At 70.9% G+C, this 115,343-nt stretch carries 97 protein-coding genes, 3 pseudogenes and 1 riboswitch (2 of these 101 cut by a window edge); of the genes and pseudogenes, 29 read left to right on the forward strand and 71 right to left on the reverse strand.

Features of this window, described 5'->3' with window-relative positions; all coding sequences use genetic code 11:
- On the forward strand, positions 1 to 2,872 hold the 3' portion of the coding sequence (locus ACIQRL_RS29145) for a glycoside hydrolase family 3 C-terminal domain-containing protein (RefSeq protein ID WP_401337124.1). 41 nt of this gene lie to the left of the window's left edge; 2,872 of the gene's 2,913 nt are visible here — the last part of the coding sequence; the start codon falls outside the window, past its left edge; its stop codon occupies positions 2,870 to 2,872.
- A 492-nt stretch (positions 2,873 to 3,364) separates the two neighbouring features.
- A complete protein-coding gene (locus ACIQRL_RS29150; RefSeq protein WP_401337126.1) occupies positions 3,365 to 5,611 on the forward strand; it encodes an N-acetylmuramoyl-L-alanine amidase in 2,247 nt (748 codons plus the stop codon).
- Positions 5,612 to 6,004: 393 nt separating this feature from the next.
- Here ACIQRL_RS29150 and ACIQRL_RS29155 read toward each other — a convergent pair whose 3' ends face one another.
- The 3 genes from ACIQRL_RS29155 to ACIQRL_RS29165 all read right to left on the reverse strand — a co-directional run bounded on the left by ACIQRL_RS29155 (position 6,005) and on the right by ACIQRL_RS29165 (position 12,154).
- Positions 6,005 to 7,450: an aldehyde dehydrogenase family protein gene (locus tag ACIQRL_RS29155; RefSeq protein ID WP_401337504.1), complete on the reverse strand. Its 1,446-nt coding sequence runs from the start codon at positions 7,448 to 7,450 to the stop codon at positions 6,005 to 6,007.
- Between the two features lie 472 nt (positions 7,451 to 7,922).
- Complete coding sequence (locus ACIQRL_RS29160; RefSeq protein ID WP_401337127.1) at positions 7,923 to 9,599, reverse strand: PucR family transcriptional regulator; 1,677 nt, start codon at positions 9,597 to 9,599, stop codon at positions 7,923 to 7,925.
- A 134-nt stretch (positions 9,600 to 9,733) separates the two neighbouring features.
- Positions 9,734 to 12,154 (reverse strand): ATP/GTP-binding protein, encoded by a 2,421-nt coding sequence (locus ACIQRL_RS29165; RefSeq protein WP_401337129.1) that lies wholly within the window; start codon positions 12,152 to 12,154, stop codon positions 9,734 to 9,736.
- A 301-nt stretch (positions 12,155 to 12,455) separates the two neighbouring features.
- Between ACIQRL_RS29165 and gabT the strand changes: the two genes are divergently transcribed.
- A complete protein-coding gene (gene gabT / locus ACIQRL_RS29170) occupies positions 12,456 to 13,790 on the forward strand; it encodes a 4-aminobutyrate--2-oxoglutarate transaminase (protein WP_392180336.1) in 1,335 nt (444 codons plus the stop codon).
- A gap of 201 nt (positions 13,791 to 13,991) precedes the next feature.
- A pseudogene (locus ACIQRL_RS29175) lies at positions 13,992 to 14,928 on the forward strand (phosphatase PAP2 family protein).
- Here ACIQRL_RS29175 and ACIQRL_RS29180 read toward each other — a convergent pair.
- The 8 genes from ACIQRL_RS29180 to ACIQRL_RS29215 form a co-directional block, all read right to left on the reverse strand.
- Entirely contained in the window at positions 14,867 to 16,645 is a 1,779-nt protein-coding gene (locus ACIQRL_RS29180) for a chitinase (protein WP_401337131.1), read from the reverse strand. The pseudogene ACIQRL_RS29175 and the gene ACIQRL_RS29180 sit on opposite strands and share 62 nt — an antisense overlap.
- 396 nt (positions 16,646 to 17,041) lie before the next feature.
- Complete coding sequence (locus tag ACIQRL_RS29185; protein WP_401337133.1) at positions 17,042 to 17,500, reverse strand: hypothetical protein; 459 nt, start codon at positions 17,498 to 17,500, stop codon at positions 17,042 to 17,044.
- Between the two features lie 177 nt (positions 17,501 to 17,677).
- On the reverse strand, positions 17,678 to 19,105 hold the full coding sequence (locus tag ACIQRL_RS29190; RefSeq protein WP_401337135.1) for an NAD(P)/FAD-dependent oxidoreductase: 1,428 nt from the start codon (positions 19,103 to 19,105) through the stop codon (positions 17,678 to 17,680).
- A gap of 30 nt (positions 19,106 to 19,135) precedes the next feature.
- Complete coding sequence (locus ACIQRL_RS29195) at positions 19,136 to 19,936, reverse strand: ABC transporter permease (RefSeq protein WP_401337137.1); 801 nt, start codon at positions 19,934 to 19,936, stop codon at positions 19,136 to 19,138.
- Positions 19,937 to 20,866 (reverse strand): ABC transporter permease, encoded by a 930-nt coding sequence (locus ACIQRL_RS29200; RefSeq protein ID WP_401337139.1) that lies wholly within the window; start codon positions 20,864 to 20,866, stop codon positions 19,937 to 19,939.
- On the reverse strand, positions 20,866 to 22,017 hold the full coding sequence (locus ACIQRL_RS29205; RefSeq protein ID WP_401337506.1) for an ABC transporter ATP-binding protein: 1,152 nt from the start codon (positions 22,015 to 22,017) through the stop codon (positions 20,866 to 20,868). The genes ACIQRL_RS29200 and ACIQRL_RS29205 overlap by 1 nt, the downstream gene beginning before the upstream one ends.
- Before the next feature lie 5 nt (positions 22,018 to 22,022).
- Complete coding sequence (locus tag ACIQRL_RS29210) at positions 22,023 to 23,270, reverse strand: spermidine/putrescine ABC transporter substrate-binding protein (RefSeq protein ID WP_389081882.1); 1,248 nt, start codon at positions 23,268 to 23,270, stop codon at positions 22,023 to 22,025.
- Between the two features lie 76 nt (positions 23,271 to 23,346).
- Complete coding sequence (locus tag ACIQRL_RS29215; RefSeq protein ID WP_401337141.1) at positions 23,347 to 24,873, reverse strand: gamma-aminobutyraldehyde dehydrogenase; 1,527 nt, start codon at positions 24,871 to 24,873, stop codon at positions 23,347 to 23,349.
- A gap of 208 nt (positions 24,874 to 25,081) precedes the next feature.
- On the opposite strand from ACIQRL_RS29215, the gene ACIQRL_RS29220 reads away from it, so the two are divergent.
- Together ACIQRL_RS29220 and ACIQRL_RS29225 are read left to right on the forward strand one after the other, a co-directional pair.
- Positions 25,082 to 25,705: an NADAR family protein gene (locus ACIQRL_RS29220; RefSeq protein WP_401337143.1), complete on the forward strand. Its 624-nt coding sequence runs from the start codon at positions 25,082 to 25,084 to the stop codon at positions 25,703 to 25,705.
- A gap of 251 nt (positions 25,706 to 25,956) precedes the next feature.
- Positions 25,957 to 27,480, forward strand: coding sequence for an MFS transporter (locus ACIQRL_RS29225; protein WP_401337508.1), 1,524 nt, complete (start codon positions 25,957 to 25,959; stop codon positions 27,478 to 27,480).
- A gap of 66 nt (positions 27,481 to 27,546) precedes the next feature.
- Here ACIQRL_RS29225 and ACIQRL_RS29230 read toward each other — a convergent pair whose 3' ends face one another.
- Positions 27,547 to 28,392 carry a DUF4190 domain-containing protein gene (locus ACIQRL_RS29230; RefSeq protein ID WP_401337145.1) on the reverse strand — a complete coding sequence of 282 codons (846 nt, stop codon included), beginning with the start codon at positions 28,390 to 28,392 and terminating at the stop codon, positions 27,547 to 27,549.
- A gap of 412 nt (positions 28,393 to 28,804) precedes the next feature.
- Here ACIQRL_RS29230 and ACIQRL_RS29235 point away from each other — a divergent pair.
- Positions 28,805 to 29,921, forward strand: a pseudogene (locus ACIQRL_RS29235) (adenosine deaminase).
- 17 nt (positions 29,922 to 29,938) lie between these two features.
- Complete coding sequence (locus ACIQRL_RS29240; protein WP_401337146.1) at positions 29,939 to 30,622, forward strand: glycerophosphodiester phosphodiesterase; 684 nt, start codon at positions 29,939 to 29,941, stop codon at positions 30,620 to 30,622.
- 154 nt (positions 30,623 to 30,776) lie between these two features.
- On the opposite strand, the gene ACIQRL_RS29245 is transcribed toward ACIQRL_RS29240, so the two are convergent.
- On the reverse strand, positions 30,777 to 31,304 hold the full coding sequence (locus ACIQRL_RS29245; protein ID WP_401337148.1) for a hypothetical protein: 528 nt from the start codon (positions 31,302 to 31,304) through the stop codon (positions 30,777 to 30,779).
- Positions 31,305 to 31,400: 96 nt separating this feature from the next.
- Positions 31,401 to 32,765: an FAD-dependent oxidoreductase gene (locus tag ACIQRL_RS29250; RefSeq protein ID WP_401337150.1), complete on the reverse strand. Its 1,365-nt coding sequence runs from the start codon at positions 32,763 to 32,765 to the stop codon at positions 31,401 to 31,403.
- A 341-nt stretch (positions 32,766 to 33,106) separates the two neighbouring features.
- On the opposite strand from ACIQRL_RS29250, the gene ACIQRL_RS29255 reads away from it, so the two are divergent.
- Complete coding sequence (locus tag ACIQRL_RS29255; RefSeq protein ID WP_401337151.1) at positions 33,107 to 33,469, forward strand: hypothetical protein; 363 nt, start codon at positions 33,107 to 33,109, stop codon at positions 33,467 to 33,469.
- Between the two features lie 84 nt (positions 33,470 to 33,553).
- Here ACIQRL_RS29255 and ACIQRL_RS29260 read toward each other — a convergent pair whose 3' ends face one another.
- The 3 genes from ACIQRL_RS29260 to ACIQRL_RS29270 form a co-directional block, all read right to left on the reverse strand.
- Positions 33,554 to 34,045 carry an RNA polymerase sigma factor gene (locus tag ACIQRL_RS29260; protein WP_401337510.1) on the reverse strand — a complete coding sequence of 164 codons (492 nt, stop codon included), beginning with the start codon at positions 34,043 to 34,045 and terminating at the stop codon, positions 33,554 to 33,556.
- A gap of 131 nt (positions 34,046 to 34,176) precedes the next feature.
- Entirely contained in the window at positions 34,177 to 34,815 is a 639-nt protein-coding gene (locus tag ACIQRL_RS29265; RefSeq protein WP_401337153.1) for a class F sortase, read from the reverse strand.
- Positions 34,812 to 35,177: a sortase-dependent protein gene (locus ACIQRL_RS29270; RefSeq protein WP_401337154.1), complete on the reverse strand. Its 366-nt coding sequence runs from the start codon at positions 35,175 to 35,177 to the stop codon at positions 34,812 to 34,814. The genes ACIQRL_RS29265 and ACIQRL_RS29270 overlap by 4 nt, the downstream gene beginning before the upstream one ends.
- A gap of 293 nt (positions 35,178 to 35,470) precedes the next feature.
- Here ACIQRL_RS29270 and ACIQRL_RS29275 point away from each other — a divergent pair, with 293 nt between their 5' ends.
- Positions 35,471 to 36,160, forward strand: a complete 690-nt coding sequence (locus ACIQRL_RS29275; RefSeq protein WP_401337155.1) for an alpha/beta fold hydrolase — start codon at positions 35,471 to 35,473, stop codon at positions 36,158 to 36,160.
- A 264-nt stretch (positions 36,161 to 36,424) separates the two neighbouring features.
- On the opposite strand, the gene ACIQRL_RS29280 is transcribed toward ACIQRL_RS29275, so the two are convergent.
- The 4 genes from ACIQRL_RS29280 to ACIQRL_RS29295 all read right to left on the reverse strand — a co-directional run bounded on the left by ACIQRL_RS29280 (position 36,425) and on the right by ACIQRL_RS29295 (position 40,893).
- Positions 36,425 to 37,126, reverse strand: a complete 702-nt coding sequence (locus ACIQRL_RS29280; protein ID WP_401337156.1) for a DUF4232 domain-containing protein — start codon at positions 37,124 to 37,126, stop codon at positions 36,425 to 36,427.
- A 259-nt stretch (positions 37,127 to 37,385) separates the two neighbouring features.
- Positions 37,386 to 38,576, reverse strand: a complete 1,191-nt coding sequence (locus ACIQRL_RS29285) for a PotD/PotF family extracellular solute-binding protein (RefSeq protein ID WP_401337158.1) — start codon at positions 38,574 to 38,576, stop codon at positions 37,386 to 37,388.
- Positions 38,567 to 39,301, reverse strand: coding sequence for an ATP-binding protein (locus ACIQRL_RS29290; RefSeq protein WP_401337160.1), 735 nt, complete (start codon positions 39,299 to 39,301; stop codon positions 38,567 to 38,569). The genes ACIQRL_RS29285 and ACIQRL_RS29290 overlap by 10 nt, the downstream gene beginning before the upstream one ends.
- 152 nt (positions 39,302 to 39,453) lie before the next feature.
- Complete coding sequence (locus tag ACIQRL_RS29295; protein WP_401337161.1) at positions 39,454 to 40,893, reverse strand: gamma-aminobutyraldehyde dehydrogenase; 1,440 nt, start codon at positions 40,891 to 40,893, stop codon at positions 39,454 to 39,456.
- 187 nt (positions 40,894 to 41,080) lie between these two features.
- Here ACIQRL_RS29295 and ACIQRL_RS29300 point away from each other — a divergent pair, with 187 nt between their 5' ends.
- From ACIQRL_RS29300 to ACIQRL_RS29330, 7 genes are all read left to right on the forward strand, one after another.
- On the forward strand, positions 41,081 to 41,596 hold the full coding sequence (locus tag ACIQRL_RS29300; protein ID WP_401337163.1) for an Lrp/AsnC family transcriptional regulator: 516 nt from the start codon (positions 41,081 to 41,083) through the stop codon (positions 41,594 to 41,596).
- Entirely contained in the window at positions 41,581 to 42,963 is a 1,383-nt protein-coding gene (locus tag ACIQRL_RS29305) for an aspartate aminotransferase family protein (protein WP_401337165.1), read from the forward strand. Before ACIQRL_RS29300 ends, ACIQRL_RS29305 begins: the two co-directional genes overlap by 16 nt.
- A gap of 281 nt (positions 42,964 to 43,244) precedes the next feature.
- The gene (locus ACIQRL_RS29310) at positions 43,245 to 43,982 is read left to right on the forward strand and encodes an ABC transporter ATP-binding protein (RefSeq protein WP_401337167.1); all 738 of its coding nucleotides are present in this window, start codon (positions 43,245 to 43,247) and stop codon (positions 43,980 to 43,982) included.
- Complete coding sequence (locus tag ACIQRL_RS29315) at positions 43,964 to 45,661, forward strand: hypothetical protein (protein ID WP_401337169.1); 1,698 nt, start codon at positions 43,964 to 43,966, stop codon at positions 45,659 to 45,661. Before ACIQRL_RS29310 ends, ACIQRL_RS29315 begins: the two co-directional genes overlap by 19 nt.
- A 118-nt stretch (positions 45,662 to 45,779) precedes the next feature.
- Positions 45,780 to 46,187 (forward strand): VOC family protein, encoded by a 408-nt coding sequence (locus ACIQRL_RS29320; RefSeq protein WP_401337171.1) that lies wholly within the window; start codon positions 45,780 to 45,782, stop codon positions 46,185 to 46,187.
- Between the two features lie 322 nt (positions 46,188 to 46,509).
- Positions 46,510 to 47,625, forward strand: a complete 1,116-nt coding sequence (locus tag ACIQRL_RS29325) for an LOG family protein (protein WP_401337173.1) — start codon at positions 46,510 to 46,512, stop codon at positions 47,623 to 47,625.
- Between the two features lie 187 nt (positions 47,626 to 47,812).
- The gene (locus ACIQRL_RS29330; protein WP_401337175.1) at positions 47,813 to 48,475 is read left to right on the forward strand and encodes an LAETG motif-containing sortase-dependent surface protein; all 663 of its coding nucleotides are present in this window, start codon (positions 47,813 to 47,815) and stop codon (positions 48,473 to 48,475) included.
- Positions 48,476 to 48,585: 110 nt separating this feature from the next.
- On the opposite strand, the gene ACIQRL_RS29335 is transcribed toward ACIQRL_RS29330, so the two are convergent.
- The 5 genes from ACIQRL_RS29335 to ACIQRL_RS29355 all read right to left on the reverse strand — a co-directional run bounded on the left by ACIQRL_RS29335 (position 48,586) and on the right by ACIQRL_RS29355 (position 54,645).
- Complete coding sequence (locus tag ACIQRL_RS29335) at positions 48,586 to 49,608, reverse strand: ABC transporter ATP-binding protein (protein ID WP_401337177.1); 1,023 nt, start codon at positions 49,606 to 49,608, stop codon at positions 48,586 to 48,588.
- Complete coding sequence (locus tag ACIQRL_RS29340; protein WP_401337179.1) at positions 49,609 to 51,330, reverse strand: ABC transporter permease; 1,722 nt, start codon at positions 51,328 to 51,330, stop codon at positions 49,609 to 49,611. It lies immediately after the preceding gene.
- Complete coding sequence (locus ACIQRL_RS29345; protein WP_401337181.1) at positions 51,306 to 52,397, reverse strand: thiamine ABC transporter substrate binding subunit; 1,092 nt, start codon at positions 52,395 to 52,397, stop codon at positions 51,306 to 51,308. The genes ACIQRL_RS29340 and ACIQRL_RS29345 overlap by 25 nt, the downstream gene beginning before the upstream one ends.
- A gap of 76 nt (positions 52,398 to 52,473) precedes the next feature.
- A riboswitch (TPP riboswitch) is annotated at positions 52,474 to 52,579 on the reverse strand.
- A gap of 39 nt (positions 52,580 to 52,618) precedes the next feature.
- Positions 52,619 to 53,725 carry a 23S rRNA (adenine(2503)-C(2))-methyltransferase RlmN gene (gene rlmN, locus ACIQRL_RS29350; protein ID WP_401337183.1) on the reverse strand — a complete coding sequence of 369 codons (1,107 nt, stop codon included), beginning with the start codon at positions 53,723 to 53,725 and terminating at the stop codon, positions 52,619 to 52,621.
- Positions 53,726 to 54,171: 446 nt separating this feature from the next.
- A complete protein-coding gene (locus ACIQRL_RS29355) occupies positions 54,172 to 54,645 on the reverse strand; it encodes a carboxymuconolactone decarboxylase family protein (RefSeq protein WP_401337185.1) in 474 nt (157 codons plus the stop codon).
- Between the two features lie 274 nt (positions 54,646 to 54,919).
- Here ACIQRL_RS29355 and ACIQRL_RS29360 point away from each other — a divergent pair, with 274 nt between their 5' ends.
- Together ACIQRL_RS29360 and ACIQRL_RS29365 are read left to right on the forward strand one after the other, a co-directional pair.
- The gene (locus ACIQRL_RS29360; protein WP_401337187.1) at positions 54,920 to 55,264 is read left to right on the forward strand and encodes a DUF6233 domain-containing protein; all 345 of its coding nucleotides are present in this window, start codon (positions 54,920 to 54,922) and stop codon (positions 55,262 to 55,264) included.
- 74 nt (positions 55,265 to 55,338) lie between these two features.
- Positions 55,339 to 55,587, forward strand: coding sequence for a hypothetical protein (locus tag ACIQRL_RS29365; RefSeq protein ID WP_401337512.1), 249 nt, complete (start codon positions 55,339 to 55,341; stop codon positions 55,585 to 55,587).
- A 99-nt stretch (positions 55,588 to 55,686) separates the two neighbouring features.
- Here ACIQRL_RS29365 and ACIQRL_RS29370 read toward each other — a convergent pair whose 3' ends face one another.
- The 5 genes from ACIQRL_RS29370 to rpsB form a co-directional block, all read right to left on the reverse strand.
- On the reverse strand, positions 55,687 to 56,826 hold the full coding sequence (locus ACIQRL_RS29370; protein WP_401337189.1) for a phosphatidate cytidylyltransferase: 1,140 nt from the start codon (positions 56,824 to 56,826) through the stop codon (positions 55,687 to 55,689).
- Positions 56,826 to 57,383, reverse strand: a complete 558-nt coding sequence (gene frr / locus ACIQRL_RS29375) for a ribosome recycling factor (RefSeq protein WP_037625129.1) — start codon at positions 57,381 to 57,383, stop codon at positions 56,826 to 56,828. The genes ACIQRL_RS29370 and frr overlap by 1 nt, the downstream gene beginning before the upstream one ends.
- Positions 57,384 to 57,555: 172 nt before the next feature.
- On the reverse strand, positions 57,556 to 58,326 hold the full coding sequence (pyrH, locus tag ACIQRL_RS29380; protein WP_401337191.1) for a UMP kinase: 771 nt from the start codon (positions 58,324 to 58,326) through the stop codon (positions 57,556 to 57,558).
- A 183-nt stretch (positions 58,327 to 58,509) separates the two neighbouring features.
- Positions 58,510 to 59,346, reverse strand: a complete 837-nt coding sequence (gene tsf / locus ACIQRL_RS29385; protein WP_401337193.1) for a translation elongation factor Ts — start codon at positions 59,344 to 59,346, stop codon at positions 58,510 to 58,512.
- Between the two features lie 96 nt (positions 59,347 to 59,442).
- Positions 59,443 to 60,387, reverse strand: a complete 945-nt coding sequence (gene rpsB / locus ACIQRL_RS29390) for a 30S ribosomal protein S2 (RefSeq protein WP_401337195.1) — start codon at positions 60,385 to 60,387, stop codon at positions 59,443 to 59,445.
- A 270-nt stretch (positions 60,388 to 60,657) separates the two neighbouring features.
- Here rpsB and ACIQRL_RS29395 point away from each other — a divergent pair, with 270 nt between their 5' ends.
- The gene (locus ACIQRL_RS29395; RefSeq protein WP_401337197.1) at positions 60,658 to 61,338 is read left to right on the forward strand and encodes a murein hydrolase activator EnvC family protein; all 681 of its coding nucleotides are present in this window, start codon (positions 60,658 to 60,660) and stop codon (positions 61,336 to 61,338) included.
- A gap of 142 nt (positions 61,339 to 61,480) precedes the next feature.
- Here the strand turns inward: ACIQRL_RS29395 and ACIQRL_RS29400 are convergent, their stop codons facing one another.
- From ACIQRL_RS29400 to proS, 18 genes and pseudogenes are all read right to left on the reverse strand, one after another.
- Positions 61,481 to 62,038, reverse strand: coding sequence for a TetR/AcrR family transcriptional regulator (locus tag ACIQRL_RS29400; protein ID WP_401337513.1), 558 nt, complete (start codon positions 62,036 to 62,038; stop codon positions 61,481 to 61,483).
- A gap of 156 nt (positions 62,039 to 62,194) precedes the next feature.
- Positions 62,195 to 63,037 carry an RNA polymerase sigma factor WhiG gene (gene whiG, locus ACIQRL_RS29405; protein WP_261708294.1) on the reverse strand — a complete coding sequence of 281 codons (843 nt, stop codon included), beginning with the start codon at positions 63,035 to 63,037 and terminating at the stop codon, positions 62,195 to 62,197.
- A gap of 271 nt (positions 63,038 to 63,308) precedes the next feature.
- Positions 63,309 to 64,457 (reverse strand): DNA-processing protein DprA, encoded by a 1,149-nt coding sequence (gene dprA / locus ACIQRL_RS29410; protein WP_401337199.1) that lies wholly within the window; start codon positions 64,455 to 64,457, stop codon positions 63,309 to 63,311.
- Positions 64,454 to 66,079: a YifB family Mg chelatase-like AAA ATPase gene (locus ACIQRL_RS29415; protein WP_401337201.1), complete on the reverse strand. Its 1,626-nt coding sequence runs from the start codon at positions 66,077 to 66,079 to the stop codon at positions 64,454 to 64,456. The genes dprA and ACIQRL_RS29415 overlap by 4 nt, the downstream gene beginning before the upstream one ends.
- Complete coding sequence (locus tag ACIQRL_RS29420; protein ID WP_401337202.1) at positions 66,079 to 66,450, reverse strand: YraN family protein; 372 nt, start codon at positions 66,448 to 66,450, stop codon at positions 66,079 to 66,081. Before ACIQRL_RS29420 ends, ACIQRL_RS29415 begins: the two co-directional genes overlap by 1 nt.
- 228 nt (positions 66,451 to 66,678) lie before the next feature.
- Entirely contained in the window at positions 66,679 to 66,987 is a 309-nt protein-coding gene (locus tag ACIQRL_RS29425; RefSeq protein WP_003965949.1) for a DUF2469 domain-containing protein, read from the reverse strand.
- A 55-nt stretch (positions 66,988 to 67,042) separates the two neighbouring features.
- Entirely contained in the window at positions 67,043 to 67,567 is a 525-nt protein-coding gene (locus tag ACIQRL_RS29430) for an NUDIX hydrolase (RefSeq protein WP_401337204.1), read from the reverse strand.
- Positions 67,557 to 68,330 carry a signal peptidase I gene (gene lepB, locus ACIQRL_RS29435; RefSeq protein WP_401337205.1) on the reverse strand — a complete coding sequence of 258 codons (774 nt, stop codon included), beginning with the start codon at positions 68,328 to 68,330 and terminating at the stop codon, positions 67,557 to 67,559. Before lepB (ACIQRL_RS29435) ends, ACIQRL_RS29430 begins: the two co-directional genes overlap by 11 nt.
- Before the next feature lie 251 nt (positions 68,331 to 68,581).
- Positions 68,582 to 69,523, reverse strand: a complete 942-nt coding sequence (gene lepB / locus ACIQRL_RS29440; protein ID WP_401337207.1) for a signal peptidase I — start codon at positions 69,521 to 69,523, stop codon at positions 68,582 to 68,584.
- A pseudogene (gene lepB / locus ACIQRL_RS29445) lies at positions 69,426 to 70,499 on the reverse strand (signal peptidase I); the annotation flags it as partial. The gene lepB (ACIQRL_RS29440) and the pseudogene lepB (ACIQRL_RS29445), both read right to left, overlap by 98 nt.
- Positions 70,492 to 71,208 (reverse strand): signal peptidase I, encoded by a 717-nt coding sequence (gene lepB / locus ACIQRL_RS29450; protein WP_401337209.1) that lies wholly within the window; start codon positions 71,206 to 71,208, stop codon positions 70,492 to 70,494. The pseudogene lepB (ACIQRL_RS29445) and the gene lepB (ACIQRL_RS29450), both read right to left, overlap by 8 nt.
- Before the next feature lie 80 nt (positions 71,209 to 71,288).
- Positions 71,289 to 71,639: a 50S ribosomal protein L19 gene (rplS, locus tag ACIQRL_RS29455; RefSeq protein WP_328447649.1), complete on the reverse strand. Its 351-nt coding sequence runs from the start codon at positions 71,637 to 71,639 to the stop codon at positions 71,289 to 71,291.
- A gap of 131 nt (positions 71,640 to 71,770) precedes the next feature.
- A complete protein-coding gene (gene trmD, locus ACIQRL_RS29460) occupies positions 71,771 to 72,592 on the reverse strand; it encodes a tRNA (guanosine(37)-N1)-methyltransferase TrmD (protein WP_401337210.1) in 822 nt (273 codons plus the stop codon).
- On the reverse strand, positions 72,592 to 73,188 hold the full coding sequence (gene rimM, locus ACIQRL_RS29465; protein ID WP_401337212.1) for a ribosome maturation factor RimM: 597 nt from the start codon (positions 73,186 to 73,188) through the stop codon (positions 72,592 to 72,594). Before rimM ends, trmD begins: the two co-directional genes overlap by 1 nt.
- Positions 73,189 to 73,370: 182 nt before the next feature.
- Positions 73,371 to 73,610 carry an RNA-binding protein gene (locus ACIQRL_RS29470; protein ID WP_003973401.1) on the reverse strand — a complete coding sequence of 80 codons (240 nt, stop codon included), beginning with the start codon at positions 73,608 to 73,610 and terminating at the stop codon, positions 73,371 to 73,373.
- A 2-nt stretch (positions 73,611 to 73,612) separates the two neighbouring features.
- Positions 73,613 to 74,032 carry a 30S ribosomal protein S16 gene (gene rpsP, locus ACIQRL_RS29475; protein WP_365873253.1) on the reverse strand — a complete coding sequence of 140 codons (420 nt, stop codon included), beginning with the start codon at positions 74,030 to 74,032 and terminating at the stop codon, positions 73,613 to 73,615.
- A gap of 388 nt (positions 74,033 to 74,420) precedes the next feature.
- Entirely contained in the window at positions 74,421 to 75,017 is a 597-nt protein-coding gene (locus ACIQRL_RS29480) for a hypothetical protein (RefSeq protein ID WP_401337214.1), read from the reverse strand.
- Between the two features lie 251 nt (positions 75,018 to 75,268).
- Positions 75,269 to 76,684 (reverse strand): proline--tRNA ligase, encoded by a 1,416-nt coding sequence (proS, locus tag ACIQRL_RS29485; RefSeq protein ID WP_401337215.1) that lies wholly within the window; start codon positions 76,682 to 76,684, stop codon positions 75,269 to 75,271.
- 201 nt (positions 76,685 to 76,885) lie between these two features.
- On the opposite strand from proS, the gene ACIQRL_RS29490 reads away from it, so the two are divergent.
- Positions 76,886 to 77,743, forward strand: coding sequence for an SAM-dependent methyltransferase (locus tag ACIQRL_RS29490; RefSeq protein ID WP_401337217.1), 858 nt, complete (start codon positions 76,886 to 76,888; stop codon positions 77,741 to 77,743).
- A gap of 154 nt (positions 77,744 to 77,897) precedes the next feature.
- Here the strand turns inward: ACIQRL_RS29490 and ftsH are convergent, their stop codons facing one another.
- The 6 genes from ftsH to ACIQRL_RS29520 form a co-directional block, all read right to left on the reverse strand.
- Positions 77,898 to 79,832 carry an ATP-dependent zinc metalloprotease FtsH gene (gene ftsH / locus ACIQRL_RS29495; protein ID WP_401337218.1) on the reverse strand — a complete coding sequence of 645 codons (1,935 nt, stop codon included), beginning with the start codon at positions 79,830 to 79,832 and terminating at the stop codon, positions 77,898 to 77,900.
- 147 nt (positions 79,833 to 79,979) lie between these two features.
- Positions 79,980 to 81,533, reverse strand: a complete 1,554-nt coding sequence (gene ffh, locus ACIQRL_RS29500; protein ID WP_401337219.1) for a signal recognition particle protein — start codon at positions 81,531 to 81,533, stop codon at positions 79,980 to 79,982.
- 231 nt (positions 81,534 to 81,764) lie between these two features.
- Positions 81,765 to 84,221, reverse strand: coding sequence for a [protein-PII] uridylyltransferase (locus ACIQRL_RS29505; RefSeq protein ID WP_401337221.1), 2,457 nt, complete (start codon positions 84,219 to 84,221; stop codon positions 81,765 to 81,767).
- A gap of 38 nt (positions 84,222 to 84,259) precedes the next feature.
- The gene (locus tag ACIQRL_RS29510) at positions 84,260 to 84,598 is read right to left on the reverse strand and encodes a P-II family nitrogen regulator (protein ID WP_261708276.1); all 339 of its coding nucleotides are present in this window, start codon (positions 84,596 to 84,598) and stop codon (positions 84,260 to 84,262) included.
- Entirely contained in the window at positions 84,595 to 85,932 is a 1,338-nt protein-coding gene (locus ACIQRL_RS29515; RefSeq protein WP_401337223.1) for an ammonium transporter, read from the reverse strand. Before ACIQRL_RS29515 ends, ACIQRL_RS29510 begins: the two co-directional genes overlap by 4 nt.
- A 436-nt stretch (positions 85,933 to 86,368) precedes the next feature.
- Positions 86,369 to 87,844: a hypothetical protein gene (locus tag ACIQRL_RS29520; RefSeq protein WP_401337225.1), complete on the reverse strand. Its 1,476-nt coding sequence runs from the start codon at positions 87,842 to 87,844 to the stop codon at positions 86,369 to 86,371.
- A 447-nt stretch (positions 87,845 to 88,291) separates the two neighbouring features.
- Between ACIQRL_RS29520 and ACIQRL_RS29525 the strand changes: the two genes are divergently transcribed.
- Positions 88,292 to 88,954: a bifunctional DNA primase/polymerase gene (locus ACIQRL_RS29525; RefSeq protein WP_401337226.1), complete on the forward strand. Its 663-nt coding sequence runs from the start codon at positions 88,292 to 88,294 to the stop codon at positions 88,952 to 88,954.
- A gap of 169 nt (positions 88,955 to 89,123) precedes the next feature.
- Here the strand turns inward: ACIQRL_RS29525 and ftsY are convergent, their stop codons facing one another.
- Positions 89,124 to 90,332, reverse strand: coding sequence for a signal recognition particle-docking protein FtsY (gene ftsY, locus ACIQRL_RS29530; RefSeq protein ID WP_401337228.1), 1,209 nt, complete (start codon positions 90,330 to 90,332; stop codon positions 89,124 to 89,126).
- Positions 90,333 to 90,613: 281 nt separating this feature from the next.
- On the opposite strand from ftsY, the gene ACIQRL_RS29535 reads away from it, so the two are divergent.
- The gene (locus tag ACIQRL_RS29535) at positions 90,614 to 91,582 is read left to right on the forward strand and encodes an LLM class flavin-dependent oxidoreductase (RefSeq protein ID WP_401337230.1); all 969 of its coding nucleotides are present in this window, start codon (positions 90,614 to 90,616) and stop codon (positions 91,580 to 91,582) included.
- Positions 91,583 to 91,714: 132 nt separating this feature from the next.
- Here the strand turns inward: ACIQRL_RS29535 and ACIQRL_RS29540 are convergent, their stop codons facing one another.
- Positions 91,715 to 93,133, reverse strand: a complete 1,419-nt coding sequence (locus ACIQRL_RS29540; RefSeq protein ID WP_401337231.1) for a sugar porter family MFS transporter — start codon at positions 93,131 to 93,133, stop codon at positions 91,715 to 91,717.
- Between the two features lie 570 nt (positions 93,134 to 93,703).
- Between ACIQRL_RS29540 and ACIQRL_RS29545 the strand changes: the two genes are divergently transcribed.
- Positions 93,704 to 94,045, forward strand: coding sequence for a DUF4326 domain-containing protein (locus ACIQRL_RS29545; protein ID WP_401337232.1), 342 nt, complete (start codon positions 93,704 to 93,706; stop codon positions 94,043 to 94,045).
- A 3-nt stretch (positions 94,046 to 94,048) separates the two neighbouring features.
- Here the strand turns inward: ACIQRL_RS29545 and ACIQRL_RS29550 are convergent, their stop codons facing one another.
- The 3 genes from ACIQRL_RS29550 to ACIQRL_RS29560 form a co-directional block, all read right to left on the reverse strand.
- Positions 94,049 to 97,705, reverse strand: coding sequence for an AAA family ATPase (locus ACIQRL_RS29550; protein ID WP_401337233.1), 3,657 nt, complete (start codon positions 97,703 to 97,705; stop codon positions 94,049 to 94,051).
- Between the two features lie 207 nt (positions 97,706 to 97,912).
- Positions 97,913 to 98,116, reverse strand: coding sequence for a hypothetical protein (locus tag ACIQRL_RS29555; protein ID WP_028802434.1), 204 nt, complete (start codon positions 98,114 to 98,116; stop codon positions 97,913 to 97,915).
- Positions 98,117 to 98,497: 381 nt separating this feature from the next.
- Positions 98,498 to 98,779 carry an acylphosphatase gene (locus tag ACIQRL_RS29560; protein WP_401337235.1) on the reverse strand — a complete coding sequence of 94 codons (282 nt, stop codon included), beginning with the start codon at positions 98,777 to 98,779 and terminating at the stop codon, positions 98,498 to 98,500.
- A 153-nt stretch (positions 98,780 to 98,932) separates the two neighbouring features.
- Here ACIQRL_RS29560 and ACIQRL_RS29565 point away from each other — a divergent pair, with 153 nt between their 5' ends.
- Positions 98,933 to 99,922 (forward strand): CAP domain-containing protein, encoded by a 990-nt coding sequence (locus ACIQRL_RS29565; protein ID WP_401337237.1) that lies wholly within the window; start codon positions 98,933 to 98,935, stop codon positions 99,920 to 99,922.
- Positions 99,923 to 99,934: 12 nt separating this feature from the next.
- Here the strand turns inward: ACIQRL_RS29565 and ACIQRL_RS29570 are convergent, their stop codons facing one another.
- On the reverse strand, positions 99,935 to 100,591 hold the full coding sequence (locus ACIQRL_RS29570) for a tyrosine-type recombinase/integrase (RefSeq protein WP_401337239.1): 657 nt from the start codon (positions 100,589 to 100,591) through the stop codon (positions 99,935 to 99,937).
- A 234-nt stretch (positions 100,592 to 100,825) separates the two neighbouring features.
- On the opposite strand from ACIQRL_RS29570, the gene ACIQRL_RS29575 reads away from it, so the two are divergent.
- Entirely contained in the window at positions 100,826 to 101,143 is a 318-nt protein-coding gene (locus tag ACIQRL_RS29575) for a hypothetical protein (RefSeq protein ID WP_401337241.1), read from the forward strand.
- A gap of 279 nt (positions 101,144 to 101,422) precedes the next feature.
- On the opposite strand, the gene ACIQRL_RS29580 is transcribed toward ACIQRL_RS29575, so the two are convergent.
- Positions 101,423 to 102,454: an FUSC family protein gene (locus ACIQRL_RS29580; protein ID WP_401337243.1), complete on the reverse strand. Its 1,032-nt coding sequence runs from the start codon at positions 102,452 to 102,454 to the stop codon at positions 101,423 to 101,425.
- Positions 102,455 to 102,928: 474 nt separating this feature from the next.
- Positions 102,929 to 103,393, reverse strand: coding sequence for a calmodulin-binding protein (locus tag ACIQRL_RS29585; RefSeq protein ID WP_401337245.1), 465 nt, complete (start codon positions 103,391 to 103,393; stop codon positions 102,929 to 102,931).
- Positions 103,394 to 104,372: 979 nt separating this feature from the next.
- On the opposite strand from ACIQRL_RS29585, the gene ACIQRL_RS29590 reads away from it, so the two are divergent.
- Both ACIQRL_RS29590 and ACIQRL_RS29595 read left to right on the forward strand, forming a co-directional pair.
- Positions 104,373 to 106,400, forward strand: coding sequence for a glycosyltransferase family 4 protein (locus ACIQRL_RS29590; RefSeq protein WP_401337246.1), 2,028 nt, complete (start codon positions 104,373 to 104,375; stop codon positions 106,398 to 106,400).
- Positions 106,401 to 106,554: 154 nt separating this feature from the next.
- Positions 106,555 to 106,989, forward strand: a complete 435-nt coding sequence (locus ACIQRL_RS29595; RefSeq protein WP_401337248.1) for a winged helix-turn-helix transcriptional regulator — start codon at positions 106,555 to 106,557, stop codon at positions 106,987 to 106,989.
- Positions 106,990 to 107,022: 33 nt separating this feature from the next.
- Here the strand turns inward: ACIQRL_RS29595 and mutM are convergent, their stop codons facing one another.
- The 8 genes from mutM to recG form a co-directional block, all read right to left on the reverse strand.
- Positions 107,023 to 107,883: a bifunctional DNA-formamidopyrimidine glycosylase/DNA-(apurinic or apyrimidinic site) lyase gene (gene mutM, locus ACIQRL_RS29600; protein WP_401337249.1), complete on the reverse strand. Its 861-nt coding sequence runs from the start codon at positions 107,881 to 107,883 to the stop codon at positions 107,023 to 107,025.
- A 278-nt stretch (positions 107,884 to 108,161) separates the two neighbouring features.
- Complete coding sequence (gene rnc / locus ACIQRL_RS29605; protein WP_401337251.1) at positions 108,162 to 109,019, reverse strand: ribonuclease III; 858 nt, start codon at positions 109,017 to 109,019, stop codon at positions 108,162 to 108,164.
- A 19-nt stretch (positions 109,020 to 109,038) separates the two neighbouring features.
- Positions 109,039 to 109,212, reverse strand: a complete 174-nt coding sequence (gene rpmF / locus ACIQRL_RS29610; RefSeq protein ID WP_006139588.1) for a 50S ribosomal protein L32 — start codon at positions 109,210 to 109,212, stop codon at positions 109,039 to 109,041.
- Between the two features lie 2 nt (positions 109,213 to 109,214).
- Positions 109,215 to 109,859, reverse strand: coding sequence for a YceD family protein (locus ACIQRL_RS29615; protein ID WP_401337253.1), 645 nt, complete (start codon positions 109,857 to 109,859; stop codon positions 109,215 to 109,217).
- Between the two features lie 175 nt (positions 109,860 to 110,034).
- The gene (locus tag ACIQRL_RS29620; protein ID WP_401337255.1) at positions 110,035 to 111,114 is read right to left on the reverse strand and encodes an ATP synthase F0 subunit B; all 1,080 of its coding nucleotides are present in this window, start codon (positions 111,112 to 111,114) and stop codon (positions 110,035 to 110,037) included.
- 99 nt (positions 111,115 to 111,213) lie between these two features.
- Positions 111,214 to 111,693 carry a pantetheine-phosphate adenylyltransferase gene (gene coaD, locus ACIQRL_RS29625; protein WP_401337515.1) on the reverse strand — a complete coding sequence of 160 codons (480 nt, stop codon included), beginning with the start codon at positions 111,691 to 111,693 and terminating at the stop codon, positions 111,214 to 111,216.
- Between the two features lie 26 nt (positions 111,694 to 111,719).
- Positions 111,720 to 112,307 carry a 16S rRNA (guanine(966)-N(2))-methyltransferase RsmD gene (gene rsmD, locus ACIQRL_RS29630; protein ID WP_401337257.1) on the reverse strand — a complete coding sequence of 196 codons (588 nt, stop codon included), beginning with the start codon at positions 112,305 to 112,307 and terminating at the stop codon, positions 111,720 to 111,722.
- Positions 112,308 to 112,375: 68 nt separating this feature from the next.
- Positions 112,376 to 114,592, reverse strand: coding sequence for an ATP-dependent DNA helicase RecG (gene recG, locus ACIQRL_RS29635; protein ID WP_401337259.1), 2,217 nt, complete (start codon positions 114,590 to 114,592; stop codon positions 112,376 to 112,378).
- Positions 114,593 to 114,759: 167 nt separating this feature from the next.
- Here recG and ACIQRL_RS29640 point away from each other — a divergent pair, with 167 nt between their 5' ends.
- A protein-coding gene (locus ACIQRL_RS29640; RefSeq protein ID WP_401337261.1) for an HSP90 family protein crosses the window boundary here: on the forward strand, positions 114,760 to 115,343 show its 5' portion. It continues 1,255 nt past the right edge of the window; 584 of the gene's 1,839 nt are visible here — the first part of the coding sequence; its start codon is at positions 114,760 to 114,762; the stop codon falls past the right edge of the window.

A 115,343-nucleotide genomic window follows, 5' to 3' on the forward strand; every position in this document is an offset into this window, starting at 1 on the left:
GAGCCTGCCGTTCGCGAAGCGCATCGACGACCTGCTGGCGCGGCTCACCCTCGACGAACGGATCGCGTTCCTGCACCAGTTCGGGCCCGCCGTCGATCGACTCGGCGTGCGGGCGTTCCGCACCGGCCAGGAGGCCCTGCACGGGGTCGCCTGGATGGGTCCGGCGACGGTGTTCCCGCAGGCCGTCGGACTCGGCGCGACCTGGAACGAGGATCTCGTGCGCCGGGTCGGGGAGGCCGTCTCGACGGAGGTCCGCGCGATGCGCGCCCGCGACGACCGGGTGGGCCTCAACGTCTGGTCCCCCACGGTCAATCTGCTGCGCCACCCGCTGTGGGGCCGCAACGAGGAGGGCTACTCGGAGGACCCGGCGCTCACCTCCGCCATCGCCACCGCGTACACCCGCGGGATGCGCGGCGATCACCCCGCCTACTGGCGCACGGCGCCCGTGCTCAAGCACTGGCTCGCGCACAACAACGAGACGCGCAGGGACACCTCGTCCTCGTCCGTCCGCCCGCGCGTGCTGCACGAGTACGACCTGCGCGCGTTCCGCGACACCGTGGTGGCGGGCGCCGTCTCCGGAGTGATGCCCGCGTACAACCTGGTCAACGGCCGCCCCAACCATGTCTCGCCGTATCTGCGCGAGCACCTGCGGGCCTGGACCGACCAGGAGCTGCTGGTCTGCTCGGACGCGGGAGCGCCCTCCAACCTGGTCGACTCCGAGCACTACTTCGACACGCACGAGGAGGCCACCGCCGCCGCGCTCCTGGCCGGCGTCGACAGCTTCACCGACCACGGCACGGACGGCTCGCGGATCGCCGGACGCGTCCGGGGCGCGCTGGAGCGGGGCCTGCTGACCGAGGCCGACATCGACACCGCGGTCCGCCGTCAGCTCGCGGTGCGCTTCCGGCTGGGCGAGTTCGACCCGGGCCTCGACCCGTACGCCGGAACCGGGGACTTCGACACGCCCGCCCACCGCGCGCTCGCCCAGGAGGCCGCGGAACAGGCGATCGTCCTGCTCAAGAACGACGGTCTGCTGCCGCTGCGCCCCGGCGTCCGGGTCGCCGTCGTCGGCCTGCTCGCCGACGAGTGCAAGCTCGACTGGTACAGCGGCACGCTCATCCACCGTTCGACCCCGCTGGAGGGCCTGTACGAGCGGTTCGGCGCCGAGCGCGTGGACTTCGCCGAGGGCGTGGACCGCGTACGTCTGAGGATGTCGTCGGGCAGGTATCTCGCGGTGCCGGCCGCCGATGACACGGCGCAGGAGGTACGCGGTGCCGGGGGCGCCCTCGACCCGGCGCTGCTCGCGGGGCGTACGGACCTGCCCCCGCTGACCGCCGACGCCGCCGGCACCGAACTGGCGCTGATCGACTGGGGCGAGGGGATCCTCACCCTGCGCGCTCCCGACGGGCGCTATCTCTCGGTCGCCGACGACGGCTTCGTCCGTGCCTCCGCCGACCAGCCGGGCGGCTGGGTCGTCCAGGAGACCTTCCGGCTGGAGCCCTCCGCATCCCATGAGAACGGCCACCTCCTGAAGCACCTGGGGACGGGCAGGTACGTCTCTGTCGCCGCTGACGGCGTGAAGGTTGCCGAGGAGGACACCGGGAACGCCGAGATCTTCCGGCTGGAGTTCGGCGAACGCGGCGAGGACGCGGTGGCCCGTGCCGCCGCCTCGGCCGACGTGGTCCTCGTCGTCGCGGGCAACGACCCGCACATCAACGGCCGCGAGACCGAGGACCGTACGACGCTGCGGCTGCCCGCCCATCAGGAGCGGCTGCTGCGGGCCGCCCGCGCGGCGAACCCGGACACGGTGCTGGCCCTGGTCTCCGCCTACCCGTACGCGCTCGACCACGCCGATCTGCCGGCCCTGCTGTGGACCGCGCACGGCGGCCAGGCGGCGGGCACCGCGCTGGCCCGCGTCCTCGCCGGGGACGTATCCCCCGCGGGCCGCCTCCCGCAGACCTGGTACGCCGGGGACGACGACCTTCCCAGCCTGCTCGACTACGACGTGATCAGCGGACGGCAGACCTATCTCTACTTCGAGGGGACTCCGCTGTTCCCCTTCGGACACGGCCTGTCCTACGCCTCGTTCGCCTACGCGGACCTTCACGTCCGCCGGGACACGGACGCGTTGACCCTCTCGTGCAAGGTCACCAACACCGCGACCGTGACCGCCGACGAGGTCGTCCAGCTCTACACCCGCGCGGTCGCCCCGTCCGTACCCCGACCGCGCCGCGAACTGGCGGCGCACCGGCGGGTCCGCCTCGCCCCGGGCGCCTCGGCCGCCGTCTCCTTCGAACTGCCGCTCTCCGCCCTGGAGTTCTGGGACGTGGCGCACGGCCGCCGGCGTCTGGAGCCGGGCCCGTACGAACTGCTGGTCGGCGCGTCCTGCGAGGACATCCGGCTCGGCGCGCGGGTCGAACTCGACGGCGAACCCGGCACTCCCCGCCCCGTCCGCGAACGCGGCCTGAACGCGGCCGACTTCGACGAGCAGCGGAACACCGGCATCGTCGACCGCACTAGGACGGCGGGCGACGCGGTCACCCCCGTGGACGGCGGCACGGGCGAACTCCTCTACCGGGACTGCGATTTCGGCGCGGGCGTCACCGGGATCGCCGTGGAGGTGGCGGGCGAGGGCGTGGTCGAGGTCATCCTGGACCGTGACCCGACAGCCTCCGCGATCCGGTCGGACGGGGCGTCGGCCGCCGAACCGCCGCCGGGCGGCAGGCCGGTCACCGAACTCACGGCGAGCGGAACGCGGGGGCCCTACGACTACCGCACCCTCACCGCCGCGTTCACCGCCGGCGGCGTGCACGACGTCCACCTCAGACTGCGCGGCCCCGTCCGGCTCGCGCACGTCGGCTTCTCCGGCTGAGGGTCCGGAGGAGCCGGCACAGGGGCCCGGCACCGGAAGGCATCGGTGCCGGGCCCCTTCCTTGACGACGTTAGCTGAAAACGATTGTCACTAGACATGTCGTTTTCGGTCACGTCCCGACAGACGGACGGCAGACAGACGGCAGACGGACGGCCGGAGCACGGGTGTCTTTGTGCTCTTTTAAGAACCGTTGGCCTTTTACCCGCCCTGAATTCACATAAAGCCGCACAGCGCGGTAAAGAAGTCGCCCGTCCCCCGCGAACCCGCCGTACCGTGCGTCGATTCGAAGGCCGGGTCCCGATACGGCAAGGGAATTGCCCCTGCCCGGATATCGCGCGAGGCGGCACCGGCACCGCCACCCCGTGTCCATTTCGGGTCGCAATGAGCCCCTCCGTTTTCCGTTATTCTGACGGCCGATAACAGCGGCACACGCCGGTTGAGGAGAACTCCCGGCGTGCGATGCCGTCAGACGTGGAGGGGCGTCCGAGGAATATGAGCAAGCGAAGAGTGTGGGTCACCGCCGCCGCGGTGACGGCGGCGCTGACCGGCGTCGCCGTCGTTCAGGGCTTTTCGGGGGGATCCGAGGGGAACGACGCGGGCCAGGACAAGCCGGTCACCGGACCGGTGCGGGCGCACGTGCGCTCCGCGGCGCTCCAGGTGAACGGCGACCACGCCGTGATCCCCCAGCACGACACCGCCCCGTTCAGTCTGGTGGGCCTGTCGTGGACGAAGCCGACAGCCGAACTGCCCGGCACCATCGAGGTCCGCGCCCGCAGCACCCGCAGCGGCGACTGGGGATCCTGGCGTTCCCTGGACGTCGGAGGCCACGGCGCCGCGGCGGAGGAGAGCCGGCACGGAGCCACCGAACCGGCCTGGGTGGGCACGTCGGACGGTGTGCAGGTGCGCGTCGACGGCAAGGGATCCGCGCTTCCGGCCGGACTGCGACTGGAGATGGTCGACCCGGGTGAGGGCACCGTCGCGAGGGGCCCGGCCCCCGTGGCGTATGCCACCGACGATCCCAGCGCCGAGGTGACCACGGCCGCGCCGGACACGACGACCACCGCACCGGAGGAGACCCAGACCACCACCGCCCCGCCGGTGGAGGACTCCTCGTCGCCCTCGCCCTCGGACAGCGTGTCGAGCGGCGCCCCGACGGCGACGGACACCCCCAGCGCCTCGGCCAGCGCCTCGGTCAGCGCCTCACCCACCGAGACGGTGCCGCCGGCGCCGACGTCGACGGCCCCGAAGCCCACCATCGTGAGCCGGGCCCAGTGGGGCGCCGACGAATCGATGAACGACGAAGCGCCCGGCTACGGCACGGAGATCAAGGCCGTCTTCGTCCACCACACCGTGGACGCCAACGACTACAGCTGCGCCGACTCCGCCGCCATGGTCCGCGCCATCCGCGCCTATCACATCGTGAGCAACGGGTGGAAGGACATCGGCTACAACTTCCTGGTGGACAAGTGCGGCACCATCTTCGAGGGCCGCAAGGGCGGTGTGGACCTGCCGGTGGTCGGGGCCCACAATCCGGGCTTCAACACCAACACCACCGGCATCGCCGTCCTCGGTGAGTACACCTCGATCGACGCTTCCGCCGCCGCCAAGGCCTCGGTCGCGCAGATCGCCGCATGGAAACTCGGTCAGTACGGCTACGACGCGACGGGCAAGGTCGACCTGACGGCCGGTATAGCCAACGGCAAGTTCGCGCTCGGCCAGACCGCGTCGTTCTACCGCATCTCGGGCCACCGCGACGGCTACTCCACCGAGTGCCCCGGCGACAAGCTGTACGCCTCCCTGTCCCAGATCCGCGCCCTGGCCGGCGGCCCCGTCACCGGGCTCGCCCTCAACCCCTTCACCGGCGTCGGTGTCTCCGGCACCACCGCCTACACCAAGAGCACCCTCACGGTGAACTGGACGACGACGACGCCGTCGGCCTTCATCCGGCGCTTCGAGGTGCTCGTGGACGGGAAGGCCGCCGCGACCGGCGGGCCGACCGCCACGTCCGCCCCGCTGACCCTCACCCCGGGCACGCACACCCTCGCCGTGCGCGTCACGCACATCTCGGGGAAGACCACGGTGACGCCCGACTCCACCGTGGTCGCCGAGACCACCGCGCCCTCCTTCACCACCAAGCCGTCCCTGTCGCTGCGCACCGGAACGGTCAACACCACCGCCGTCCCCGTGACGCTGAACTGGAAGGCCGCCGACAGCGGCGCGCTGAAGGAGGTCCGCCTGACCAAGCCGTCCGCGCAGAGCTACGGACCGACCGTCACCAGCGCCGCGCTGACCTCGGCCTCCGGCACGGCCGGCACCTGGTCGATGACCGCCTACGACTACGCCGGCAACACCGCCGCGGCCTCCGTCACGGCCACCCCGGTGATCCTTCAGGAGACGTCCGCCACCCGGACCGGCACCTGGACGGCCAAGTCCTCCAGCAGTTACCTGGGCGGCAAGTCCTACAGCAGCACGTCCAAGAACGCCTCGCTCACCTGGAAGTTCACCGGCCGCTCGGCGGCCTGGGTGGTCTCCCGCGCCACCGGCTCCGGCCAGGCGGACATCTACGTCGACGGCGTCAAGGCCACCACCGTGGACATGAAGTCGGCCACCACCGCGTACCGCGCGGTGCAGTGGACCAAGACCTGGTCCACGAGCGGCACCCACACGGTCAAGATCGTGGTCGTGGGCACCTCGGGGCGCCCGACCGTCACCACCGACGGACTCGTCTACCTCAAGTAGGCCCCTCACGCAGGACCCGGCCGTCCCTGAGCCGAGCGGCGCCCACGCGTCGCTCGGCACCGGGCCGGGGTGGTGCGCGCACCGGCCCGTGCGCTAACATGATCTTCAGCAGATCGGCGGAGATCACGCCGGTTCGCGATGCGTTGGTGGTCCAAGGAAAGACGTCCCGCTTCCTGCGGGGAAATGCAGGTGCAAGGCCTGCCCGGCGCTCCGTGAAGACCCTGTCCCGTGTTGTCCGGGACAGGGTCTTTTTCGATGTCCGGGCCTCGACCGGCCCCACCGCCGCCGCGGAACCCGGTGCTCGCGGCGCTCCGGGCCCGCGACGCCGGATACGCCGACGGCCGGAGCCCCCGCACACTCGGGCTCCGGCCGTCGGCCTCGATGAGGTTCTCGTCAGAGGGCGAGACCCGTCAGGACCAGCACACGCTCGTACGTGTAGTCGTCCATCGCGAACGTGACGCCCTCGCGGCCGACACCGGACTGCTTGGCGCCGCCGTACGGCATCTGGTCGGCACGGTAGGACGGCACGTCGCCGATCACGACGCCGCCCACCTCCAGGGCGCGGTGCGCGCGGAACGCGGTCTGCAGGTCGTGCGTGAACACGCCTGCCTGGAGGCCGTACTTGGAGCTGTTGACGGCGGCGAAGGCGGCTGCCTCGCCCTCCACCCTCTGCACGGTCAGGACCGGTCCGAAGACCTCCTCGCGGGAGATCGTGACATCGGCCGGCACATCGGCGAGGACGGTCGGCGCGTACGAGGCGCCGTCGCGCTTGCCACCGGTGAGCAGCGTGGCGCCGGCCTCGACGGCCTCGTCCACCCACGACTCGACGCGCTCGGCGGCGGCCTCGCTGACCAGCGGGCCGACATCCGTGGTGGCGTCGGACGGGTCGCCGGTGACCTGGGCCTCGACGGCGGCGACGATGCGCGGCAGCAGCCGCTCGTACACCGCGGCGTCCGCGATCACGCGCTGCACCGAGATGCAGGACTGGCCGCCCTGGTAGTTGGAGAAGGTCGCGATGCGGGTCGCGGCCCAGTCCAGGTCCGCGTCGCTCGCGAAGTCGGCGAGGACGACGGCCGCGCCGTTGCCGCCCAGCTCCAGCGTGCAGTGCTTGCGCGGCACCGAGTCCATGATCGCGTAGCCGACCGTCTCGGACCCGGTGAAGGAGATGACCGGAAGGCGCTCGTCCTGGACCAGGGCGGGCATCTTGTCGTTGGCGACCGGCAGGATGCTCCACGAACCGGCCGGGAGATCGGTCTCGGCCAGCAGGTCACCGATGATCAGACCGGACAGCGGGGTCGCGGGCGCCGGCTTCAGGATGATCGGGGCACCCGCGGCGATGGCCGGCGCGACCTTGTGGGCGCACAGGTTCAGCGGGAAGTTGAAGGGCGCGATACCGAGGACGACACCCTTGGGGAAGCGGCGCGTGAGGGCGAGCCGGCCCTGACCGCCCAGGTCGGTGTCGAGGCGCTGCGCCTCGCCGCCGTTGAAGCGGCGGGCCTCCTCCGCGGCGAACCGGAACACGGACACCGCGCGGCCGACCTCGCCCCGGGCCCACTTGATCGGCTTGCCGTTCTCGGCGGAGATGAGCTGCGCGATCTCCTCGGTGCGCTCGGCGAGACGGCGCGAGACGTGGTCGAGGGCGGCGGCGCGTACGTGGGCCGGGGTGGCGGCGAACTCGTCGCGCACGGCGTACGCGGCGGCCACGGCCTCCTCGACCTGGGCCTCGGTGGGCACGCTGACCTGCCCGACGACCCGGCCGTCCCACGGCGAGGTGACGTCGAACGTGGTGTCGCCGGTGGCCTGGCGGCCGGCGAGCCAGAAGGCGTGGGTGGCCCCCACAATTTCTTCCTGAGGCATGTGCGAGTCCCGGCCCTTCCGTATGGGGGTGACGACGAGGGTGTTTCTGGCGGTGCTGCGCTTTCCCGTCCACGGTAGGGCCGGGACCACGGTCGACGGTTTGTCCGGTGCGTAGCAGTCGGGGGGTGGGGTGCGCCGGTTTGGCCTGATCGCCCAGGGTCGCCGGACGACGGGGCCGAGGTGGCCCGTACCCCGTGCGGGAAGGTCACCGAGGCAACCGCGCCTCGTGCCTCATATCTCGTGCCCGATGCCCGATGCCCGGTGCTGATGTCCGATGCCCGATGCCCGATGCCTGCGCCGCGGGCCCGGGCCTCCTGCCCCGCGGCCCCATGACCCGTGGCCTCCTGCCCGTGACCCCGTACCTCATGACCCGTACCTCATGACCCGCGCCCCGCGGCCCGCGTGCCGGGCCCCGTGCCGCACGGCCGGGGGACCACCGCCGGAGGCGGTGGTCTCACTCTCCCGGCGTGGTCGTGGCCTTCAGGGCCAGCCAGAGTTCCATCCGGACGTCGGGATCGTCCAGCGATCGGCCGAGGATCTCCTCGACCCTGCGCATCCGGTAGCGCAGCGTGTGCCGGTGGACCCCCAGGTCGGCGGCCGCCGCGTCCCACTGGCCGTGGCGCGACAGCCACGCCCGCAGGGAGGCGACCAGGTCCCCGCGGCCGGTGGCGTCGTGATCGTGGAGCGCCCGCAGGAGCCCGTCCGCGAAGGCCCGCACCGCGTCGTCCGCGAGCAGCGGCAGAACGGACCCGGCCGCCAGTTCCTCGTGCTCGACGAGGAACCGGCCCCGCCGCCGGGCGACGGACAGGGCTTGTTCGGCCTGCTTGTAGGCGGCACGGGCGGCGATCGGACCCGCGGGCGCCGACAGCCCGACGACGAGTTCGTCCTCGATTCCGGCGGCTCCGGCGGCCCCGGCGGGCTGCTCGCGCGGGACGGCCCGCGCCGATTCCAGCACCAGGGCGTAGTCCCCGCAGGCCGCGACCGCGGCGCCGCCGTCCACCGCCAGGACGACCAGCCGCTCCCCGTCGGGCACCACGAGGACGGACTCCCCGGAACGCGCGGCGGCGGATTCGACGACCTCGGCGAGAGCGCCCAGCGGATCGCCGTTGACGTCGGGCACCGCGACGGGCGTCTTGGAGGGCGCGGCGGAGCCCGCGCGCGCGTGCCCCTCGGCGTGCGCCCGCCCGGCCGACGCGGACACCGACTCGGCGATGATCAGCCGGAACGGCGCGTCGAGCAGTTCGCCGTACAGGTCCCCGGCGACGGCGCGTGCGTGGTCGGACTCTCCCGCGAGCAGCATCCCCAGCACGGCCGCGCCGATCCGCTGTTCGGCGGCGTGCAGGGACCGCGAGCGTTCGGTGGTGAGCGTGAGCAGGGCGATCGCCGAGTGGACGGCGTAGCGCTCGGCGGTGCCGAGGGGCCCGGCGGTCCCGACGGCGAGCGCGGCGCGCGGCCTGCGTCCCGTTCCGAGGGAGTGCAGTTCGACGCGGTCCTCCCCGCCGACCACCGAGCTCGCGGGCGCGGGCCGTTCGCGCAGCCGCTCCACGTCCGGGGTGAGCCGCGCGGCACGGCGCCCCGCCCAGTCCGGCGCGGTGGCGACGACGGCACCGGACGCGTCGTAGAGCGCGGCCCAGCCGTCGACCTGTCCGGCGAGTGCGCCGAGCAGGCCCTCCGGTCCGCCGTTCAGCGCCTGCTTGGTGAGTTCGCGCTGTGCGGCGAACCCGGCGGTGACGGCCCGGTACTGATCCGCGGCGATGGCGGCGGACACGGCCTTGCTGATGGCGAGGAAGGGGGTGCGCCGGGGCACTTCGAGGAGCGGCAGCCCCGCCTCGTCGGCGGCGTCGACGAGCGCCTTCGGGATCTCGTCGTAGTTGACCCCGACGGCGAAGCCGATCCCGACGACTCCGGCACCGGCCAGCCGCTTCACGTAGCGCCGCATGACGTCGGGATCGTCCGCGTCCAGCTTCAGCGCCGTGATCAGCAGCAGCTCCCCGCCCTCCATGTACGGCACGGGGTCGGCGAGCTCGCTGACATGGGCCCAGCGGACGGGCACGTCCAGGCGGTCCTCGCCCGCGCGCACCGTGAGCTTGAGCGCGGAGTGGTGGACGAGCGAGGCGAGCGTGGGGGGCATGATGCCTTCAGGTCGGTGTGATCTCTGTGATCTTTTGGCCGCGGCGTATGAACGGCCTCTGTCGATTCTGCCTCACCGTACGGTCGCCGCGTACGTTCCCGTCCATATGTCCTGGTCAGCCCCGCAGCCGTCCGTCAGCCCCGCAGGTCCACCAGCAGGGGCGGGGTGTGTTCGCCCTTCACGCTGGTCAGCGACAGCACCGCGTGGCCGGGCGGCACCGCGTGGGCCAGTTCGGACGCGGACCAGCGCTCCCGCTCGACCTGGCGCACGGTGACGGCGTCGGTGGTCACGGCCTTGCCGGTCACCAGCTTGCGCAGCGCGTGGATGGCCCGGGTCATGGGCTGGTCGGCGAAGACGGTGTGCTGGGCCACGTCGCGCGCCTCCACCCACTCGGTGCCCCAGGACTCGGCGAAGCGGCCGCCGTCCCACGTCGTGACGCCGGAGAAGGCCATGCGGCAGCCGACCGCTCCGTACAGCGGACCGTGCAGTGCCTCGGGGATGTCCCCGATCGTTCGCAGGGCGAGGACCACTCCCGCGTTCTGCGCCCGGAAGCCCTGGATGCGGCGGACCGTCTCGGCGGTCAGGGCCCCGGTCGCGTCGTCGAGCACCAGGCAGGCGAAGTGCCCGCGCTCGCCGCCGCCGCGGACGACGGCGGCGAACTGGGCGAGCAGCAGCCGGGTGATCAGCTGGGACGCCTCTTCGTAACCACGTTCCGGGAGGTCGATCCGGACGCGCAGCGGATGATGGGCGACCGCCCGGAGCGAGAACGGCCGGGCGCTCCCGCCCGCGCCGAAGAAGTCCGCGAAGACGGGCCGGTCCAGCAGCGCCAGCCGGTCGGCCAGCGCCGGGCCCGGGTCGTTGGCGCCGCCCGTCTGCCGCAGCCGCGCCTCCAGTTCACGGAGCATCGCGGGGTGCCCCCCGGCCGACAGTCCCTGCCGCAACGGCTCCAGTACGGCGGGCACGCCTTCGAGCAGTTCGCGCAGCACGGGAATCGTCGGGAACGTGCCGTGCACGGCGCGGTAGGGGCCGAGGAGCTGGGCGAGTGCGGTGGCGGCACGCCGGACGTCGACGCTGTCGACGCTCCCGACCAGGCCCTCCGCGAGAAACGCGGCCGCCTCGTCGGGGTCGTCGGAGTCGGCGTACAGGTCCAGGTCATGGACCGACTCCGGATGGCCGAGCTTCACGACGACGTCGTACGACGTGTCCGGGCCGACCGGCGTCCCGGTGGCGGCCACCACGACGACCGCGCACCGGGCGGTGAGTGCCTGCAGCCCCAGCGACTCGACGACCGGCCTGACGAGATGGCGTGTCTTCCCGGAGCCCGCCGGTCCGACCGCGAGGAGCGAGGTGCCGAGGGTCGCCGGATCGAGGGCGGCACCGGCGCCGGAGTAGGCGAGCGGGGTGCGTTCCCGGGCGACCCACCGGCCGAGCCGCACCTGGGCCGCGAGCAGGTCGTGGGAGGCGGCGCGGGAGGGCAGATCGCGGTCTCCGGACGGATGGGTCCAGGCCGCGGCGCCCCGGCGCAGCACGGAGTCGCTGAAGACGGCGAGCTGTCCGTCCCGCTTCGCCGAGGTCCAGGCACGCAGGATCCTCGCGCAGTCCACGTCGTTCATACGGCCGGTCAGCACCTCGGAGGACAGCAGTTCCGCCGCTTTGTGCTGTCCGGTCGCCCTCAGCTCGGGCCATTCGGCCGGAGGGCCGGACGTCTCCGCGGGCTCGGCCGAGGCGGCCGGCGTGCCCGCCGGAGCCGGCCGCGAGCCGAACCGCTCCTTGGCGAGCGGCCACCATCCGCCCAGCTTGGCGAAGGGCAGCAGGACCAGCACGGTGATCAGCGTGTAGACGCCGTAGCTGAGAGCGAGCGACTGGAACACATCGTCCCCGCCGGCGATCAGCGCCACGAGGGACAGCACCGGGTTGACGACGGGCAGGGGGTCCCACCCGACGCCCGGGAAGGCGTCCGGCCAGACGAACGTCAGGGTCACCAGGGCCGCCAGGGCCGCGATGACGGCCCGGCCGGGCTGCGCTCGCCTGACGACGAAGTGGTGGGCGACCTCGCGCCAGCTTCCGAGACGGCCCATCGCGTAGATCAGCGCGCCGAAGAAGAGACCGTCGTAGACGACGATGGCGTCCACGCCCTGCCAGGACTTCGGGGAGGTCGTCCCGCCCCACCACCAGTCGCCCGGCGTGAACAGTTTCAGCACGACGAGCTGATAGGGAACGGCCCCCCGGCGCCACAGCGACCAGACGATCAGCCCGATCACCAGGGGGATCACCAGGCCGACGATCGTCACGGAGGCGAGCCGCTTCCGCTCCTTCGGCTCCCGGGGGGCGACGTATCCGTACCGCCAGATCCCCAGTGCGGCGTCGGGGCGCGGCGCGTTGAGCCAGTCGCGCACGGCCGGCCGGGGCGACGCCGCCTGGCCCGGCACGGACGGCGGTCCCGAGGGCCTGGGCGGAGCACCGCCGGGAGTGGCGGGAGTCCCGGGGGGCGCGGCCGGACGAGGCACGGGATCGGCATGCGTGCCACGTGCGTCGCGCGTACCGTCGAAGTCCATCGTGTGCGCCCCCTGACCAGCCAGTCCGCTTGTCGCTCTCAGGCCAATCTAGTGGTCCCGCGGGGGGAGTTCACCGTTTACGCGGCCGGGCCGGCCGCGGCGGCGGGCCGCGTCGGACCGGCTCCTCTATGTCCACCGCGGACAACCGATTCCTCCGACAGCGCCCACATGGCGCATGCCGACCCCCCCTTCTCGGCTCTAGCCTGCGTGGAAAGAAGGCAAGTGTCCGAAAACCCCCCGCCCGGACCACCCCGCGTTCGCCGGGGACCGTCCGGTTCGCAAGATCATCAGGGAGCCCCTCATGACCGCACTTCCGCAGGAGCGCCGCGTCGTCACCGCCATTCCCGGCCCGAAGTCGCAGGAGCTGCAGGCCCGCCGCACCGCCGTGGTCGCGGCCGGTGTGGGGTCGGTGCTCCCTGTCTTCACCACGCGCGCCGGCGGCGGGATCATCGAGGACGTAGACGGCAACCGGCTCATCGACTTCGGCTCCGGCATCGCCGTGACGTCGGTCGGCGCGAGCGCCGAGGCCGTCGTGCGCCGGGCCTCCGCCCAGCTCCAGGACTTCACCCACACCTGTTTCATGGTCACGCCGTACGAGGGGTACGTAGCCGTCGCCGAGGCGCTCGCCGAGCTGACCCCGGGTGACCACGCCAAGAAGTCCGCCCTGTTCAACTCGGGCGCCGAGGCCGTCGAGAACGCCGTCAAGATCGCCCGCGCGTACACCAAGCGCCAGGCCGTCGTCGTCTTCGACCACGGCTACCACGGCCGGACGAACCTCACGATGGCGCTGACCGCCAAGAACATGCCGTACAAGAACGGCTTCGGCCCGTTCGCGCCCGAGGTCTACCGCGTGCCGGTGGCCTACGGCTACCGCTGGCTGACCGGCCCGGAGAACGCCGGTGCCGAGGCGTCCGCGCAGGCCATCGACATGATCAACAAGCAGATCGGCGCCGACAACGTCGCCGCGATCATCATCGAGCCGGTGCTCGGCGAGGGCGGCTTCATCGAGCCCGCGAAGGGCTTCCTGCCGGCCATCAGCCAGTTCGCCAAGGACAACGGCATCGTGTTCGTCGCGGACGAGATCCAGTCCGGCTTCTGCCGTACCGGCCAGTGGTTCGCCTGCGAGGACGAGGGCATCGTCCCGGACCTGATCACCACCGCCAAGGGCATCGCGGGCGGTCTGCCGCTCGCCGCCGTGACGGGCCGCGCCGAGATCATGGACGCCGCGCACTCCGGCGGCCTGGGCGGCACCTACGGCGGCAACCCGGTGGCCTGCGCCGGTGCGCTCGGCGCGATCGAGACGATGAAGGAGCTCGACCTCAACGCCAAGGCGAAGCACATCGAGTCGGTCATGAAGACCCGCCTCGGCGCCATGGCCGAGAAGTTCGACATCATCGGCGAGGTTCGCGGACGCGGCGCCATGATCGCCATCGAGCTGGTCAAGGACCCCGCCACCAAGGAGCCGAACCCGGAGGCGGCCGGCGCGCTCGCCAAGGCCTGCCACCAGGAGGGCCTGCTGGTCCTGACCTGTGGCACCTACGGCAACGTCCTCCGCTTCCTGCCCCCGCTGGTCATCGGCGAGGACCTCCTGAACGAGGGCCTCGACATCATCGAGCAGGCCTTCTCGCGCATCTGACGCCCGAGACACCGCGGCGCCGGAGTCCGGGATACCGTCCCAGGGGCGGATTCCGCCCGGTTCCGGTGCCGCGGCGTTCCGGGTCGGGGCGTGTGAAGAAGGTGTGCGAGGTGCATGGCGGGACGCGATTCCTCCTGTCGGAGCCGCACACCCTGCCGTAGGTTCTAACCAGATCAGCGATACACCCGCCCACAGGGGACTGTGGGTGACACCGGGCCGAGGCTTCCCCGGCCTCGCCCTGGCCGTGCCCTCGCGCACACACCCGGAGCTTCCGGCTCCGGTTCTCCTCACCGATCGGACAGTCGCCCGCCCCAAACCCCCCGGGGCGCGCGGCATTCCGGTCCGGTCGGCCGCCTCGGAACCACCCCCCCTGTTCCGGGGCGGCCGACCCCCCTTCTTCCCTCCTCCTCCGCCGGGCCCGTTCTTCGGCCCGCCGAGGCGGGCGGGTGGTGCCGCGACAGCGTCGGACAATGGCAGGCTGTCCCCCATGCCCCGCTCGCCCCTCCTGTTCGGCCTGCCCGCCCTCTGCTTCCTGCTCATCACCTGGCAGGTCCTGGCGGGCGGCCCGCTGGTGAGCCTGGACCGGCGGATCAGCGGCGCCGTCGTCCACCCGGACCGGTTCTCCGAGGTGCTCGCCGACCTGGGCAGTGTCCAGGTGGCGGTTCCGGTCCTCGCCCTGACGCTGCTGTACGTCGCCCTGCGAGGCCGCGCCACCGGTCTGGACCGCTGGTGGCTGCCCCCGGCCGCCGCCGCGGTCCTGATGGCCCTCGTCCCCGCGGTGATCGTGCCGCTGAAGAACCTCGTCGCCCGGCCGGGCCCCCCGGTCATGGGACCCGGCACCGGCTTCTATCCCTCGGGACACACCGCCACCGCCGCCATCGCGTACGGCGCCGCGACGCTGCTCCTCCTCCCCCTGCTCCGCACCGCGGGTGCCCGCGGCGCGCTGCTGAGCGTCTGTGCGGCCGTGAACGCGTGCGTGGCTTTCGGCCTGGTCAGGCGCGGCTACCACTGGCCACTGGATGTGGTGGCCAGTTGGTGCCTCTGCGCGGTGCTGCTGTACTCCCTGCGGCTGTTCGTCAGCCGAAGTACGCGTCGAAGTTCCGCGAGAACTCCCATCCTCCGAACCGGTCCCAGTTGACCGACCAGGTCATCAGGCCGCGCAGGCCCGGCCAGGTGCCGTGGGTCGCGTACGAGCCGCAGTTCGTCTTCTTCGTGAGGCAGTCGAGCGTCTTGGTGACCTCGGCCGGGGCCACATAGCCGTTTCCGGCGTTGGTGGTGGCGGGCATGCCGATCGCTATCTGGTCGGGGCGCAGGGGCGGGAAGACGTTGTTCGCGTCACCCGCGACCGGGAAGCCCGTCAGCAGCATGTCGGTCATCGCGATATGGAAGTCGGCACCGCCCATGGAGTGGTACTGGTTGTCGAGGCCCATGATCGACCCGGAGTTGTAGTCCTGGACGTGCAGCAGCGTCAGGTCGTCACGCAGCGCGTAGATCACCGGGAGGTAGGCGCCGGCGCGGGGGTCCTGGCCGCCCCACTTCCCGGTCCCGTAGTACTGGTACCCGAGCTGGACGAAGAACGTCTCCGGGGCCATGCTCAGGACGAACTTCGACCCGTACTTGGCCTTCAGGGTCTTCAGGGCCGAGATGAGGTTGACGATCACCGGGGTGGTCGGGCTCTTGAAGTTCGTGTCGCTCGCGTCCAGGGAGAGCGAGTGGCCCTCGAAGTCGATGTCGAGGCCGTCCAGACCGTAGGTGTCGATGATCTTCGAGACCGAGGAGACGAAGGTGTCGCGGGCGGCCGTGGTGGTGAGCTGGACCTGGCCGTTCTGGCCGCCGATCGAGATCAGCACCTTCTTGCCTGCCGCCTGCTTGGCCTTGATCGCCGCCTTGAAGTCGGCGTCGCTCTCCACCGTTGCGCACTCGGTGACGGGGCAGCGGTTGAAGCGGATGTCGCCCGAGGTGGCGGAGGTCGGCTCACCGAAGGCCAGGTCGATGACGTCCCAGCTGTCGGGCACGTCGGCCATGCGCGTGTAGCCGGCGCCGTTGGCGAAGCTCGCGTGGAGGTAGCCGACGAGGGCGTGCGTGGGCAGGTCGGAGGAGCCTCCGCCGCCCCCGCCGGAGCCCGCCGAGGTGGTCGCGGTGACCGCGGCCGACTTCGCCGACTCGCCCGCCGCGTTCGTCGCGGCCACCTGGAAGGAGTACGCGGTGGACGCGGACAGACCGCTCACGGTCGCCGAGGTGCCGGTGGCCGTCTGGACCTTCGCTCCGTCGCGGTAGACGGCGTACCCGGTCGCGCCGGGCACCGCCGTCCAGGACAGGCCGACCGCCGAGGAGGTGACCGTGCCGACCGTCAGTCCGGTGGGCGCGGCCGGCGGCTGCCCGGCGTCGACGCCGGGGCCGGTCAGCGAGAGGTCGTCGGCGTAGTAGGTGCCGGTGCCGTACCAGCCGTGCGTGTAGATCGTGACCTGGGTGGTGGCGGCGCCGGTGCGGAAGGTGGTGCTCAGCTGCTGCCAGTCGGCGGCGGACGGGGTCCAGGTGCTGACGTCGGTCGTACCCGTGCCGGTCGCGCCCAGGTAGACGTAACTGCCGCGGACGTATCCGGAGAGGGTGTACTGCGCGTCGGGCTGCACGGTCACGGTCTGCGAGCACTGCGCGTAGTCGCTGCCGGCCGGGGTCGCCATCAGCGCCGAACTTCCGCTTCGGACGGGGGAATTGACGGTGCTCGCCGCCGTACAGGTCCAGCCGGTCAGGCCCGACTCGAATCCGCCGTTCCTGGCGAGGTCCGCGTCGGCCGCACGGGCGGCGGACGAGAGCACGACCAGGCCGGGGACGGCCAGGGCGGTGGCCGTACACACGGCGAGCAGCCTTCGGCGACCGCGCGCGAACGGTCTGTTGTGTCTGATGGGATCCACGACTGCCTCCGGGCATGGGGGAGTTGGAGGATGGGGCGCGCCCAACTTGGTCCAGACCAATTCGGTTGTCAAGTCCTCCGGCAGGCAACGGAGTTCGGACCGCCACCGAGCCGACTTCCGAACGGTCGAACGCGCCGGCTCCCGGGCCTTCACCGCCCCGGCTCCTGGACGGTCACGCCTCGGCTCCCGGACGGTCACCGCGCCGCCTGCCGGACGGCTGCTGCGCCGCCTTCCGGACCGCCAGCGGGCCGCCCTCCCGGCCGTCACCGGGCCCGGCTCCCGGACCTTCGCCGGACCGCCACCGGGGGAGGACTTCGGACGGCCGCCGGGCACGGACCCTCACCCCCGTCGGTCCTCGTTGCCGGCGAGGCCCGCCGCGGCCTCGTGCATGGCCAGTTCGAGCAGGGCCGGGTCGGTGAGCGTGCCCGAGCCGTCCGGCGGGACCAGCCAGCGGACCCCGCCGGTGGACCGCCCCGGGTAGGGCACCACGATCCAGGTGCCGTGACCCGCTGTGCGCACCCCCGTGCCGAGCCATCGGGCCGCGGTGCCCGCGGGCACGAAGAAGCCCATCCGGGCGTCGCCGAAGTCGACGAGCACCGGACCGGGTTGGTCGATGACCCGGGTCAGTACGTCGAGGGTCGGATAACCGAGCTCGGCGGGCAGAATGAGGACGTCCCAGGCCCTTCCCGCAGGCAGCAGCGCGATCCCGCGGGGATTGCGCTCCCACTCCCAGCGGCAGGCCTCGGGATCCGGTGCCACGGATGTCAGCCACTCGACCGCCGCCTTGGGCCCTGTCATGACGGAACCTCCCTCTCGTGTCGACGCTGTTCGCGTCACAGAGGAGAGGGAGGTCAGGGCCGGTCATTACGCGAGTTCCGGCTACCAGTTGACAAAGATTCAGGAAGCCGCCCGACGCCGGGCGCGCCGGTGGATCAGGTCCGGGCCCGCACGCCGGTGGACGTGCGGGCGCGAGCCTCAGCTGTCGAAGCCGAGGCCCAGTTTGTCCATCGTCTTCAGCCACAGGTTGCGCCGGCCGCCGTGCGTGTCCGCCCGGGCCAGCGACCACTTGGTGAGCGCGATGCCGGTCCAGGCGAACGGCTCGGGCGGGAACGGGAGCGGCTTCCGGCGGACCATCTCCAGCTCGGTGCGTTCGGTGCGCTCCCCCGCGAGCAGGTCGAGCATCACATCCGCGCCGAACCGGGTGGCGCCCACACCGAGGCCCGTATAGCCCGCCGCGTAGGCGACCTTGCCCCCGTGTGCGCTGCCGAAGAAGGCCGAGAACCGCGAGCAGGTGTCGATCGCGCCGCCCCAGGCGTGGGAGAAACGGACGCCCTCGAGCTGCGGGAAGCAGGTGAAGAAGTGCCCGGCGAGCTTGGCGTACGTCTCGGGGCGGTCGTCGTGCTCGGCGTTCAGCTGGCCGCCGTAGGGGTAGATCGCGTCGTAGCCGCCCCACAGGATCCGGTTGTCGGCCGACAGCCGGAAGTAGTGGAACTGGTTGGCCGAGTCGCCGAGCCCCTGGCGGTTCTTCCAGCCGACGGACGCGAGCTGGTCGGCGCTCAGCGGCTCGGTCATCAGCGCGTAGTCGTAGACCGGGACGGTGTACGGGCGGACACGCTTGACCAGGTTCGGGAAGATGTTGGTGCCGAGGGCCACCCGGCGGGCCCGGACCGAGCCGTACGGCGTGCGGACGGCCATGCCGGCGCCGGACGGCTTCAGCGCGAGGGCGGGCGTGTGCTCGTACACCCGCACTCCGAGCTCCACGCACGCCCGCTTCAGACCCCAGGCCAGTTTCGCGGGGTGGAGCATGGCGACACCGCGGCGGTCGTGCAGCCCGGCCAGGAAGGTCGGGGAGTCCACCTGCTCCCGTACGGCCTCGGTGTCGAGGAACTCGATGCCCTCGGCGAGGCCCGCGCGCTCCAGCTCCTGGTGCCAGTCGCGCAGTTCGGCCGCCTGGTGCGGCTCGGTGGCGACGTCGATCTCACCGCTGCGCTCGAAGTCGCAGTCGAGGGAGTAGCGGGCGACGGCCGCCTCGATCTCGTCGAGGTTGCGGGCGCCCAACTCCTCCAGCTTCCCGATCTCGTCCGGCCAGCGGGTGAGCCCGTTGGACAGGCCATGGGTGAGGGACGCGGCGCAGAAGCCGCCGTTGCGGCCCGAGGCGGCCCAGCCCACCTCGCGGCCCTCCACCAGGACGACATCCCGCCCGGGGTCACGCTCCTTGGCGATCAGCGCGGTCCACAGTCCGCTGTAGCCGCCGCCGACGACGAGCAGGTCGCAGGTCTCGGCGCCGGTGAGCGCGGGCTCGGGGCGTGGTCTGCCGGGGTCGTCCAGCCAGTACGGGACCGGCTGGGCGTCGGAAAGGGATTTCGTCCACTGATTACCACGGGTCATGGCGCTTGGGGCCATGATTTCAACTCCCTACAAAGGTGACGAGCGTTATGCCTTTTGCCTGTTCCGGCGATTTCCGATGATCATTCCGAACAGGACGAAGAGTACGGCGACGAGGAACATGGCCGTACCGATGACGTTGATCTGAACGGGTGTTCCGCGCTGTGCCGAACCCCAGACGAACATGGGGAACGTGACGGTCGAGCCCGCGTTGAAATTGGTGATGATGAAATCGTCGAAGGAGAGCGCGAAGGCGAGCAGCGCGCCCGCGGCGATTCCGGGGGCCGCGATGGGCAGGGTGACGCGCAGGAAGGTCTGCGCGGGGCCGGCGTAGAGGTCCTGGGCCGCCTGTTCCAGCCTCGGGTCCATCGACATGACACGGGCCTTGACGGCCGTCACGACGAAGCTGAGGCAGAACATGATGTGGGCGATCAGAATCGTCCAGAAGCCGAGCTGCGCGCCCATGTTGAGGAACAGGGTGAGCAGCGAGGCGGCCATGACGACCTCGGGCATCGCCATCGGCAGGAAGATCAGCGAGTTCACGGCGCCGCGCGCGCGGAAGCGGTAGCGGACCAGCGCGAAGGCGATCATCGTGCCGAGGACGGTGGCCCCGATCGTCGCCCAGACGGCGATCTGGAGGCTGAGCCCGAGCGAGCCGCACATGTCGGCGACGCCGCACGGGTCCTTCCAGGCGTCCGTGGAGAACTGCTGCCACTCGTAATTGAAGCGCCCCTTCGGTTTGTTGAAGGAGAACACGGTGACGACGATGTTCGGCAGCAGCAGATAGGACAGCGTCAGCAGTCCCGCGATCACGACGAGATGGCGCTTGAGCCAGTTGACGAAGGGCATTTAAACCAGATCCTCCGTCCCGGACCGGCGGATGTAGACCGTGACCATGAGGAGAATCGCGGCCATGAGAATGAAGGAGAGCGCGGCGGCCGTCGGATAGTCCAGGATCCTCAGGAACTGGGTCTGGATGACGTTGCCGATCATGCGGGTGTCGGTCGAGCCGAGGAGCTCGGCGTTGACGTAGTCACCGGCCGCCGGGATGAAGGTCAGCAGCGTTCCGGAGACCACGCCCGGCATCGACAGCGGGAAGGTGACCTTGCGGAAGGTCGTCCAGGGCCTGGCGTACAGGTCGCCCGCGGCCTCGTGCAGCCGGCCGTCGATGCGCTCCAGCGAGGTGTAGAGCGGGAGGATCATGAACGGCAGGAAGTTGTACGTCAGACCGCACACCACGGCCAGTGGTGTCGCGAGGACGCGGTCGCCCGCGGTCCAGCCGAGCCAGTCGGTGACGCTCAGGACGTGCAACGAGTTCAGCACGTGCACGACCGGGCCGCTGTCGGCGAGGATCGTCTTCCAGGCCAGGGTGCGGATCAGGAAGCTGGTGAAGAAGGGCGCGATCACCAGGATCATGATCAGGTTGCGCCAGCGGCCCGCGCGGAAGGCGATCAGATAGGCCAGCGGGTAGCCGAGCAGCAGGCACAGGACCGTGGCGGCGGCCGCGTAGGAGACCGAGCGCAGGAACTGCGGCCAGTACTCGGCGAGCGAGTCCCAGTAGGTCGCGAAGTGCCAGGTGACCTTGTAGCCCTCCTCCAGGGAGCCCGTCTGCACGGACGTGGAGGCCTGGTAGATCATCGGCAGCGCGAAGAAGACGACCAGCCAGAGCAGACCGGGCAGCAGCAGCCAGTACGGGACCAGGCGGCCACGCTTTTTGGGCGGCTTCCGGGTGGGCTCCGGCGCGATCGGTGGCGCCTCCACCTCGGTGACGGTGGCCATCAGGCGGCCTCCTCCTCGGCCAGATCGACGCCCGCATCGATGTCCTGGGCGGCGTCGAGGCCGAAGGTGTGCGCCGGGCTCCAGTGCAGGACGACGTCCGCGCCGGGGACCAGGCGGGAGTCCCGGTCGATGTTCTGGGCGTAGACCTCGAACTCGGGGCAGACGGCGCTGTCGATGACGTACTGCGTGGAGACGCCGATGAAGCTGGAGTCGGCGATCTTGCCGGTGATCCGGTTGCGGCCGGCGGGTATCTCGCCCGCGTCGTCGGCGTGCGTGAGGGAGATCTTCTCCGGACGGACACCGACGAGCACCTTGCCGCCGGCCTGCGCCGGGGCGGAGCATCGCGCCTGGGGCAGCACCAGCTTGCCGCCGCCCGCCTTGAGCACGATGTCGTCGCCGCTGCGGGAGTCGACCTCGGCCTCGATGAGGTTGGAGGTGCCGAGGAAGTTGGCGACGAAGGTGGTGTTCGGGTTCTCGTAGAGGTCGGCGGGCGCGCCGAGCTGTTCGACACGGCCCGCGTTCATCACGGCGACCGTGTCGGCCATGGTCATGGCCTCCTCCTGGTCGTGCGTGACATGGACGAAGGTGATGCCGACCTCGGTCTGGATGCGCTTGAGCTCCAGCTGCATCTGACGGCGCAGCTTGAGGTCGAGGGCGCCGAGGGGCTCGTCCAGGAGCAGCACCTTGGGATGGTTGATCAGCGCACGGGCGACCGCGACGCGCTGCTGCTGGCCGCCGGAGAGCTGGTGGGGTTTCTTGCGCGCCTGCTCACCGAGCTGGACGAGGTCGAGCATGTCCTCGACCTGCTTCTTGACGCTCTTGATCCCGCGCCGGCGCAGGCCGAAGGCGACGTTCTCGAAGATGTCCAGGTGCGGGAAGAGCGCGTACGACTGGAAGACGGTGTTCACCGGCCGCTTGTACGGCGGCAGATGCGTCACCTCCTGGTCGCCGAGGTGCACGGTGCCGGAGGAAGGTTCCTCCAGACCGGCGATCATGCGCAGGGTGGTGGTCTTGCCGCAGCCCGAGGCGCCGAGCAGGGCGAAGAAGGAGCCCTGTGGCACGGTCAGGTCGAGCGGCTGCACGGCGGTGAAGGAGCCGTAGGTCTTGCTGATCCCGGTGAGGCGGACATCGCCGCTGTTCTCTGTCGTCATCATCATCACGCCCCTGTGAGCTTCGCGAACTTCTCTTCGTAGGCGGTCTCTTCCTTCTGGCTCAGTGCTCGGAAGGAGTGGGACCTGGCCTGCATGGCCTTGTCGGGGACGATCAGCGGGTTGTTCGCCGCGTCCTGGTCGATCTTGGCAAGGTAGGGCTTCACGCCCTCGACCGGTGTCGCGTAGTTGATGTACGCGGCGAGCTCGGCGGCCTGCTGGGGCTCGTAGTAGAAGTCGATCAGCCGCTCGGCGTTCGTCTTGTGACGCGCCTTGTTGGGGACCAGCAGGTTGTCGGTCGACGTCAGGTAGCCGCTGTCGGGGATGACGAAGTCGACGTCCGGGCTGTCGTTCTTGAGCTGGACGATGTCGCCGGCCCAGGCGACACAGGCCGCGATGTCGCCCTTGGTCAGGTCGGACGTGTAGTCGTTGCCCGTGAAGCGGCGGATCTGGCCCTTGTCGACGGCCTTCTGGAGCCGGGCGATCGCCGCGTCGAAGTCGTCGTCGGTGAACTTCGCCGGGTCCTTGCCCATGTCGAGCAGGGTCATGCCCATGGTGTCGCGCATCTCGGACAGGAAGGAGACGCGGCCCTTCAGCTTCGGGTTGTCGAGGAGGTCGGAGACCGACTTCACCTCGATCCCGTCGAGCGCCTTCTTGTTGAAGGCGACGATGGTGGGGATGCCCTGCCACGGGTACGAGTAGGCGCGTCCCGGGTCCCAGTCGGGGTTGCGGAACTGCGACGACAGGTTGGTGTAGGCGTGCGGCAGGTTGGAGGGGTCGAGTTTCTGCACCCAGCCCAGGCGGATCACGCGCGCGGCCAGCCAGTCGGTGAGGACCATCAGGTCGCGGCCGGTGTCCTGGCCCGCGGCGAGCTGCGGCTTGATCTTGGCGAAGAACTCGTTGTTGTCGTTGATGTCCTCGGTGTACTTGACCGAGATTCCCGTCCGCTTGCGGAAGGTGTCCAGCGTCGGATGGTGCTTGCCGCTGTCGTCGAGGTCGATGTACTCGGTCCAGTTGGAGAAGTTGAGGGTCTTCTCCGTGGCCGAGTGGTCCTGGGCGGACGTGCCGCCCTGTGTCCTGCCCGCCGCGGGGATCCCACAGGCGCTCAGCGCCCCGAGACCGCCGACGGCCAGCGCGCCGCCTGCCGAGGCGCGCAGCAGTGACCGGCGGGTGAGGGACGCCCTGCCGTTCCGGAAGCTGCGCCGCAGGGCGGCCAGTTGCACCGGGGACAGGCGTTCGGGCTCGTACTGCTCCATGCTCTGATGCCCTTTCGGAAGGGTCGCGGCCGTGGTCGCGGCCTGGTGTGCCACAGGGCCGTAGCCGGTCGGTCGGCTACGGCCGGTCCCCGAAGACCGTGCGGTGCCAGTCCTTCCTGGCGACCGCGGTGTTGTCGAACATGACGTGCTTGACCTGCGTGTACTCCTCGAAGGAGTAGGCGGACATGTCCTTGCCGAAGCCGGAGGCCTTGTAACCGCCGTGCGGCATCTCGCTGATGATCGGAATGTGGTCGTTGACCCAGACGCAGCCGGCCTTGATCTCGCGGGTCGCGCGGTTGGCGCGGTAGACATCGCGGGTCCAGGCGGAGGCCGCGAGTCCGTACGGTGTGTCGTTGGCCAGCGCGATGCCCTCGTCGTCGGTGTCGAAGGGGAGCACCACGAGCACCGGGCCGAAGATCTCGGCCTGCACGATCTCGCTGTCCTGCCCGGCGTCGGCGACGAGCGTGGGCGCATAGTACGCGCCGCTCTTGAGCTCGCCCTGGGGGGCCTCACCGCCGGTGACCACGCGCGCGTAGCCGCGGGCCCGGTCGACGAATCCGGCGACGCGGTCGCGCTGGGCGTGCGAGATCAGCGGGCCGAGGTCGGTGTCGGACGCGAAGGGATCGCCCACGCGGACGCTCGCCATCAGGGCGCCGGTGCGCTCCACGAACGCCTCGTAGAGCGGCCGCTGCACGTACGCGCGCGTGGCGGCCGTGCAGTCCTGGCCCGTGTTGATGAGCGAGCCGGCGACCGCGCCGTGCACGGCGGCCTCGAGGTCGGCGTCGTCGAAGACGAGGAAGGGGGCCTTGCCGCCGAGTTCCAGGTGGAGGCGCTTGACGGTCGAGGTGGCGATCTCGGCGACGCGCCTGCCGACGGCGGTCGACCCGGTGAAGGAGGTCATGGCGACGTCGGGGTGCCCGACGAGATGCTCACCGGCCTCCTTGCCCAGCCCGGTGACGATGTTGATGACCCCGTCCGGGATGCCCGCGTGGGTGGCCGCCTCGGCGAACAGCAGCGAGGTGAGCGGGGTCAGTTCGGCGGGCTTCAGCACGATCGTGTTGCCGGCCGCGACGGCCGGGAGGATCTTCCAGGCGGCCATCTGGAGCGGGTAGTTCCAGGGCGCGATGGAGCCGACGACGCCGATGGGTTCGCGGCGTACGTAGGAGGTGTGGTCGCCGGAGTACTCACCGGCCGACTGGCCCTGCAGATGCCGGGCGGCACCCGCGAAGAACGCGGTGTTGTCGATCGTTCCCGGCACGTCGAACTCGCGGGTCAGCTTGAGCGGCTTCCCGCACTGCAGCGACTCGGCCTGGGCGAACTCCTCGGCACGCTCGGCGAGCACGGCGGCGAAGCGGTGCAGCGCGTCGGAACGCTCCCCGGGGGTGGTGCCCGCCCAGCCGGGGAACGCCGCGCGGGCGGCCGCGACGGCCGCGTCCACGTCGGCGGTGCTCGCCAGCTCGTACGTGTACACCTCCTCGCCCGTGGCGGGGTTCACGACGGCGTGCGTACGACCGGAGGTGCCCTTGGTGAGACGTCCTCCGATGTACTGCGCGCCGTCCGCGAGGCGGTCCTGCGCCTGGAAGCGATGGCCCGGTTTGTGCATGTCGCTCTCCTCCGCCGTCCTCCCCGTCGAGACGGGGGTCGGCGTAGCTCCAGCTCGATTTGAGTGCCGATCCTGACAGAGCAAAGGGACTCCAACAAGTGATTCCGTTGTTGCCTTTTGGTTACGCGACGGAATCCTTCGACCAGGTGTCGAGTCCTCCTGGAAAAGGCGGGACGGATTGTCAGTGGTGCGTGCCACAGTGGCGTGCATGGGGAAGATCGATTCGCGGGAAGCACTGGTCAGTGCGGTGGAGTCGGGGGCGCGGGTGAAGTACCTGCACTTCTGGGGGCACCGCCCGAGGGCAGACGGCCGGGTGGGGTCGAGCTGTCTCAGCCAGTGGTGGCCGTCACCCTTCGTGGTCGAAGGAGTCGAATACGCGACGGCGGAGCACTGGATGATGGCGTCCAAGGCACGCCTCTTCGGCGACGCCGAGGCCGAGCGGCAGGCGATCGAGGCGCCGAGCCCCGCGCTCGCCAAGAAGGCGGGCCGGCTGGTGCGCGGCTTCGACGAGGCCGTGTGGGAGCGCGAGCGCTTCGAGATCGTCGTCGAGGGCAGCGTCCACAAGTTCTCCGCCCACCCCGGCCTGCGGGCGTTCCTGCTGGGCACGGGCGAGCGCAGCGAGATGGGGGTCTCCCCGGCCGAAGGCTGCGGGAGGGTCCTGGTCGAGGCGAGCCCGATGGACCGGGTCTGGGGCATCGGGCTCGCCGCGACCGACCCCGGCGCCTCGGACCCCCGCCGCTGGCGCGGCCCGAACCTGCTGGGCTTCGCCCTGATGAAGGCACGGGACCGGTTGCGTTCGCCGGCCGCGGGTGACCCCGAGGCCGAGAGCTGACACGCGCCCCGCCTAGGGGCCGGCCCCTAGGAAGACGCCTGGGGGCCGGCGCTCCCCAGGAAGGACTGCGGTCACCGACGGCCGCGCCCGCCGCTGCCCGGCGGGACACCCGGCGACGGGTGCCCTGACCTGCGGGTGCGACGGCGGGCGCTCCGGCCGACACTGGCCGGGTGAGTGGCACCTCTGCGGCGCGGGACAAGGCCGCGCCGACAGCGGGACGCACCCCGCACCAGTCGCTGGCACTGGCGGCCATGCTCTTCGCCGTGGCGATGACGTTCATCGACCAGACGATCGTCTCCATCGCGGCCCCGGACATCGTCCGCGAGCTGGGACTGTCGGCCTCCGGCATGCAATGGGTGGTGAACGCCTATCTGCTCTCGCTGGCCGCGTTCTTCGCCCTCGGCGGACGCCTCGCGGACCTGCTCGGCCCACGCCGTGTCGTCGTCGTCGGCACCCTCGTGTTCGTCATCTCCTCGGTGCTCTGCGGATGCGTGCCCACCGGAGACTTCGCCCAGACCTGGCTGATCGTTTTCAGGGCGGCCCAGGGACTGGGGGCCGCGCTCCTCTTCCCCGCGGCACTCGCCGTGGTCGTGGCCGTGTTCCCCATCGAGCGGCGCGGCCGGGCCCTGGCGTTGTTCTTCGGGCTGTCCGGCGCGCTCACGGCCATCGGCCCGCTGCTGGGCGGCTGGCTCACGGCATGGACCTGGAGAGCGATCTTCTGGGTCAACGTGCCCGTAGCCGTCGTAGCCCTCGTCCTCACCGTGATGGCGCACATTCCCGACCGGCGGCGCGACGAGTCGCTGGACGGCGTCGGGGCGCTCCTGATCGCGGTGGGCATGGGCCTGAGCGTCCTCGGTTTCCAGCAGGCCGCGTCCTGGGGCTGGGACAGCGCGGCGACCTGGGGCTGCATCGCCGGCGGCCTCGCCGTCCTGATCCTCTTCTGGCGCTACGAGCGGGACAAGCGCCACCCGCTGGTCAACCTGGCGGTCTTCCAGGACAAGGCGTTCACCGTGGACTCCATGGTGCTCTTCTTCGCCATGCTCGCCTTCGTGCCGGTCTTCTTCTTCGCCTCGGTGTACGCGCAGGTGTCCCTCAGCGCCTCCCCGGACCAGGCGGCGCTCTACCTGCTGTACTTCTTCGCGGGCTTCGCGATCGCCTCGCAATGGGGCGGCCGCATGCTGGACAGACAGGGCGCGCGGCCCGCCATGAAGATCGGTACCGCCCTGGGCGCGGTCGGGTTCGCCCTCTGGGCCCACAAGCTGACCGACCTGTCCCTGCACGACCAGTGGCCGTATGTCGCCCTCGCGGGGGCCGGCATCGGCTTCATCCTCGCTCCCGCCTCCACGGACGCCGTCAACCGGTCCATCGGAGCCTCGTACGGCGAGGTCACCGGCATCACGCAGACGGTCCGCAACTACGCGGCGAGTGTGGGCCTGGCGGTCTTCGGGACCATCCTGACCCACACGATGACGGACAAGGTCGTCGCGACGCTCCGGTCCCACGGCCTGTCCTCGGACGAGGCCCACAACGTGGCCGACGACATCGCCCAGGCGGTCACGGGCAATTCCGACGCCCGGCAGCCCACGGGCACCGGCACCGCCGCGTCGACCATGCGCGATGTGATGGCGAGCGTGCGGACTGACTTCGCCGAGGCCAACCAACGGGTCTTCTACGGTATGGCCTTCGCGCTCGCCGTCGGATTCCTCTGCGCCCTGCGCCACCCCGGAGGCCGCGGCACGGCGGCCGAGGACGACGAACCCCCGGCCGCGGACTGACACGGCCCCCGGTCTCCGGCCCTCCGTCCCCCGGTGCGGTCGGCCCCGGACAGCGGGCGACAGGACCTAGCGCTGGTGCACTCCCAGGGACGTGGAGAAGCCGTCTCCGGCACCGGGGTCACTGCTGCCGCTGTCGTCCGGAACGACGACGATGAGGAAGACGAGCAGGCCGACGGCGAGCACGATGCCGACGGCTCCGCAGATGACCCCGGCCAGCGCCACCCCGGAGTTCGTGGCCTCGCCCCGGCGGGCCTTGGCCCGGCCGATCAGACCGAAGATCACGGCGAGGATGCCCAGCAGGATCGCCAACGGCGACACGATGAACAGGACCACCGCGATGATCCCCAGCACGAGCGCGGCAGTCCCCATACCGTTGCTCGGCGGGGGCTGAATCATGGGCCAGCCGTAGCCCGGTACGCCCGGATAGGCACTACCCGCGGGAGCGCCGGGGTACTGCGGGTAGCCGCCGTAGCCGTACGGGAGGCCCGGGCCGCCGGGCGCGACCGGCGGCGGGGGGACGGGCTCGCCGTGAACGGGCTGCGGGTAGGGACTGCGGGCCGCCGGCGGGGCGAAGGGGTTGTCCCAGGAGGGGCCGCCCGTGCCTCCGTGTCCGGGCGGGACCGGTGCGCCGGGCAGCGAGGTGACCGTCGGCAGGCCGTACGCCGGAGGGTGCGTGGCACTCCCCCGTCCGGCTCCCCCCGGCGAGGCGATCTCCTCGGGCGGCGCCCAGGGGTCGAGCTCGGGTTCCCGCTCGGCGGCGCGCTTCCCGAGGGAGACCCGGGCGTCGGGAACGGGGGCTGCGAAGGGCGCCGCGCCCTGCGCGGGCACGGACCCCCTCGGCCCGTCACCGGACACGGCGTCGTCCCCCGCGGGGGCCGCCTGCTCCGCTCCGTCACCGAAGGCGCGATCCACCCATCGCGCACGCTCCTCGAACCCGGAACCCGGACCGCCGTCCCGGTCGCCGTGCGACGGGGGTACCGCGTGGTCGCCGTCCGACGGAGGTACGTCGCGGTCCGCGTCGACGGCGGCCCCGGGACCCGCTTCGGGTATCGCGTCCGTCGGACCGGAATCCGACCCGGTGCCTGTCACCGGGGCCCCGTTCGGCGGGTTCGCCTCGCCCGGCGGAGTCCACGCGCCCGTGTCGCGTGGGGCTGTCGGCCTCTGGGCGTCGTCGGACATGCGCGAGGTCCCCTCTCTCGTGGTTCCGTCATGCTACGGCCCGTTCGGCTCCAGGGGATCTCGGCCGTACAACGGGCCGCGCCGGGCGCACCGGGCCCGGCCGGCGGGGGCCGCCTACGATGATCCCCGAGCCATCGATCAGCCGATCACCCGCGTCCCGCCGGTCACGGTCAGGGGACGCCGTTCCGGGGAGGAACCCGTTGACCGACCACATCACCGCCCACGCCGACGCCCGCGACCTGCACACCTTCATCGCCGGGCTGCCCAAGGCCGAACTGCACGTCCACCACATCGGCTCCGCCTCCCCGCGCATCGTGTCCGCCCTCGCCGCCCGCCACCCCGACTCCCGGGTGCCGACCGACCCCGAGGCGCTCGCGGACTACTTCACGTTCACGGACTTCGCCCACTTCATCCAGGTGTATCTGTCCGTCGTCGACCTCGTCCGCACACCCGAGGACGTACGGCTGCTGACGTTCGAGGTCGCCCGGGACATGGCGCGCCAGCAGGTGCGCTACGCCGAGTTGACGATCACTCCGTGGTCCTCCACGCGGCGCGGAATCGACGAGCGCGCCTTCATGGAGGCGATCGAGGACGCCCGCAAGGCCGCCGAGGCCGAGCTCGGTGTCGTCCTGCGCTGGTGCTTCGACATCCCGGGCGAGGCCGGTCTGGAGGCGGCCGAGGAGACCGTGCGGCTCGCGACCGACGACCGGCTGCGGCCGGAGGGGCTCGTCTCCTTCGGGCTCGGCGGCCCCGAAGTCGGCGTTCCGAGGCCGCAGTTCAAGCCGTACTTCGACCAGGCCCGCGCGGCGGGACTGCGGTCGGTGCCGCACGCCGGTGAGACGACGGGCCCGGAGACGGTCTGGGACGCGCTGAACTTCCTCGGCGCCGAGCGCATCGGCCACGGCACGAGTTCCGCGCGGGACCCGAAGCTGCTCGCCCATCTCGCCGAGCACGGCATCGCCCTGGAGGTCTGCCCGACCTCGAACATCGCCACCCGCGCGGTCCGCACCCTCGACGAACACCCCGTCAAGGAGTTCGTGGCGGCCGGGGTGACGGTCACCGTCAACTCCGACGACCCGCCGATGTTCGGCACCGATCTCAACACCGAGTACGCGGTCGCCGCACGGCTCCTCGGCCTCGACGAGCCGGGCCTCGCGGAGCTCGCCAAGAACGCGGTGCGGGCGTCGTTCCTCGACGAGGCCGGGAAGGCGGAACTCGTCGCGGAGATCGACACGTACGCCGCGACCTGGCTCGCGCTCTGACCCAGCACAATGGGCCCATGCGCACCGTGACCGCAGTCGCCCATCGCGGCGACCCCTATCGCGCCCGTGAGAACACGATCGACTCGTTGCGTTCCGCGCTCCACCGGGGCGCGGACGCCGTCGAGATCGACGTACGGCTGACCCGCGACCGCGTCCCCGTACTCCTGCACGACGAGACGCTCAAACGTCTGTGGGGACACGACCGGCCGCTGCGCTCGCTCTCCGCCGACGAGGTGCGCGGGCTCACGGAGGGCGGGGTGCCGACCCTGGCGGAGGCCCTCGGAGCGACCGGCGACAGCCGGGTCATGGTCGATCTGCCCGGATCGGTGGACACGAGGGTCGCCCGCGAGGTCGTGGACGTGGTGCGGGCGTGCGGGGCCGGGGAGCGCGTGTACTACTGCGCCGCGGCCCCCGCCATGCTCGCGGTGCGGGCCGCGGACCCGTCCGCGGAGATCGCGCTGACCTGGACGACCGTGGCGCCGCCGCGCCTGGGGCTGCTCGAAGCCGTACAGCCGCGCTGGCTCAACTACCGCTTCCCGCTGGTGAACCGGGACCTCACCGCCCGCGTCCACCGCGACGGCTACCTGGTCTCCGTATGGACCCCGGACACAAGCCGTTCCATGCGCCGGCTGCTCGACGCGGGGGTCGACTCGATCACGACCAACCGCATCGAGGCGCTGACGGGCCTGCGCGAGGACTGAGCCGGACACTGTTCGGCGGACGCGGGCTGCGGGTCACCGTCGTCGGCTTCACCCACGGCAAGGGGGAGGCGATGAACCCCGTCGCCCAGCGGATCGCCCCGGCTGCCCTCAAGCAGCGGGTACCGGAGGGGCCGCGTGGCCCGTACCGATGCGGTCAAGCAGCCGGTGCCGGTCCGGTCGTCCGGTCCGGGAGAAGTGCCTCCAAGCGCTTTGTCCTCTGCCGAACGACGTACAGCGGGATCACCCCGAAGATCCCGAAGGACAGGTCGACGACCGTCCACCAGAAGGGAATTCCGCGGATCGGTCCGCAGATCAGGGCCAGCGGGACGATGCCCGCGCAGGCGATCATCCCGAACTCGACGACCCAGATGTTGCGGACCGGATCGCGGTACGGACCGTAGAAGGCGACCGCGATCACCAGATGCGCGAACGCCAGCCAGTCCGTTCCGTAGAGCAGGAAGGGGTATTGGGCGTCGGCGGCGTCGAGGCCGTGCCGCACGCGCTCGATCCAGTCCATCAGGACGGGCAGGTGCTCCGGCACGGACAGTGACCTCAACAGGTCCTCGGCCCAGTGGAGTTCATGCACCAGCGGGAAGGCCGTGGCGCCACTGAGCACCAGGCTGACGACGAAGAGGACAAGCCACGCGCGGATGCCCTTGAGCAGGGCGGCTCTGTCGCTCATGCCTGGAGCGTACACTCCGACTTGAACGCGTTCAAAACCGCCCTTGCCCACGGACACTGCCGCTGAGGGTCCGTGCCCGCCCAGGGGCGCTGCGACTCAGGCGCCGCTCTCCCTCAGCATGTCCTCGCGTTCGACGAGCTTCACGCGCTCACGGCCCTGCGGTTCGCCCAGCGCCTTCTCGGCCGCGTCGAGCCGGTGCCAGCCCTCCCACGTGGTGAAACGGACCTCCCGCTCGCCGAGGAAGGCGTCGACGGCGGCCGGGTCGGGTGAAGTGGGCGTGTGCAGACGGCCGTTCGCGTGGTCGTCGAGAAGGCTCGCCACCGTCTCGTTGGCGTCGCCCTTGGTGTGGCCGATCAGGCCGATGGGGCCGCGCCGGATCCAGCCGGTGACGTACGTGGACCGCAGGTGCTCGCCCGAGTCCTCCAGCACCCGGCCGGCCGCGTCCGGCACCGTGCCCGAGTCGACGTCCCAGGGCAGCTTGGGCAGGCTGTCGGAGAGGTAGCCCACGGCGCGGTAGACCGCGGTGACGTCCCAGTCCTTGAACTCGCCGGTGCCCTTGACGTTCCCGGTGCCGTCGAGGGCGGTGCGCTCGGTGCGCAGGCCGACGACCTCGCCGTTCTCGCCGAGGATCTCGGTGGGCGACTCGAAGAAGTGCAGGAACAGCTTGTGCGGGCGGTCGCCGGTGTCGCGGATCGCCCAGTTCTCCAGGGTCTTGGCGACCATGTCGGCCTGCTTGTTGCCGCGCCGGGTGGCGATCGAGCCCTCGTCGTAGTCGATGTCCTCGGGGTCGACGATGACCTCGATGTTCGGCGAGTGGTCCAGCTCGCGCAGCTCCATCGGGCTGAACTTCGCCTGCGCCGGGCCACGGCGGCCGAAGACGTGGACCTCCAGGGCCTTGTTGGCCTTGAGCCCCTCGTACACGTTCGGCGGGATCTCGGTGGGCAGCAGCTCGTCGGCGGTCTTGGCGAGGATGCGCGCCACGTCCAGCGCGACGTTGCCGACGCCGAGGACGGCGACCTTCTCCGCCTCCAGCGGCCAGGTGCGCGGAACGTCCGGGTGACCGTCGTACCAGGAGACGAAGTCCGCCGCGCCGTACGAGCCGTCGAGGTCGAGGCCGGGGATGTCGAGCGCCCGGTCGGCCGTCGCGCCCGTGGAGAAGATCACCGCGTCGTAGAAGGCGCGCAGATCGTCGAGGCTGATGTCGCGCGGGTAGTCGACGTTGCCGAAGAGGCGGATCTGCGGCTTGTCGAGCACCTGGTGCAGGGCGGTGATGATGCCCTTGATCCGGGGGTGATCGGGGGCGACGCCGTAACGGATGAGACCGAACGGGGCCGGCATCCGCTCGAACAGGTCGATGGAGACACCGGGCTCGGCGGCCACTGCGGATTTCAGCAGCGCGTCGGCGGCGTAGATTCCGGCGGGGCCGGCTCCGACAATGGCTACCCGCAGAGGGCGAGGCATGATCAGATTCCCTTCGAGCAGGGGCAGGGGACTCGACGGGAAGCCTAAACTGAGGCAAACCTAAGTCAGTAGGCGGGTCCGGGCTATGACCTCATAAGGCCGACTTATGGGTGATGAAGGGCCGCTTTATGGGTGGCCTGAATGCGGGGCCGGAAAGCGCGGAAGGCTCCCTGCGGGCACGGCAGGCAGGATCGGACAAGGGCTCGACCGTACCCCCCTCCCCCGTCCCCTCCCCATCCTCCCTTCCCTACGCCTCTCCTCACGTCACGGCCGTCGCCCCACCCCGCCCCGCCTATCGCTTGACCGCGGCCGACGGGGTGGGGTCCGTCCCGGTCCCGGCCGTGGACGGCGCGACGCTCGCGGAGGCTCGTGTCGCCGACGGAGCGCCGGTGCGGGCGGGCGAGCGGGGCCGGCTCGTGGGCGTGGACGTGGGTACGGTTCTCGGCGCCGAGGTCCTGCTGTCGGAACGGCCGCTCCCGCTGGGGCGGGGACTGGCACGCCCCGGCGACACGGACGGGGTGGGCTCGGCCGACGGACTGCTCGCGGGCGGCGGGGCCAGCGGGACCACCGGGGACACGGGTGACTCCGGTGCGGCCGACCGGAGCGGCAGCGCGACGAGAACGCCGACGGCACACGCCATTCCGACCCCGGCCGCCGCGCGCAGCAGCCGGCGCCGGGCCGCACCCCGGCGGATCGCCTCGTAGCGGCCGGGCGGTGGACCGAGGTAGTCGGAGGGGGGCCGCATGATGACGGCCAGCGGGTCGTCGGGGCCGAAGTCCGGACCGTCGTCAGAGTGTGTGATCAAGACTTCTCCTCAGGTGGGCGCGGAGCATTTCGCGGGCCGCGTGGAGATCGGCCTTGACGGTTCCTTCCTTGCGCCCGGTCAGCGCGGACACCTCCCGGATCGGCATGTCAGCGTAGTAGTGCAGCAGGATCGGGACGCGCAGCCGTTCGGGGAGCGACTGCACGAGCAGGCGTACGGACGGATCGGCCTGTTCGTTCCGCGGGCCGACGACGGCTTCGGCGGTGGCCCGGTGCACGGCACGGCGCTCCCGCTCCAGCTTGCGCCAGTGGTCCCGGACCAGGTTGGCCGCGGTGACGTAGAGGAACCCCCGCGGCTCGTCCACGGTGGTCCAGCGGGCCCAGAGCCGGGTGAACGCCTCCGAGGCGATCTCGTGGGCCGTCCCGTCGTCGTCGACGAGACGGCGGCACCAGCCGGCGAGGCGCGGGTAGAGGGCGGCGAACAGCTCGGACGCTGCCTTCTCGCGGGACCCTTTCAACATTCTCCATGGTCGTGACGGCACTCGAAGGGAAGGATCCCGGGTCGCGGACGTACGGTCCATCGGCCCAGGATCCGGCCTCCGGGTCCACGGCGGACCCGGAGGCCGTGACAGGAAACGGCGGTCGCCTGTCAGGGGCTCGCGGAGCTCAGCGCCGCGAACACGATCACGTTGTCGAGGTAGCCGCTTCCGGAACGGGGACCGCCGCACGTGATGAGCCGCAGTTCCGGGCCGTCCACGTCTCCGTAGACCGCGTCCGTCGGGAAGTCGGCCTTGGCGACCGTACGGACGCCGCTCACGCTGAACACCGCCGACCTGCCGTTCTCCAGGCGCACCACGATCCGGTCGCCGTGGCGCAGCCGCGCGAGGTGGCGGAAGACACCGTCCCCGTACGCGCCGACCGTGACATGACCGAGGATCACCGACGGACCCTTCTGGCCCGGCGTCGGTGAGTGGCGGTACCAGCCGGCCCGGTCGTGCGCCGCGATCGGCGGCACCTGCACACTGCCGTCCGGGGCCAGCCCGAGCCCGATGAGCGGGGTGTCGACCCCGATGGCAGGTATCCGCAGCCCGACCGGGACCGAACGCCCCAGCGCGTGCGCCGGCCGCGCGGCGGGCCGCGAGGCCGCAGGCGTGCCACCGGTTCGCGCGGCCGAAGACGTGCTCCCGGGCCGCGCGGTCGCGGGCGGACCGGCCGGGTGGCCGCCGCAGCCCACGAGCAGCGCGGCCATCGCCGCGGTGACGAACGCGCGCCTGGAGAAGGGGGTCATTCCCCGGTCGCCCGGCGGCGGCGTACGACGAGGACCGCCCCGCCCGCGAGGAACAACGCGGCGGCACTTCCGCCGATCAGCCCGCCCGACCCCGAGGACTGCGCGGCGGCCGGCGCCACGCCGGTGTCGGGCGCTCCGCTGGGCCGGACGGAGACCTGCCCGGAGGCCGGCGCCCGCGTCGGTACGGAGCTGGGGGCGGTCGAGGGCTTCCGGGTCACGGCGGGGCTGGCCGGGGCCGGCGCGGCGGTGACGGTCGGACGGGTCGAGGGGGTCGGGGAGGCCCCGTCGGCGAACGCGGGCACCGTGCCCACCAGCACGGCGGTGCACGCGAGTGCCGTGGCACTGAAGACGGTTCGGCGCATGAATAGCTCTCTTTCGTCGGTCCGCCCGCCCGTTGGCACGGCGGGCTGCGTTACGGATCGAGCGGAGAGACGACCGGGCGGCGGACCGGGTTGTAAAGGGAAGGCAAAGGCGAACGGGGTGCGGTCGCGCCGTCCGGTATGCCTCGCCGGCCGCGGAACTAGGTCATTCGGTCGAAGCCGAAACGGGCAGTTCGGCCTAGCGTGAAACCGCCCCGAAAGGTGCGACAAAAGCAGACCAACACCGACCAACGATGACCAACGCACACCAACGCAGACGAGCAAGGAGCAATCACATGAGTGCCGCGAAGAATGTCGTTCTCGTGCACGGCGGATTCGTCGACGGTTCCGGCTGGCAGTCGGTCCACCGCCTCCTCACCCGTGACGGCTTCGCCGTCAGCGTCGTGCAGAACCCGACCCTCTCCCTCGAGGGCGACGCGGAGGTCACCCGGAGGGTCCTCGACGCCCAGGACGGACCGACCGTGCTCGTCGGTCACTCGTACGGCGGCGCTGTGATCACCGAGGCCGGCCGGCACGCGAAGGTGACCGCGCTCGTCTACATCGCGGCCTTCGCTCCGGACAAGGGCGAGTCCGTGGGCACCCTGATCGCCGACCCGGCTCCCGGTGCGCCCGTTCCCCCGATCCTGCCGCCCCAGGACGGCTTCCTCCTGCTGGACCGGGAGAAGTTCGCCGCGTCGTTCGCGGGCGATGTGGCGCCCGAGGACGCTCAGTTCATGGCGGACTCGCAGGTTCCCTGGGGCGTGGAGGCCCTCAACGGGACAGTGGCGGAGGCCGCCTGGCGTGCCAAGCCGAGCTGGTACCTCGTCTCGGCCGACGACCGCATGATCCCGCCGCCGGCACAGCGCACGATGGCCGAGCGCGCCGGAGCCACCGTGACCGAGACCGCGGGGAGCCACGCCGTCTACGTCTCCCGGCCGGAAGCCGTGGCGGAGCTGATCAAGCAGGCCGCCGCCCACCAGGGGTGACCCGGGCGAACCGCGCCGGTCGCCGGCAGCGGTGACTGCCCGCCGACGGCCCGCCCCCTCCCGGGCGGACCGCCCCCTCCCGGGCGGACCGCCGGCTCCCCGGCAGGACGCCGGCCCCCGCCCGGTACGCCGACTCCCGTCCGGGCCGCCGGCTCGGCTCCCCGGCAGGTGTCCGCCTCACCTTCCCTTCGCGGGTGCCGTGTGGTCCGGCGGCTGGGAGCCCCTGGCGCCGGGACGTGTGACGAACGCCCTGGTGAGTGCGGGTCAGCCGCCCTGGCCGGCGTTGCCGACCGGGCCGACCTTCACCGGGGAGCCGGTGCCGTCCGTGACGGGCAGCGTGGCGGCGCCCGGCCAGGCGAGGGTGACCGTCTTCGTCTCGTTCGGCGGGGTCACCAGCAGACCCGTGATGCGGACGCCCGAGCCGCCCGACTTGTTGAGCGGGTAGTTGATGCCGAAGGCCGTCGACCGGCCGTTCTTGAGGACGGCCGGATTGGCCTTCTCGCCGGTTCGCTTCGCGGACAGCGACCCCGCGCTGGTCTTCAGGTCGACGCCCGCGTACCCGGAGATCGCGCAGTCCCGGCCGCCGCGGTTCTTCAGCACCACCGTGACGGTGCCGTCGGGGTCGCCGTCGATGGTGCCGTCCTTCGCCGTGATCTCCAGGTCGTCGGTACGGCACTGGCCGGCCTTGCCGCTCTTGGCGGAGCCGGTCCCGGCGGTCGCGCCCTTCCCACCGGCGCCCGTCCCGTCCGAGCTCGTCCCGCCGGAGCCCGTCCCGGCGGACGCCTTCCCTCCGCTCGGAGCCGAACCGCCCGCGTCCGAAGCGCCGCCCGAGGGAGACGCGGACGACGCGGTGGACCCGGACGACGAGTTGCTCCCGTCCTTGCCGTCATCGCCGTTCTGGCAGGCGGTGAGCGAGAGACCCGCGGCTACGGCCAGGGCCGCGAAGGTGAGCTTGTGGACGCGCATCGTTTTCTTCCCCGTATCGGTCAGCGGTGTCGGCCGCTCGGCACGATTCGCACAAGTCTCCACAATTCTTGGCGAGCCTGTGCACATCGGTACGAGCGGACGTTTCTGACCACCAAGAGCCGCCCGGCCGAGGCACCGTTCCGCCCGACCGCCCCCTAATACATTGCTGTTACACACAGCCGGGTCCGACGCGCACCGCCACCGGCTGCTCCGTGCCGCAGGCCGCCGTCCGGGACGGCGGATCCCGCGGACTCCGTGCTCACAACCCCGCTATCGCGTTCCAGCGCTTGGCGAACTCCGTGCGTTCGGTGGAGGTGATGTCGCGGGCGATCGCGAGGCGCCTGCGCAGGGTCGCGTCCGGGAAGATCAGGGGGGCCTCGGCGAGGGCGGCGGTGTCCTTGTCCTTGGAGGAGGCGAGAACGTCCCGGGCGGCGGGGACCGGACAGACGTAGTTGACCCAGGCGGCCAGCTCGGCGGCGACCTCGGGCTCGTAGTAGTAGTCGATGAGCTTCTCCGCGTTGGCCTTGTGCCGGGCCAGGTTGGGGATCATCAGCGACTCCGCCCACAGCTCGGCGCCCTCCTCGGGGACGACGAAACGGATGTCCGGGTCGTCGGCCTGGAGCTGGATCACATCGCCCGAGTAGGCCTGGCAGGCCAGGACGTCGCCGCCGGCGAGGTCCTTGATGTAGTCGTTGCCGGTGAAGCGGCGGATCTGGCCGCCGCGCACCCGCTTCTCGACCTGGTCGCACACCTGGTGGAAGTCGTCCGCCTTCCACCGCCTGATGTCGACGCCGTTGGCCTGCATGAGCAGCGCGAACGCCTCGTCCAGTCCGGAGAGCAGGGTGACCCGGCCTTTGAGGTCGTCGGCCCACAGATCGGACACGTGCTTGATCTCGCGGCCGACCTTGCGGCGGTTGTACGCGATGCCGGTGATCCCCGACTGCCAGGGCACCGAGGACGTGCGGCCGGGGTCGAAGGCGGGCGAACTCAGCAGCGGGTCGAGGTACTTGGTGACGTTGGGCTGGTTGGCCCGGTCCATCTCCTGGACCCAGCCGAGCCGCACGAACCGGGCGCACATCCAGTCGCTGATGGTGATGAGGTCGCGGCCGGTCCGCTGGTGGTTCATCAGGGAGGGGCTGATCTTGCCGAAGAACTCGTCGTTGTCGTTGATCTCCTCGATGTAGTCGACGGAGATACCGGTGCGCTTCTCGAAGGCCTCCAGCGTCGGCCGCCGGGTGGTGTCCTTGTCGTCGGTGTCGATGTAGAGCGGCCAGTTCGCCCAGGTCAGCCGCTTGTCCGTGGCGGAGAGGTCGGCTCCGGCCCGGTCGCCCGGTCCCACGTACGCCGCCGGCACCCCGCATCCCGCCAGGCCTCCGAGCGCGGCCCCACCGCCCAGGGCGCGCAGCAGGGACCGGCGGGACAGGGGCGAGGTCTTCCGATTCACTGGCACGCGCCGAGCATGCCGACCCTGGCTCGGTCCGGACAATGGACGCTGCGTCGACCAGTCGCCCGCCGACCCGACACCCTGTCGATCAGTTTCCGAGCGCTTCGAGCATTCCGGGCGTGTGGCCGTCGGCCGGGGACACGGGGGGAGCCTGCCCGTCGGGCTGCTTCGCTCGGGGAGCGGCCCCCCTCGGTCGGCCGTACGCGGCCTGCGGGCGCGTCGGCCGGCCCTCGCGGGGGAACGGGCGGTGCGCAGGGCGGGAACGTGACTCTCACCGTCAGGCCGCCCCGCGGGCGCGGCCACGCCTCGACCGTGCCGCCGTGGGCGGTGGAGACGGCCGTGACGATGGACAGTCCGAGGCCCAGGCCCTCGCGCCGGTGCCCCTTTCCGCCCGGCCTGGGCCGGGGACGCGTACGGATCCGTTCCGCGCCCGGACGCCGGAACGGCTGGAAGAGTCCGGCCACTTGGTCGCGCGGGATCACCGGGCCGGCGTTGTCGATCCGCAGGACGGTCGCCGTGGACGCCGGGCAGATCGCGGTCGAGCACGACGACGTCGTACCCGTCGACCTCGGCGCGCGCCGGCGCCGTAGGGCCGCCGTCGGCGGGTCTGTCGGCGGGTCTGTCGGCGGACCCGCTGCCGGGTCCGGTGCCGGATCCGTCGGTGGAACCCCTGGCGGGTCCGTCGGCGGATCCGGTGCCGGATCCCGCACGTTGCCGCCCCGCCTCCACACGGAGAAGGGACAGCCGGGCGTACGTGACCTGCCCTCGCTCTCCGTCGTGACCGAGAGCGCCTGAGCCGCCGCGGAGGGGGAAACAGCGTGGCCCCGGGCCGGGATCAACTCCCGTCCGGGGCCAGGCTGTTCACACGGCCGGTGCGCTGCGGTCAGCCGTCGAGGGACGTCATCACGTGCTTGATGCGCGTGTAGTCCTCGAAGCCGTAGCCCGACAGGTCCTTGCCGTAGCCGGACCTCTTGAAGCCGCCGTGCGGCATCTCGGCGACCAGCGGGATGTGGGTGTTGATCCACACGCAGCCGAAGTCGAGGGACTTGGACAGACGCATCGCGCGGCCGTGGTCCTTGGTCCACACCGAGGAGGCCAGCGCGTAGTCGACGCCGTTGGCCCACTCGATGGCCTGGGCCTCGTCCGAGAAGGACTGGACGGTGATGACCGGGCCGAAGACCTCGTTCTGGATGATCTCGTCGTCCTGCTTGAGCCCGGAGACGACGGTCGCGGCGTAGAAGTAGCCCTTGTCGCCGACCTGCTTGCCGCCCGCCTCGACCTTGGCGTGCGCGGGCAGCCGCTCGATGAACCCGGCGACCTGCTTGAGCTGGTTCGGGTTGTTCAGCGGGCCGTAGAGCACGTCCTCGTCGTCCGGCTGGCCGGTCTTCGTCTCGGCGGCGGCCTTGGCGAGCGCGGTGACGAACTCGTCGTGGATCGACTCCTGGACGAGGACGCGGGTGGCGGCCGTGCAGTCCTGGCCGGCGTTGAAGAAGCCCGCGACCGAGATGTCCTCGACGGCCTTGGCGATGTCGGTGTCCTCGAAGACGACGACCGGGGCCTTGCCGCCGAGCTCCAGGTGGACGCGCTTGACGTCCTTGGCCGCCGACTCGGCGACCGAGATGCCCGCGCGGACGGAGCCGGTGATGGAGGCCATCGCCGGGGTCGGGTGCTCGACCATCGCGCGGCCGGTGTCACGGTCTCCGCAGATGACGTTGAAGACGCCCTTGGGCAGGATGCCGCCGAGGATGTCGGCGATCAGGACCGTGGAGGCCGGGGTGGTGTCCGAGGGCTTCAGGACGACCGTGTTGCCCGCCGCGAGGGCCGGCGCGAACTTCCACACCGCCATCATCATCGGGTAGTTCCACGGCGCGACCTGGGCGCAGACGCCGACCGGCTCGCGACGGACGATGGAGGTCATGCCCTCCATGTACTCGCCGGCCGAGCGGCCCTCGAGCATGCGGGCGGCACCCGCGAAGAAGCGGATCTGGTCGACCATCGGCGGGATTTCCTCGGACCGGGTCAGACCGATCGGCTTGCCGGTGTTCTCCACCTCGGCCGCGATCAGCTCCTCGGCCCGCTCCTCGAACGCGTCCGCGATCTTCAGGAGGGCCTTCTGGCGCTCGGAGGGGGTCTTGTCCCGCCACTCCGGGAATGCCGCGGCGGCGGCCGCCATCGCGGCGTCGACGTCCGCCTGGCCGGAGAGCGGCGCGGTCGCGTACGCCTCGCCGGTCGCGGGGTTGACCACCTCCGTGGTCCGTCCATCGGCGGCATCGCGGAACTCTCCGTCGATGTAATTGCGCAGACGACGCAGCTCGGTGCTCACTGCCCGGCCCTCCTGTCGGATGTCCAACGACTCAGGTGTCCACTACCTGAGATGCCTGGGCCCCACCCTAATCCGTGGCTCCACGTTTTCAACACCCCCGAACGGCTCAGAACTGCGAAATCCGCAAGACGCGTACCCGTAAACAACGAATTTCATCGCCCGAACCTTGCGGAACTATCGAGACGTCGTGCACAGTGGGGCCGTGGTCAGTCGAAGCGCGGAACCAAGGGACTCCCGCGAGTCCAGGAACGGCAGTCCCCAGGTGGACACCGTCTCCCTCGCCATCATCGAGCAGCTCCAGCAGGACGGACGCCGCCCGTACGCCGCGATCGGCAAGGCCGTGGGCCTCTCCGAGGCGGCCGTCCGCCAGCGGGTCCAGAAGCTGCTCGACCAGGGCGTCATGCAGATCGTCGCCGTCACGGACCCGCTCACCGTGGGCTTCCGCAGGCAGGCGATGGTCGGCATCACGGTCGAGGGCGACCTCGACCCGGTGGCCGAAGCGCTGACTGCCATGTCGGAAGTCGAGTACGTGGTGATGACCGCGGGCTCGTTCGACATCCTCGCCGAGATCGTCTGCGAGGACGACGACCACCTGCTGGACGTCATCAACAAACGCATCCGGGCCCTGCCCGCGGTGCGCTCCACCGAGAGCTTCGTCTACCTGAAGCTCAAGAAGCAGACCTACATGTGGGGAACCCGATAACCGTGAGCACCAAGGACCTCAGCAAGACCGCGTACGACCACCTGTGGATGCACTTCACCCGCATGTCCTCGTACGAGAACGCGCCCGTTCCCACCATCGTCAAGGGTGAGGGCACCTACATCTACGACGACAAGGGCAAGCGCTACCTCGACGGTCTCGCGGGCCTGTTCGTGGTCCAGGCCGGCCACGGCCGCACCGAGCTGGCCGAGACGGCCTTCAAGCAGGCCCAGGAGCTGGCCTTCTTCCCGGTGTGGTCCTACGCCCACCCCAAGGCCATCGAGCTGGCCGAGCGCCTCGCGCACCACGCGCCGGGCGACCTGAACAAGGTGTTCTTCACCACCGGTGGCGGCGAGGCCGTCGAGACCGCGTGGAAGCTGGCCAAGCAGTACTTCAAGCTGCAGGGCAAGCCCACCAAGTACAAGGTCATCTCGCGTGCGGTCGCCTACCACGGCACCCCGCAGGGCGCCCTGTCGATCACCGGCCTGCCGGCCCTGAAGGCCCCCTTCGAGCCGCTGGTCCCGGGTGCCCACAAGGTCCCCAACACCAACATCTACCGCGCCCCGCTCTTCGGCGACGACCCCGAGGCCTACGGCCGCTGGGCCGCCGACCAGATCGAGCAGGAGATCCTCTTCGAGGGCCCGGAGACCGTCGCCGCGGTGTTCCTTGAGCCGGTGCAGAACGCCGGTGGCTGCTTCCCGCCGCCGCCCGGCTACTTCCAGCGCGTGCGCGAGATCTGCGACCAGTACGACGTGCTGCTGGTCTCGGACGAGGTCATCTGCGCCTTCGGCCGCCTCGGCACGATGTTCGGCTGCGACAAGTTCGGCTACGTACCGGACATGATCACCTGCGCCAAGGGCATGACCTCGGGCTACTCCCCGATCGGCGCGTGCATCGTCTCCGACCGCATCGCCGAGCCGTTCTACAAGGGCGACAACACCTTCCTGCACGGCTACACCTTCGGCGGCCACCCGGTCTCCGCGGCCGTGGCGCTCACCAACCTCGACATCTTCGAGCGTGAGGGCCTGAACCAGCACGTGCTGGACAACGAGGCCAACTTCCTGCAGACCCTGCAGAAGCTGCACGACCTGCCGATCGTCGGCGACGTCCGCGGCAACGGCTTCTTCTACGGCATCGAGCTGGTGAAGGACAAGGCCACCAAGGAGACCTTCACGGACGAGGAGTCGGAGCGCGTGCTCTACGGCTTCGTCTCCAAGAAGCTCTTCGAGTACGGCCTCTACTGCCGCGCCGACGACCGCGGTGACCCGGTCATCCAGCTCTCGCCGCCGCTGATCTCCGACCAGTCGACCTTCGACGAGATCGAGGGAATCGTCCGTCAGGTCCTGACGGAGGCGTGGACCAAGCTCTGATCCCGCGCCGCCGGCCCGGCTCCGCCGATGTCCTGTCGGCGGGCCCCGGGCCTTCGTCCGCCTGATCAACAGCGGTCCGACTGATCAACACCGGCCCCGGTGCCGCCCGTTCGAGTGAGAATGGGCGGCCCGGGGCCGCGTGCTGTCCGGCCTCCCGGCCCCGACTCCCTAGCGTGCCATGTGACCGATCGGCCCTGCCTTCGTTCCCCCGTCCGGGGGACCGAGCGACCTCGAAGAGATCGCCGGGCACGGCACAGTCAGATCTGAACGAGGTGTACGCGATGGTGGCCCCGCCTGACAACGACGTGCTCTGGGCACGCGCCCTGCACGTCGAGCACAACGGATCGCCCGCGCTCAGCGGTGTCTCGCTCGGCGTCCGTGAGGGCGAGATCCTCGCCGTCGGCGGCCCACGCGGGAGCGGCAAGACGACCCTCCTCCAGTGCCTGTCCGGCCAGCTGCTGCCGCGGCGGGGCGAGGTCTGGTTCAACAGCTCGCCCGTGCACACCATGGGCCCGCTCACCCGCGAGCGACTGCGCCGGGACCGGTTCGGCTGGATCGACCCGGTCCCGATGCTGGTCCCCGAGCTGAACGCCTGGGAGAACGCCGCCCTCCCGCTGATGCTGCGCGGCTGGGCCCGCCGGGCGGCCAAGACCGCCGCCCTGGAGTGGCTGGAGCGCCTGGACATCGGCGGCTGCGCCCGCAAGCGCCCGCACGCCCTGCTCCAGGCCGAGCGGCAGCGCGTGGCCATCGCCCGCGCGATCGCCCCCATCCCCACCGTGCTGTTCGCCGACGAGCCGACGGCCCCGCTGCACCGCGCCGACCGCGCCCTCGTACTGCGCACGCTCACCACGGCGGCCCGCTCGCACGGCATCACCGTCGTCCTCGCCACCCACGACGCGGACACCGCGGCGCTCGCCGACCGCACGGTGTCCCTGCTCGACGGACGGCGTGTGAACACCGTCCACCTGCCCCCGGTCACCGAGACGGAAGGCCGGGCCGCGTGCTCGCTCTCCGTCTAGCCCGCGGGGGCCACCCCCTCGTCCAGCTCCGCCGGCTCCTGGTCGCCGCCGCCTCCGCGGGCACCGGGTTCCTGCTGCTGTGCACGCTGGGTTACGCGATGAGCCATCCGGACGCCTCGGCCGCCGGCGCGCTGCGCCTGGCCTGGTGCGTCGCTCCCCTCGCCGCCACGGTCTACTTCGCCGTCGCGGTGGCCCGCACCGACCCCGCCACCCGGCCCCGGCCCGGCCTGTCCGCCATCGGCCTCGGTCCCGGCCGGCTGATGGCGATCTCCGCCGTCACCACGGCCCTGTCCACGCTCCTCGGCTCGTTGCTCGCCCTGCTCCTCTTCCTGCACCTGCGCGGCGACCTGACCGGCATCCCGTTCGGCGGCGCGGCGACGGACTTCCTCGCCTCCGGCCGGTCCCTGCCCCTCCCCGCGGCCCTGACGCTGCTCACCCTGGTGCCGGTCGCGGCCTCCGGCGCGGCGGCCGTGGCCCTGCGCCCGCGGCGCGACGGGCCGCAGCGCACCGCGTGGTCGTACGGCCGCAGCTGGATCTCGGCACGGCAGAACGCGATCGCGAGCGCTCCGCGGCGCGGGACCCGGAGCGGCGACCGGCCCGCGGCCGCCGGCCGCGGCACGTCCGCCGCCTCCACCGCGACCGGCATGACGGCCGTCTCGGAGCCGACCGGCACGACCGTCGCCTCCGGCGCCACCACGGGTACGGCCGACGGATGCACGGTGACCGGCACGGGCGACGGGTTCCGGGACGGGTCGGCGGACGTCGACGGCGCCGCCCTGCCGCATCCCGACCCGCGAGTCCGGGGAACCGACGGCTTCGACGGTTCCGACGGCCTCGACTTCCACTGGACCGCCGAGGCGTACGCCGGTGGGGAGACCCCCCACCGGGTGGGCACCCAGGACCGTTCGGGCGCCGTCGCCCACGGGAACCCCGGGATGCCCGCCTCGTACGAGGACACGGCCGTGTCGTACGAGGACGCGGCCGTGTCCTACGAGGGCGTGGACAAGCCCGGGGCACGCCCGGACCGGCGGCGGGCCGCCGAGGCCGGCTCCCGTCCGCTGCCACCCCCGGACGCCTCCCCGAACGGGCTCCCCTGGGGCGCGGCCACGCTGGCGGCCGGGCTGGCCGTGGAGACGTACGCGAGCCGTTCGGGACCCGCGCCCGCGCTCGCGCTGCCCGGCGGATTCGTCGGCGGGCCGGCCGGGGTGCTGCTCGGCTGGGTGCTGACGGCGGTCGGTCTGGCCCTCGCCGGACCCGCGATCACGTATCTGTGCGGACGCCTGCTCCAGGCCGTACGTCCGGGCGCGCTGCGGCTGCTGGCAGGACGGGTGCTCCAGGCGGAGGCACGGCGCATCGGGCAGCCGCTGGGGGTGGTGTGCGCGGTGGCGTCGGGCGGGTTCGCCATGACGACGCTGTACACCGGTGCCCGGCCCGCGTTCGGCCCGCTGACCACCCTCGGCGCCCTGCTGGTCGCCGGGTGCACGCTGCTGACGCTGGCGACCGCCGCCGTCGAGGCGAAGCAGGCCCGTGCGGACACCACGGCGGCGCTGCTGCGGCTGGGGGCGCCCGCGACGATGCTGCGGGGTGCCGCGGCCCTGCGCGCCGGGGCGCTGTTCGTCGCGTTCGCCCCGCTGACCTGGGCGGTCGCCGAGCTGGCCGCGATTCCGCTGATCAGTTGATCCGCCCGCGGACGGCTCGGCGCGATCCCCGGGGAAATGGTCCGCTCCGGGCGATGAGTTCCGGGCCGGCCCCCGGTCTATCCCTGCGAACGGCACAACACTGACGGGAGACCCTCGCATGTACCAGCAGATGATCTTCGTGAACCTGCCGGTGTCCGATGTGGACACCTCGAAGAAGTTCTTCACGGAGCTCGGCTACACGATCAACCCGCAGTTCTCCACCGACGACTGCGCCTGCGTGGTGATCAGCGACACGATCATCGCGATGATGCTCAGCAAGCAGCGGTACGCGGACTTCACCAAGAAGCAGATCGCGGACGCGACGAAGACCAGCGAGGTGCTGCTGTGTCTGAGCGCCGAGAGCCGCGAGAAGGTCGACGAGCTGGTCGACGCCGCCATCGCGGCGGGCGGCTCGGGCACCGGTGAAGCGCAGGACCAGGGCTTCATGTACGGCCGCGCCTTCGACGACCCGGACGGCCACACGTGGGAGGTCATGTGGATGGACCCGGCGGCGGTCCAGGGCTGAGTCTCCCGACCCGGTCGACGTTCCGGGGCCGGCGCGCGGTACAGGGGTCCGCGCGCCGGCCCCGCGGCGTCTCCGGCGGCGCCCGGCCGCGCCCTCGCCGCCGGGCGCGTCACCTGGCGGACCATCACCCGACCCACGCACCGGAGAGACCCGGGTGACACGACAACAGGGCGAACTCCCGCACCACACCGCAAAGCCGGGCCGGTCCGCCGGCGCCGACACGGCAGACCCGCCTGACGGGCGCCACGCACCCGGGCGCGGGTCGTGGTGCCGGATGGCGGGACCCGGCTGTGCGGCGAAGGGCAGCCCCTAGCATGGCCGCGTGCAGCCGACGCCTCTTCACTCATCCCATGACCATGAGATCGAATCCCTCGCCGAGTTCGACGAAGTCGTCTCGGCGGGCGGCTCGCTCGCCCGTTTCCGCGTCCAGGCCGTCGATCTGACGGACCGTACGCGGGATCTGCTCGCCGTGGACACCACGGGTGCCGTCTTCCTCGGCTGCCCGATGGAGCCGGCGGCGGCCGAGCGCGTCCGGACCTCGGGCGCCCTCGTCTTCCCGCCCGTGCCGGGCCTCCCCCTCGACCCCTACCGAGGTCGTCTCTACTCCCCCGACGAGCTCTTCGCCTCGCTCGACGCGGGGTACGAGGCGACCCCCGACGCCCGCGCGTACGCCTGGTTCCAGCAGACCAAGGCCGACGGCGACATATTCGCGTCGATGGTGCGCGCGGTCCACGACGACTCCGTCTCGGACGCGCTCGACGAACTCCTCGCCGGTGTACGGGTGGTCGGCGTGATGGGCGGCCACGCGATGGCGCGCGGCACGGAGGCGTACGCGGGTGCCGCGCGGCTCGGCCGCACGCTCGCCCGCTCCGGTCTCATGGTCGCCACCGGCGGTGGCCCCGGCGCCATGGAGGCGGCGAACCTCGGCGCGTACGCGGCTCCCTTCGACGACGGCATGCTCGACGAGGCGCTGCGCGTCCTGGCCGCCGTCCCGTCGTTCACCCCCTCCGTCACCGACTGGGCGCGCGCGGCGTTCGAGGTGCGCAGGCAATGGCCGTCGGGTGGTCCCTCGGTCGGCATCCCCACGTGGTTCTACGGCCACGAGCCGCCGAACGCCTTCGCCGCGCACACGGCCAAGTACTTTGCCAACGCGACGCGCGAGGAAGGGCTGTTGGCCCGCTCGAACGCGGGTGTCGTCTTCCTGCCGGGCGCCGCCGGGACCGTACAGGAGATCTTCGACAACGCGACCCCCAACTACTACGAGTCGAGGGGCGAGCCCACTCCCATGGTCCTGGTCGACCGGGCGCACTGGACCGAGAAGTACCCCGCCTGGGAGCTGCTCAAGTCGCTGGCCTGCGAACGGGCGATGGAGTCGCGGATCGCGCTCGTCGACCGGATCGATGACGCTCCGGAGGCACTCAAACACTTCGGAGGTTAACGACTGGGTAAAGCCAACAGCCGGGCAGGGCATATGCATTGACAGCCCTTAGGCTGCGCTTATAAACCTGTGAGACTCCCGGGGGAGCTGTTGCTGGAATGATTCACAGCAAATCCCCCAACACCCCCCGCAGTTGCGCAACCTGTGAAGGGCAATCGTGTCCATATCTCGACGCACCGCACGTTCCGTGCGAATCCTCGGCGTTGCCTCCGCCTCTGCCGCGCTCGCGCTCGGCGTCGCCGGCAACGCACTCGCTTGCAACATCCGGGACTTCTCGGCCGCCGCCACCTGTGACGGCAACGGGAAGGGCATCATCACGGTGACCGACATCGACTCCTCCGCCAGGGAGGCCACCGTCACGGTCTTCCTCGAGTCGAACGGCGCCGACGACCACCAGGTCGGCGCTGCCCAGAAGGTCACCGGCAGCAAGAACGGTGCCACCGTCTCGTTCGCGGAGGACTGGGCCCCCAAGGCCGAGTACCGCGTCCACGTCAATGTCCCGAACCTCGTGGACAAGGACATCACGCCGAACCTGGTGACGCAGGCCGAGGCCTGCGCCACGAAGTCGGAGTCGCCGTCCCCGTCGGAGAGCCCGAAGCCGTCGGACACCCCCTCCGCCTCGGACACCCCCTCGGACTCGGCGAGCCCGTCGGACTCCGCGAGCAGTGCCGCCCCGGCCACCCCGGGCGACAACCAGCCGTCCGCCGCCGCCGGTGAGTCCAACCTCGCCGAGACCGGTGCGAACTCCAACACCCCGATGATCGCCGGCGTCGCCGCCGCGTTCGTCATCGTCGGTGGCGGAGCGGTCTTCTTCGGCATGCGCCGCCGTGGCGCCTCGAAGGCCGGCTGACCCGCAGCCTGTACGACCGTGTGGCCCGCCCCCGTCGAGGGGGCGGGCCACACGTCTGTCCGGGCGGCTCCTCGGCCAACTGGCCTGATTCCCGGGAGCACTGGCGGCGCCTACGCGCCGAGGACGACGATCTCGTCGGCGTCGAACTCCACCCCGACCACGTCCCCGGGCTCCGGCGCGTCCCGCAGCGCGCACGCCGCCTCCAGCCGGGGCGCGTCCTGCGGCTGGAGCTGTACGGCGACGTGCGTGCCCCGGAAGGTGCGGGCGGCCACCGTGCAGCGCAGCCCGTCCGCCGCGGCCACGAGCCGTACCCCGGCGGGCCGTACGAGGAGCGTGCCGGGCCCCTGGGGGGCGCCCTCGGGCACCGGGAGCTTGCCCCACGGGGTGTCCGCGACCGTCGCGCTCACCGTCGCCTCGACCACGTTGTCGAAGCCGAGGAAACGGGCCACGAAGGCGTCCACGGGACGCTGCCAGACCTCAAGGGGCGTACCGGACTGGGCGATCCGCCCGTCGCGCATCACCACGACCCGGTCCGCGAGCGCGAAGGCCTCGCCCTGGTCGTGCGTGACGGCGAGCACGGTCGTACCCAACGCGCCGAAGAGGCCGCGGAGTTCGACGACCAGCCGTTCGCGCAGCGAGCGGTCGAGCTGGCCGAGCGGTTCGTCGAGCATCAGCAGCCGGGGGCGCGGCGCGAGGGCGCGGGCCAGTGCCACCCGCTGCTGCTCGCCGCCGGAGAGCGAGGCGACGGCGCGGTCCCGGGCTCCGGGCAGACCGACCAGATCGAGCAACTCCCCCACCCGGGCCGCCTGTCCGCTCTTCGCGGTGCCGTGCATCCGCAGCCCGAAGGCCACGTTGCCGCCCACATCCCGCTGCGGGAAGAGCTGATGGTCCTGGAACATCAGGCCGACGCCCCGCTTGTGCGCGGGAACGTCCGCCTGGTCCCGTCCGTCCAGCACCACACGGCCCGCGTCCAGCGGCTGCAGTCCCGCCACGGTCCGCAGCAGCGTGGACTTGCCGCTGCCGCTCGGCCCGAGCACGCAGACGATCTCGTGCTCGGCGACATCGAGGTCGACGGCGTCGAGCACGGGCCGCCCGCCGAAGCGTACGGTCGCGCCCTGCAGGCTCAGCAGCATCTAGAACTCCCCGGTCCGGTCGGTCCGTACCCGCTCCAACAGCAGCAGCGCCACGGCGCACACCACCATCAGGATGGTCGAGAGGGCCATGGCCTGGCCGTAGTTGAGATCGCCCGCACGCCCGAGCAGCCGGGCCACGGCGACCGGCAGTGTCGGGTTGTCGGGCCGTGCGATGAAGACGGTCGCCCCGAACTCCCCGAGGGAGACGGCGAAGGCGAACCCGGCCGCGATCAGCAGCGCCCGCCGCACCATCGGCAGATCGACCTCGCGCCACACCCGCCACGGCGACGCCCCGAGCACGGCCGCGGCCTCCCGCAGCCTTCCGTCCACCGCCCGCAGCACCGGCAGCATCGTGCGGACGACGAAGGGGACCCCCACCAGCGCCTGGGCCAGCGGCACCAGGATCCAGCTGGCACGCAGATCCAGCGGCGGCTCGTCCAGGGCGATCAGGAACCCGAACCCCACGGTCACCGCGGAAACGCCCAGCGGCAGCATCAGCAGCGCGTCGAAGCCCCGCATGAGACGACCGGCGCGCCGGGTGAGTGCCGCGGCGGCCAGACCGCCGATCAGCACGGCGATGGCGGTGGCGGCGAGCGCGTACTCCAGCGAGTTGCCGACCGCCTCGATCGGGGCGACGAGGAAGACGCCTCCGTCGTCGTGGGCCAGCGCCGTGTAGTAACCGAATCCCGGTGCGCCGAGGGACCGCTGCACGAGGACCGCGAGCGGCAGCACCAGGAGGACCGCGACGCTCGCCAGCACGCCCGCGAGGAGCGCCCACTGCCCGGCCCCGCGCGGCCGGCGCGCGGTCGTCTCCGGGGCCACCAGACGCAGGGCGGTCTCCCGGCGGCGTACGGTCGCCGCGTGCACGACGAGGATCGCCCCCACCGCCACGAACTGGACGATCGTGAGCACCGCCGCCGTCTCCAGATCGAAGATCTCGGAGGTCTGCCGGTAGATCTCGACCTCGAGGGTCGAGAAGGTGGGACCGCCGAGGATCTGCACCACGCCGAACGAGGTGAAGGTGAAGAGGAAGACCATGAGGGCGGCGGCGGCCACGGCCGGCCCGAGCGCCGGCAGCGTCACCCTGCGCCAGGCCGCGAAGCGGGAGGCGCCGAGCACGCGGGCGGCCTCTTCCTGGCGCGGGTCGAGCTGCGACCAGAGCCCGCCGACGGTCCGTACGACGACCGCGTAGTTGAAGAAGACATGCGCGATCAGGATCGCCCACACCGTGGTGTCCAGGCGTACGCCCCACAGCTCGTCGAGCAGCCCGCCCCGGCCGACCAGCGCGAGGAACGCCGTGCCGACGACCACGGTCGGCAGCACGAAGGGCACCGTCACCACGGCCCGGAGGATCTGTTTGCCCCTGAACTCGAAGCGGGCGAAGACGTACGCGCCGGGGAGCGCGATCAACAGCGTGAGGGCCGTCGAGGCGAACGCCTGCCAGGTGGTGAACCACAGCACGTGCCGGATGTCCGGCCGGGTCGCCACGTCCCAGATCCGGCCCGGTCGCCAGCCGCCGTCCCCGTGGAGGCCGCGCGAGACGATCGCGGCGACGGGGTAGGCGAAGAACACCGCGAAGAACGCGACGGGCAGGACCATCAGCGCGAACCGTGTCGCGCCCTGCCCGCGCGCCTTTCGCGAAGCCCGGCCGACCCCGCCGACCTCTCCGCCCTGGTCGGTTCCGTCGGCTCGGTCGGCTACTTCAGTACGAGTGAGGTCCACGACTTGACCCACTGGTCGCGGTCGGCGGCGATCTTCGCGGGCGCCAGGGTCTCGGGATCCTTGGCCTGCGGACCGAACCGGGTGAACTCCGCCGGCACCCGCGCACCCTCACGCACCGGGTAGACGAACATGTTGAGCGGCATGTCCTCCTGGAACTCCTTGGTCAGCAGGAAGTCCAGGAACGCCTTGCCGCCCTTGGCGTTCTGGGCGTGGCTGAGCAGACCCGCGTACTCCACCTGCCGGAAGCAGGTACCGGCCGCGACCCCGGTCGGGGCGGTGGTGGGCTTCGGGTCGGCGTAGATGACCTCGGCGGGCGGCGAGGAGGCGTACGAGACGACCAGCGGCCGGTCGGCCTTGGCCTTCTTGCCCCCGGCGGACCCGGAGAACTCGTCGTTGTACGCCTGCTCCCAGCCGTCGACTACCTTCACCCCGTTGGCCTTGAGCTTCTTCCAGTAGCCCTGCCAGTTGCTGTCCCCGTAATGGGCGGCGGAGCCGAGCAGGAAGCCGAGGCCGGGCGAGGACGTGGCGGCGTTCTCGGTGACGAGGAGGTTCTTGTACGCGGGCTTGACCAGGTCGTCGAAAGACTGCGGCGGCGCCAGCTTGTGCTTGGTGAAGTAGGCCTTGTCGTAGTTGACGCAGATGTCACCGGTGTCGATGGGCGTGACCCGGTGCTTGTCCTGGTCCGTCCGGTACTGGGGCAGCACCTGGTCGGCGCCCTTGGCCGCGTACGGCTGGAACAGCCCGTTGTCGAGCGCACGGGAGAGCAGGGTGTTGTCGACGCCGAAGAAGACATCGCCCTGCGGGTTGTCCTTGGTCAGGATCGCCTTGTTGACGGCCTGCCCGGCGTCGCCGTCCTTGAGGACGCGGACCTTGTAGCCGGACTGCTTCTCGAAGTCGTGGAGCACGTTCTTCGACACGAGCCACGAGTCGTGGCTGACGAGCGTGATCGTCTTCGAGTCGCCCGAGCCGGCGGCGCCGGACGAGCCGCACGCGGACAGCGCGGGGAGCGCGACGAGACCGAGCCCGACGGCCAAGACCGCGAACCGCCTGCTGCTGGTGGTGCTCACTGATTCCTCCTGGGTGACCAGGAAGAGACGCGGCCCCACCCGGGACCTCTGACGGTTCCCGGGCAGGGCGCAACAGCTTGAGTAAGGACCGAACTTCCTACCCAGAATGACCTGGGCAAGGTTCAGAGGGTCTGCGGTCTGTCCCGCACTCTCAGCGCTGTGGCGCTCCCCTGTCGGAATATGAAGATGTCGGACTATGAGATGGACTGACTCGGCTCAGACTACCGCTCGGTCGCGGCGAGCTGACCACAAGCGCCGTCGATCTCCTGGCCACGGGTGTCCCGGACGGTCACCGGCACGCCATGGGCCGCGATGGCCTCGACGAACGCCTTCTCGTCCTCGGGCCGCGAGGCGGTCCACTTCGACCCCGGGGTCGGGTTCAGCGGGATGAGGTTGACATGCACGGGCTTGCCCTTGAGCATCCGCCCGAGCCGGTCACCACGCCACGCCTGATCGTTGATGTCCCGGATCAGGGCGTACTCGATGGACAGGCGCCGCCCGGACTTCGCCGCGTACTCCCAGCCGGCGTCCAGCACCTCGCGCACCTTCCACCGCGTGTTCACGGGGACGAGGGTGTCGCGCAGCTCGTCGTCCGGGGCGTGCAGGGAGATCGCGAGGCGGCACTTGAAGCCCTCGTCGGAGAACCGGTTGATGGCGGGGACCAGCCCGACCGTCGACACGGTGATACCGCGCTGCGAGAGCCCGAGCCCGTCCGGCTCGGGGTCGGTGAGGGCCCGGATCGCGCCGACCACCCGCTTGTAGTTGGCGAGCGGCTCGCCCATCCCCATGAAGACGATGTTGCTCAGCCGCGCCGGACCCCCGGGGATCTCGCCGTCGCGAAGCGCCCGCATACCGTCGACGATCTGGTGCACGATCTCGGCGGTCGACAGGTTCCGGTCGAGACCGGCCTGTCCGGTGGCACAGAACGGGCAGTTCATCCCGCAGCCGGCCTGCGAGCTGATGCACATGGTCACCCGGTCCGGGTAGCGCATCAGGACGGACTCGACGAGCGTGCCGTCGAAGAGCCGCCACAGGGTCTTGCGGGTGGTGTCCTGGTCGGTCGACAGGTGACGTACGACCGACATCAGCTCGGGAAGCAGGGCCTCCTGGAGCTTGCCGCGCGAGGCGGCCGGGATGTCCGTCCACTCGGCGGGGTCGTGCGCGTACCGGGCGAAGTAGTGCTGCGAGAGCTGCTTGGCACGAAACGGCTTCTCACCGATCGCGGCAACCGCCTCTTTGCGCTCGGCGGGCGTGAGATCGGCAAGGTGCCGCGGCGGCTTCTTGGCTCCGCGCGGCGCGACAAAAGTGAGTTCTCCGGGCTTCGGCATAACCCTTCCAGTGTCGCAGATCAACACCACCGGCCCAGGCCACAACGGGGTGGGGGCGATCACCCGCGGGCGCCACCTGTCAGCTCCGACCGACCTCGCACGACCTGGGGACGGCCCGTCCCGGCCCACGGCCGGACCCTCCTGGCGATTCCAGTGCCGGTGGCCCTGGTGCGACGACCATCGAGCGCGACCCATCAGGGAGGGGCCTGGGGAGCCAGGACGGGGCTGCTCATCGGGCTCGGAACTGGCGCACGGCGTGTACCCGCCTGCCCTGGACCAGCTGGTGACGTGCCGGGCGCCGGGATGTACCGACGCCCGGACCCGGTAAGTCGTACGCCTCCGCCCGGCACCAGGGGCCGAACAAGGGAGGCGGCGGCCTGCGGTCACCTCGGGGCCCGCGGCGGGCCTCGGCCGGACCCGGCAGGTCCGGCCGAGGCACCCCATCCTTACGCGAACTGGCCGGGCCGGTAGGCGCCGGCGGGCTGCTGGACGATGACGTTGCCGCGGTTGAAGGCGTTGATGATGGAGATGCAGCACACCAGGGCGGCGAGCTGCTCCTCGTCGTAGTACTTGGCGGCGTTCGCCCAGCACTCGTCCGTGACACCGCCGGCCGCGTCCGCGATGCGCGTGCCCTGCTCCGTCAGCTCCAGGGCGGCCCGCTCGGCGTCCGAGAACACCGTCGCCTCCCGCCAGGCCGCGACCAGGTTGAGGCGTACCGAGGTCTCGCCCTCCGCGGTGGCGTCCTTGGTGTGCATGTCGGTGCAGAATCCGCAGCCGTTGATCTGGCTGGCGCGCAGCTTCACCAGCTCCTGCGTCGCGGCCGGCAGCGTCGAGTCCTCGAGCGCCCTGCCCGCGGCGACGATGTGCTTCGTGAACTTGGCCGCGACCGGGCTGGCGAAGAGGTTCAACCGAGCTTCCATGGTGCGCTCCTGTGTCGTTGTTCGTGGCTACACCTCAATGACGGAACAGCTCCGCACGATGTGACACGACCGAATGTGACCTGCGTCTCCCACCCGCGGCGCCGCGACGATCCCCCTCGGCGAGGTTCAAAGGCAGGACTCCGAGGGACACAGGGGGCACAGGGGGAGACAGTCGGAGGAAGACGGCGGGAGACGGAGGGAGACGGACGGACAGGGGCGGACAGGCGCGGCCGGATGCTGCCGCGACGTCACGCCAAGCCCTAGAATCGAATACGTGTACGAAAACGTGTCCCGCCTGGAGCATCTGCGCAGCGTCCGCGCCTGGCTGCTCTGGCAACTGCGCCGCACCGACGACACCATCGCCGAGCTGGAGCGGCAGGAGGTCGCCGCCACTCGCGCGGCCCTTACGTCGCCCCCGCCGCCCCGGGGATGGAAACTCGCGATGCGACGGACAGGCGGCACCAAGGCCACCCCCGACGCCGTCCACACGGGCGACTGCGGCTTGGCCGGGAAGAACACGAAGCCACTCGCACGCGAGCAGGCTCTCCGGGCGATCACCGAAGACGGCGTCACGGCATGCCCGTACTGCCGCCCCGACACGGATCTGGGTGTCCTGTGAACCACGAACACGCGCAGCCGAACCACGAACAGCAGGAACAGCACGAAGAGCAGGAACAGACACAGCCCGACGGCGTGTCCACCGCGCCCATCACCGTCGGCCGCCCGGCAGGGACAGGCGGCCGTCGCGTGACGATCCGCGGCCGGAGCGCCGGCGTCGCCCACAGCGACGCCGACGTGGTCGAGTTCCTGCGCCGCGCGGGCCTCCCGGACGCGGGGGAGCTCCTGGACGATTCGCGCTGGGTGGAATGGCAGGACGGCCGGCCCCACACGTACGAGACCACCCCTCCCGGTCACGGGGATCACGGTGAGGTGATCGGATGACCGGAAGGGGTGGTCTCGTAGAGGCGCGCATCGTAGGTGCGTACGTCGCACGTGTGTGCGTCGCACGTACGCATATCGCGGGTGCGTGCGGAAAAACGATCAGCCGGATCCGACGAAGAGCACGAGCAGCAGCCAGACGACCGGAGCCGTCGGGAGCAGCGAGTCCAGCCGGTCCATGATGCCGCCGTGGCCCGGCAGCAAGGTGCCCATGTCCTTGATGCCGAGGTCACGCTTGATCATGGACTCGCCGAGGTCACCGAGCGTGGCGCTGGCCGCGACCGCGAGGCCGAGGATCAGACCCTGCCACCAGGTGCCGTCGTCGATCAGGAACTGCATGCACAGCGCACCCGCCACCATCGCGAAGCTGACCGCTCCGATCAGACCCTCGCGGGTCTTTCCGGGGCTGATCCGCGGCGCCAGCTTGTGCTTGCCGAAGCGCCAGCCGACGGCGTACGCGCCCGTGTCGCTGACGACCGTCAGGAGCAGGAAGGTCAGAACGCGGCGCGGGCCGTCGTCGGCCGTGAGCATCATGGCCACGAAGGTCGCCAGGAACGGCACGTAGAAGGCCGCGAAGACCCCCGCCGTGACGTCCTTGAGATAGCCCTCGGGAGGTTCCGTCATCCGCCAGACCAGCACGGCCAGCGCGGTGAGCGCCATGGCCACCCAGGCGCCCTCGGCACCGCGCACGTACCCGGAGACGACCATGGCGGCCCCGCCGAGCGCGAGCGGCACGAGCGGCGCCTTGATGCCCTTGCGTTCCTCCAGCCGTGAGGTGAGCTCCCAGAGCCCCACCACCACGGCGACCGCTATGACACCGACGAAGACGGCCTTGACGACGAACAACGACGCGACGATCACCGCGCCCAGCCCGACGCCCACTCCTATGGCCGCGCCGAGGTCGCGTCCCGCACTCTTCTTCTGAGGTGCGGGGGCGGGCTCGGGGGCGGTGCTGGGCATGGGCTCCTGCGGGCTCTGCGGGTTGTGCGACGGATCCCCGTAGGGCGCCGCCGACGGTGTGTCGTTGCGGACGGAGGGGCCGCTCGGCCGAGCGGCCCCCCTGTCGTCATCCTGGTCTCCGCCAAGTGCGGGTCCATCGGGCACGGTGGGCATGGGCCGAGTGTGCTGCGCGTCATGCGCATCGTACGTGGGACCCGCCGGGGCTGCCCCCTGGACAGGCCCCTGCTCGGACGGCCCCCAGTACCCGGCTTGTGGCGGCGCCCCCCAGGAAGAGTCGTTCATCAGACCTCGAGCAGCTCCGCTTCCTTGTGCTTCAGGAGCTCGTCCACCTGGGCGACGTACTTCGCCGTGGTGTCGTCGAGCTCCTTCTCCGCGCGGCGGACCTCGTCCTCGCCGGACTCCTTGTCCTTGACGAGCTTGTCGAGAGCGTCCTTGGCCTTGCGGCGCACGGCGCGGATCGAGACCTTGGCGTCCTCGCCCTTGGTCCGCGCGACCTTGATGTAGTCCTTGCGACGCTCTTCCGTGAGCTCGGGGAACGTCACCCGGATGATGTTGCCGTCGTTGCTGGGGTTGACGCCCAGGTCGGAGTCCCGGATCGCCTGCTCGATGTTGCGCAGCGCGCTCTTGTCGAACGGGGTCACCACGGCCATGCGCGGCTCCGGAACGGAGAACGAGGCCAGCTGGTTGATCGGCGTCAGCGCGCCGTAGTAGTCGGCCACGATCTTGTTGAACATCGCCGGGTGCGCACGGCCGGTGCGGATCGCGGCGAAGTCCTCCTTGGCGACCACGACGGCCTTCTCCATCTTCTCCTCGGCCTCGAGGAGGGTCTCTTCGATCACCACTTGCTCCTGCGTGTCTTGAGTAGGCCCGGCAGCTGATTCCTCGTCGGGGTTCGGCGGCCGGCTGCGTCGCGTCTTGTTCCTGCACGGTTCCGGACCGGCAGGACATTGTCCATCCCCCGGTCGGGGTCCGTCACGGACCGGGGGCGTACCCGGTCCGAAGCGTTCCCCGTCAGGCTCGGCCGCTCTGGTCACCCACGAGTGTGCCGATCTTCTCACCCTTGACCGCCCGCGCGATATTGCCCTCCGCCAGGAGCTCGAAGACCAGGATCGGCAGCTTGTTGTCGCGGCACAGCGTGATCGCGGTCATGTCGGCGACCTTGAGGTCCCGGGTGATGACCTCGCCGTAGCTGAGCGCGTCGAACTTGACGGCCTCGGGGTTGGTCTTCGGGTCGGAGTCGTAGACACCGTCCACACCGTTCTTGCCCATGAGGAGCGCCTCGGCGTCGATCTCCAGGGCGCGCTGGGCGGCGGTGGTGTCGGTGGAGAAGTACGGCATGCCCATACCGGCACCGAAGATGACCACGCGGCCCTTCTCCAGGTGCCGCACGCCGCGCAGCGGGATGTACGGCTCCGCGACCTGGCCCATGGTGATGGCGGTCTGGACGCGGCTGTCGATGCCCTCCTTCTCCAGGAAGTCCTGGAGGGCGAGGCAGTTCATGACCGTGCCGAGCATGCCCATGTAGTCGGAGCGCGCCCGGTCCATGCCGCGCTGCTGGAGTTCGGCCCCGCGGAAGAAGTTGCCGCCGCCGATGACGACGGCGATCTGGGCTCCGCCGCGCACGACGGCCGCGATCTCGCGGGCGATCTTGTGCACCACGTCGGGGTCGACGCCCAGTCCGCCGCCACCGGCGAACGCCTCGCCGGAAAGCTTCAGCAGAAAGCGTCCCGCGCCTTTGCCGTCGTCGCTCTTCTCGCCCTTGTCGGCCTGGGTGGTGGTCATGGAGATCTCCTCATGGTGCACATACGAAGAAGGCCATTGCCGGTGGGGTGTTGTTCGCATCCCATGCTCGGCAATGGCCTCCTCGTCAGATCTGCTGTCGTCCGGCACACACGCGTGGGTGCCGGCGCACGCGGACGACTGCTGTCGACCCTATAGGGGTCGCGCGTCGATCGCGGTACGGACTCAGATGCCGACCTTGATGCGCGAGAAGCGCTTCAGGGTGACACCGGCCTCGTCCAGAACCTTCTGGACGGACTTCTTGTTGTCGAGCGCGTACGGCTGACCGAGGAGGGTGGCCTCCTTGAAGAAGCCGTTGACGCGACCCTCGACGATCTTCGGGAGGGCGGCCTCGGGCTTACCCTCGGCGCGGGTGGTCTCCTCGGCGACGCGACGCTCGGTCTCGACGACCTCGGCCGGAACGTCCTCCTTGGAGAGGTACTTCGGCGCGAAGGCGGCGATGTGCTGCGCGATGCCCTTGGCGAGGTCGGCGTCGGCCTTGTCCAGCTCGACCAGAACACCGATCTGCGGGGGCAGGTCGGGCATGGTGCGGTGCATGTACGCGGACACGAACGCGCCGGAGAACTGGGCGAAGCGGTCCAGGACGATCTTCTCGCCCAGGTTGGCGTTGGCCTCGTCGACGAACGCCTGAACCGTCTTGCCGGGCTCGATCTCGGAGCCGAGGAGCGCCTCGATGTCGGCCGGCGACGTCTTGACGACGTGCTGGGCGATCTCGTTGGCGACGGCCTGGAACTTCTCGCCCTTGGCGACGAAGTCCGTCTCGCACTTCAGCTCGACCAGGACACCGGAGGTGTTGTCGTCAGCGATGATGGAGACCACGGCGCCGTTCTCGGCGGAGCGGCCCTCGCGCTTGGCGACGCCCTTCTGGCCCTTGATCCGCAGCGCCTCGACGGCCTTGTCGACGTTGCCGTCGGCCTCGTCCAGCGCCTTCTTGCAGTCCATCATGCCGGCGCCGGTGAGCTCACGGAGCTTCTTGACGTCGGCGGCGGTGTAGTTCGCCATGATTCCTGGAATCTCTCTCGAAGTCTGAAGATCTACGGGACGAACGGCGGGGGCTTTGTGGGCCCCCGCCGTTCACAAACCCGAAGGGGTGAGGGGTCAGGCCTGCTCGGCGTCCGCGGCGGGGGCCTCGGCGGCGGGCGCCTCGGCAACAACCTCGGCCTCGGCGGCGGGGGCCTCGACGGCCTCAGCCTCGGCGGGGGCCTCGGCCTGCTCGGCGTCGGCGACCTTCTCCGTCTCGGCGGAGGTCTGGACCTCGGCGTCGTCGGCCTTCTTCTCGCCCTCGAGCAGGTCGCGCTCCCACGCGGCGAGCGGCTCGCCCGCGGCCTTGTCGCCCGCGGCCTTACCGGCGCCGGAGCGGGAGATGAGGCCCTCGGCGACGGCGTCGGCGATCACGCGGGTGAGCAGGGTGACGGAGCGGATCGCGTCGTCGTTGCCCGGGATCTTGTAGTCGACCTCGTCGGGGTCACAGTTGGTGTCGAGGATGGCGACGACCGGGATGTTGAGCTTCCGGGCCTCGCCGACCGCGATGTGCTCCTTCTTGGTGTCCACGATCCAGACGGCGCTGGGCACCTTCTGCATCTCGCGGATACCACCGAGGGTCTTCTCCAGCTTGGCCTTCTCGCGCGAGAGCACGAGAAGCTCCTTCTTGGTGAGGCCCGAGGCCGCGACGTCCTCGAAGTCGATCTGCTCGAGCTCCTTGAGGCGCTGCAGACGCTTGTAGACGGTGGAGAAGTTGGTGAGCATGCCGCCCAGCCAGCGCTGGTTGACGTAAGGCATGCCGACGCGGGTGGCCTGCTCGGCGATGGCCTCCTGCGCCTGCTTCTTCGTGCCGACGAACATGACCGTGCCGCCGTGGGCGACGGTCTCCTTGACGAACTCGTAGGCGCGGTCGATGTACGACAGCGACTGGAGCAGGTCGATGATGTAGATGCCGTTGCGCTCCGTGAAGATGAAGCGCTTCATCTTCGGGTTCCAACGACGGGTCTGGTGACCGAAGTGGACGCCGCTTTCCAGCAGCTCCCGCATCGTGACGACGGCCATGGCCGTTCTCCTCGGTTTTCTCGGTTGTACCGCGTGTGCCGGACGGCACCCGCGCCTGACGCCCGCGCTGCGCCTTGCCACAAAGGACCGAGAGGCGCTGACACCGGTCTGTGATGACCAGGTGCCGGGGCGTGCGAAGTCGACTCGGTGACCCGAATCGCCATCAGAAGTGTACGGGACCCGAGAGGGGGCAGGTGACGCCGCTGTCCACAACCGGGCGGTACTCCACAGATCCCGGCCATGATCCGCCCGATGCGGGACCGTTCCCGCATGCGAGTGAACCGATGTGCGCGTACGTGGCCGGGCCTCCTCCTGTGCCTCTCCGTGACCGTCCTGGGCGTCGCGGCCCCGGTGGCCCCGGCCCGCGGAAGCGGCCCGGCGCCACCGTCCCCGGCCGCCCCGCCGACGCCCGGCCCCGCCGTCCCGGCCGCCCGGTCGGCAGGCGCGCCGCCCGTCCCGGCCGCCCCGCCCGGGACCGACCCGTCCGTCCCAGCGCTCGCCCGCCTCTGGCCGGTGGGGGTCCGGCCGTTCGTCGTACGGGGCTGGGAACCGCCGGCGACGGCCTACTCCCGGGGTCATCGCGGTGTCGACCTGGCATCCGTGCCCGGCGCCCCGGTGCGGGCCGTCGCACCCGGCCGGGTGTCCTTCGCGGGCCCCGTCGCGGGCCGCGGGGTCGTCTCGGTGGAGCTGTCGGGCACCGGGACACCCCCGCTGCGGACGACGTACGGTCCGGTACGGGCGTCGGTGCGCGAGGGCGACGAGGTCCTCGCGGGTGAGGTCCTCGGAACGCTGGAGGCGGCGGGCGCGCACTGCGGGCCGACAGCCTGTCTGCACTGGGGCCTGCTCAGAGGCACGGCCTACCTGAACCCGCTGTCCCTGCTCCCCCCGTGGCTCCTGAACACGGGCCCGTCCCGCCTGCTACCGCTCGGCTCCGGCCTACTCCGGCCTTGACGAGTCACAAGTCGGCAGGTCGGCAGGTCGGGGAAACGGGCCGCACCGAGGGCGGCACCCGAGAGGCCGCGCCGCCGGCCGGAAGCCGACCGGCCCGCGCTCCGGACGGTGAGCCAGGGGCTCGCGTCGACGTCGGCGGGGGTCAGCCTCGAACGCCTCGGAGGGCCATCGCCACGGCCGCCTCCGTGATCGCGGAGGGATCCTCGGCGGCGCCCAGCTCGATGCGCCGCACCGCGGCGTCGACGACGCCCTGCAGGAGCATGGCGGCCAGCCGCGGCTCGGCGTGCCCCATCTCGGCGAGCGCCTCGCCGATCATCGTGACCAGACCGCCGTGCGCCGCCCGGATCTTGTCCCGGGCACCCGCGTCGAGTTCGCTGGCGGAGATGGCGACCACGGCCCGGTGCCGCCGGTCCCCGACCAGGGCCAGCTGCCGGCGCACGTACGCCTCGACCGTCCCCTCGGGGCCGTCCGCCCCGGCCATCGCGGCCGAGACCTCGGCCGCCCAGACGGGGAAGTCGACCTCGCACAGTTCCTCGACGACGGCCGCCCTGGAGCGGAAGTACTCGTACACGGAGGAACGCGCGAGCCCGGTGCGCTCGGCCAGCGCCGGGAAGGTCAGCGCCTCCGTACCGCCCTCGGACAACAGGGACCGCGCCGCGTCCAGCAGGGCGGCTCGCTGCATCGACCGGTGCTCGGCCACGGAGGCCGCTCGAATCCTTGGCACGTCAACCACTGTACGGACGCACCGCCTCGGACGGGAACCACTCCACCGAGCCGACCGCAGTGGCGTCCGCCGCAGTGGTCCCGGCGCCGGGACTGCACGGCGGCACGGCGGGGCACCAGGGCACCGCCCGGCTCAGCGTCCGAAACTGGCCAGCTTGGCGCGCAGCTGGAGCACCGACTTGGTGTGGATCTGGCTCACCCGGCTCTCGGTCACCCCGAGCACATTGCCGATCTCCGCGAGCGTGAGCCCTTCGTAGTAGTAGAGCGTGACCACGGTCTTCTCCCGGTCGGGCAGCGTGTTGATCGCCCGGGCCAGGAGCCGGCGCAGCTCCCGGTCCTCGGCCACCTCGACCGGGTTGTCGGCGGCGGTGTCCTCCAGCGTGTCCATCAGGCTCAGCCGGTCGCCGCCCTCGCCGCCGACGTGCAGCAGCTCCTCCAGAGCGACCACATTGGCCAGCGACAACTGACTGAACACCGCGTGGAGTTCCTCCACGCCGATGCCCATCTCGGCGGCCACCTCGCCCTCCGAGGGGGTGCGCCGCAGCCGCGCCTCCAGCGTCGCGTAGGCGCGCTCCACATTGCGCGCCTTCTGCCGCACCGACCGCGGGATCCAGTCCAGCGCCCGCAGTTCGTCGATCATCGCGCCGCGGATACGGGTGATCGCGTACGTCTCGAACTTGATCTCCCGTTCGATGTCGAACTTCTCGATCGCGTCGATCAGCCCGAACACCCCCGACGAGACGAAGTCCGCCTGCTCGACATTGGCCGGCAGGCCCACGCTGACCCGGCCCGCGACGTACTTCACCAGCGGTGAGTAGTGCAGGATCAGCTGCTCCCGCAGCCGCTCGTCACCGGTCGACTTGTACGACCGCCACAGCTCGTCGAGTGTCGAGGGCGCGGGCGGGCGCACGCTGCCGCCGTCGCGGGCGGCTGGCGGAATCGCCGTCCGGTCGGACCCGGAGGTGTGCTGGGGCATTCGTCGCCTTGTGCCGTTCTGCCGTGAACCGGGAGTGCCTGGGTGTCCTGTCGGCCTCATGCCGAGATCGCGTGCGTGCTTCGGATTCTTGTGAGCGTAGCGTGACTGAGCTGTCGCAGTGTGCGAAGAGCGGGCTGTCACCCGCACGCGAAAACTTTCCCCGGGGCATCTCGCGGAGTCACGGTGGTTGCCCAGTGTGACCATCGAAGGCCGCCAACTGCAAGGATTCCCAGGCGTGTCGGCGTTCCCCCGGACGGCCGAACACGCTCGGTCAGAATCCCTCCCGATCGCCTCGGACGGAGATCATCGCCTGGCGTGTCAACTTCCAGCCGTCGCCGTGTCGTTCGACGAATCCAAGTGCTCGGAGTTCGTACAGTCTCCCGACCGCGTCGTCCGTACTGGTCGCCGCTCTCCGGGCGATCTCCTCGGCACCCGCCGGATCCCGCGCCGGCAGAGCGGCCAGCACGCACCCCGCACCCGGGTGCAGCAGGTCGCGCGGCAGCACGGGTCCGCTCCGGTCCGGGGCCAGCTCACCCATGTCACCGACCAGTTCGGCCACTTCCGCGGCGTCGGAGACCAGGACCGCCTCCCCGCGCAGCAGTTCGTGCACCCCGGCCGACAGTCCGCTGGTGACGGGTCCGGGCACACCCATCGTGAAGCGCCCCAGCCGCTGTGCCGCGCGGGCCGTGACGAGCGCTCCGCTGCGGTACGCCGCCTCGACGACCACGGTGCCCCGGGTGAGCGCCGCGATGACCCGGTTCCGGAGGATGAATCTGCTCGGCGTCGGGTGCTCGCCGGGCGGCAACTCCCCGACCACGAGACCCTGTTCCGCGATTCTGGTGATCAACTGGGTGTGTCCGCGCGGGTAGGGCCGGTCGACGCCGCAGGCCAGCACGGCGACGGTGGCACCGCCCGCCCCGAGAGCGCCCCGGTGCGCCGCGCCGTCGATGCCGTAGGCCCCGCCGGACACCACCACCCAGCCCCGCTCGGCGAGCCCGGCGCCGAGGGTGGCGGCCATGTGCGCGCCGTACTCGGTGCAGGCCCGGGCGCCGACGACGGCCACGGACCGCAGCGCCCACAACCGCAGGCCGGGCCGCCCTCGCACCCACAGTCCGACGGGCCGGGCATCCCCCAGGTCGTCGAGCTGCGCGGGCCATTCGGATTCACCGGGACAGACGAACCGCACCCCGGCGTCCCGCGCCCGGGCGAGGTCCCCCTCCGGGTCGGCCCGCCCGGCCCTGGCCCGCAGCCCCGCCCACCGCTTGTCGGTCATGCCCCGCGGCTGCCCCAGGTCCCCGTAGAGCCGGCGAACGGCCTCCGGGGCCCCGACTTCTCGAATCCAGCGCCCACAGACCTCGTCACCCGGTTCGACGACCCGGGCGAGCCTGACGCGGGCCTCGCGCTCGACGTCACCCGTCATGCCGGCGAGCCGATCGCCATCGGTACCCCGCGGGGGACCCCGGTGCGCAACTGGAGGGCCAGGGCGACATCCCCGGCGTCGGGCCGGTCGTGTCCCGACAGATCCGCGACCGTCCACGCGACACGGAGCACCCGGTCCAGCCCGCGGGCCGTCAGCAGCCCGCGCTCCAGGCCGCGCTCGGCCTCGTCCATCGCTCCCGCCCGTGCCTGCCAGCGACCGCGCAGCTCGCGTCCCGGTACCTCGCTGTTGGTGTGCCAGGGCGTTCCCGTCAGGCGCTCCGCGGCCCGCTCGCGGGCGGCGCGCACCCGGTCCGCGACCGTCTTCGTCGACTCGCCCCGCGCGCCGCGCGCGGTGAGTTCGGCCCGGGTCACCGGCTCGACCTCCACCCGCAGATCGACCCGGTCGAGCAGCGGCCCGGAGAGCCTCGCCTGATAGCGGCGGATGACGGAGGGCGGGCACTCGCAGAAGTCGTTCGTCGTGCTGAAGCGCCCGCAGGGGCAGGGGTTGGCGGCCAGGACCATCAGGAACTTCGCGGGGAACCGTACGACGCCGGCGCTGCGCGCGATCACCACGTGCCCCGCCTCCAGCGGCTGCCGCAGGGCGTCCAGCGCGAAGCCGCTGAACTCGGGAGCCTCGTCGAGGAAGAGCACACCGCGATGCGACAGGGACACCGCGCCGGGCCGTGCGAGTCCCTTGCCGCCGCCGACGAGGGACTGCATGGTCGCGGAATGGTGGGGTGCGCAGTACGGCGCGACGTCCACCATCGGTTTGCCGGGCGGCAGCAGGCCGGCGACGGAGTGGATCGCCGTCACCTCCAGGGATTCCTGCCGGGACAGCCGCGGCATGATCGAGGGCATCCGCTCGGCCAGCATCGTCTTGCCCGCACCCGGTGGCCCCTGGAGGAAGACGTGGTGGCCGCCGGCCGCCGCCACCTCCATCGCGGTGCGTGCCGACAACTGGCCGACGACGTCGCCGAGGTCGTGGCCCCGGTCGTGTTCCGGAACGGCGATGCCGCACAGACCGGTGGCCTCGCCCGTGCCGGGCACGCGCAGGCCGGCCAGCAGCGGGTCCGGCCGGCCCTGCTCGTCCGGTTCCTCCTCGGGCACCGGTTCGTCCGCCAGCACCGCGATCAGCTGGCGCAGGCTGCGGACCCCGAGCACCGATACCCCCGGTACCAGTGAGGCCTCGGCCGCCGCGCACTCCGGCACCACCACCTGCTCGTACCCGGCGTCCGCCGCGGCCAGCACGGCCGGCAGGATGCCCCGGACCGGCCGCACCCTGCCGTCGAGCCCCAGCTCCCCGATCATCACGATGTCGGCGAGCACGCGGGGATCGATCCGCTCGGCGGCGCCCAGCACCGCGCAGGCCACGGCGAGATCGAAACCCGAACCGCCCTTGGGCACGGAGGCCGGGCTCAGCCCCACCGTCAGTTTCTTCTGCGGCCAGGACGCACCGGAGTTCACCACGGCGGCCCTGACCCGGTCCCGGCTCTCCGTCAGGCTCTTGTCGGGGAGTCCCACCAGCGTGAAGGCCGCGATGCCCGGCTCCAGGTCCGCCTGGACCTCGACGACGACGCCCTCCACACCCACCAGGGCCACCGAACACGTACGCGCGAATCCCATCAGGCCACCCCCCGCGCGTGCTCGACCACGGGCGCGCCGCGTTCGGGGATCAGGACGCCGATCAGGTCGATGCGGACGCCGCCGGGCGGGGCTCCGCCGTGTTCCTGGAGCCAGCGTTCGGCCAGGCCGCGCAGGCGCAGGGCCTTCGCCGGTGTGACGGCCTCCATCGGATGCTGGAACGCGCCCGCCCTGCGGGTCTTGACCTCGCAGACGACCAGCGCGTCGTCGTCCCGGGCCACGATGTCGATCTCGCCGGTCCTGCCGCAGCGCCAGTTGCGTGCCAGGACCGTCATGCCGGCCCCGGTCAGCCGCCGTGCGGCCAGTTCCTCGCCGTACGCGCCCAGTGCGTTGCGTGCCTCGGATGTCTTCATGTCGGCACCACCTCCGGCACCGACACTGAGGCCGTGTCACCCAGCTATTGGATCTTGGTGGACGAGCGGGCGACTGTGGAGATCTCCGTCACCCGCACGAGGCATCACCACGATCGCCGCACGAACCACCGTCACGACCGCCGCACGAGCCGTCACCACGACCGCCGCCCGTCATCGGCCGCCCGGCCGGCCCGCGGGCCGGCCGTCCGGATCTCAGCGGCCCTGAGTTCAGCCGCCCGGCAGCTCCAGGTCGCTCTTGTTCAGTTCCTCGATGTTCACGTCCTTGAATGTAAGAACGCGTACCTGTTTCACGAAGCGGGCGGGCCGGTACATGTCCCACACCCAGGCATCCGCCATGGACACCTCGAAAAACACCTCGCCCTGGACCGAGTGCACCTGCATCTCGTAGTCGTTGGTGAGGTAGAAGCGCCGTTCGGTCTCGATCACATATTTGAACAGACCGACGACGTCGCGGTACTCCCGATAGAGCTTCAGCTCCATCTCGGTCTCGTACTTCTCGAGGTCCTCGGCGCTCATGGCATGTTCCCCTTCAGCCGTGCGTCCCCCTATTGTGCGCCAGCCCCGAGAGCCCCTAGACGATTTCCGTGTCGAGGACCTCGGGTGTGGCCGGGGGACCCTCGTCGAGCACCCTGCGCAGCAGCCCGGCGAGCTTGGTCGGATACACCGTCTCATGTGCCTCGGTCAGTTCCTGGCACGTCCACCAGCGCGCTCCGGCGACGCTGCGCCGCTCCAGGTCCGTCAGCCCCGCGGCCGCCGTGACGGTCTGGGTCGTACGGGCCAGGAAGTACCACTCGTCCTGGTCCCAGCGCCGCCCCGCGAACGGGAACGAGCAGATCCGCCGCCACAGGACCGGGCCCAGGTCGACCTCTGTGATACCGGTCTCCTCCACGAGTTCGCGCAGGGCCGCCTGCTCCCGGGTCTCGTCGCCCTCCAGGCCGCCGCCCGGCGTGAACCACCAGTCGTCGGAGGGATCGTCCGGCTCGTGGCCGTGCAGCAGCAGGACGCGGTCCTGCGGGTCCAGGAGGACGACCCGGGCGACCCTGCGCAGCCCGTCCCGGTTCGGGCCCTCGTCCCGGTCGGCCGCCTCAGCGGGCACCGGCGGACTCCCCGCGGGCGCGGGAGCGTCCGGCCAGCTTGGCGACGGGCCCGTACGCCCCGCCGCCCAGCACGAGCACGGCGCCGGCGATCACCAGGACGATCATCGTGGGGAGCGGTCCCGGCTGGGACAGGCCGCCGAGCGCCTTGAAACCGGTGGGGCGTTCGAGCATGCCGTTCATCGGCCAGGCGATGGCGTCGACCCGGGCCGTCACGGCGCTGCGCGCCACGGTGCCGCTGGCCGCGTCCGTCAGATGCGCGGTGGAGTCCAGGGAGCCCTGCCGCTCGTCGCCGAGCAGGAACAGCCGCCCCTGCGGGACCTTCACGGTCGGGAAGTTCGTGATCTCGGCGAGGCTTCCCGCGGCCAGATACGGCTCGTCGATCTGCTTGCCGTTGACGGTCAGCTTGCCGTTCGTGCAGCAGGAGACGGTGTCACCGCCGACGGCGACCACGCGCTTGACCACGGACGAGTTGGTGACCCACGTCTTGTCCTTGAAGACGACGACGTCACCCCGCCGGATCTCGCTTCCGTCGACGCGCTGAGCCAGCACCCGGTCGCCGATGTTGATCGTCGGAGCCATCGAACTCGTCGGCACGGTGTACGGCAGATAGACCACCGCCGCCCAGCCGAATCCGCCCAGGAACAGCACCAGGCCCAGCGCGACGGCCAGCCCCGACAACCGCTGTCCGGTCCTGCTGCCCACCGGGGCCTTGCCTGCGCCGCCGCTGCGCGGGGCCGTCCGTGTTGCGCTCTCGCCACCCATGGGGCCGCACCTTACCCGGGGGTACGGTCCGGGGTCAGCCCCCGTCCTGATCACGATCCCCGGCGAGGACCGGATCCGCCGATCCGTCGGGCCCGTGCCGTGCGCTGGTCCGTCCCCCCGTCGTCCGTCGGCCCGCCCGCCGTCGGGTGTTTCCGGGTTTCCGGGTCGGCGGTCCGGCTTCCGCCGGAAAACGAGCGGGGCCGGCCACCCCGGAGACCCGGAGCGGCCGGCCCCGAAGGCCGAGAGGTGACTCAGTCGTCCTTGGACGCCTTGCGCCTGCGCCGCACCAGCACGAGCGGAGCCGCGCCCAGAAGGGCCACGGCACCCGGCGAGGTGACCGCCGCGGCGGCCTGGTTCCCGAGACCGGACTGGTCGAAGGTGTCCGGGACCGGGAGCGTGCCCCAGCGGTTGATGGGCCAGGCCTTGACGATGGCACGGCCGACGACTTCGTTCACGGGCACCATGCCGTGGTGCTTGTCCGCCTGGTTGTAGCGCGAGTCCCGCGAGTTCTGGCGGTGGTCACCCATCACCCAGATCATGCCCTTGGGGACCTTGACCTTGAACTGGCCGCCGTCCTCGTCCTGGCTGCACGGGGTGTTCCCGGCGTACACGTACGACGACTCGTTCAGAGCCTTGCCGTTGACCATCAGCGGGCCGGTGTTCTTGCACTCGACCGTGTCGCCGCCGACACCGATGACCCGCTTGATGAGGTCCTTCTCCTCGGCGGACGGCATCAGGCCGATCCAGCTGAGGACCGTCTGCAGGGCGTTCGGGTTGGCCGTGGGCTCGCCCGCCAGCCAGTTGTCCGGGTCATGGAAGACGACGACCTCACCGCGCTGCGGCTCGGAGCCGAACCACGGAGTCAGCTTGTCGACCAGGACACGGTCACCCTGCTGGAGGGTGTTCTGCATCGAGTCCGAGGGGATCGAGAACGCCTGCACCAGGAAGGTCTTGATAATCAGCGCGAGGACCAGAGCGATGCCGATCAGGATCGGCAGCTCCTTCCAGAAGGAGCGCTGCTTGGTCGACTTCGGGTCCTGCTCGGCGCGCCCGGTCGAGACGTCCCCGTCCTCGGAGCCGCTCCCAGAACCCGAACCGTCCTCTACGGCAGGGGCAGCCGCATCGTCGGGCCGCTCCGGCTGCCCTTCGGGACCCTCGTGCCCAGACCGCGCGCCGACCGCCACATCCCCCACATCCACTCCTCACTCCGTGCCGCCGCCCGCGCCGTATTCGGCGCAGGCCCACCACTCCCATAACGAGCGGGAGTTCCGCAGGGCTCGGGAGCGGGATCAATCCATCTGGATCCGCAGAGGCCACCCTATGCGACAGAGACAGAGCGGAGGCCGACCCTCCAGGCGCGTCGGCCACCGTCGAGAACGTGTTCGGCTCCTGCAGCCGGGTCCAGTGGCCGATGGGCCAACCGATGACCATCGCCCGCCCCACGATCGACTTCAGGGAGACGGTACCGCTGAACTTGTCGGTGCGGTGGTAACGGGAGTCCGCGGAGTTGCCCCGGTGGTCGCCCAGCACGAACAGGCGGCCCGCGGGCACCTTCACCTCGAAGGCGAACTCCGACGGTTTGTCGCCGGCGTAGATGTACGGCTCGGTCAGGGGGGTGCCGTTCACGGTCACCCGGCCCTGCGCGTCGCAGCACTTGACGATGTCCCCGCCGAGCCCGACGACCCGCTTGATCAGGTCCTTCTCGTTGTCGGACGGCAGCAGGCCGATGAAGGTCAGCCCCTCCTTGAACTGCTTGACGACCACGGGGTCGTTCTTCTTATGGGCGTCCTCGGCGGTGAGCCAGCCCCCGGGGTCCTTGAAGACGACGACGTCACCGCGCTTGGGCTGGGAGCCGAACCACGGGGTGAACTTGTCCACCAGGACGCGGTCGCCGATCTGGATCGTGTTCTCCATCGAGCCGGACGGAATCACGAAGGCCTGGACGAGGAACGTCTTGAGGACCAGGGCTATCAGCACGGCGACGCCGACCAGGAGGGGTATCTCCTTGACCGCCGAGCGCCGCCTGCGCCGCTTGATCTTGCGCGCGAGCTTGCGCCGCTCGACCCGGCTGGGCCGGGCGGCGCCTCCGGAGGCGCGCCGGGCCCCGGTGGGCAGCAGGTTCTCAGCGGCACTTGCGGAGACCCCGCGCGCCCGTCCGCGGTTACCCACGGGCACCCCCGGCGGCGGGCACACCCGCGTAGGCGTGGGGGCGTGTCAGACGGGTCCAGTGGCCGGCGGGCCAGGCGATCCAATCGGCCCTGCCGATGACATCGCCGACGGGGACCATGCCGCCGCCGGGCGAGCCCAGATGGTCGCGGGAGTCGCTGGAGCGGCTGCGGTGATCACCCAGGAGGAACAGAGACCGCTCGGGCACGACGATGTCGAAGGGCACCTCGGACGGACTGTCGCCCCGATAGAGAAATGTCGACTCGTCGACCGATCGGCCGTTCACTTCGAGTCTCCCCTCCTTGTCGCAGCAGACCACGTGGTCTCCCCCTACCCCGACGACGCGCTTGACGTAGTCCGCGTTCCCGAAATAACCGGTGCCGTCGAACACGACGACATCGCCCCGCTGCGGCTCGGAACCGAAACGGTACGCCAACTTATTTACGAGAACGCGGTCCCCGATCCTCAATCCGGACTCCATGGAGCCGCTGGGAATTTCGAACGGCTGCATCACGAAGCGGCTGACCAGCAGGACGAATACCAGACAGATCAGCACGGTGAGGGTGATCCGGCCCCCGGGGAGCCGGTCGGCGACCTTGTCGGCGAACGCAAAACGCGACCGGTCCTCCGGCCCCGCTGTGTCCGAGATCTCCTCGGAAGCGGAAGGGCGGGAGGAGCGGTCGCGCTCCACGGGCTGTGCTTCGGTGTCCATCGGGGCCAGATGCTATCCGGCCTTCATGAGACACCTTCTTACCGGCTCGGTCGCCGACGGATCACCGCGGCGGCACCGGCTCAGCGGTCGCGCTTCTCCTTGATCTTCGCGGCCTTGCCGCGCAGGTCACGGAGGTAGTACAGCTTGGCGCGACGCACGTCACCGCGGGTGACGACCTCGATCTTCTCGACGATCGGGGTGTGCACCGGGAAGGTGCGCTCGACGCCGACGGAGAACGAGACCTTGCGGACCGAGAAGGTCTCGCGGACACCGGCGCCCTGGCGGCGGATGACTACGCCCTTGAACTGCTGCACACGGGAGCGGTTGCCCTCGATGACGCGGACGTGGACGTTGACGGTGTCACCCGGGCGGAAGGCCGGGATGTCGGTGCGCAGCGACGCGCCGTCGACGGAGTCGAGCAGGTGAGTCATTTTGTCTGCTTTCTTCGCTGATGCCACAGGTCATCAACGGGAGAGAGGTTCGAGGATGGTGCTGCCTCGTCGGGGCGGGCGTCGTGTCCCCCTGTGGCAGGGGCGCGCGCCGGACGACGTAGAGCAGCGGCCTATTCTTCCACGGCCTCTGGCCTGCGCCAAAATCGGCCGCCGGGTTCCGGCTGCCAGCCCAGGATCGAGAGCATCTCGCGGTCCTTCTTGTCGAAGGCGGAGGCGTCGCAGCGCTCGATGAGGTCGGGCCGGTTGGCCGCTGTGCGACGCAGGGCCTCGTCGCGGCGCCACCGGGCGATCTTCCCATGGTGCCCGCTGACCAGCACGTCGGGGATCTCAAGGCCGCGCCACCGCGGGGGCTTAGTGTACACCGGCCCCTCCAGGAGGTTGGCCATGGCCCCGGGGGCGAAGGAGTCGTCCCGGTGGGACTCGGCGTTGCCGAGGACACCCGGCAGCAGCCGGGCCACGGCCTCGGTGACGACCAGGACGGCCGCCTCGCCGCCTGCCAGGACGTAGTCGCCGATGGACACCTCGTAGACCGGCATCCGCGTCGCGTACTCGTCGATGACACGGCGGTCGATGCCCTCGTAGCGCGCGGGCGTGAAGACCAGCCAGGGCCGCTCGGAGAGCTCCAGGGCGAGTTCCTGGGTGAACGGCCGCCCGCTGGGGGTCGGGACCACCAGGACGGGTCCGTGGGCGCCCGTCTCGTAGCCGTCCGCGAGGGCGGAGTCCAGGGCGTCACCCCAGGGCTCGGTCTTCATGACCATGCCGGGGCCGCCGCCGTAGGGAGTGTCGTCGACCGTGTTGTGACGGTCGTACGTCCATTCCCGCAGATCGTGCACGTGCACGTTCAGCTGTCCGCGCGCGCGGGCCTTGCCGACGAGCGAGACGTTCAGGGGCTCCAGGTACTCGGGGAAGATCGTGACCACGTCGAGCCGCATCAGGCGTCGGCCCCCGCCGCGTCCTCGTCGCCCTCGCCGTCCTTCGGGGAGCCGTCCTCCGCGTCCCTGGCGGAGGCGACCTCCGCCCGGTCGTCGATCAGTCCGGGCGGCGGGTCGATGACGGCCCGCTGCTCCTCGATGTCGATCTCGACGACGATCTCCTCCACGAACGGGATCAGCACCTCGGTCCCGTCCGGGCGCTCCACCACGAACAGGTCCTGCGAGGGCAGGTGCGAGATCTCGGTGATGCGTCCGACCTCGGCGCCGTCCTTGGTGACCACGTCCAGGTCCATGAGCTGGTGGTCGTAGTACTCGTCCGGGTCCTCCGGGACCTCGTTCGGGTCGACCTCGGCGATCAGCAGGGTGTTGCGCAGCGCCTCGGCGGCGTTGCGGTCGCGCACCCCCGCGAAGCGCAGCAGAAGACGGCCGCTGTGGACACGGCCCGTCTCGATGGTCAGTGGTCCGGTGGAGGCCGGATCGGTGAGCAGGACGGCACCGGGCCCGAGCCGGAGCTCCGGCTCGTCGGTGCGGACCTCCACGGTGACCTCGCCCTTGATGCCGTGGGCGCGGCCGACGCGAGCGACTACCAGCTGCACTGTGCTTGATCTCCTGTCGTGTGCCGACGGTGATGCCTCATGGACGGCCGCGGGTGCGCGGACGCCGGGGGTGCGTGGACGTCCACGCGGTCCGGGGCCGCCCGCGAGGGTTCGGGGACGACTACGGGCCGGGGACGGCTCGTAAGCCCTCCCCGGCCCGAGCCGGTGTGCTGCCTGTTACGTCAGCGGACGTGATCCACGTCGACGAGGTCGACGCGGACACCGCGGCCGCCGATGGCGCCCACGACGGTGCGCAGAGCGCGCGCGGTGCGGCCGTTGCGGCCGATCACCTTGCCGAGGTCGTCGGGGTGGACCCGAACCTCGAGAACGCGCCCGCGGCGCAGGTTGCGCGAGGCGACCTGCACATCGTCGGGGTTGTCGACGATGCCCTTCACGAGGTGCTCGAGAGCCTCCTCGAGCATGCTCAGGCCTCGGTCGACTCGGACTCGGCCGGAGCCTCGTCCTTCTTCTCAGCCTTCTTCTTCTGGGTGATGGCCTCACCCTTGCCCGAGTCGTCGCCACCGAGGGCGTCGAACAGCGGGCGCGCGGCCTTCGGCTCGGCCACGAGCAGCGGAGCCGGGGCCGGCAGGCCCTTGAACTTCTGCCAGTCGCCGGTCAGCTTCAGGATGGCGAGCACGGGCTCGGTCGGCTGCGCGCCGACACTCAGCCAGTACTGCGCACGGTCCGTGTCGACCTCGATGCGCGAAGGGTTCTGCACCGGGTGGTACAGACCGATCTCCTCGATGGCCCGGCCATCACGGCGGGTACGGGAGTCGGCGACGACGATGCGGTAGTGAGGCGAACGGATCTTGCCCAGACGCTTCAGCTTGATCTTGACTGCCACGGAAGTGGTGTCTCCTGGTCTTGACGGGGTTGGGCACGCAGAGATGGCCGCGTGGGGTTGCGGTACCCGAGTGCCCGATGGACGCGTCAGCCGGAGGAGAGAGGGGTCCTATGCGGCTGTCGAGTACAGCTAGCCATTCTGCCACATCCTGGGGTCCACCCGGACCGAAGGGTGTGCGGGCCCATGCCTGACGGGCACCCGGCGTTCCGGGTGCCCGTCAGGCATGGACCGGCGCGGATCGGCCGTCCGGGGCGTCGGCGAGCTGCGCCCGCGCGCACTCGTGCCTCCTGAATTCCCCCACTTCCCCAAGGGCAGTGGGGGAGGCACGACTGCTCACGGGCCGCGCGTACTCGTCCGGCACCCACGAGACGCCGGTGTGGCACACGCCTCAGCCGACGGCCGCCCCGACCACCTCCGGAATCCGGAAGGGTTTACCGCATCCTCCGCACACGATCGGCGCCTGTGCGAGGACCGACGGGACCACGCGCACATTGCGCCCGCAGTCACAGACGGCCTTGACCCGCACACCGCCCCCGGAGGAGCCGTGGCGGGCGGCCGGGCCGCGGAACGAGCGGGCGGTGTCCGCGGACGTGGCGGCCGTGTGGGCCTTCAGCGCCCGCTGGAGCCGCTCGATGGTCGGGCGGTAGCGGCGCTTCGCCTCGGGGTTGAGCGTGACCAGCGAGAAGCCACTGCTGGGATGCGGCTCCTCGGGGTGGTCCAGGCCCAGCTCCTCGGCGATCGCGAGGAATCTGCGGTTGTGATACCGGCCGGCGCGCGAGGTGTCGCGGACTCCGCGGGCGGCGGCGATGCCGTGGACTGCTTCGTGAAGCAGTCGTTCGAAGGAGAGCTCGTGTCCGCAGGCGGACGACGATTCTCCGATCAGGGACTCTGGCGCGGCAAGATCGGGCAGTTCGGGGTGGTGCCGCTGAATGTCGGCCCACGCCCCTGCCAGCTCTGCGGCGAGAACAGGTGGTGTCGTGCTCACGTAATGACAACGAGCGGAGGTGCCCCTGTGTTCCTATTCCGGGGCATCCCAAATAATTTGCACGTACCCGTCAGTTGCCCCTGATGCGTCCTGACGAGGGCGGGTGCGCTGATCTGCGGAGAAGCATCCCAGCTCATACCAAGGCGGTACGTACGCACACGTACGCCCCGGCGCGTAGACGGAATCCGCACGCCGGGGCACCTGTGGTCGGCAGATGCGCAAGAGGTGTTTCGGCCGCCCTCGCGTCCCACTCAGTAGGCGCGGGCGACGACGGCGACGTTACCGGGTGTGTCCTCGGCGTCCGGCACCGACCCGTCCTCGGCGACCAGACACCGTACGGTCACCGCGTGCTCGGCGAGCCGGGCCTCGCCCTCTTCGCCGAGGTCGGCCCAGGGAATGCGCGCCCAGCCGCCCGCGACGGCGGCCTCCACGGCCGCGTCGACCGTCGACACGTCCGACGTACGGGACTCGCGGCGCTCACGCGACTGCCTCAGGAGCAGCGCCTGGTCCTCTTCGAGGAGTCCGGGGAGCAGGGCCGCCAGCGCGTCGAGGGCCACGGGCTCCTTGCCGCCGGGGATCCGGCGGACCAGCATCGCCGTGCCGTTCTCCAGGTCACGGGGGCCGACCTCGACGCGTACGGGGACGCCCTTGAGCTCCCAGTCGACGGCGCGGCGCCCGAAGGGGGTGTCCGTACGGTCGTCGACCTGGACCTTTACACCCGCCGCCTTCAGCCGGTCGCCGATTTCGCGGACCTTGGCCAGAACCGCCTCGTCCCCCTTGATCGCGAGGACGACGACCTGTACTGGAGCGAGCCGGGGCGGCACCCGCAACCCACTGTCATCGCCGTGCGACATGATCAGGCCACCCACCATGCGGGTCGAGGACCCCCAGGAGGTCTGCCAGACGAGCTCCTGCTTCCCGTCCTTGGACAGGTACCGGGTGTTGAACGCCTTCGCGAAGTTCTGCCCCAGCTCGTGGCTGGTGCCCATCTGGAGTGCCTTGCCGTCACCCATCATGGCTTCGAGGGTGAGGGTGTTGATGGCGCCCGCGAACCGCTCGCTCGCCGTCTTCCGGCCAAGGACGACATCGATGCCGAGGACGTCGGTCATGAAGTCGGCGTACACCTCCTTGTGGATGTGCGCCGCGTAGTCGCGGGCGTCCTCGTAGGTGGCGTGCGCGGTGTGCCCCTCCTGCCAGAGGAATTCGGTCGTCCGCAGGAACACCCGCGGGCGCATCTCCCAACGGACCACGTTCGCCCACTGGTTGATCAGCAGCGGCAGATCGCGGTAGCTCTGCACCCACTTGGAGAAGTACTCGTTGATGATCGTCTCGGAGGTGGGGCGGACGACGACCGGCTCCTCCAGCTCCTTGCCGCCGCCGTGCGTGACGACCGCGAGTTCGGGCGCGAAGCCCTCGACGTGCTCCGCCTCCCGCGTCAGGTAGGACTGCGGGATGAACAGCGGGAAGTACGCGTTCTGGGCACCCGCTTCCTTGATGCGGGCGTCCATCTCCTGCTGCATCCGCTCCCACAGCCCGTACCCGTACGGCCGGATGACCATGGTCCCGCGCACCGGCCCGTTGTCGGCGAGCTCGGCCTTGTTGATCAAGTCCTGGTACCAGCGCGGGAAGTCGTCCGCCTGGGGCGTGAGAACGGGTGCCTTTGCCATGCGGGTGATGGTACGGGCCCACGTTGCCGGTATGTGAATTCTCGCGCCCTTTGCGGCCGGGGCACAAACGGGGCCCCGCAAACCCTGGACGGCACGTCGAGCGGGGAGTTACCTGACATACGGGGGGAGTGCGGGCCTCGTGCGCGGGGGCGGAGGACAAGGGGGCCCGGCGGCAACTCTCGGCGGATTGGGGCACTTTCGATGACACCTACGCTCGTGCGGCAGCACCTTCCTCATGCGGGCCCATCGCCCCGCGCGGACCGGGGTGCACGCGCGCGTGACTGGGCCGAGATCCAGGAGCGGATGCTGGTACCGCTCTACGAGGCCGTCCACGAGCGACTCGAAGTGGGCGGCGGGACACGGCTGCTCGGGCTCGGCTGCGGGACGGGGCTCGCCCTGTTGATGGCGGCCTCCCGCGGGGCCGCGGTCACGGGTGTCGACTCCTCGTCACCCGAACGGCTGGCCCTCGCACGGGAACGTCTTCTGCCGCAGGAACGGGACACGCGCCCGCGCGCCGAAATCCGGCTGGTGTCCGGGGCTCCCGGGGACGCGGCCGTCGCGGGAGAGCCGGCGTACAACCTGGTGACGGCGTTCGAGCCGATCGGCTGCGCGGCCGGCGACTCCGAAGGGCTCGGTTCGCTCCTCGCGGCGGCGGCGCCGCTGACCGGCCGGGGCACTCCCGTGGTGCTGGTCGGGTGGGGGCCGCCGGAGCGGTGCAGCACCTCGGCCGTGCTGCGGGTCGCCACCAAGCTGGCCGATCCCCTGCGTGGCGCGGCGAGCTGGCGTGCCGCCCGCCGGGACGACCTGGAGGAGGTCGCCGAGCGGGCCGGGCTGCGACCGGACGGCTCGGGGCGGGTGGCCTGCCCGTTCGGCTACGCCGATGTGGACAGCGCCGTACGCGGGCTGCTCTCCACGGGCCTCTTCGACGCCGCGGTCGACGCCACCGATCAGGCCCAGGTCGACAAGGAAGTGGCCGAGGCGCTCCATCCTCATCTGCGGCGGGACGGGACCGTCTGGATGCCGAACGTGTTCCGGTATCTGATCGCCCGTACGGTCTGAGGACGGCCGAGGACGGCCGAGGACGCACCGCCGAAGACTTGCTGCTGGAAACGCGCTGCCGGAGACGGGCTGCTCGCCGCCGAGACGGACTGTCGCGGACGGCCGGTCGGAGACGGACCGCTGAGGACGACCCGCCGAGGCCGGTCCCGGGGGTTCACACCTCCTTCGGTGTCCGGGGCACCCCGGCGATCCGGTACGCCTCCGCCTCCTCCAGCGTCTCGTTCGCGAGGAGCGCCTCGGCCAGGGCGTCCAGTTGTCCTCGGTGCTCGCGGAGTTTCCGGCAGGCCTCCTCGTAGCACTCGTCGACGATGCGGCGCATCTCGTGGTCGATCGAGTCGAGGGTGCCGGGGGCCGCCGCGAGGCCGTAGGCCTGCTGGGCGTCGTTGGGCAGCGCGGACAGCCTGCCCACCCGTTCGCTCATGCCCCAGCGGGCCACCATGCCGCGGGCGAGGTTCGTGACCTGTTCCAGGTCGTTCTCCGAGCCCGTGGTGATGACGTCGTAGACGACGTGCTCGGCGGCCATGCCGCCGAGGGCGCCGATGATCCGGCCGCGCAGATACTCCTCGGTGTACGCGTACCGGTCCGCGTCCGGCGTGGAGAGCGTGACGCCGAGGGCTCGGCCGCGCGGGACGATGGTGATCTTGCGGACCGGGTCGGCGCCGGGCCGCAGCATTCCGAGGAGGGCGTGGCCGCTCTCGTGGTACGCGGTGCGGCGGCGTTCCTCGTAGGGCATGACCAGGGAGCGTTCGGCGCCGAGTTGGACCTTCTCCAGCGCTTCGGAGAGGTCGCCCTGCGTCACCTCCTCCTGCTTGCGCTTGACCGCCAGGAGGGCCGCCTCGTTGGCGAGGTTCGCGAGGTCGGCGCCGGTCATGCCCGGGGTCGAACGGGCCACCTGGGTCAGGTCCACGCCGGGGGCGAGCGGGATGTCGCGGGTGTGGATCTCCAGGATCGCCTCACGGCCGCCGCGGTCGGGGGGCGAGACGGTGACGACGCGGTCGAAGCGGCCGGGGCGGGTGAGCGCCGCGTCCAGGATGTCCGCGCGGTTGGTCGCGGCGATGACGATGACGCCCTCCGAACCGGAGAAGCCGTCCATCTCGGTGAGGATCTGGTTCAGCGTCTGCTCGCGCTCGTCGTGGCCGCCCATGGCGGAGCCGCCCGACCGCGACCGTCCGATGGTGTCGATCTCGTCGATGAAGATGATGGACGGGGCCACCTTGCGGGCCTCGGCGAACAGTTCGCGCACGCGCGAGGCGCCGACACCCACGATCATCTCGATGAACTCGGAGGCGGAGGCGGAGAAGAACGGGACACCCGCCTCCCCCGCGACCGCCCGCGCGAGCAGCGTCTTCCCGGTGCCGGGCGGGCCCGCCAGCAGCACACCGCGCGGCATCTTCGCGCCCATCCTGCGGTACGCGTCGGGGTTCTTGAGGAAGTCCACGACATCGTTGAGCTCGCCGGCGACCTCGTCGATGCCGGCCACGTCCGCGAACGTCGTGCGTTTGCCGCCGGGCACGAGTTCGACCGGCTTCGGAGGCGTCTTGCGGCCGAGCATGCCGCCGGCGCCGCCCATGCCGGAGCCCATCCGCCGGGCGATGAAGATCCACAGGACGACGAGCAGGATCATCGGGGCGAGCGAGATCAGCAGATTGAAGAGGACGCTGCGTTCCTGGACCACCGGCGAGGCGGTCACCGTGACGTCGTGCGTCTGCAGGTTCTCCCAGAGCTTGTCGTCCGCGAAGGCCGGGCGCTGGGTCTTGAACTTGGTGTACTTCCCGCCGCCGTCGGGCTTCTCCTGGGAGTTCTTGAGCTGCCCCTGGATCGCGTCGCCCTTGGAGTAGATCTTGGAGACGTTGCCGTCGCTCACCTGCCTGCTGAACTCCGTGTACGAGATCGTCGGCTCGTTGCCCTGGTTGTAGAAGGACAGCACCAGGTTGGCGATCAGGAACACGATGAGCGCGGCCAGGGCCAGGCTCCACCAGCCGCCGGGCAGCTTTCGCCGGCCGCCCGGCGGCGGGGTCGGCTCGGGCGGCGTGCCCTCGGTACGCCACGGCTGATCAGGAGCCTTGCGCGGCGGCACGGCATTGCTCATAAGGGGACGTTACGTCAGATGGCGGACACCGGCACCCGCACCCATGCCACTGGGGGCGCCCCTCGCGGTGAGAGGCGCCCCCAGTGGGCGTCACGAACGGCGCTCCCGTACGGGACGGGAGGCCGGTACGGCAGGTCGGTCGGCAGGTCAGCCCATGAACTTCTTGAACTCGTCCGGCAGCTCGAAGTCGTCCTGGGCACCCTGCTGCGGGAGGCCGAAGGCGTTGCCGCCCTGCGCGCCGGCCTCGCGGCGAGCGGCCTCCTCTTCCTCCTGGAGCTTGCGCTTCATCGGGTTGCCGGAGCGCTGCTTGCCCTTGGCCTGCTTCTGCTTCTTCTTGGCGCGGCCGGGGCCGCCGCCCATGCCCGGCATCCCGGGCATGCCCGGCATCCCGCCGCCCTGGGCCATGCGGGACATCATCTTGCGGGCCTCGAAGAAGCGCTCGACCAGGCCCTTGACCGCGCTGACCTCGACGCCGGAGCCCTTGGCGATACGGGCACGGCGCGAGCCGTTGATGATCGTCGGCTCCTGGCGCTCGGCCGGGGTCATCGACTTGATGATGGCGGCCGTACGGTCGACGTCGCGCTCGTCCAGGTTGTTGATCTGGTCCTTGATCTGGCCCATGCCCGGGAGCATGCCGAGCAGCTTGCTGATGCTGCCCATCTTGCGGACCTGCTCCATCTGGGACAGGAAGTCGTCCAGGGTGAAGTCCTGGCCCTTCTTCGACGCCAGCTTGGAGGCCATCTTCTCGGCCTCTTCTTGGCTGAACGTCTTCTCCGCCTGCTCGATCAGGGTGAGCAGGTCACCCATGTCGAGGATGCGGGAGGCCATCCGGTCCGGGTGGAAGGCGTCGAAGTCGTCGAGCTTCTCGCCGTTCGACGCGAACATGATCGGCTTGCCGGTGACCGAGGCGATCGACAGGGCCGCACCACCGCGGGCGTCACCGTCGAGCTTGGAGAGCACCACGCCGTCGAAGCCGACACCGTCGCGGAAGGACTCCGCCGTGTTGACCGCGTCCTGGCCGATCATCGCGTCGACGACGAAGAGGATCTCGTCGGGGCTGACGGCGTCGCGGATGTCCGCGGCCTGCTGCATCAGCTCCTGGTCGATACCGAGGCGGCCGGCGGTGTCCACGATCACGATGTCGTGGACCTTGGTCCTCGCGAACTCCATGGAGTCCTTGGCGACCTTGACCGGATCGCCGACGCCGTTGCCCGGCTCGGGGGCGTAGACGGCGACGCCCGCGCGCTGGGCGACGACGCTGAGCTGGTTCACCGCGTTCGGGCGCTGGAGGTCGGCGGCGACGAGGAGTGGGGAGTGACCCTGGTCCTTGAGCCACTTGCCGAGCTTTCCGGCGAGCGTGGTCTTGCCCGCGCCCTGGAGGCCCGCGAGCATGATCACGGTGGGCGGGTTCTTGGCGAACCGGAGGCGGCGCGTCTCGCCACCGAGGATCGTGACGAGCTCGTCGTTCACGATCTTCAGGACCTGCTGGGCGGGGTTCAGAGCCTTGGAGACCTCGGAACCGAGCGCGCGTTCCTTGACGTTCTTGATGAACGTGCGGACGACCGGAAGGGCGACGTCCGCTTCGAGAAGCGCGATGCGGATTTCCCGGGCCGTGGCGTCGATGTCCGCCTCACTGAGGCGCCCCTTGCCGCGGAGGTTTTTGAACGTCGCGCTGAGGCGGTCGGAGAGGGTGTCGAACACGGTGGCTTCGGTCCTCGGAGTCGGGGGCGTTTTGGGCTGCCCTCCAGGGTATCCGGCCCGGCAAGCGAATCGTCCCCGCCCGCCGCATTCTGCGGGCGGGACGGAAGCGGCGGAGCCCCCACGGCCGCGAGGAGCGGGCCCGGAAACTCTCCCGGAGCGGCTTTCGCCGACCGGAGCAAGCCCGCGGCGCGGGGATCACCTGTCCGCTCACCGCGCAAATCGACCGCGGGGTCACCCCCGCAGCGTCTCCTCCAGGGCGCGCGCCAGTGAGGCCGCCTCCGTGCCCGGCAGCGGCGCCCCCTTCGTGCCGGTCACGTAGAAGGCGTCCACGGCGTTCGCGCCGAGGGTCGAGACATGCATGCTCCGCACCCGGACGTGCGCGTCCTCCAGGGCCCGCCCGATGCGGTGCAACAGGCCAGGGGCGTCGTGGGCGCGGACCTCTATGACCGTGGCGTGCCGTGAGGCGGCCGGGGCGACCGTCACGCGGGGCGGCGGCGCGATCGTTCCGCGGCGGCGCGGGTAGGCGGCGTCGCGTTCGGCGAGGCGCGCGGTGATGTCGAGGGAGCCGTCGAGGGCGCGGACGAGGTCGGCGCGCAGGCGGGCGGCCTGGGGCAGGGAGCCGTACTCGGCGGCGACCCGCCAGTTGAGCAGCAGGACCGAGCCCTCGACCCCGTCGGGCAGGTCCAGGGCGCGCAGCTCGGCGGTGCGGACGGTCAGCCGGTGCATGGCGAGGACGCCGGCCACCGAGGGGAGCACGCCGGGCTGGTCCGGGACGGCGATGAGGAGTTCCACCCCGAGCGGCTCCGGGTCCTCCGGGGAGGCGGCGTCGGCGTCGGTGTCGACCGGTTCCGTCTGCGCGCGCAGGGCCAGGACGGGCCCGCCGGTGCGGCACGCCTCGATCGCGAGCCGTTCCTGCTCGGCGGTCGGCGCGGCGGCCTCGGGCTCCTCGGGGGCGTCCCCGGCGAGGACGGCCGAGACCCTTTTGACCAGGTCGGTGACGAGGGAGCCGCGCCAGGAGGACCAGGCGGCGGGCCCGGTGGCCAGCGCGTCCGCCTCGGTGAGCGCGTGCAGCAGTTCCAGGGTGCCCTGCGATCCGACGGCCTCGGCGACCGAGCGGACGGTGGCCGGGTCCTCCAGGTCACGCCGGGTCGCGGTGTCGATGAGCAGCAGATGGTGCCGTACGAGGGTGGCGAGCACCGCCACGTCCGTGCGGTCGAAGCCGATGCGGGTGGCCACGTCGCGGGCGATGATCTCGCCGGCCACGGAGTGGTCGCCGGGCCAGCCCTTGCCGATGTCGTGCAGCAGGGAGGCGACGAGGAGGAGGTCGGGGCGGCCGACACGACGGGTCAGTTCGGAGGCCCGGACGGCCGTCTCGATGAGGTGCCGGTCGACGGTCCAGATGTGGACGGCGTTGCGCTGCGGCCGGCAGCGCACCCGCTCCCAGTCGGGCAGCAGCCGGGTGATCAGCCCTTCCGCCTCCAGTGCCTCCCAGACCTCGATGGTCGGGTGGCCCGAGCCGAGCAGCGTGACGAGTTGTTGGCGGGCCTCGGCGGGCCAGGGCGTGGGGAGGGGGCGCGTGGCGGCGGCCATGCGCCGCACGGCGTGCAGGGAGAGCGGGAGATCGGCCTGCGCGGCCGCGGCGGCCGCGCGGAGCGGGAGCACGGGGTCGCGTTCGGGACGCGCGGTGCGGGCCAGCCCCACCTCGCCGTCCTGTTCGACCACGCCCTCGGCGAGGGGGGACCGCTCGGCGGCCGGTTTGCCGCCGCCCAGCATCGCGCGCAGCCGCGGCCGTACGGCACGCGAGCGCAGTACGCGGCCCACCTCGCGCCAGGTGACGTCACTGGCGTACGACACGACGCGCGCGGCCTCGTAGACCTGGCGCAGCAGCGTGTCGGCGTCCAGCAGTCCGAGTTCGGCGGCGACCTGGTCCTGTTCCTGGAGGGCGAGGCGGTCGGTGGCGCGCCCGGTGGCGAGGTGCAGGGCGTCGCGGACGTCCAGGAGTCTGCGGCGGGCGTCGGAGAGGCCTTCGCGGGGTGCGTCGGCGAGCCAGGACGCGGCGACGGCGCGCAGCGCGGTGGCGTCGCGCAGTCCGCCGCGGGCTTCCTTCAGGTCCGGTTCGAGGAGGTACTGGAGTTCGCCCTGGCGTTCGGCGCGCTCCGCGCACAGCTCCTGGAGTTCGGGCAGCCGCTTGGGCGCCTGGTTGCGCCAGTCGGCGAGGACGGCCGTACGCAATCCGGCGGTGAGGCCGAGATCGCCCGCGAGATGGCGGGCGTCGAGGAGGCCGAGCTGGACCTTGAGGTCGTCGGCGGCCGTCTTGCGGGCCTCGGCCGGCGTACGGACCGAGTGGTCGAGGTCGAGGCCCAGGTCCCAGACGGGGTACCAGATGCGGTCGGCGAGGGCGGCGACGGCTCCTGAGTCGGCGCCGTCGTGCAGGAGGAGCAGGTCGAGGTCGCTGCGGGGGGAGAGCTCACCGCGGCCGTAGCCGCCGACGGCGACGAGGGAGACCCCGCGCAGGCCCTCGGATCCGGCGGCGAACAGGCCGGTCAGCCAGTCGTCCGTCAGTTCGGCGAGGGCGGCACGGCGCGGCGGCCCGGACCGCGCCCCCTCTTGGAGGAGGCGCAGCCGGGCCGCCGCATAGCCGCTGGGTCCCGAGTCCTCTGCTTCCACTCGTGTGTCCGTACTCGTCACCCAGCGACTCCTGTCTTTCTTCTGGCGGGCCGGTCCGGTCAGAGCGCGTCCGGGCCGCGCTCGCCGGTCCGGACCCGGACGGCCGTATCGACCGGGATGGACCACACCTTGCCGTCACCGATCTTGCCGGTACGGGCCGCCTTCACGACGATGTCGATGAGCTGTTCGGCGTCGTCGTCCTCGACCAGCACCTCTATGCGGATCTTGGGGACGAGGTCGACGGTGTACTCGGCACCGCGGTAGACCTCGGTGTGTCCCCGCTGCCGACCGTAGCCGCTCGCTTCGGTGACCGTCAGTCCGTGAACCCCGAAGGCCTGCAGGGCCTCCTTGATCTCGTCGAGCCGGTGAGGCTTCACGACGGCGGTGATGAGCTTCATGCGTCCACCTTCTTGGCATCCGCGTCGGCCGAGGCTGGCGCGGCGGTCCGTGCGGTGCCGCCACCGGCCCCGCTGAAGTCGTATGCGGTCTCGGCGTGCTGGGCCTGGTCGATGCCGGAGATCTCCTCGTCCTCGGTGACCCTCATGCCCATCGTCTTGTCGATGAGGAAGGCGAGGATGGCGGAGACGACCAGGGAGTAGCCGAGGACGGCGAAGACCGCGGCGCACTGCTTCCAGAACTGGGTCAGGCCGCCGCCGTAGAAGAGGCCCTCGGCCGTGGACTGGCCCTTGCCGCTGGCGAAGAAGCCGATCAGCAGGGAGCCGATGACACCGCCGACGAGGTGGACACCGACGACGTCCAGGGAGTCGTCGTAGCCGAACCGGTACTTCAGGCCCACGGCCATGGCGCACAGGACACCGGCGATGGCGCCGACGGCGATCGCGCCGAGCGGGGAGACACAGCCACCGGACGGGGTGATGGCGACCAGACCGGCGACCGCGCCGGAGGCGGCGCCCAGCGTGGTGAACGCGCCGTGCCGGATCTTCTCGTAGATGAGCCAGGCCAGCATGGCGGCCGCGGTGGCGACCTGCGTGTTGACGAACATCAGCGCGCCGACGCCGTCGTCGTTGCCGAGCCACGAGCCGGCGTTGAATCCGAACCAGCCGAACCACAGCAGACCGGAGCCGAGCATCACCAGCGGAAGGCTGTGCGGACGCATCGGGTCCTTCTTGAAGCCGACGCGCTTGCCGATGACCAGGATCACGCCGAGCGCCGCGGCGCCCGCGTTGATGTGGACCGCCGTACCACCGGCGAAGTCGATCACACCGAGGTCGAAGGCCCAGCCGCCGGTGCCCCACACCCAGTGGGCGACGGGGAAGTAGACGAGCGTGGCCCACAGCGTGATGAAGAGCGACCACGCCGTGAACTTCACCCGGTCGGCGAGCGCACCGCTTATGAGCGCGGGAGTGATGATGGCGAACATCATCTGGAAGACCATGAACACGAACACCGGGATGGTGTAGCCGGGCCAGAGCTGCGTCAGGCCGATGTCGCTCAGGCCGACCCAGTGCGAGTCCCAGCCGATGAACGATCCCTTGTCGGTGCCGAAGGCGAGCGAGAAGCCGTACAGCACCCACAGGATGGTGATGATCCCGATGCTGATGAAGCTCATCATCAGCATGTTGAGAGTGCTCTTGACGCGGACCATGCCTCCGTAGAAGAAGGCGAGTCCGGGCGTCATGATGAGCACCAGGGCGGAACAGATGAGCATGAACCCTGTGTTGGCGGCAGACAGCTTGGGTGCCTCTGCGGCAAGGGTGATGGCTGGTGCCATCGGCGTCTCCTCGTCGTTGGTACGGCCCCGTGCGGGCGAAGCCTGAGTGGTCGTGAGGGGTGGGCCGGTTATGCGCCATGAGATTGACGCAGCGCGGTTTCCGTGGAAGCCCCTCGATGTTTCGCACCAGTGACGAAGGCGCTCCGCGTGTTACGCATTCATGAACTGCCGGATTGCGGTCGAACCGATCGTTATCGTGACGCAATCTCCGGCAGGGCGCTCGCGGCCTCCTCGACGAGGACGGCGGCGCCCACCGTGCGCGCGATTCCCGCGGTGACCAGCCATGTCCGCGGGAGCGGGGCCGGCCGGGGCCGCATACAGCGGAACCGGCCACGGCTGGTCGTCCGATGACCTGGCATGGGGGAGCCGAGTCGGGCAGTTCGGGACGACCGGCCGCAGCCGGGGTACGGGGCGCGGCCGCCTGGGCGGCCGGGTGTCAGACCGCCTCGGCGGTCTCGGGCAGGTCGACGGCGAGCTGGTCGGTGAGGTCGATGACCTCGGCGAGGTCCCCGAAGTCGCGGACCGCGGCGTCGACCGTCTTTCGGATACGAGTGTTGACGCGCTCCGAGCGCACCTTCTTGCCGATCCTCAGCGCTTCCTTGGCCAGGACCGCACTCCGCTCGGGCTCGCGCTGCAGAAGGTGCACGGTGGCCATGCCGATGAGGTTGAGTGCGTACGAACGCTGGTGCTCGGAATCCTTGCCGAAACGGTCGACCGCCTGCTGCATCAGGGGCTCGGCCATGGAGGCGTACGTGGGGCTGCGCCCGGCGACATAGGCGAGATCACGGTAGGAGTGCGAGTTCTCGCCGTACAGCTCGGCCTGGGAGAAGAAGCGGATCCAGTCGGGGTCCGGGTCGTCCCACTCGTGCACGTCGGCGAAGGTGTCCTCGGCCATCCGGACGGCTCGCTTGCACTTTCCGGGCTGGCCCATGTTGGCGTAGGCGCGGGCCTCCATCGCATACAGCATCGACTGGGTACGCGGGCTCGCGCAGTCGCGGCTGCCGTACTGCGCGAGATGGATCAGTTCCAGCGCGTCCTCGGGCCGCCCGAGGTGGATCATCTGGCGGCTCATGCTGGAGAGGATGTACGAGCCGAGCGGCTTGTCGCCGGCCTCCTTCGAGGCGTGCAGGGCGAGCACGAAGTACTTCTGCGCGGTGGGCTGGAGGCCCACGTCGTAGCTCATCCAGCCCGCCAGCTCGGCCAGTTCGGCCGCGACCTTGAACAGGCGCCTCTCGGTGGCGGCGGGCTGCGGTTCCTGGAGGAGGTCCGTCACCTCGTGCAACTGCCCGACGACCGCCTTGCGGCGCAGTCCGCCGCCGCACTGGGCGTCCCACTGACGGAACATCACGGTGGTGGACTCCAGGAGGTCCAGCTCCGGCTGGGAGAGCCGGCCGCCGCGGCGCGTCGAGGCCGGGGGTTCGCTCTCCTCGTACGACGCCATGGGCGTGGGGACGAGCCAGCGCTGCATGGGCTCGATGAGAGCCGGGCCCGCGGAGAGCGCCAGCGAGCTGCCGAGGAAGCCGCGCCGCGCCAACATCAGGTCGCTGCGCGAGTATTCACTGATCAGCGCGACGGTCTGGGGGCCTGTCCACGGCAGGTCGATGCCGGACACGGAGGGTGCCTGGTGGGCCGCGCGCAGACCGAGGTCCTCCACGGCGACGACGCAGCCGAACCGCTCGGAGAAGAGCTCCGACAGGATCCGCGGGATCGGCTCGCGCGGGTTCTCCCCGTCCAGCCAGCGACGCACCCGCGAGGTGTCCGTGGAGATGTGGTTGGCACCCAACTGCCGGGCCCGGCGGTTCACTTGACGCGCCAGCTCGCCCTTCGACCAGCCGCTGCGCACGAACCACGAGCCGAGCATGTCGTTGGGGCGCTTGTCAGCGTTCGTCCCGCCTCCGCCGTTGCCGCCCACTGGAACGCCCCCACTCCCCGAGACCACTTGCCGCCGCTCTGCGCCAAGCCCTATCAGAATGCCGGTAAATACCGCCGCGCGTCCGGCAGTTCTCACCCTTCGAACGGCAAACCGGCTTGCCCTTGGCATACCCACGAGTACAGACAACGCACAGGACTCGTGCACACAAAGTAATCCTACGATCACGCGCCCAGCCATGGCGATCCGTGAAACGCCACCATTCGCCACCCCTTCGAATGAACTCCGTTCACCCTGGCCGCGATTCACTTGACACAGAACACCAAGGGTGGGCGGAGAGGTGCACTCCAGGGCGCACGGAGCGGCACGCACTACCCCGCACACCGCAAGGCGCCGTCTGGAGCGCGCGATACCGGGCAGCAAGGAACAGAGGGTGACAATCCGGTTCCGTCACGTAACCACCCGCGCATCGGACCCGTTGGAGGGGGCATGGGCTTCACGATCGGCAGTAGTCGGGCGATGCGCGACATCCGGACCGGCGCTCGTCGCCGCGGCCGCTCGTCGGAGGGCACGGCCGTCGCCGAGTTCACCGGACTGTGGGGGTGGGACGTGGTCCCGGGCGCCCGAGCCGCCGCGGGGGCGTGCTCGTGCGGCAGGGCCGACTGCGCCGCGCCGGGTGCGCATCCCCTCGGTTTCGCCCCGACGATCCCGGCGGGCGCGACACTGAACGAGGCGACGGGCATCTGGTCCGAGTTCCCCGGTGCCGCGGTGATGCTGCCGGTCGGCCGGGCGTTCGACGTGATCGAGGTGGCGGAGCCGGCGGGTCGCCGCGCGCTCGCCCGCCTGGAGCGCATGGGTCTCCCCCTCGGTCCGGTCACGGCCACGGCGGACGGGCGCGCGCACTTCTTCGTCTCCCCCGGCTCCGCCGCCGAGCTTCCGGAACTGCTCTACCGGACAGGCTGGGACGACGCCTCACTCGACCTGCACGGCCTGGGCCCCGGTACGTTCATCACGGCCCCGCCCTCCGACCGCGCGGGACTCGGCCCGGTCCGCTGGCTGCGCTCCCCCGCCCTCGACTCCGCCACCAAACCGCCGCCGGCCCGGCTGCTGCTGGGCACCCTCGCCTACGTGGCCCACCGTTCGCGGGCCTGAGGCTCCGGCCCGAGCCTTCCCCCACAGGTCCGTCCGCCGTCGCCTCACCCCACGGGAGGCGACGGCCCTCGCCGTCCACGACACCGGCCGCACAGGACGAAGCGCCCGTCCCCCGACAGTGTCGTGGGGGCGGGCGCTTCTTCGGGCACCTACACGTTCGCGCGGGTGGTCACTCTCCGATAAGGGCGTCAACGAACGCCTCCGGCTCGAACGGCGCCAGGTCGTCCGCGCCCTCGCCGAGCCCCACCAGCTTGACCGGGACACCCAGCTCGCGCTGCACCGCGATGACGATGCCGCCCTTGGCCGTGCCGTCGAGCTTGGTCAGCACGATGCCGGTGATGTCCACGACCTCGGCGAACACGCGCGCCTGGACCAGACCGTTCTGGCCGGTGGTCGCGTCGAGGACGAGCAGCACCTCGTCGAGCGGGGCGTGCTTCTCGACGACGCGCTTGACCTTGCCGAGCTCGTCCATGAGACCGGTCTTGGTGTGGAGCCGGCCCGCGGTGTCGATGAGGACGACGTCCGCGCCCTCCTCGATGCCCTCCTTGACCGCGTCGAACGCGATCGAGGCGGGGTCGCCGCCCTCGGGGCCGCGGACGGTACGGGCACCCACACGCTCCCCCCAGGTCTGGAGCTGGTCGGCCGCGGCGGCGCGGAAGGTGTCGGCCGCGCCCAGCACGACGTTCTTGCCGTCGGCGACGAGCACGCGCGCGAGCTTGCCGGTGGTGGTGGTCTTGCCGGTGCCGTTGACGCCGACGACCATCACGATGCCCGGGGTGTCGAGGTTCGAGTCGGTCCTGACCGTGCGGTCGAACTCCGGGACGAGCAGCGTGAGCAGTTCCTCGCGCAGCAGGGCGCGCAGTTCGACCGGGGTCCGGGTGCCGAGCACCTTCACGCGCTCGCGCAGCCGCTCGACCAGTTCCTGGGTGGGCTGCACACCGACGTCGGCGACGAGCAGCGTGTCCTCGATCTCCTCCCAGGTGTCCTCGTCGAGGTGCTCGCGCGAGAGCAGCGTGAGCAGCCCCTTGCCGAGCGCGTTCTGCGAGCGGGAGAGGCGGGTGCGCAGGCGCACCAGGCGGCCCGCGGTCGGTTCCGGGATCTCGATCTCGATCTCGGGGGCGACCGGAGGTTCCTCGACGGCGACCGACGGGGCGGCCGAGCCGTCGGGGAGATCCACCTCGTCTATCGTGCGGCGCGGTTCGTCGTGTGGCGCCTCGGCCTCGTCGCCGACGTGCGGTTCGGCCGGAGGGGCGGTGATGTCGGGGGCGGCGGGGGGCGGCGGGGGCAGCTGCTTCCGCTTGCGACTGCCGACGACGAGCCCACCGAGCGCGCCGATCACCACCACGGCGATGACTACAGCAAGGATGATGGTTTCCATAACGAACCCAGTATCAGTCATCCCTTGCGTGGGAGGGTTTCCTCCCACACAGGGGAACTCTTGTAGGTTTGTACGAACACTTGGAGCTCCTGGGCGGGCCCGGGCGCCCCCTGCGCACCTCCGGGAGCGCGCGGGTCCGCACCGGTGGGCGCGGGTCACGCCCGGTCCCCCTCCGGCCAGCCGATCCGACCGGCGCTCCGGCCCGGCCCCGGCGTCCACGGCTATAGCAACCTGACGCACCGTCAGCTACCGTCCCCCTCCACACACGAAGGGGGGCTCCCATGCCCGTAACGGTCGTGCGCTTCAACCTCGTCGAACCCGATGCCACCCCCGCCTCGCTCGGCGCCCGCTACCGGACGGCCGTCGAGATGGCCGCGTACGCCGACGAACACGGGATCACCACGGTGCAGACCGAGGAGCACCACGGCGTCGCCAACAACTGGCTGCCCTCGCCGTTCGCCTTCGCGGGCGCGGTCTTCGGGGCGACCCGGCGTCTCGCGGTGACCGTCTCGGCGGTCATCGGCCCGCTGCACGACCCGCTGCGCCTCGCCGAGGACATCGCCGTACTCGATCTTCTCAGCGGCGGACGTCTGGTGACGGTGGCCGGCATCGGCTACCGGCCCGAGGAGTACGCGCTGTTCGACGTCGACTGGAAGCGGCGCGGCGAGCTCCAGGACGAGCTGCTGGAGACGGTGCTGAAGGCGTGGACCGGCGAGGAGTTCACCTATCGGGGCCGCACCGTACGGGTCACCCCGCGTCCGTTCTCGGATCCGCACCCCCTGCTGCTGGTGGGCGGTTCCTCCCGGGCGGCGGCCCGGCGCGCCGCCCGGCTCGGGCTGCCGTTCTTCCCGAGCGCCCACCTGCCCGAGCTGGAGGCCTACTACAAGGAGCGGCTCATCGAGTACGGCACCGAGGGCTGGACCATGATGCCCGGTGCCGAGACGCCGCTGCTGCACATCGCCGAGGACCCGGACCGGGCCTGGGCCGCGTACGGCTCCCATTTCCTGCACGAGGCGCGGACGTACGCCTCCTGGCAGTCGGGTGACATCCGCTCGGCGGTGAAGTCGGCGGCCACGACGGTCGAGGAGCTGCGCGCCGAGGGCGTCTACCGCATCCTGACGCCCGACCAGTGCGTGGCGCAGGGCCTCGACAACCTCGTCCTGCATCCGCTGTCCGGCGGGATGCCCGTGGACGAGGGCTGGCGCAGTCTGCGGCTGTTCTGCGAAAGCGTGCTGCCCCGGCTCGACTGACCTGGACGGTCCGAGCCGGGGCAGCACGCCCTCTTGACGAGTACGAGGAGAGGGGCAGCGGGGACTTGGCCCTTCTCCCCGAGTTCCGGGGAGTCACCGGGGCTCGCGAGGAGCCGCCGGTGACGTGGGCGGTCAGCCCATCTCCTCCAGGGTCTTCCCCTTCGTCTCCTTGACGAACAAGAGCACGAAGGGGATGGAGAGCACGGCGAAGCACGTGTAGATCACATAGGTGCCGGAGAGGTTCCAGTCGGCCAGCGACGGGAAGCTCGCGGTGATGGCCCAGTTGGCGATCCACTGCGCGGAGGCGGCGACACCGAGCGCGGCGGCGCGGATGTGGTTCGGGAACATCTCGCCGAGGAAGACCCAGACCACGACACCCCAGGAGAGGGCGAAGAAGAGGACGAAGACGTGGGCGGCGATCAGGGCGACCCAGCCCTGGGTGTCCGGCAGCTTGCCGTCGACCAGGTCGTAGGAGAAGGCCCAGGCCTCCGCGCCGAGACCGATGGCCATACCCACGGAGCCGATGAGGGCGAGCGGCTTACGGCCGATGCGGTCCACGAAGATCATGGCGATCACGGTGCCGATGATGTTGATGATCGACGTGGTGAACGAGTAGAAGAACGAGTCCGTCGGGTCGACGCCGACCGACTGCCACAGCGTCGCGGAGTAGTAGAACGCGATGTTGATGCCGACGAACTGCTGGAAGACCGAGAGGCCGATGCCGACCCAGACGATCCGCTTGAAGAAGACGGAACCGCCGAGCAGGTCCTTGAAGGTCGACTTGTGCTCGCGCTTCATGGCGTGCTCGATCTCGGCGACGCGGGCGTCCAGGTCGATCTTGTCGCCCTCGACCTCCTTGAGCACCTCACGGGCGCGGTCCCGGCGGCCGACCTCGAGCAGGAAGCGCGGCGACTCGGGGATGGCGAAGGAGAGCAGACCGTAGAGGACGGCCGGGATGACCATGACGCCGAGCATGACCTGCCAGGCTTCCACGCCCAGGAGCTTGCCCCGCTGTTCGCCGCCTGCGGCGTTCAGGATGGCGTAGTTGACGAGCTGCGAGATGGCGATGCCGATGACGATCGCGGCCTGCTGGAACGAGCCGAGCCGTCCGCGGTACGCGGCCGGGGAGACCTCGGCGATGTAGGCGGGGCCGATGACGGAGGCCATGCCGATGGCGAATCCGCCGACGATGCGCCAGAAGGCGAGGTCCCACAGCGCGAAGGGCAGCGCCGAGCCGACGGCGCTGATGGTGAAGAGCGTCGCGGAGATCTGCATGCAGCGGATACGGCCGATGCGGTCGGCCATGCGGCCGGCGGTCGCGGCGCCGATGGCGCAGCCGATCAGGGCGATGGCGATGACCTGGGCCAGGGCCGCGGAGCCGATGTTGTAGCGGCTGCGGATGGCCTCGACGGCGCCGTTGATCACGGCACTGTCGTAGCCGAACAGGAAGCCGCCCATCGCGGCCGCAGCCGCGATGAAGATGACATGCCCGAGATGTTCGGGGTGAGCCAACTTGGCTTCTGACTTAGGTGCCTGCGATGCGCTGGTCACGTAAAACTCCTCGGGCCACCGGCCTCGCTGCCGGGGGTGGGGGGCGAAACCCTTCGCTGGTGGTACCAGTGGCGCACATGTTCACGCGGGCCACCACCTGAAGGTAAAAGCAACGCCGGAGAGACTATTCCTTCAAGTTTCGAAGTCAAACTTGGGTCTCTATGAACTTCCGAGTCAGATGTGACGCATTTGTGTTCAAGACTTGAACATTCAGTACCCGAATGGCCCACCAAAGGTCCCCTTGCGCACCGCGTCGCGCGATCACCGGACCGCGGCGGAACGGCGGAATCCGCAGCGTGTCGGCTTGCTCGTGGCCCGGCCACGGGGGCGATCGGGCCCCTGGAGATCTCCGGCCCCGGCGGGCGCCGCGGTTGCCCCGGCGACTGTCGCCGTGTGCGATGCGTGAATGAAGCGCCCGGGTGTGACACACGGAACACCCGTGGAACACCGGCGAATACCAGGGAATCCCGGGAACACCGCGGACGGCCGACCGGGGGGTGGGCCCGCGCCGCCACCGTCCCGGCCGTGTTTCGCGTTGCCCGTGGCGGCCCGAACGGCGAGGATCCGGTCATGCCGCCCACGACGGTCGTCAACCTCAAGGGTCACCGCGACGATCCGGCGTACGCCGATGTGGTGTACGTCGGCCGCCCCATGCACCGGGGCGGCTGGCACCTGGGCGGCTCCCCGCTGGCGAGCCCGTTCCGGCCGGGTCACGACGGCACCCGGGAGGAGGTCGTCGAGATGTACCGCGCCTATCTGCTGGCGCGTCCGGAGCTGCTGGCCCGGCTCCCCGCCCTGCGCGGCCACCGGCTCGGCTGCTGGTGCGTCCCCGAGCGCTGCCACGCGGAGGTGCTCGCCGAACTCGCCGACGAGGGCGTGGGCGAGGACCTCCCGGAGCCGGACGAACCCTAGGTGCTACCGCAGCCGCTGGCTGATGACCTTCGAGACGCCGTCGCCCTGCATGGAGACGCCGTACAGGGCGTCGGCGACCTCCATCGTGCGCTTCTGATGCGTGATCACGATCAGCTGGGAGGCCTCCTGCAGCTCCTGCATGATCCTGATCAGCCGCTGGAGGTTGGTGTCGTCGAGCGCCGCCTCGACCTCGTCCATCACGTAGAACGGGCTGGGGCGCGCCTTGAAGATCGACACGAGGAGCGCGACGGCGGTCAGCGACCGCTCGCCGCCGGAGAGCAGGCTGAGCCGCTTGACCTTCTTGCCGGGCGGCCTGGCCTCCACGTCGACGCCCGTGGTGAGCATGTTGTCGGGGTCGGTCAGGATGAGCCGCCCGTCCCCGCCCGGGAACAGCCGGCTGAACACGCCCTCGAACTCCCGGGCGGTGTCCCGGTACGCCTCGGTGAAGACCTGCTCGACGCGCTCGTCGACCTCCTTGATCACCTGGAGGAGATCGGCGCGCGTCTTCCTGAGGTCCTCCAACTGCTCGCTGAGGAACTTGTGGCGCTCCTCCAGCGCGGCGAACTCCTCCAGGGCGAGCGGATTGACCTTGCCGAGCTGCTGATACGCCCGCTCGGCCGACTTGAGCCGCTTCTCCTGCTCGGCACGGTGGAACTGCCGGGGCTGGTTGCGCGGGTGCTCCGGGTCCTCGGGCAGTTCCTCGCCCTCGGCCGGCAGCGACGGCGGTACGAGCTGATCGGGGCCGTAGTCCGCGACGAGTCCCGCCGGTTCGACGCCGAGTTCGTCCAGCGCCCTGGCCTCGAGCTGCTCTATGCGCATCCGCTTCTCCGCGCCGAGCACCTCGCCCCGGTGCACCGAGTCGGTGAGCTTGTCGAGCTCCGCCTTGAGGTCGCGGCCCTGGTTCCGCGCGGTCACGAGCTCCTGCTCGCGGCGGGCCTTGGCACGGTCGGCGGCGGTGCGCTCCTCCTCGGCCCGGCCGAGCGAGACCTCGACGTGCGCGAGCAACTGCCGCGCACCGGACGCGACGGCCTCGGCGACGGCCGCCTCGTGGCGGAGCCGGGCCCTGCGCTGCTCGGCACGCGCGCGTGCCTCGCGTTCGGCGCGGGCGGCCCGGTCGAGCGAGTCGGCCCGTCCGGCGAGTCCCTTGACCCGCTCCTCGTGCGTACGGACCTGGAGGCGGGCCTCCATCTCCGTCTGGCGCGCGTTGGCGCCGTCGGCGGCGAGCCGGTCCCGTACCGAGGTGTCGGGCTCCTCCTCGACGGGCATCTCCTCGGCCACGGCGAGCCGTTCGGCCAGTTCCTCGGCCTCCTCCACGGCACGGTCGAGCGCTTCCTGCGCGCGGGCGGCGGCCGCGGTGCTCCGCTCCGCCTCGCCCGCGGCGCCCCGCGCCTGTCCGGCCAGCCGTCCGAGCTGCTGCGCGACCTGCGACTTCTCCCGCTCCGCGGCCCGTCGCCGCTCCCCCAGCTCCTCGACGAGCGCGGCGCGCTCCGTGCGCAGCCCGGCCGCCAGACGCTGTGCCTCGGTCAACTCCTCGCAGCGCACGGCCAGTTCCTCGAGCTCGGCCGCCGCCTCGTCCACGGAGGCCTGCACTTCGAGCAGGCTGGGCGCCCCGGCGGACCCGCCGTGCGCGAAGTGCGCCGCGAGCAGGTCGCCCTCGGCGGTCACCGCGGTGAGTCCGGGCCGCGCGTAGACCAGGTCCTCGGCCTCTTCGAGGGTCCCCACGACGACGATCCCGCGCAGCAGCCGGCGCACGGCGGGCATCAGCTCGGCGGGACCCCGGACGAGATCGGCGGCGTACGGCGGCCCGTCGCTCCGCTCCCCGGCCCCGTTCCCGTCCCTGTCCTGGTCCAGGACCGGACCCCTGTCCTGGTCCCTGGCGTGAAGGCGTACGTCCGTGGAGGCGCCGCCCGACGGTCCGGTGTCGGCGCGGGGTTCCTCGGGTGCTCCGGCGAGCAGCAGCGCGGCGCGGCCCGCGTCCTGCTTGCGCAGCAGACGGATGGCCTCCGCTGCGGAGGCGGGCGTGGTGACCGCGATGGCGTCGGCGGCGGCGCCGAACGCGGCGGCGAGCGGGACCTCGAAACCGGGAGTGACCGACAGCAGTCCGGCGGCGGGACCGAGGACACCGGTGAGCCGGTCGGTGGCGCCGAGCAGGGCTCCCGTGCCGTCCTTGCGCCGCAGGCCGAGGGACAGGGCATCGCGGCGGGCCTGGGTGGCGGCCCGCTTGCGTTCGGCCGCGGTGGCCGCCTCGCGGGCCGTGCTCAGCGCGGCCTCCGCGTCGGACAGGGCCCGTCTGGCCGCCTCGTGCTGTTCGCCGAGGTCGGCGTCGCCCGCGTCGAGGCCGTCGACCTCGGCCTTCAGCTGCTCGTACTCCTCCTGGGCGGTGACGGCGCGCTCCTGGGCCTCGTCGCGGGCGGCGGCCAGCCGGTCGATCTCGGCCTGCGCGGAGGCGGCGCGTGAACGGGCGGCGTTGACCTGGCCGTTGAGGCGGGCGAGGCCCTCGCGGCGGTCGGCGATGGCGCGGGCCACGTCCTTGAGCCGGCGCTCCTCGACGGTGAGCTCGCGCTCCAGTTCGGCGCGGTGCGCGACGGTGTCCTCCAGGGCCCGCTCGGCCGCCTCCAGGGCCGCTTCGAGTTCGGCCTCCTGCTCGCGGACGCGGGCGGCCTCGCGCTCCATGTCCTCGGGGTCGCGCCCGCGCCGTTCCTCGGCGGGCACCGAGGTGGCGCTCTTCACGCGCGCGTCGGCCAGCGAGACGGTGCCGCGCACCCGCTCGGCGAGCTGGGAGAGTTCGTACCAGGTCTGCTGGGCGCGCTGGAGACGCGGTGTCAGCTGCCGCACCTCGTCCTCGAGGAGGGCCTCCCGCTGGAGCGCCTTCTTCAGTTCGGCCTCGGCGGATTCCTTGCGCTGCTTGAGCTCGGCCTCGTCGGCGATCTCCGACTGGAGCGCCCCTCGCAGCCGTACGAGGTCGTCGGCGAGCAGGCGCAGCCGGGCGTCGCGCAGGTCGGCCTGGATGACGGCGGCGCGGCGTGCAACGGCGGCCTGCCGGCCGAGCGGTTTCAACTGGCGGCGCAGTTCGTCGGTGAGGTCCTGGACGCGGGCCATGTTCGCCTTCATGGCGTCCAGCTTCCGCAGCGCCTTCTCCTTGCGCTTGCGGTGCTTGAGGACGCCCGCCGCCTCCTCGATGAAGGCGCGGCGGCCCATCGGGTCGGCGTGCAGGACGGAGTCGAGCTGGCCCTGTCCGACGATGACGTGCATCTCCCGGCCGATGCCGGAGTCGGACAACAGCTCCTGGATGTCCAGCAGCCGACACGTGTCGCCATTGATCTGGTACTCGCTGCCGCCGTTGCGGAACATGATCCGCGTGATGGTGACCTCGGCGTACTCGATGGGCAGGGCGCCGTCGGAGTTGTCGATGGTGAGGGACACCTCGGCACGGCCGAGCGGGGGGCGCCCGGTGGTGCCGGCGAAGATGACGTCCTCCATCTTGCCGCCGCGCAGCGACTTGGCCCCCTGCTCGCCCATGACCCAGCTGAGCGCGTCCACGACGTTGGACTTGCCCGAGCCGTTGGGGCCCACGACACAGGTGATGCCCGGCTCGAACCGCAGGGTGGTCGCGGAGGCGAACGACTTGAACCCGCGCAGGGTCAGGGCCTTGAGGTGCACGCCGCTGGACTCTACCTTTCGGGCCGGTCTCACTCCATGAACGTGCGGTTTCACCCATGAACGCGCAGGGCACACCAGACGTTAAAGAGGGGGAAGGGTGCCCGGGGGAAAGAAAGAAGGGACGCCTGAGGGCGTCCCTTGCAAATCTGACAACTTAGCGGTTGATTCGGGCTGCCCAACCACTGCTGTCGTGGTGCGGTGCAGTGATCAGGTGAGCGCAGGCTCCGCCTGGGGTACGTCGATGCTCTCGAGAAGCGAGTCGTGAGAAGCGGCAGCCGCGAGCGCGTCGTTCTCGGCCTGAATCCGTACAAGCTCGGATTCGAGGTCCTGGACGCGCTGCTGGAGCCGTCGCATCTCGGCAATGAGTCGCGGATCGGAACCGCCGACGTAACCGAGAAGCGCCTTTGCCATGATGGATGGTCCTCCACACTGAGTGACCGACCGAAGCGGTGTGGGTCGTGAGGGAATCGCACCCGCGATGCTTGACACTGCTGATGTCCTGCTGCCGTTCCACATGCCAAACAGCTAAGGTGCGCGGGGCTTTCAGCGTCTCACCAAAAAGTTTGACGGTCAACACGATCACGCCCCGTATCGGCGGGCAACCCACTGTCGCGCGGCTTCTGAAGCGGCGGCGCTGCGACTCCTGCGGGGCCCTCAGGGCGTCGAGATCATCGTTACCTCGGGAGCCTGCCACTTCGCGCCGTTCTTGGCAACCACCAGGCCGTTTCCGCTACTGACGGGTGCCGGGGGCATACGCCATGACACCTTCGCGAGCCCTCGGGGCCGTCGTCGTCACCGGATCGCGAAGCCGTCGTAGATCCCCCGGGGCGTGTCCCAGATCTCAGTGACTCCGTCCACCCGGCCGGGCGTGTCGTCTCCCTGGAGCCAGTCGAGCAGGCTCTGACAGCCGGCCCGGGGGCCTTCCGCGACCACTTGGACGCGTCCGTCGTCGAGATTGAGAGCAAAACCACTCAGGCCGCCGATCTCCAGTGCCGTGGCCCGCGTAAACCAGCGGAAACCCACGCCCTGGACCCGTCCGCGCACCCAGACGACCAGCCGTACAACGTCGTTCATGGCTGCACGCTAACCGGACAATGTCTCGCGGAGCACATCCTCCCCTCGCGCCATGGGGTACCGTCCCGACCCAATGAGTCTCACTAGAAACTCACTCTTTCGGGTGAGGTTCAGGTGAGGATCGCTGACTCAAGATCGAGGAAGGCCCAAGAGATGGGACGCCACCGACGCTCCGACGCCGGCCGCGCCGCCACAGGGCGCGCCACCGGAGTCACAGAAACGATCGAGCCCCACACGGAAAGCTACGGTCCGGAGAACCTGTACGGCTATGCGGCCGTCGCCGATCTCCCGTCCGCGGCCACCAACCGCTCGCACCGCAAGCGGAAGGGTCCGAGCCCGGTCAAGACGGGACTGCTCGGCGTCTCTGCGGCCGTGGCCCTCGGCACCGTGGCCGTCGCCGCCGGTGTCATGCCCGGCGCCGACAACTACGCGCTCGGCGGTGGCGGCAACAACTCCGACAGCGTTCAGGCCGTGGGCTCGCCGTCCAGCGGGAACACCCAGCAGGGCGGAACCTCGGGCAGCGCGGACTCCCGCGACGACACGTCGACGAGCCGTGGCGCGAATCGCGCGGCCACGCCCTCGGCCGCCCCCACGGCCCCTTCGACCTCGACCTCCACCTCGCCGTCGGCCGCCCCGACCACGACGCCGCCTTCGAAGGCGCCGACCGCCAAGCCCACCGAGGAAGCGCCGGCCCCCGAGGCGCCGAAGCCCTCCCAGACCGCCACCGAGGCGCCGGTCACCACGTCCCCGGTGAACGTGTCCGTGGAGGCCGTCGCCGAGGCCGAGGTGCTCAAGCTCGTCAACGACGAGCGGGCCAAGGTCGGTTGCAGCCCGGTGGCCGCGAACAGCGCCCTGTCGGACCTGGCCCAGGCCTTCAGCGAGGACATGGCGGCACGGGACTTCTTCGACCACACCGACCCGAGCGGGCTGACCCCCTGGGACCGTGCGGCGAAGGCCGGGATAGCCAGCCTCGGCGGCGAGAACATAGCCCGCGGCCAGGCCGACGCGGCCGCCGTCATGGACGCCTGGATGAACAGCCCCGGCCACAAGGCCAACATCCTGAACTGCGACTTCAAGACCCTCGGTGTCGGAGTCCACTTCGCCACCGGCGGCCCTTGGTGGACGCAGGACTTCGGCTACTGAACTAACCGCAGGTCAGAGGGCTAAGCGCTCCTGGGCCGTGTCCGGGCCGTCGTGAACGGAATCTTCATCCGTGAAGACGCCGTCCACGGCGGCCCGGGTCCGTTTCCCGCTCGACGGCATCAGGTGCGTGTACGTCCGCAGAGTGAAGCCGGGGTCATGGTGCCCCAGGTACTCGCTCACAGCCTTGATGCTCTCCCCCGCGTCCAGCAGCACCGAGGCGTAGAAGTGCCGCAGCGCGTGCATACCGTTGTCCCGCCCGGTCTCGACGCCCGCGGCCCGAAGCGCCGGCCGCCATTCGCGGTCGTTGAAGCGGTTCCGGTCCAGCGATAGCCCCATGGGCCCGGTGAAGATCAGCGATGCCGTGACGGGCGGACCGTCGAGCGTCTTCCAAGGCAGCGTGATCCTGACGGCCGGGTACCGCTTGAGGTGCTTGGCCAGCGCGAAGGCGACGGACTCCGGCAGAGGCACGGCGCGTTCCTTACCACCCTTCGGCGGGGCGAACACCGGGCGATGCAGCCGCAGCAACTTGACCTGCCGCACGACGTGCACCACACCCCCGAGGAAGTCCACGTCCTCCACGGCCAAGCCGAACGCCTCCCCCTGACGCAGCCCGCATCCGGCCGCGACGTCGACGAGAGCCTGATAGCGGTCCGGCAGCTCCGATCGCACGGCCCGGATCCTCCCGGCCGACCACGGCTTGACCTTGCGCGGCTCCAGGCGAGGAGCCCGCACAGAGCGAGCCCGGCACGGGTTGACCCGGATGACCCGGTCCTCGACCGCGGCCGTGAAAACCGTCGAGACGTGCGCGAAGATGCCGCGCCGGTAGCCCACGGTCTTCCAGGGTCCGCAGCCAGAGCCGCAGGTGGGACGGGGTGAACGATCCCATCGGGCGCGTACCCAGATGTGGAGATCCACGCGGTCAGCACGGCCGTCGAGTTGGGGGATGCGGGGCTTGCGCTGGAGGTAGCCGAGCGGGTCGACGCATCTGGGCTTTCACCCGAGCGTCAGTCACGTTTCCTGCTTGACGTAGCGCGAGCGCACGCGCAGCGGCGACACGTCGGCGAGGCCACAGCCGCACTCTTGGAATCCGAGGCTTTGGCGCCCGAACAGATCCACGATCATCACTTGGCCCGCGACGTCATCCGCGACCTGGTGCAGCTCTCAGAACCTCGTGTTCCTGAGTCCCTGCGCGGCTTGGCCGAGCGGAGCGCGGTCATCTAGTCGATGTTGTTACAGATTTCTCTACCTCATCAAGTGCCCGCGCGAGCGCGGGCTGGCCCTTGGGCTTTGGCCCCTCTGCGCCTTCGGCGCCGGGGCCAAGCCCTGGGCCGCAGCGAGTGCGGGCCCGAGCCGAGAACGGTAAACACGCTGATGGGGCGGTCGTCAGCCCTCGGCAGGCGAGATGCTGGACGGTCTCCGAGCCGTGCCACTCTCGTGCCAGAACGGACAGAAACTCACGGGGAACTGGGGTCCGCAGGGGTGAGCGAGGTGTGGCAGCCGTCAGATGCTGTGATTGCCGGTTGCGAGTTCGGGTTGTGGGCTTTGCCGCAGGAGGCGGTTGCCGATGGCGTGGACGACGGCGAGGCCGATGACGAGGATGGCGACGCCGGCGAGGATTTCGAAGCCCCGGTGCTCGGCCTCGACGGCGACCTGGCCGGGGGAAGCGAGTGCGAGGACGAAGGCGAAGGTGTAGAGGCCGTACATCAGCCAGTACTTGTCGGCCTGAGTGAGAGCGGCGATGAACGCAGCGGTGGCGATGGCCGAGGTGACCCAGACGGACGGGGCGAGGATCGCCACGGGCAGGGCGGCGGCGATACCGACTGCGGTGCCGATGGCCTTGCCCCGGATCCGGTCGCGTTTTCCTGTGACGATGTACAGCGCGAGGATGATGATCGGCTCCGGCACCCAGTAGGGCTCGGTCCACCCGAGTGCGACCCCGAGTGCGGCCCCGGCACCGAGGGCGACGCCGAACACGAGCGCCACCACGGCGGCCACCCCGGCGGGCAGGCGGTCGCCTTCGACGACGGGGGTGGCGCCGAAGCGGTGGGCGATCACGATGCCGTAGCCCACACCGAGGGCGGCCATAATGCCGGAGATCAGCGCGTCGGTGCCGGACGGCGTCGGTGCCGCGAATGTGGCAGCGAAGGCGAGCGTCAGCAGCGGCGGGAACCAGCCGAAGCCGATCCCCGCCCCCACGACGGCGCCGGTCACCGCGAGGAGCGCCACCCACCACCAGTCGTAGGCGGTGAACGAGCCCAGGCCGACCGCGACCCCCACCGCGGGGGCGAGGTACAGCATGCGACGGCTTCCGCCCAGCTTCGCCCCGACAACGCCGAGGAGCAGTCCGAGGAACACGGCCCGGGCACCCAGTTGCCCGGCAACGATCCCGGCCACCGCGACCGGCAGCACGATCGCCACCACGACAGCGCCAAGAATGTGCAGCCACCTGCGGGCGCCCGACTGCTTGACCGGGCCCGCTGCCGCGTCCGGCTTACCGCCGTTCGGAACGTCCCCGTGCTCAGCCTCGCCCACCGCACGACCCTTCCCGCGTCCGGGGCCGGTTCACTCGCCTGCCCGGCTCTTCGGTCACCCTACGCAACCGGGCATCCCAGGCCGACGAACGCCGCTGATGCATTCGGGTGCTGGCAGGTCGCGTGCGGCGCGGGCGCAGGTCGGCCGCACTCACAAACGCGATCTTCCAAACTGGTTGCTGTACAGCAGCGAAGTACAGCAACCAGCATGACCGCAGCCGACCGCCACCAGCGCTTGGCGACCGGTTCACCAGCCCGGCAGACCTCAACAACCGTCGCGCCCATAGTTCCCATCGAGAGGGCTGGGGGCCTCCAGCCGACCACACGATCAAGCTCACGGCGCGTGCCACGACCGTGCAAGAACGGGCGGGGAACACCGGGGAGTGCCCGGGCCGACCACGAACGGTCGGCCCGAGCAGCCCTGCGTGGGCCGGGGCGTCGTGAGGGTACGGCGCCGGCCGGCCTTGTCGGTCACCTACGGGGCGGGGATTTCCCTGATGAGGCGCGAGGACCAGTCGCACCAGATCAGGCCGGGCAGGAAGGGGCCGCCGGCTTCGTCGGTGTGGTCTTCGACGTACGGGATGGTCGCGTCACAGACTTCGATGGCCTGGTCGAAGAAATCCGTGTTGTCGGGGTTGTTGTGGTAGCTCCAGCGCGGGTTGTAGGGGGCCTGCCGCTTGACGATCCGCGTGAGCACGTGGGGACGGTCGGTGGTCTCCCCGCTGACGAGTTCCCGGGCGTGCTCGATGTCCCCGGGCTTGGTCAGCTTGATGACGAATTGCTCCCGCGTGATGTCGGTCATCACGAAGTACGCGGCGCTCTCGGCGGCGGCGTGACCGGGCTGCTTGCTGAGGGTGTTGGCCTGAGTGGGCTGTGCCGTGGCGAAGGCCAGCACGCCGACGGCGGCCAAGCCGGCCGCCCTGATGAGCACGCGTCGCATGAGGGTTCTCTCCTTGGTTACGGGCGTCGTGCACGTCACGACTAGTCACCAAGTGGATTGAATCAGTAACATTGAGTAATCACGCTGAGGGCGCGCTCGACTTCGCCGCATATGCCAATGGCCTCCGCTGCTGCTTTGGGGCATCGCCACCGCCCTCGGCACACCTTGGCCGTGCAGCACTGGCACGTTCGCGTTGAGGTGCAGCACACGGCGCCCCCCTCGGGCCGTCTCCGGGCCGTCCGAGGGTGCTCAACGACTACCAACGCTGACAACCATTGACGGCTAAGTCGCAGGTCACAGCGTTGATCGATTACAGGGGCGCAGGCCAGAGAACCGGCCCCTCACTTCTTCGGCTACTGAGACAACCGCAGGCCAGGAGGGCTGAGCGCCCTCCTGGAACATGTCCGGGCCGTCCGCTGTGCGTTCTTCATCGCTGAAGACACCCTCCACGGCGGCCCGGGTCCGGGTCCCGCTCGACGCCGCAGGTGCGTGCAGATCCGCATCGCGAGGCCCGGGTCGTGGTGACCCCGATACTCATCGACCGCCTTGACGGACTCCCCCGCGTCCAGCGGCACCCGGGCGTGGACGTGCCGCCGGGTACCGCTCGAGGTGCTCCTCGGCCGGCACGAAGGCGACCGACTCGGGCAAGGACACGTCACGCTCCTTGTCCGGTTCCTTGCCGCGCTCCTTGCCGCGCTCCTTGCCGCCCTTCGGAGAGACCGTCGGCTCCGGGCGAACGCGTCGCCGACCGGATCGTCGAACCGGCCCGCCCACGGTGGGCGCCCCGCCGCTTCCGCACCCTCAGCCGACCCCGGCGAGATCGCCGGCAGAGTCACGGCACTGGGCCCGGAGGAGACTCAACGGCTCTATCCTTTGTGAACAGCGTGAAAAATCAGTGGAAACTCTATGACTGCCCGGCGGAGGCTTCGGCCCGACCGTTGCGGCAGCTTCACCCATGCCGTGCGAGCAGGAGAACTGCGTGAAGATCTCGTTCCTCATCCACAACGTGTATGGCCTGGGTGGAACAAATAGGACAACGATCAATCTCGCCTCCGCTCTGGCCGAACGCCACGAGGTCGAGATCGTGTCGGTGTTCCGGTCGACGGACAAACCGCTGTTCGCCGTGGACCCGCGGATCAAGCTGACCGCTCTCGTCGACACGCGTGAAGTCCCCGAGAAGGACCGGTCCGTTCCGGCCCGCGTCTTCCCCGCCGCCGAGACCCGCTACCGCCAGTACAGCACGGTGACCGACGAGCGGGCCGCCACGTACTTCCGCCGGAACAGCCCGGACGTGCTCATCGGGACGCGCCCCGGACTGAACGTGTACGTCGCGCGCCATGGCGGCGACCACACGCTGCGCATCGGCCAGGAACACATCACGCTCGACTCCCATTCGGAGGCCCTGCGGTCGGAGATGAAGAAGGCCTATGCCCGCCTGAACGGCTTCGTCACGGTCTCCGAGGCCGACGCGGCCAACTACCGCAGCGACATGGCCATTCCGGGGCTGCCCGTCGTCTCCATACCCAACAGCGTCCCGGCGCCGTCGGTGTCCCCGGCCGACCCGGACGTCAAGACGGTCGTCGCCGCGGGGCGGCTGGCGGTCATCAAGCGGTACGACCTGCTCGTGCAGGCCTTCGCGACGGTCGCCGACAAGCATCCCGACTGGCAGCTGCGGATCTACGGCGAAGGCAGCCAGCGCGGCAGGTTGCGCTCCCTGATCAACGACCTCGGCCTGTACAACCAGGTTCATCTGATGGGACTCGCCTCGCCGATCGAGGCCGAGTGGGCCAAGGGTTCGATCGCCGCGGTCACCTCGGACAGCGAGTCCTTCGGCATGACCATCGTGGAAGCGATGCGCTGCGGCCTCCCGGTCGTGAGCACCGACTGCCCCCTCGGCCCGCGTGAGATCATCCGCGACGGCGAGGACGGCCTGCTGGTACGGCCGGGAGACGTCGACTCCATCGCCGCGGGCCTGCTGCGCTTGATCGACAACGACGGCGAGCGGGCCGCGATGGGTGCCGCGGCTCTCCGCAACGCCGAGCGGTTCGACCCCGCCACGATCGCCGTGCGCTACGAGGAACTGTTCCGCGAGCTCGGTGCCGGCAGCTCCACCACGACGCCCGCGCGTCCCTCCTTGTGGAGCCGTCTGCGGCGCACCGGCACCGGACAGGCGGCCGCGGCGCAGGCGGCGTCGGATCCGTCGGCCGCGACGAGCGGGTCGGTCCGTACCGACACCGACGGCTCGCTGCAGGTCGTACTGGCGCCCACCACGACGGTCAAGGCGGGCGACCTGCTGCTGATCAGCCGCGGCGGCAAGGACCGTACGACGCTGCGCGTCCCGCTCGTCCACGACGACGGCGGCCGGGTCTCGGCTGCCGTCGAGCGCACGCTGCCCCTGGGGAACGCGGTGTGGGACCTGTGGATCGCCCCGGCGAAGGGGGCGCGCAAGCGGCTGCGCAGCGACCTGCTCGACCTGCGGGGTCTGATGGGCTTCCTGCCCGAGCCTCGGCTCTCCCCGGTGCGGGCGCTGCTGCCGTATACGACCGTGGACGGGTTCGTCGCCTTGGGCACCCGTGAGGCCGATGTACACGCCGAGGTGCAGGGCATCGCCGTCGACGGCGATGAGATCGGCGTGGCGGTGCGCCTGTTCGGGACCGACGCCGACGTCGAGGGCTTCGTGTTGCGGCACCGCGACAACGCCGACTCCCCGGCCCTGGAGCCTTCCTGGCGCCGCGACGCGGACGGGCTGCTGCACGCGCGCGTCGTCTGCGCGGACGTCGGCCGGCACCACCACGCCGAGCAGGACCTGTGGGACCTGTCGGTCCGCGTCGCCGGCCGGGCCGAACCGGTGCGCGTCGGCGGCTGGTTCGGCGACGTCAAGGACCGCAAGAAGGTCTACGTGTACCCCGTCACGGTGTGCGAGGACTCTCCGCGCGGACGCGCCCGGGTACGGCCGTACTACACGGTCGACAACGGCCTGTCCGTCAACGCCGTCGACCTGCCGTAGCGTCCCGCGGCCGGGTGCCGGGCCACGCGGCTCAGGACCCGGCCCCCACGGGGCGGGTACACACCTCGGCTTCGGATCTCTTCGCCGGGGCCGAGCGCTAACCAGAAGTCAGTGCAATCCTCAGGGCAGCGCTGTGGCTCGGTATGCTTGTCGTATGGAATCGTCCGCGCGGATCACGGAGCGCGCCGAGAACGACGAGAGCACCGTGTACGCCGACGGCAAGGACCTCGCGTACAACGTGTTCGCCCGCGGTTGCCCGTCCCGGGGCACGCTGGAGCACGTCACCGGCCGCTGGGGCTCGCTCACGCTGGGAGCGCTGTACGACGGCACGTTCCGGTTCAACGAACTGCGCCGCCGGGTCGACGGCGTCAGCGAGAAGATGCTCTCGCAGACCCTGCACGCGCTGGAGCGCGACGGTCTGGTGCACCGCGACGCACGGCCCACGAACCCGCCGCGCGTCGACTACACCCTCACGCCGCTGGGCCGCGAGGTCGCCGAGCGGCTGCTGGCCCTCATCACCTTCGTCGAGGGCCGCATGGACGATGTCCTGGAGGCCCGCGGGCGCTACGACGAGACCCGCCGGGCGTAGAAGTCGGACCGGGCGAGGACGAGGCCCGGGACGTCAGACTCCGGGGCGGGGTGCCCGCTGGCAGCGCGGGCAGAAGTAGCTGGAGCGGTTCATCCAGGCCCGTCGGCGCATCGGCGTCCCGCAGCGGCGGCAGGGTTCCCCCTCGCGCCCGTACGCGTCGAGCGAGCGGTCGAAGTAGCCCGACTCACCGTTGACGTTGACGTACAGGCTGTCGAAGCTGGTGCCGCCGGCTGCGAGGGCGTCGTTCATGACGTCGCGGATATGGCCGAGGAGTTCGGCGGTGCGCGGCCGGGTCATGGTTCCCGTAGGGCGTTCGTAGTGCAGCTTGGAGCGCCACAGCGCCTCGTCCGCGTAGATGTTCCCGACGCCGCTGATCAGTGACTGGTCGAGCAGGGCGCGTTTGACCGTCGTACGGCGGGCCCGCAGCGCGGTGTGGAACGCGGCGTCGTCGAAGAGGGGGTCGAGCGGGTCGCGGGCGATGTGCGCGATGACGTCGGGGAGGCCGTCCGGGGTGTTCTCGTGCAGCGACAGCCCGCCGAACGTGCGCTGGTCGACGAAGCGCAGCTCGGTGCCCCGGTCGTCCTCGAAGCGGACGCGGATGCGCAGGTGCTTCTCCTCGGGGGCGTCCTGCGGCTGCACGAGAAGCTGGCCGCTCATACCGAGGTGCGCGAGGACGGAGAACGGCGAGTCGTCGAGCGGCAGCCACAGGTACTTGCCGCGGCGCATCGCCTCACCCACCCGGTGTCCGGCGAGCGCCTTCGCGAAATCGTCGGGCCCCGCCAGGTGCCGCCGCACGGCCCGCGGATGCCGTACGTCCACCGCTTCCACGATCCGCCCGGTGACCCAGCGCTCCAAGCCCCGCCGCACGACTTCGACTTCGGGCAGCTCGGGCACGGGACTCCTCCTGAGGGGCGGGCTGAGCGGGTGATGCGGGAAGGGTACATCGCGCTCGGCGGCGGCCGTCGGCGAGCGGTTCGTCCGGCCCACCGGCACGCGACCGCCGAGGAGTTGGGCCGGTCCGCGCCCGCACCGCACCGCACCGGGCGGGGACGGGGCCGGGGCCGGGCAACGCGCGGACCCCGCCGCGGCGCGCGAGCGCTGCGACGGGGTCCGGTACCGCTGGTACTGCTGGGTACTACAGGTACTGCCGGTACTTCAGGTGCATGAAGGATTCAGGCCGTGGCCGTGTCGGTGGTCGGCGTCGAGGAGACGTCGGCGGTCTCCTCGACGTCCTGAGCCGCCTGCCGGGCGGCACGAGCCACCTGTTCGGCGGCCTGGGCCGACTTCGCGCGTTCGTCCGCGGCGGAGTGGATCGCACGCCACGCGGACTCCGCGGCCTGCTGCTCCGCCTCCTTCTTGCTGCGGCCGGTGCCGGTGCCGTACGAGACGCCTCCGACGCGGGCGGCAGCCGTGAAGACCTTCTCGTGGTCCGGGCCGGTCTCCGAGACCAGGTACTCGGGAACTCCGAGCCCCTCGGTCGCCGTGAGCTCCTGGAGACTGGTCTTCCAGTCCAGGCCGGCACCAAGATTCGAGGACTTCTCGATCAACGGGTCGAAGAGCCGGTGGACGAGTTCGCCCGCCGCCTCCAGTCCCTGGTCGAGATAGACAGCGCCGATCACCGCTTCAAGGGTGTCGGCGAGGATGGACGCCTTGTCCCGGCCTCCCGTGCCTTCCTCGCCCCGGCCGAGCCGGATGAAGGAGCCGAGTTCGAGGCCGCGGCCCACTTCCGCCAGCGCACGAGAATTGACCACCGCGGCCCGCAACTTGGCCAGCTGGCCTTCGGGCAGGTCGGGGTGGGTGCGGTACAGCGTGTCCGTGACCACGAGGCCCAGTACGGAGTCCCCGAGGAACTCCAGACGCTCGTTGGTCGGCAGACCGCCGTTCTCGTACGCGTAGGAACGGTGGGTCAGCGCACGCACCAGAAGGGCGGACTCGAGCTTGTAGCCGAGCCGCCCTTCCAGAAGCGTGTGGGACGAGGCTGTGTTGTCCGCCTTTTTCTTGGCGGTTGGATCCGCCTTGGCGTCAGACATCAGACCTCTCACCAGCCGCTCAGACCTCGAGGACCTGGCGCTTGTTATAGGTGCCACAGGCCGGGCACGCGATGTGCTGCAGCTTGGGCTCGTGGCAGCGCTCGCACGCAACCAGGGTGGGGACCGCAGCCTTCCACTGCGACCGGCGGTGGCGCGTGTTGCTGCGCGACATCTTCCGCTTCGGAACAGCCACGGCTACTTCTCCTGCTTCTCGTCGACGCCAGGTTCGGCGCCGCTCAACTCGTCCTTCTCGCCATCTTCGAGTGAACCGGCGAGTCCCTGCAGTGCCGCCCAACGGATGTCGACGGCGTCATGGTGGTGCTCCGGGTCGTCCGCGAGCCGGGCTCCGCATTCGGAGCACAGGCCCGGGCAGTCGTCCTGGCACACCGGCTGCATCGGCAGTGCGAGCACCACCGCATCACGCAGCACGGGTTCGAGGTCGAACAGGCCGTCCTCGAGGAAGAGCGTGTCCTCGTCGTCCTCGGCGTCGTCGACCGGCTCCGCCTTGGGGCGGCCCCGGTCATCGGCGTCAGGGTACGAGAACATCTCCTGGAAATCCGCTGTGAGCACCTGCTCGAGCGGCTCCAGACACCTTACGCACTCCCCCTTGGCCGATGCACGGGCGGTGCCTGTGACAAGCACCCCTTCCATGACCGACTCCAGACGGAGCGCGAGTTCCATCGGGGCGCCTTCCGGCACTCCGATGACACCCTGGATTCCCAGATCCTTGGGAGCGTCGATCGTGCGGGTCAGGCGCTGGAGCGCGCCAGGACGCCGCCCCAGCTCGTGCGTGTCGAACACGAGAGGATTGCGGTGGTCGAGGCGGGCGTTCAGAGCCATTCCTGCTTTCGATCTTCGAACTCAAGGGAACGCCGCCCTTGGTGTCCCGCGGGCAGCGTGGATCGCGGACGTACACGCGACCGAAGAGCCAGGATACTGGACCTTTCGCTCTCGGCCCAATCCGGTCCGTACCGCCGTTCCCGGCCGGCGGTGCGCGCCCCTCCTGACCCCGTGGTCAGTGGCCGCCGCGCCCCTGCTCGTACGCCCTGAGCTGCTCCGCGCTGATCATGCTGGTGTCGAAGAGGCTGGCCTCGTCGAGGGCGTGCTGCTGGTCCATGGCATGGGCCTGCTGCTGGGCGTAGACCTGCTGCTGGCCCTGGTCGTACGCCTGCTGCTGGTCGTAGCCCTGCTGCTGGTAGGCGGCGTAGGGGTCGGCCTGCTGATAGCCGTACGCGTCCTGCTGCGGGGCGTACTGCTGCTGGTAGCCGTACGGGTCGGCCTGCTGCTGGTAGGCGTACGCCTCCTGCTGCTGCCCGTAGGACGGCTGGGCGGCCGGCTCCGGGGCCTGGGCGGGCCGCTCGGGGGCGTCGGCGAGCTCGGCGAGGCCTGCCAGGTAGTCGGCGTCACTGGTGTGCGCGCCGGGCGTTCCGTCCTCCCCGAAGGCGCTCAGGTCGCCGAGGTCGTCGCTGGCGATCCGGCCGTGCAGCTTCTGCCGGCCGTGGCCGACGGCTTCCAGGGTCTTGGCGAGGACCGCCTCGAAGGCGCCGAGCTTGACGTCGACGTATTCGTCGGCGTTGCGGCGCAGGGTCTCCGGGTCGTAACTGCGCTCCGGGGCGTCCTCGTCCTCGTACCCCTGCTCGTCGACGCCCGGGCCGGTGCCGAGGAGCTTCTCGCGGCCGCGGCCGACGGAGCCGAGCGTCTTGGTGAGGACGACCTCGAAGTTGGCGAGCTTGGAGTCGACGTAGTCGTCGGCCTCGGCGCGGACCTCCTCGGCCTCCTGGCGGGCCTCTGCGAGGATCCGGTCCGCCTCGTTCTGCGAGCGGCGGGCGACCTCGGTGTCGGAGATCAGGGAGCCCCGCTCGGCGTGCGCGGTCTCGATGATCCGCTCGGCCTCCTGACGGGCCCGCTCGACCATTTCCTCGCGGCCGCCGATCAGCTCCTGCGCCTGGGCGAGGGAGCCGGGCAGCGCCTGGCGCACCTCTTCCAGCATCGACAGCAGGTCGGCGCGGTTGACCACGCACGAGGCCGACATGGGCATGGAACGGGCACTGCCGACCGCCGCGACGATCTCATCGAGCTTCTTCTGTACGTCCACCGTGTGCTCGCCACTCTCTACAGCTGTGATGGAGACGGACGGGTCGACTGTACGACCACTCCCGCACCGTCCGACACCGGGTGACGGACTGTCAGTCGCTCAGTCCTGGCCCAGCCGCTTCTTGAGCGCCGCCAGCACCACCGGCGGCACCAGATGGGAGATGTCGCCACCCCAGTTCGCGACTTCCTTGACCAGCGAGGAGGACAGGAAGCTGTAGGTGGGGCTGGTCGGGATGAACAGGGTCTCGACGCCCGAGAGGCCGTAGTTCATCTGGGCCATCTGGAGTTCGTAGTCGAAGTCGCTGACCGCGCGCAGGCCCTTGACGATGGCCGGGATGTCCCGCTGCTTGCAGTAGTCGACGAGGAGGCCGTGGTAGGCCTCGACCTGGACGTTGCCGAACTCGGCCGTGACCTCGCGGATCAGCTCGATCCGCTCGTCGACCGTGAACAGGCCCTTCTTCGACTGATTGATCATCACCACGACGTGCACGACGTCGTACAGCGGGGAGGCTCGGGCGATGATGTCGAGGTGTCCATTGGTGATGGGGTCGAATGACCCCGGACAGACGGCGCGGCGCAACAGTGGTCCCTCGCTCTCCGGTCCGGTCATCGTGCGTCTTCGCACGTAGAGGCGGCGCGACCGTACCAAAACGTGCCCTCGCCGTATCGACGGGCCCTGACGGCTTCGAAACCGTCCGGCCAACCGAATTCACCGCCTCTGGTGCTGCGCTCCACGGTGACGAGCGCATCCTCCGCGAGCCAGCCCCCGGTCCGGAGTGTGAGCAGGATCTCCCGAAGATCGTCGTCCGGGACGGCGTACGGGGGGTCGAGGAAGACCAGGTCGTACGGTGACTCCGGTGCCGCCGTCCGGACGATCTGCTCCGTTTTGCCCGCTCTGACCTCGGCGCCCGGCAGGCCGAGGGTCGTCACGTTGTCGCGGATGATCCTGGCCGCGCGCGCGTCCGCCTCGACCAGCAGGGTGTGCCCGGCGCCGCGGCTGAGCGCCTCCAGGCCGACGGCGCCCGAGCCGGCGTACAGGTCGAGCACGCGCTCGCCCTCCAGCGGGCCGCCCAGCAGGGACTGCCACGTGGAGAAGAGGCCCTCGCGCGCCCGGTCGGAGGTGGGGCGGGTGCCGGTGCCCGGCGGGACGGCCAGACGGCGTCCGCCGGCCCGGCCGGCGATCACGCGGGTCATGAGGGTCCTTTGCGCTGGGGGTGGGTCGGTTCCTCCCAGTCTCTCAGCCGCGGGCGGGTCGCCGCCGCTCAGCCCTTGTCCAGGTACTGCTCCCGTTCCTCGTCCAGCAGGGCGTCCAGGGCGGTGCGCAGACCGGGGAGGCCCGTCAGGTCCGGGTCCGCCGCGACGACCGCGGTGGCCTCCTCGCGGGCCTCCGCGATGATCTCCTCGTCCTCGATGACGGCGAGCATGCGCAGCGAGGAGCGGACGCCGGACTGGGCCTGGCCGAGGACGTCGCCCTCGCGGCGCTGTTCGAGGTCGATGCGGGAGAGCTCGAAGCCGTCCAGGGTCGAGGCCACCGCGTTCAGCCGCTGCCGGGCCGGGCTCGCCTCCGGCATCTCGGAGACCAGGAGACAGAGCCCGGCCGCCGAGCCACGGCCGACGCGGCCCCGGAGCTGGTGGAGCTGGGATACGCCGAACCGGTCGGCGTCCATGATCACCATGGCGGTGGCGTTCGGTACGTTCACCCCGACCTCGATCACCGTCGTCGCGACCAGGACGTCCGTCTCGCCCGCGGCGAAGCGGCGCATGACGGCGTCCTTGTCGTCGGGGTGCATCCGGCCGTGCAGCACTTCGACCTTGAGGCCCTGGAGGGGGCCCTCGGCGAGTTGGGCGGCGACGTCGAGGACGGCCAGCGGCGGACGCTTCTCCGCCTCGTCCTCGGGGGTCTTCTTCTTGGCGCCCTTCTTCGGGTCGTCCTCCTCGTCACCGATGCGGGGGCAGACGACGTACGCCTGATGGCCGTTCTCCACTTCCTCGCGCACGCGCTCCCACGCGCGCGAAAGGAAGTGCGGTTTGTCCGCGGCCGGGACGACATGGCTGGCGATCGGGGAACGCCCTGCGGGGAGCTGGTCGAGCACGGAGGTCTCCAGGTCGCCGAAGACCGTCATCGCGACCGTGCGCGGGATGGGGGTGGCGGTCATCACCAGGAGGTGCGGGGGCTGCTTGCCCTTGCCGCGCAGGGCGTCGCGCTGCTCGACCCCGAAGCGGTGCTGCTCGTCGACGACTACCAGGCCCAGGTCGTGGAACTGCACCTTGTCCTCGATCAGCGCGTGGGTGCCGATCACGATCCCGGCCTCGCCGGTGACCAGGTCGAGCAGCGCCTGCCTGCGGCCCGCCGCTCCCATGGAGCCGGTGAGCAGCACGACCTTCGTGGAGTGCTCGGCCCCGCCGAGCATGCCGCCCTCGGCCAGCTCGCCCATCATCTCGGTGATCGACCGGTGGTGCTGCTGGGCGAGCACCTCGGTGGGCGCGAGCATCGCGGCCTGCCCGCGGGCGTCGACGACGGCGAGCATGGCACGGAGGGCGACCAAGGTCTTCCCGCTGCCCACCTCCCCCTGCAACAGCCGGTGCATCGGGTGTTCGGTGCCGAGGTCGTCGAAGATCTCCTTGGAGACCTTCTGCTGGCCCTCGGTGAGCGTGAAGGGCAGTTTGGCGTCCAAGGCGGTCAGCAGGCCGTCCGGTGCGCGGACGCGGGCGACGGCCGGGAGCTGGGCGTCGGCGTGGCGGCGGCGGGCCAGGGCGACCTGGAGGACGAAGGCCTCGTCCCACTTGAGGCGGGCGCGGGCGTCGTGGATGTCGGCCTTGGTGTGCGGGCGGTGGATCTTGAGGAGGGCCTCGGGGAGGGTGACCAGGCCGCGGCCGTCCCGGAGCGAGTCCGGGAGGGGGTCGACGGCTTCCTGCGCGCTCGGCAGCACCGTCTGCACGGACTTGGCGATCTTCCAGGACTCCAGTTTGGCGGTGGCCGGGTAGATCGGGATGAGGGCGCCCGCCCAGCTGTCGACGCTCTCCACGGCCTCGTCGCCCTCGCCGCGCAGCAGTTCGTACGCCGGGTGGGCCAGTTGGAGGCGGCGGTTGAAGACGGACACCTTGCCGGAGAACATCGCGCGGGTGCCGGGGAGCAGGTCCTTGTGGGGCTTGTGCACGCCGTGCCCGAAGAAGACGAGCTGGAGGCGGCCGCTGCCGTCCGTGATCGTGACTTCGAGGCGCTGGCCCTTGCCGCGGGGCGCCTTCGACGAGGCGAAGGTGGCCAGGCGCGCGTCGGCGACCTGGGCGACCACGGTCACGTGCTCGTCCAGCGGCAGGTCGGCGAGGTGCGTGAGCTGCCCGCGCTCCTCGTATCTGCGCGGGTAGTGGTGCAGCAGGTCGCCGACGGTGTGCAGGCCGAGGTGCTCGGCCATCACCTTCGCGGTGGCGGGACCGAGCGCCTTCTTCAGTGGTTCTTCGAGCACGGGCACGAGATCCATTGCACACCACGGCACTGACATTGCCGTATACGTCCCGGAAATCCGCTGGTCAGACGGCTCGTTCCGGGCCTAGGATGACGCGCTCCGGCCCTCTTCGCGGTCACCGTCCCCCGGGACCGCCCGACCCCGCGCCGTCGCACGTCCCCCCACCCACCGGCGCAGCGACGATGGAATCCCAGACCTCACAGCCGTCCCAGGCCTCCCCGTCTCCTCATACGTTCCAGGTCGACCTGCGCGGTCTGGTCGACCTCCTCTCCCATCACCTCTACTCCAGTCCCAAGGTCTATCTGCGCGAGCTGCTGCAGAACGCCGTCGACGCGATCACCGCGCGACGCGCCGAGCAGCCGGACGCCCCGGCCACCGTGCGCCTGTACGCCGAGGGTGGCGCCCTGCGCGTGGAGGACTCCGGCATCGGGCTGACCGAGTCCGACGTGCACAGCCTGCTGGCGACCATCGGCCGAAGTTCCAAGCGGAACGACGGCCTGGAGTCGGCGCGTTCGGACTTCCTGGGCCAGTTCGGCATCGGGCTGCTGGCGTGTTTCGTCGTCGCCGAGCGTATCCGGGTGGTCAGCCGCAGCGCCCGGACGCCCGACGCGGCGCCGGTCGAGTGGACGGCGGCCGACGACGGCTCGTACACCGTGCGCACGTTGCCGCACGAGGCGCGCACCGAACCGGGCACCACCGTGTACCTGGTGGCGCGCGCCGGGGCCGGCGAGTGGCTGAGCGAGGAGCGGGTCCGCTCGCTGGCGCG

It is taken from the genome of Streptomyces sp. NPDC091209 (assembly GCF_044757755.1).
Classification (GTDB): domain Bacteria; phylum Actinomycetota; class Actinomycetes; order Streptomycetales; family Streptomycetaceae; genus Streptomyces.

Bases quoted from the DNA above. Each gene is read 5' to 3' on its own strand.
- ACIQRL_RS29150 (WP_401337126.1), top strand. From the start codon at position 3,365: ATGAGCAAGCGAAGAGTGTGGGTCACCGCCGCCGCGGTGACGGCGGCG.
- ACIQRL_RS29160 (WP_401337127.1), bottom strand. From the start codon at position 9,599: ATGCCCCCCACGCTCGCCTCGCTCGTCCACCACTCCGCGCTCAAGCTC.
- ACIQRL_RS29165 (WP_401337129.1), bottom strand. From the start codon at position 12,154: ATGGACTTCGACGGTACGCGCGACGCACGTGGCACGCATGCCGATCCC.
- gabT (WP_392180336.1), top strand. From the start codon at position 12,456: ATGACCGCACTTCCGCAGGAGCGCCGCGTCGTCACCGCCATTCCCGGC.
- ACIQRL_RS29185 (WP_401337133.1), bottom strand. From the start codon at position 17,500: ATGACAGGGCCCAAGGCGGCGGTCGAGTGGCTGACATCCGTGGCACCG.
- ACIQRL_RS29190 (WP_401337135.1), bottom strand. From the start codon at position 19,105: ATGGCCCCAAGCGCCATGACCCGTGGTAATCAGTGGACGAAATCCCTT.
- ACIQRL_RS29195 (WP_401337137.1), bottom strand. From the start codon at position 19,936: ATGCCCTTCGTCAACTGGCTCAAGCGCCATCTCGTCGTGATCGCGGGA.
- ACIQRL_RS29200 (WP_401337139.1), bottom strand. From the start codon at position 20,866: ATGGCCACCGTCACCGAGGTGGAGGCGCCACCGATCGCGCCGGAGCCC.
- ACIQRL_RS29205 (WP_401337506.1), bottom strand. From the start codon at position 22,017: ATGACGACAGAGAACAGCGGCGATGTCCGCCTCACCGGGATCAGCAAG.
- ACIQRL_RS29210 (WP_389081882.1), bottom strand. From the start codon at position 23,270: ATGGAGCAGTACGAGCCCGAACGCCTGTCCCCGGTGCAACTGGCCGCC.
- ACIQRL_RS29215 (WP_401337141.1), bottom strand. From the start codon at position 24,873: ATGCACAAACCGGGCCATCGCTTCCAGGCGCAGGACCGCCTCGCGGAC.
- ACIQRL_RS29220 (WP_401337143.1), top strand. From the start codon at position 25,082: ATGGGGAAGATCGATTCGCGGGAAGCACTGGTCAGTGCGGTGGAGTCG.
- ACIQRL_RS29225 (WP_401337508.1), top strand. From the start codon at position 25,957: ATGCTCTTCGCCGTGGCGATGACGTTCATCGACCAGACGATCGTCTCC.
- ACIQRL_RS29240 (WP_401337146.1), top strand. From the start codon at position 29,939: ATGCGCACCGTGACCGCAGTCGCCCATCGCGGCGACCCCTATCGCGCC.
- ACIQRL_RS29245 (WP_401337148.1), bottom strand. From the start codon at position 31,304: ATGAGCGACAGAGCCGCCCTGCTCAAGGGCATCCGCGCGTGGCTTGTC.
- ACIQRL_RS29250 (WP_401337150.1), bottom strand. From the start codon at position 32,765: ATGCCTCGCCCTCTGCGGGTAGCCATTGTCGGAGCCGGCCCCGCCGGA.
- ACIQRL_RS29265 (WP_401337153.1), bottom strand. From the start codon at position 34,815: ATGACCCCCTTCTCCAGGCGCGCGTTCGTCACCGCGGCGATGGCCGCG.
- ACIQRL_RS29270 (WP_401337154.1), bottom strand. From the start codon at position 35,177: ATGCGCCGAACCGTCTTCAGTGCCACGGCACTCGCGTGCACCGCCGTG.
- ACIQRL_RS29275 (WP_401337155.1), top strand. From the start codon at position 35,471: ATGAGTGCCGCGAAGAATGTCGTTCTCGTGCACGGCGGATTCGTCGAC.
- ACIQRL_RS29280 (WP_401337156.1), bottom strand. From the start codon at position 37,126: ATGCGCGTCCACAAGCTCACCTTCGCGGCCCTGGCCGTAGCCGCGGGT.
- ACIQRL_RS29310 (WP_401337167.1), top strand. From the start codon at position 43,245: ATGGTGGCCCCGCCTGACAACGACGTGCTCTGGGCACGCGCCCTGCAC.
- ACIQRL_RS29320 (WP_401337171.1), top strand. From the start codon at position 45,780: ATGTACCAGCAGATGATCTTCGTGAACCTGCCGGTGTCCGATGTGGAC.
- ACIQRL_RS29335 (WP_401337177.1), bottom strand. From the start codon at position 49,608: ATGCTGCTGAGCCTGCAGGGCGCGACCGTACGCTTCGGCGGGCGGCCC.
- rlmN (WP_401337183.1), bottom strand. From the start codon at position 53,725: ATGCCGAAGCCCGGAGAACTCACTTTTGTCGCGCCGCGCGGAGCCAAG.
- ACIQRL_RS29355 (WP_401337185.1), bottom strand. From the start codon at position 54,645: ATGGAAGCTCGGTTGAACCTCTTCGCCAGCCCGGTCGCGGCCAAGTTC.
- ACIQRL_RS29370 (WP_401337189.1), bottom strand. From the start codon at position 56,826: ATGAACGACTCTTCCTGGGGGGCGCCGCCACAAGCCGGGTACTGGGGG.
- pyrH (WP_401337191.1), bottom strand. From the start codon at position 58,326: ATGACCACCACCCAGGCCGACAAGGGCGAGAAGAGCGACGACGGCAAA.
- tsf (WP_401337193.1), bottom strand. From the start codon at position 59,346: ATGGCGAACTACACCGCCGCCGACGTCAAGAAGCTCCGTGAGCTCACC.
- rpsB (WP_401337195.1), bottom strand. From the start codon at position 60,387: ATGGCCGTCGTCACGATGCGGGAGCTGCTGGAAAGCGGCGTCCACTTC.
- ACIQRL_RS29395 (WP_401337197.1), top strand. From the start codon at position 60,658: ATGCGAGTGAACCGATGTGCGCGTACGTGGCCGGGCCTCCTCCTGTGC.
- whiG (WP_261708294.1), bottom strand. From the start codon at position 63,037: ATGCCCCAGCACACCTCCGGGTCCGACCGGACGGCGATTCCGCCAGCC.
- dprA (WP_401337199.1), bottom strand. From the start codon at position 64,457: ATGACGGGTGACGTCGAGCGCGAGGCCCGCGTCAGGCTCGCCCGGGTC.
- ACIQRL_RS29415 (WP_401337201.1), bottom strand. From the start codon at position 66,079: ATGGGATTCGCGCGTACGTGTTCGGTGGCCCTGGTGGGTGTGGAGGGC.
- ACIQRL_RS29420 (WP_401337202.1), bottom strand. From the start codon at position 66,450: ATGAAGACATCCGAGGCACGCAACGCACTGGGCGCGTACGGCGAGGAA.
- ACIQRL_RS29425 (WP_003965949.1), bottom strand. From the start codon at position 66,987: ATGAGCGCCGAGGACCTCGAGAAGTACGAGACCGAGATGGAGCTGAAG.
- lepB (WP_401337205.1), bottom strand. From the start codon at position 68,330: ATGGGTGGCGAGAGCGCAACACGGACGGCCCCGCGCAGCGGCGGCGCA.
- lepB (WP_401337209.1), bottom strand. From the start codon at position 71,208: ATGGACACCGAAGCACAGCCCGTGGAGCGCGACCGCTCCTCCCGCCCT.
- rplS (WP_328447649.1), bottom strand. From the start codon at position 71,639: ATGACTCACCTGCTCGACTCCGTCGACGGCGCGTCGCTGCGCACCGAC.
- trmD (WP_401337210.1), bottom strand. From the start codon at position 72,592: ATGCGGCTCGACGTGGTCACGATCTTCCCCGAGTACCTGGAGCCCCTG.
- ACIQRL_RS29470 (WP_003973401.1), bottom strand. From the start codon at position 73,610: ATGCTCGAGGAGGCTCTCGAGCACCTCGTGAAGGGCATCGTCGACAAC.
- proS (WP_401337215.1), bottom strand. From the start codon at position 76,684: ATGGCAAAGGCACCCGTTCTCACGCCCCAGGCGGACGACTTCCCGCGC.
- ACIQRL_RS29490 (WP_401337217.1), top strand. From the start codon at position 76,886: ATGACACCTACGCTCGTGCGGCAGCACCTTCCTCATGCGGGCCCATCG.
- ftsH (WP_401337218.1), bottom strand. From the start codon at position 79,832: ATGAGCAATGCCGTGCCGCCGCGCAAGGCTCCTGATCAGCCGTGGCGT.
- ACIQRL_RS29510 (WP_261708276.1), bottom strand. From the start codon at position 84,598: ATGAAGCTCATCACCGCCGTCGTGAAGCCTCACCGGCTCGACGAGATC.
- ACIQRL_RS29515 (WP_401337223.1), bottom strand. From the start codon at position 85,932: ATGGCACCAGCCATCACCCTTGCCGCAGAGGCACCCAAGCTGTCTGCC.
- ACIQRL_RS29525 (WP_401337226.1), top strand. From the start codon at position 88,292: ATGGGCTTCACGATCGGCAGTAGTCGGGCGATGCGCGACATCCGGACC.
- ftsY (WP_401337228.1), bottom strand. From the start codon at position 90,332: ATGGAAACCATCATCCTTGCTGTAGTCATCGCCGTGGTGGTGATCGGC.
- ACIQRL_RS29535 (WP_401337230.1), top strand. From the start codon at position 90,614: ATGCCCGTAACGGTCGTGCGCTTCAACCTCGTCGAACCCGATGCCACC.
- ACIQRL_RS29545 (WP_401337232.1), top strand. From the start codon at position 93,704: ATGCCGCCCACGACGGTCGTCAACCTCAAGGGTCACCGCGACGATCCG.
- ACIQRL_RS29555 (WP_028802434.1), bottom strand. From the start codon at position 98,116: ATGGCAAAGGCGCTTCTCGGTTACGTCGGCGGTTCCGATCCGCGACTC.
- ACIQRL_RS29560 (WP_401337235.1), bottom strand. From the start codon at position 98,779: ATGAACGACGTTGTACGGCTGGTCGTCTGGGTGCGCGGACGGGTCCAG.
- ACIQRL_RS29565 (WP_401337237.1), top strand. From the start codon at position 98,933: ATGGGACGCCACCGACGCTCCGACGCCGGCCGCGCCGCCACAGGGCGC.
- ACIQRL_RS29585 (WP_401337245.1), bottom strand. From the start codon at position 103,393: ATGCGACGCGTGCTCATCAGGGCGGCCGGCTTGGCCGCCGTCGGCGTG.
- ACIQRL_RS29595 (WP_401337248.1), top strand. From the start codon at position 106,555: ATGGAATCGTCCGCGCGGATCACGGAGCGCGCCGAGAACGACGAGAGC.
- rnc (WP_401337251.1), bottom strand. From the start codon at position 109,019: ATGTCTGACGCCAAGGCGGATCCAACCGCCAAGAAAAAGGCGGACAAC.
- ACIQRL_RS29615 (WP_401337253.1), bottom strand. From the start codon at position 109,859: ATGGCTCTGAACGCCCGCCTCGACCACCGCAATCCTCTCGTGTTCGAC.
- rsmD (WP_401337257.1), bottom strand. From the start codon at position 112,307: ATGACCCGCGTGATCGCCGGCCGGGCCGGCGGACGCCGTCTGGCCGTC.
- recG (WP_401337259.1), bottom strand. From the start codon at position 114,592: ATGGATCTCGTGCCCGTGCTCGAAGAACCACTGAAGAAGGCGCTCGGT.